This window comes from Citrobacter sp. C348, assembly GCF_047467975.1.
In the GTDB taxonomy this organism is placed as follows: domain Bacteria; phylum Pseudomonadota; class Gammaproteobacteria; order Enterobacterales; family Enterobacteriaceae; genus Citrobacter; species Citrobacter gillenii.
In genome coordinates this window covers 115344-224171 of sequence record NZ_JASJUJ010000010.1, presented here as the reverse complement: position 1 = coordinate 224171, position 108828 = coordinate 115344, and the positions used below count along the sequence as shown (strand labels likewise).

Genomic DNA, 108828 nt, shown 5'->3' with positions numbered 1-108828 from the left:
TCTGCGCACGTATCTGAAAGGCCACAGCAAAATAGATGACGGTAAAGCGCGGACCTTCCAGCCGTTTGTGGAAGTTAACTGGCTGCACAACACGCATGATTTTGGTACGAAGATGGACGGGGTGAGCGTGTATCAGGACGGGGCGCGCAATCTCGGAGAAATCAAAACTGGCGTGGAAGGCAAGCTGAGCGACCGCCTGAATCTGTGGGGTAACGTGGGCGTCCAGATCGGCGACAAAGGCTACAGCGACTCATCTGCGATGGTAGGGGTGAAATACAGCTTCTAGGTTACTTTAAGCAGGCCGGTAATAGGTAGACATGACTAAATTAACGTCCAGCGTGTCTATAATTACCGCGGTATAATTTATTTTAATGCAAGTGGGGTAACGGTGTGCAGGCATCTTTATCCCACGTTTTTAACGTTAATATCTTTAACTGCGATAAAGCGGCGCAGATATTTTCCACACCGATAAAAAGCGGCGACTTTTCCCAACAGCTCCCTGTTATGCAAGTGTTATCTTGCTCACATTTTCATACAGCAGCGCGTTCTCAGCGTTTGCAACAGGGAGGGATGATGGTAGAGTCCCTACCGTTACAACTCAGGATTGTTACTGGCTAACAGGCAAAACCTAAGTGTTCCGCGCGAGCGGTGCACTTAGGTTTTTTTTTGCCTGTCGTTTACGAGGAGACGAACTCACACGCATTCTGACGACTGATTTTACATTATACCTGGAAGCGTTTTGCGGTTATTACTGACCGTAGAGACTGCTATTACCAAAAATAAAATGATAACGGACAATATATAAATTGTCTGCGACCGGTTACGCATTAAATAAATAAACGGGTTTCATTATGGCATATAAAAAAATACCTTATCAGCTCTACGCACTTGCTTTACTGACGGTATCGCCATTATCAATGGCACAAGACTGGAACGGTACGGTGCTGGGTTTTGAAGCTCCTCCTGACCCTGTGTTAGGTGACATGCTGGGTATTCGTAAAATTCTCAATGATAATGGCTTCACCTATAATCTGGGATATTTGAACGAAATCGCCTGGAATGGTGGCGGCGGATATAATCATGATTCACACGTGGCCTATATTGATCAGTTCGCACTGACCTTCAATCAGGATCTGGAACGCTGGACCGGGATCCCTGATGCTCGTATTGAAGGGAATATTGTTAACCGTAACCATGATGACAATCTGACGACCAAACGTGTCCAGGATCCGCGTGTTCCGTTTAACGATCTGACCCAGGAAAGCTGGGGCGGGGGGTCTATTACTCGCCTCGGCTGGCTGACTTTTGCTCGGAGCTTTGACGATCGTCGCTTGACCTGGCGTGTTGGCATGATGAACAAAGTCCAGACCTTTGACCAAATTATCCCTTGCGATTCCCAACTGCTCTCTCAGTGTGGCGGTAAATCTGCCTACTCACTGACCTGGAGCAACTGGAATATGCATACCTGGGGTACCACGCTGGAGTACAAAATCACGCCAGCTGTGACCTTAAAAGGCGGGGTGATGGAGCAAAACCCGGATGCAACCAGCCGCAGCCATGCATGGAGTTGGTCGACGAAAGGCAGTAAAGGCGTATTGCTGCCGCTAGAAATTGAAACCCGTCCTGTCATCAGTGGATTACCGGGGATATACAACTTCGGCGTGCTATATACCAATGCGCCGCAAACCGATCTCTATCGTGGGAAATCCGGCGGTGCTGGTGCCACCGATCCGAATGGTTATGCGAAACACAGCGATACCTGGTTTATGTATACCGGTTTTAACCAGCAACTGACTCAGCACGATGGCGATCCTAATCGTGGCTTGAGCACCTCACTGAGCTTCAGCCTTGCAGACCAAAGCACGAACGTTATCCATTCGGTGCTGGCCTCAACGTTCCGCTACCGTGGACTGTTTGATGCCCGCCCGAACGATACCATTGGCATTGGCGCAACCTGGTTCGATGCGAGCGACGAGCTTGCACATAACCAGCGGTATATGAACAGCATCAGCGGCATTTCCGACTACAACAATCCGGGGTATCGCCCCGTTCCTGGGCGCTCGATGAATGCTGAGATCTATTATCGTTTCCGTCCGGTTCCGTGGATCGAATTGCAGCCGGGTATTCAGTACTGGCATAACCCAGGCGGCGTCTCAGAGACCCAGGATGCCTGGGTTACCGAGCTGAAAACGGTGGTGACGTTCTAATACATAAACAGCCAGTACAGCCAGATCCGTCATGCTGTCTTACTCATGGCAAATAACAGAACGGGATTGTTACTGCACTATGCAGGCAAAACCTGAGCGCGTTCGCTGAAAGTGGAACGTTCTCGGGTTTTTTTATTTTTCTACTCAGTCAGACGGTGGCTGCGGACACCGGACGTAAGGAACATCATATGAAACATCAAGCGCTGGCGAAAAAAATCATCGACCACGTCGGTGGTAAAGAGAACATTAGCAGTCTGGTGCATTGCGCTACCCGACTTCGCTTCAAATTGAATGATAACCAAAAAGCGAATGCACAAGCGCTAAAACAATGCCCTGGCGTGATTATGGTCGTCGAAAGTGGCGGTCAGTTTCAGGTCGTCATCGGGAATGATGTGGGCGATGTCTGGCAGGCGGTGTGTGTTGAAGCCGGTCTGACGGATGATACCCCTGCGGTAACTGAGAAAAAAGGCAATAAAAGTAGCGCGTTAGGACATGTTATCGACATCGTGTCCGGGATTTTTACGCCCTTTATTGGCGTACTGGCGGCCTCCGGTATTCTCAAAGGATTGCTGGCTCTGGCCGTTGTTTGCGGATGGTTAACCACCGATAGCGCGACCTATAAAATCTGGTTTGCTGCCAGTGATGCGCTGTTTTTCTTCTTCCCGCTGGTGTTGGGTTACACCGCCGGGAAGAAGTTCGGCGGTAATCCGTTTATTACTATGGTGATCGGCGGCGCGCTGACCCATCCGCTGATGATTGAGGCGTTTACTGCCAGTCAACACGCTGGCGCTATCACGGAAACTTTCCTTGGCATTCCGGTAACCTGGTTCAACTACAGTGCGTCCGTGATCCCGATTATTCTCGCATCGTGGGTGAGTTGCTGGCTGGAGAAAAAGAGTTCAGTACTGCTGCCATCATCCATGAAGAACTTTTTTGCGCCACTGATTTGCTTAGTAGTCACGGTACCGCTGACCTTCCTGATTATTGGCCCGGTGGCGACCTGGATTAGTCAGTTCCTCGCTAACGGTTACCAGTGGATTTATGTCCTTGCCCCGTGGCTGGCAGGTGCTGCGATCGGCGCTCTGTGGCAAGTGTGCGTGATCTTCGGTCTGCACTGGGGGCTGGTTCCGTTGATGATCAACAACCTGGCGGTGCTAGGTCATGACACGATGCTGCCTATGTTGCTGCCAGCCGTGATGGGCCAGGTCGGTGCCGCGCTGGGGATCTTCCTGCGTAGCCGTGATGCACGGCAGAAAATGCTGGCGGGTTCCTCCGTGACGGCCGGTATTTTCGGTATTACTGAACCTGCGGTGTACGGAGTAAACCTGCCGCTCAGACGTCCATTTATTTTTGGTTGCATCGCGGGAGCGGTCGGGGGGGCCATTGTCGGCTTCAGTAGTACTCACGTGTACTCCTTCGGATTTGCCAACATCTTCACCATTGCGCAGATGATTCCGCCGGGTGGCGTCGATGCCACGTTATGGGGGGGCATTATTGGCACGGTAGTGGCGCTGATTCTGAGCTGCGCAATGACGCTGGTCGCAGGACTGCCGGGGCTGAATGCACAAAATGCGGCGACAGTTTCGACCACGAGCGATGAAAATGAGCTCAAACAGCATCCATAAATAACGCCACAAACACGATCTTAACGTTATATACCGGGAGGAGGGTCGCTACTGGCCTTCCTCCCATTGGCTTATAAAGCAGGGGATTGATATGCGATACACATTAGCGGTTGGATTCACCTTTATCTGTTGTGCTGGCCTGGCTCAGGCCGCGGGCCCGGAAGTGAGCGTGACGGATGGACGCATTTTAGGAAGCGAACATCAGGGCGTTGATGCTTTTAAGGGCATTCCGTTTGCCGCACCGCCTGTTGGAGCACTACGTTGGCAACCCCCGCAGCCAGTAACAGCCTGGCAAGGTGTTCGTCCGGCAAAACACTACGGAAAAGACTGTCTACAAGAGCCGTTTCCTGGGGATGCTGCGCCGTTAGGCGTCGGGTTTAGCGAAGATTGTCTGACGCTCAACGTATGGCGTCCGGCTAACGCTAGCGGCAAATTGCCGGTTATGGTGTGGATTTACGGCGGCGGGTTTGTCAATGGAGGCTCATCCCCTGCGGTGTATGCCGGGGATGCCTTTGCCCGCCAGGGTGTGGTGTTCGTTAGCTTTAACTATCGTGTAGGACGTTTTGGCTTTTTCGCCCACCCCGCACTGGCTAACGATCCACTACGGGGGAACTATGGTCTGATGGACCAACTTGCCGCGCTGAAATGGGTTAAAAATAATATCGCCAATTTCAATGGCGATCCGGACAATGTCACGCTATTTGGCGAGTCAGCGGGGGGCTTCTCTGTTAATAGCCTGTTGACCAGCCAGGAAGCGGCAGGTCTGTTCCAGAAAGCCATTATTCAGTCCGGCTCTGGTCGTCACAACATCGTCCCGCACCAGAACTGGCAGCAGGCAGAAAAAGCCGGCCTGACGTTTGCCGCTAAACACGGTATTAACGGCAATGATGGTAAAGCGCTGGAAGCGCTGCGACAGCTTCCTGCCAACGAGGTAGTCAGTGGCCTTAATATGGCCACCATGCAAAGCCCGGATTACTCCGGACCGATGATCGATGGACGTATTATTACCGCGGAACCTCACGAGCTGTACAGTAAGGGAACATTCAACAAAGTGCCGCTGATGATTGGTGCAAACGACGCGGATATCGGCTTTGCGCCGCAGGTCACTACGCAGGAGCAGGCGTTAGCTCCGTTTGCGGCTGACCTGCGTGGCAAAGTGGACCAGGCCTATCGTGATATGTCACCGCAGCAGACAGCCAACGCTATTGCCAGCGATAGCTTTATGGTTGAACCGGCGCGCTATATGGCTCGGGTATGGAGTGATAACCAGCTCCCTGTGTGGCAGTATCGTTTTGGTTACGTGGCGCAGGCACTGAGTGACCAGACGTCTGGCGCGCAGCATGCCAGTGAAATTCCGTATGTTTTTAATACGCTGACGGCGCGTTATGCCGACACGGTGAAACCGCAAGATCAGACCGTGGCTGCCCAGCTTAATCAGTATTGGGTGAATTTTGCCAGGCACAGTCAGCCCAATGCACAAAACCTACCTGAATGGCGTGCTTTCAACCGTCAGGCAGACAACCTGCTGCTGATCCCGGCGGCAGGCGCGCAACAGACACAGACTCTGCGCGATCCGTGGCAAGAGAGACTGGATTTAGTCGAAACGCTGGTAAAGGAATAATGCATTTACTTTAGTTGGTCAGAATAAAAAATACCCCGTCAGCAATGACGGGGTATTTTTGTTAACGCGATTACGCTTTCAACAATGCGCCGTTGCTGGCGATAATTCCCTTGTACCAGTAAAAGCTCTCTTTGCGGCTGCGCGCCAGCGTACCCGAGCCATCCTGCTGCAGATCAACGTAGATAAAACCGTACCGTTTGCCCACTTCGGCTTTTGACGCGCTAATCAGATCAATGGGACCCCACGAGGTATATCCCATGAGTTCCACGCCATCTGCGATCGCTTCGCGTACCTGGATCAGGTGATCGTTGAGATAGCTGATACGATAGTGATCGTGAATACGGCCCTCGTGGTCCGGTGTATCCTGGGCACCGAGCCCATTCTCAACGATAAATAGCGGTTTCTGGTAGCGATCCCGCAGAACGTTCAACAGCGTACGTAAGCCCACTGGATCTATTTGCCAGCCCCACTCGGAGCTTTCAAGATGCGGATTGGGCACCATATCGAGAATATTTCCGCGCATCTTCTCGACCAGTTCAGCATCTGCGGTGACGCAGCCGGTCATGTAGTAACTAAAGGAGATAAAATCAACGGTGTGGCGTAACGCGTCATGATCCTGCGGTTCAATATGTAATGTGATGTCGTTTTCACGGAAAAAACGCTGCATATAGCCCGGATAAGCTCCACGACACTGGACGTCACCAAAGAACTGCCACTGGCGGTTATCCTGTAATGCGGCAAAAACGTCTTCAGGTTTGCAGGACAGTGGATAGGTGAGACCACCTAAGAGCATGTTGCCAATTTTGGCATCAGGAATAATGTCATGCAGAGCGTTAACCGCCAGACCGCTGGCCACCAACTGATGGTGGATCGCCTGGTATATCTCTGCCTTGCTGCAGCCATCCTGCAGACCGACACCGGTTAACGGCGCATGCAGGGACATGTTGATCTCGTTGAAGGTCAACCACAGTTTGACTTTGTGCTGATAGCGAGTGAAAACGGTACGGGCATAGCGCTCAAAGAAGGTGATGACGTCACGGTTTCCCCAGCCGCCGTAGTTTTCAACCAGCCCCCATGGCATCTCGTAATGCGACAGGGTCACCATCGGCTGGATATTGTGTCGCAACATTTCATCAAACAGGTTGTCATACCACGCGAGTCCGGCCTCGTTCGGCGTGGTTTCATCCCCCTGCGGGAAGATGCGGGTCCAGGCAATTGACACGCGCAAACAGGTGAAACCCATCTCGGCAAACAGCGCGATATCTTCCGGGTAACGGTGGTAGAAGTCGATGGCGACGTCCTTAATACTGTGCTGACCTGCGTGGCGTGCGACAACGTTACCGAAAATGCCGTTGGGCAGCATGTCTGATGTTGACACACCTTTACCGTCTTCCTGCCATGCGCCTTCAACCTGGTTTGCCGCCATTGCGCCGCCCCATAAAAATCCGTCGGGAAAAGTGTTGTTCATGGTGCTCTCCTTTAAAATTAGCGTTTGACGCACAGGAACGGATCGCCAGCATTGACATACGGTGTTTCATGCTGGTGTTCCAGTCCGGCAAAGTCGTCACTGTTGCTCATAATGATGGGGGTGCTCAGGTCAAAACCTTTGCTCAGGATGGCTTCACGATCGAAGGTAATCAGCAGTTCACCGGGGTGAATCTTGTCGCCTTCTTTGACATGCGCAGTGAAGTGTTCACCGTTAAGTTTGACGGTATCAATACCGACGTGAATCAGGATTTCAATGCCGCTATCGCTGAGTAACCCAATGGCATGGCGTGTTGAAAACAGGCTGGCAACTTCGCCACTGAAGGGGGCTATGACTCTTCCTTCTGCCGGGATGATGGCTGCACCTGCACCCATCAGACCGCTGGCGAAGGTGGCATCCGGTACTTCATCAAGTGCAATCGTGACGCCACTCAGGGGCGCAAGTACCGTGTTTTCATCGAGGGTTGCGGTAATGGTTGCCGGAACGGGCGTTGAGGCTGCCGATGCGGCAGGCAGGCCCGCAACAATAGTCATCAGACAGGCGAAGAGGAATGAAACGACCACACCGATAATGGCTCCCCAGACGGTGAAGTCAAAACCACTTGTCGGAATGATTTGTGCCAGCGTGAAGATACTGGCCAGTCCAAAAGAATAGACCTGGCTCAGGCTAAAGCCGACGATGGCACCGCCGATGGCCCCCCCGACGCAGCCAAAAATAAACGGACGACGATAGGGTAGCGTGACGCCATACACGGCAGGTTCGGTGATGCCAAAGACGCCGGCTACAGTGGCTGAGCCGGACAGCGCTTTCAGACGCCGATCGCGGGTTTTGATGAAAACCCCCAGCGCGGCGCCGACCTGTCCAAATACGGCCGGCAGCAGGATAGCCAGCATGGGATCGTGACCCACCACCGCCATATTATTCATCATCAACGGGATCAGTCCCCAGTGCAGACCGAAGATCACGCACACCTGCCACAGACCACCGAGGATGCTACCCGCCAGCCAGGGGGCGAATTTATATATGGTCTGAAAACCGGCCGCCAGCAGTTCGCCAAGGCCTGTTGCCAGTGGGCCAATTGCCAGAAAGGTCAACGGTACGGTGACGGACAGGCAGATAAGCGGGGTGAGGAAGTTTTTTACCGCAGAGGGCAGTACCTTGTTGCACTGGCGTTCCAGCCAGCAACAAAACCAGGCGGCAAAAATAACGGGAATGACTGAGGAGGCGTAGTTAATAAACACCACCGGGATCCCGAGGAATGTCTCGGTTGCGCCATCGGCGCTCGCGCGAAATGCGGCAATCATCATCGGGTGGATCAGGGCCCCACCGATGACCATGGTTAAGAAGGGATTACCGCCAAATTTTTTGCCGGCAGTATAGCCGAGCACCATGGGCAGGAAATAAAACAATGCATCGCCGGTGGCGAACAGAATACGCCAGGTTCCGCTATTTTCGGTCATCCAGCCGCAAACCAGACTCAGGGCGAGAAAACCTTTGAGGATACCGCAGGCTGCCATCACGCCAAGAAACGGCGTAAAAATACCCGAAACCATATCGATAAATTTTGCCAGCAGCCCCCCTTTATCGTCTGATGGTTCTGTTCGGCTCGGGACATCATCGCTGATACCCGCTGCCTGGCAGACGGCCAGCCAGACATCATGGACGTGGTTGCCAACAACAACCTGAAACTGCCCACCGCTCTCGACGACCATAATAATGTCGGAATTGGCTTTCAGCGCCTCAGCATCGGCCAGACTGTCATCCTTAAGCTTAAAACGAAGCCGGGTTGCGCAGTGCACCACACTGTTGATGTTTTCACCACCGCCCACGTGACGCAGGATATCGCTGGCCAGCTCCTCAAATTTCATCTTCATTCATCTTATCCGTACTGAGATCTTTAAAACCGAGTACCGAACGGCCAACCCGCCGGTACTACAGGTTTTTCCCGCCTGCGCAATCATTATGCGCCGCGCAATGGGCTATTTTTTTAGCAATGCTTCGTATTGTGCCTGGAACGCGGGTGCATCCCAGGAGCCGTCGAAAAGGGTATAGGTGATGTATCCCTTATTGAGCCAGCCAGAATCGGTATTATCCTGCGTATTTTCCAGTGCGGCTGGATTAATAGTTTGTTTTGCCTGGCCGTTGGCCATCAACTCATAACCGATTTGCGGAGTCGGAAACGTTTCATTCTCGACGTAGCGCACACCTTTGATCTCCGCTTTTGCCAGCGCAGGGTAGTTGATGCTCAGCCCAGAACCTTTTGGCAGTAGCGGCGTACCTGGCGTGTGTCTGGCATTAAGGGTTTCAACAACCTCCACGACATAATCAACGGAGTCGGGCCAGTACTTGTGCGTGCTGGGCCATTTGTTTTTCATTTCTTGTTCGCTAAGGATATAGCCGATACTGGCGGCAATCGCCGGGTAGCCGTAGCGGATTGCTCGCGCCGCTGCGCTGACGGTACCGGAGTTCACCTGCGCCATCCCAGTGTTGGGGCCGTCATTCACGCCTGAAATCACGAGATCCGGAGGACTGTTTTTCAGCACGCCCTGTAAGCCAAAATCGACGGCGTCAGCGGGTGTTCCGGGGAAGCAATAGCGCTTGTCGGCGACTTTTTTGACATCGAACAGCTTACCGGTTTTAAACGTAATGGCTGAACCAATACCGCTCTGATTTGTGGCGGGGGCGACCATCCAGACGTCAAAGCCTTTGGCTGCCAGCTTTTCCTGTAATGAGGTACTGCCGGAAGATTCACAACCATCATCGTTGACAATCAGTATCTTCAGCGGCGCAGCGCCAGCGAAGGCAGAACAGGCAAACATGGACAGTAACGTTGCAGCGAGGAGAGTTATTTTCATCTTTAATCCTTATCTCTGACTGGCGGGGCTGAATTCAGCGCAAAAAAAAACCTAAGGCACTTCGCTGCAGCATAGCTGCATAAAAGTGCCTTAGGTTTTGCCTGATTCAGTAACAATCCCGGAACTGCAACGAAAATACGCGTTGGAATCGATTTAGTCCAGATGTCCACGCTGGTTTCTGTGACCGGTTTCACTTTTTTGGCTTAATACACCGTGTTTGCGAGTGTCAATAATCCAATCTGTCACCCACGTTATGAACACGATCATATTTCTGCGTTTTCTTTTAATAAACATGATGTCATACAAAATTATTAGTGATATGGTCCCCGGCCATTGGATTGTTACTGTATCCACAGGCAAAACCTACGCTCACCCTCCCGATCAAAATTAACCGATCGGGAAGTTGGCGTAGGTTTTTTTGTTTCTGACGTATAAGAATGATAAGCGGAAGGTCACACGTGAAAAAATGGTTGCTTGCTTTTCTTGCTCTGGCTAGCGTGATTAATAGCCCAGTCGTTATGGCGAATGATAAGAAAGATGCCCCTGAAGAACAAGGCGTAAACATTTATATCGCACGTCATGGTAAAACGTTTTTAAATACGTTTGATCGTGTTCAGGGATGGGCAGATTCCCCTCTCACCGATCAAGGTCGCCTGGTCGCGCGCTATTTAGGTGAGGGGCTAAAAGATATTCATTTTGATCGTTTCTATTCCAGTGATGCAGGAAGACAACGTGAAACAATGGCAGTTGTTTTAACTCAGAAGGGTATCACTGATTATCATCTAAATGAACTGCCAGGCCTGCGTGAGGCTTTTTTTGGCAGTTTTGAAGGGGCGCACAATAAAGAGATGGCCAATGCTGCTGCGCACAAGCTCGGTATGGCCGATGGGGGTGAATTATTCAATGCGATGATGGCAGGCAAGATTGCGCTACGCGATAGCCAGAATGCGCTGGCAAGCGCCGATCCTAGCGGTCTGGCAGAGAATTACGCGCAGGTAAAAGCCCGCACGCAGGCTGCGCTAAGCACCATTGTCGAACGGGCAAAAGCGGAGGGTGACAAAAATGTTCTGGTTATTTCATCCGGTATGTCAATGCAAATTATGATCTCTGATTTGACCCCTGATCCAGCCAGAAATAAGCCCATTGCCAATGCCGCGGTAGTGAAAATAGTTTATAAAAACGGCAAATATACTGTGCCAGAGATTGGCACGTTGAAATATGTTGATGCAGGGAAGAAATCTCTTACGGGTGAGTAATAACATAATTCACTGATTTTCTTTTAGGGCTGAAATACTGGTATGCCATTTTCTGGCAGGGCCCGGCTTCGGCTGCTTCTGGGATAATAAAATGAATCTGATACGTATTTCTTTTGCATTTATTACGCTTGGGGTTTCTGCATCTACCTGGGCTGTCACCAATAATGGACAGGAACCTTCTACTACCCAATCTGATGTAGGGGTTATCGACCCCTTTATTTCCGATTCGCATTTAACACTGTCTGCTAAGAATTACTGGAAGTATCTGAAGGAGGATATCGCCAACCCTAAGCATGTGCACAGTGCGTGGGGGCAAGGGTTCGCCGTTGACTATCAGTCCGGATATTTTGCTGACATTATCGGCGTTGATGCTGTTTATTATAGCGCGATAAAATTAGGCGCCAGTGATTACTTTAATTCTCGTGGTATTTTGTACAGCAAGGGCAAAGGAAATAAAAAAAGCAACGCCGAAGGTTTTTCTAAATTTGGTCAACGCAATATTAAAATGAAGTATGCGCTGGGTGGCACCCAACTGAATGCCCGCTGGGGCTGGCAGACGTTCAAGAACTATGGCGTGATCTCGAGCTCCACCCGACTCTCGCCAACCACCTACTCCGGCATAAGCGGTGGGGCGACCTATGGCGATGTGGCGCTTCACGGCGCGTATTTAGAAAACGCGATGGAACGTAATTCACCAGAAAAGGTACATTTCCAGACCAATACCGGGCAGGATATTAATCATCTGGTTGGGGGAGATGTGAAGTGGAAAACACCGTTGCTGGATGTTCAGTATGCGTATGGTGAAAGCCAGAACTACCTGCGCCGCCAGTTGCTGTTTAGCAACGTCAGACCACTTCCGCGGTTGAATATTGGCAGCCAAATTTACGCCACTCAGGCACTGGATGACTACCGCGCTATGCCTGCTGATAAACGCGATTTTGACGATCAAGCCTGGCATTTCGCTCTCGACATTACCTGGAAAGCAGACCGCTGGAGCAATAAATGGGGTATCGGCTATACCGATGCTAATAAAGCCAACGAAATTGGTTTCTATCCACGCCATCTGAGTAAAAACTCGCGCGGAACCTTTATTTCAATGGCCTACGCGGGTGATGATTACATGCGTGATGGCGAGTTGGTGATGGCCGACATGGCTGATTATCAGCTAACGCCTGCGTTGACCGTAGGGCTGGTGGGTAACATTGCGCAGTTCAACTACAAGGGCAACCATGTCCGTTCTGGCGAGATTAACGCCTTCAGCCGCTGGGTTCCCACCGATCCGGTGTTTAAAAACCTGACGGTGTGGGCAATGGTTGGTCCTGGATGGTCATACAAAAGCAAGGGCAAAACACCGGTGCTTACCGACGGGCACTATACGCGGGCGCACACTTTGGCCTCTGAAATTATCATTGAGTATCGCTTTAATATGTTCTGAATTTTGTAAAAATAGCGCGCGATCTGAATCACGTTTTTCACCCAGACAGTTCAAATAAAAACGCCGAAGTGTTAGATTACGCGAATGGATTGTAACTGCGTACTGCAGGCAAAACCTGATTTCTGGCGATTGTCAGGAGTCAGGTTTTTTTGTTTTTGGGGTTCAGATGATCATCGCCAAAATTCTTAATAATAATGTTGTCGTTATCCTCGATGCACAGCAGCGCGAACAGGTCGTGATGGGTCGTGGTCTTGCGTTTCAGAAGCGGGTCGGCGACGCGCTGGATGAGTCGCGTATCGAGAAAGTGTTCGCACTGCAAAGTGATGAGCTGGTTAATCGTTTAGGGGATCTGATGAATCAGATCCCGCTGGAGGTGATGACTACCTGCGACCGCATTATTGAACTGGCGCGCTCGCGGTTGGGGAAACTACAGGAGAGTCTGTACATTACCCTGACTGACCATTGCCATTACGCCATTGAGCGACAAAAAAAAGGGCTGGCGATCAAAAATGCGCTGTTATGGGAAACCCGGCGTTTGTATCCTCGAGAGTTTGAACTGGGACAGGAAGCGAGGGCGATTATCAGCCAACGGCTTAATGTGGACCTGGCGGAAGATGAGGCCGGGTTTATTGCCCTTCATCTGGTCACCGCGCAGCTTAATAGCGAAATGCCTGAAGTGATGCACATCACTCAGGTGATGCAGGAAATCCTCAATTTGGTGAAGTATCAACTGCGTCTGGAATATGATGAAAGTACGCTGAGCTACCAGCGCTTTGTGACGCATCTAAAATTCTTTGCACAACGCATGCTGACACGTACCGTGGTGCCGGATGATGATGCAACATTGCATAGTGCCGTCAAAGAAAACTATTCCCGGGCCTGGGGATGTGCCGAGAAAATTGCACTGCACTTGCGCAAAGCGTACCAGCGGGAATTGACCACCGAGGAGATCATGTTCCTCACCATTCACATTGAGCGTGTGCGTAAGGAAGTCTAAGCGTAAAGCGAGAGATAAAAAACCACGCAAGGGCGTGGTTTTAATGTATCTAATTTCTGATGTTACATCATGGCAGGTAATGCCGGATTAATTATTTTTTATCCATCCCCGCTTTAGCCGTCTCATCTTTACCCATTGAATCTTTGGTCATCGTCTCTTTGGTCATTACGTCGTTGGGCATGTTGTCTTTTGATATGCAATCTTTGTTCATTTTATCCTTGCTGCAATCATGGGACATTTTTCCCATGTGATCTTTCGCCATTGCGTCTTTACTCATGCTATCTGCTGCATTAGCACCAGTCATCCCCAAAACCAATGTAGTGCACATGATAACGGCATGTAATTTTTTCATTATATTGACCTTTAAAAGTTAGAGTGTATTAGCTACCACCAAACCAGTTATATTATTGATTATTCCTAATAACCGCGGGAGTAACGATTGGTGACTTCAGTAACATTAATGTTTTTCGGGTTTTTATAGTGAACGTTCGATGAAATCATTATCAGTAAAATTTATTCCCCGATGCTTCACGCAAAGTTAAATTAAATGTGACAACTTTCTACCCGCTTGTTGTGTAGACTTTCAGTATCAGGAAAGTGGGGGACAACGAAGTGAATCAGGATAAGAAACTACTTATCGTAGAAGACGATGAAAACATCGCTGAGCTGTTACAGCTACATCTGCGTGAGGAGGGGTTTACGGTGACGCATGCGGCCAATGGCAATATCGGTATGGCGTTACTTAACCAGGGGGGTTGGGATGCGCTAATCCTGGACCTGATGCTGCCTGGCGTTGACGGGCTTGAGATTTGTCGCCATGCCAGAACGATGGCGCGTTATACGCCCATCATCATTATCAGCGCCCGGTCAGGTGAAACCCATCGTATTCTAGGACTTGAGTTGGGGGCTGACGATTACCTTGCCAAACCGTTTTCAATGCTTGAACTGGTCGCCCGTGTAAAAGCGCTCTTTCGCCGTCAGGAAGCAATGAGTAAGAATTTACGCCTGGATGCAGGGGTACTGATTTTCGATAACCTTTCTATTGATCCGCTGGCCCGGGATGTTCAACTTAATCATCAGTCGGTGGAGTTGACGCCCAGAGAGTTTGATTTGCTTTACTTTTTTGCCCGGCATCCCGATAAAGTCTTTTCCCGTTTGAGTCTGCTAAATCAGGTCTGGGGGTATGAACATGAAGGATATGAGCATACGGTGAACACACATATCAATCGCTTACGGATCAAGATTGAGGATAACCCGGCGGAACCTAACTTTATTCGCACCGTCTGGGGAAAAGGCTACAAATTCACCGCACAGCCACACGAGTAATTATGCGAACTTATACTCTTTCTCAACGTTTAACGCTGGTTTTTGCTCTCCTGTTTATTACGTCGTGTGCCCTGTTGGGTTGGCTGCAGGTGCGAACCAGCACTGAATACAGTAAGGCTGTTATTCAGCAACTTTCTTCTGGCCTTGCCGGGCATATCAACCAAAGTTACCCTTTGCTTGAACGCGATGGCCTTAATAAAGCGTCAATGCGGGATTTGTTCGATCATCTGATGGCGGTGAATCCCAGTGTGGAAGTTTATTTACTGGATAAAGAGGGCAATATCATTGGTGATGCTGCCCCGGAAGGGCACATCAAACGTCAGCGGGTTGATGTACTACCTATCCAGGCGGCCCTGAATAACCCGCAATATCCCATTTATGGTGACGATCCGCGTAGCCTTGATGCGAAGAAAGTATTTAGCGTGTCGCCAATGCGTCAGGATGGGCAGATAAAAGGCTACTTGTATGTCATTTTGCTCGGGGAAAATTACAACGCCTTAAACAGCAATGCGCAATTTGATGCCTTGTTGAAGATAGTCTTACTGTCCATCAGCCTTGTTGCATTGTTGGGGCTGGTGGTGGGGGCACTTGCCTTGCGCTGGATTACTCGTCCCTTGCGCGAATTGTCCGCTCAGGTCCATGCCCTGGAAACCGGTGGGATAGAAGAAATGCAGGCAATGGCGGCGCAGCCCCGGCAAATCAATACCAGTAACGATGAAATTAGCCAACTGCGACAAGGGGTTATCTCGATGGCCCAGCGCATTGCAGAACAGTGGCATCGTCTTGCACAACAAGAGCAGTTACGACGTGAGTTTATCGCCAACATTTCCCATGATTTGCGCACGCCATTAACCTCACTACACGGCTACCTTGAAAGCCTGTCCGTGATGTCAGCCAGCCTGAGCGAAGCAGAGAAACAGCGCTACCTTAATATTGCTCTCGCACAGAGCCAAAAGGTGGGAGCGCTCTCCCAGTCGCTGTTTGAGCTGGCTCGTCTGGAATATGGTGTGGTTAAACCGCAGAAAGAGAAATTCTCGATTAGTGAACTGCTGCAGGATGTTTTCCAGAAATTCGAACTTTCTGCCCAGACTAAACAGCTGACATTGCTGGCAGATATTCAGCCAGGTCTGCCGCTTATTGATGCAGACCTCGGGATGATCGAACGGGTGCTGACCAACCTGCTGGATAATGCGATTCGCCATACTCCCGACAACGGCACTGTTGCTGTGCGTTTGTGGCGAGAAGCGGATAAAGTGATGGTGCAAATTAGCGACAGCGGTCCTGGGATCCCGCAAGAATTAATGGAGGGATTATTCATCCGTCCTTCGATTGCGAATCCGTCAGGTGTTCGAGTAGGAGGACTGGGGTTGATGATCGTCCGCCAGATGCTACAGCTACATGGTAGCGAAATTGCGCTGGTGGATACGCCGAAAAGCGGGGCTTGTTTTCGCTTTGGCTTAACGATGGGCCCACATATTTGAACCAGTTATCCGTGATACCAGCTTCAATGGCTACGTGCGCAGATGAAGATGAACGGTGTCGCCAGGTGGCTGCACGGCCGTAAAACCGATAGTAGCTGCGTTATTCATTATCCAGCCAGCTAATGAAAAACTCACTGAAAGCCGTCACCTGCAACGGCTGAAAACGCCGTTGAGGGTAGACAAACTGCAGACCAACGTGTTTCTTGTCATGGCGGCTGAAGCCGATAAAAGTCTCAGCAAATAAAACGCTCAGTCGCCCTTGTTCCACATCTCGCTTCACATCCCACCAGGATTTGCTGGCAATACCCGCTCCCGCCAGTACCCACTGACGAAGCAAGGCGCCGTCATCACATACCATTGCCGGCGTGACCTGCACCACCGCGGTTTCATTTTGCTCTTCAAAACGCCACTCGTTCATCAGCGTGCCGCGCTGCTCCATCACCAGGCAGCGGTGCCCGTGTAATTCATCCGGATACTGAGGCGTTCCGTGTGCTTCAAGGTAGCTTTTTGACGCAACCAGCACCCGATAATTAGGACGGATGAATTTTGTGACCAGATTACTGTCCGGCAAGTTCCCGAAACGCACGCTCATATCCAGACGGTTGACAATCAAATCCACCACGCTCTCACTAAGATAAACGGAGCTTCTGACTTCAGGATGCAAACGGGAGAAATCGAGAAGCGCAGGGGAAAGATACTGTCGGCCAAAGTCTGAGGGGGCTGAAATACGCAGGCTGCCGCTGAGCAGTCCGTCCTTCTGCGTCAGTTTTGATTCTGCCTGTGTCATCTCCTCCTGCACGCGAAGTGCGGCGTGGTAAAACTCCTCCCCGGCTCGCGTCAATGCGATGGCCCGGGTTGAACGATTAAACAGCCGGGTTTGATAACGTTCTTCCAGCGCCTTTAATCGTGCAGTCATGGTGGCGGGGGAAAGGTTCATCCGACGCCCTGCAGCGGCCAGACCACCAGCTTCAACCACTTCCACCAGTAACGTCATATCTTCGAATTTACCCATTATTCCGTTTTCCTGAAAAGATAATCAATTATTACTGCCATTATCAAAGCGACTTGCATGACATAAAGTCAAGCCATAGTTAACCGCTCAGGAGAGCAGAACATGCCACAACATTCCCTTTTCGAGACAACATCTATTGGCAAACGTGTGCTAAAAAACCGTATTGTTATGGCACCGATGACTCGTGCCCGTACTGTACAGCCCGGTAATATTCCTGGCGCGCTTATGGCCGAGTATTATCAGCAGCGCGCCACTGCCGGTCTTATCATCACCGAAGCAACACAGATTTCTGCCCAAGGGCAGGGTTACTCCTGGACACCAGGCATTCATTCTGCTGAACAGGTGGCGGGATGGCGTCTGGTAACAGATGCGGTCCATCGCGCAGGAGGTACGATTTTCTCCCAGTTGTGGCATGTGGGGCGTATGTCCCATGCAAGTTTTCATCCAGACGGCCAACCTGTAGCTCCTTCTGCGTTATCACCACATGCGCAGGTGTGGGTGGTAAACAATGAGGGTATCGGTGAAATGGTCGACTGTCCGGTTCCACGTGAGCTAACGACAGCTGATATTCAACGGGTAATAGCAGATTACCGGCAGGCGGCCCTCAATGCGGTGGAAGCGGGTTTTGATGGCGTGGAAGTTCACGGTGGCAACGGGTATCTGATTGACCAGTTCCTGCGCCGTTCTTCAAACCAACGAACCGATGAATACGGCGGTAGTCTGGAAAACCGTGTGCGTTTCGCCCAACAGATACTGGAAGCGATCAGCGAGGCCATTGGTGCAGAGCGTACCGGTATCCGTCTGGCCCCGTACATCACCCAGCGTGGCATGGATGACCCGCAGGTTATTGATGCTATTCTGGCTCTGGCGGCCTGGTGTGAATCAAAAGGTATTGCCTTTATTCATCTGGCGGAAGCGGATTGGGATGATGCGCCGCAGGTGCCCTGTGCGTTCCGGGAGACCCTGCGGGCGACTTTTAGCGGTACGATTATTGTGGCGGGGAATTACACCCGTGAAAAAGCCGACAAACTGTTAGCGGCAGGGATCGTAGATCTGGTCGCTTTCGGACGTCCCTTTATCGCCAATCCAGATTTCCCACGTCGTCTGAAAGAAAACCTGCCACTTTCAGAAATGGGTAACCCAGCGACGCTGTTTGGCGGTAGCGAAGTGGGTTATACCGATTACCCATTTCTGAGTTAACTATTCCGATGTATTAACGGCCATCGCGGCGGGCATCAACAACAGGGTAAATGAAAAATCCACGCAATTGCGTGGATATATTACTTTTATAATGCTATGGATAAATAGATATATCTTGTGCGCGATAATGATAGGGTGAAATTTAAACAACGCGTCTGACTGGATATGCTTTAATATACAAGGTTATAAAATTAAGAAATCTGCCACAACGACAGATTTCTTTAATATATAATTAGAGATTTGCAACGTTATGATATACTTTTTGAACATCATCATCATCTTCAAGGGCATCAACAAGTCCTTCAAAGATTTCTAAATCTTCTGGTGAGAGTTCAATTTCTGCTTGAGCAATCATTTCTAATTCAGTTGTTGAGAATTCAGTAATTCCAGCTGCTTTTAGAGCTGCAATCCCTTTGTGAAGATCTGTAGGTTCAGTATAAATGACGATGTTTCCTTCTTCTTCGGTTACATCACGAACATCAACTTCAGCATCAAGCAAAATTTCAAAAATACGGTCTGGATCTTTTCCTGCAAATACAATGACGCCAGTATTGTCAAACATATAGCTGACAGCGCCTGCCGCTCCGATACTCCCGCCTTTCTTATTGAAAATTGTGCGGACATTAGCAATGGTACGGTTAACATTTGACGTCAAGGTTTCAGCGATAATCATTGAGCCATTGGGTCCAAAGCCTTCATAACGACCTTGCACGAATGTTTCATCGCCGCCGCCTTTGGCTTTATCAATTGCTTTATCAATAACGTGTTTAGGGACTTGTGCTTGCTTCGCACGTTCAATAACAAATTTTAAAGATGAGTTTGATTCTGGGTCTGGTTCACCTTGCTTAGCAGCGGCATAGATTTCCACACCGAATTTTGCATATATATTAGACGTCGCACCGTCTTTAGCCGTTTTTTTAGCAACAATATTGGCCCATTTACGTCCCACTGGAATGCTCTCCTCAAAGATTTATTTACATTAAATGCAGCTTGTTAACCTGCATTTTTTTCCGCGAGATTATATCATGATATGTAAATACTCGTCTATGAGAAATAAAAAACGACAATCTTACGTGATGTTATTTTAATTTTATCAATGGTTGGTATTTTTGGTGGTCATTTTAAAATTTATATTTGGTGCTTTATTTTTATTGTTAATAATTGAAATGAAGTAACAATAAATAAGTCAGGGGAAATAATTGCGATAATCCAGATAATAAACACTATTAAATTACGCAGCGTGGACAAAAATATCTGGAAAACTGGATTGACTCCGCGGCAATAGGTATTTTCTGTCCTCACGACAAAGTATGTTCGACGTTTTCTGGACAGATGCCGTTGAGGTTAAATAAGACTCTATGAAATGAAAAATCCACGCAATTGCGTGGATTTTATAGAGTTTTATCGATGTCATGAGATCCAGCGAAACCTCATGAGACAACAAATTTTATTTAGACGTTGAACAGGAAGTTCATTACGTCGCCATCTTTAACGATGTAATCTTTACCTTCCGCACGCATCTTGCCGGCTTCTTTCGCGCCTTGCTCACCCTTGTAGGTGATGAAGTCTTCAAACGCGATGGTCTGTGCACGGATAAAGCCCTTCTCGAAGTCGGTGTGGATCTTACCAGCAGCCTGCGGAGCGGTCGCACCGACAGGAATGGTCCACGCGCGCACTTCTTTCACGCCAGCGGTGAAATAGGTCTGCAGGTTCAGCAGCTCGTAACCGGCGCGGATCACACGGTTCAGACCCGGCTCTTCAATGCCCAGCTCAGCCATAAATTCTTCACGATCGGCATCGTCGAGTTCAGCGATATCGGATTCCACCGCGGCGCATACGGCAACCACGACAGAACCTTCAGCGGCAGCGATTTCACGCACTTTATCAAGGTACGGGTTGTTCTCAAAACCGTCTTCGTTAACGTTGGCGATATACATGGTCGGCTTCAGGGTCAGGAAGCTCAGGTATTTGATGGCGGCTTTGTCTTCGTCTGTCAGGTTGGTCAGTGAACGCAGCATCCCGGCGTTTTCCAGCTGTGGCAGGCATTTTTCCAGCGCGGCCAGTTCAGCTTTAGCGTCTTTGTCGCCGCCTTTGGCTCTCTTCTGCACGCGGTGAATCGCGCGTTCGCAGGTATCCAGGTCAGACAGTGCCAACTCGGTATTAATGACGTCGATATCGTCAGCCGGATCCACTTTGTTATTAACGTGAATGATATTGTCGTTTTCAAAGCAGCGTACCACGTGACCAATCGCTTCGGTTTCGCGGATGTTGGTCAGGAACTGGTTACCCAGACCTTCACCTTTGGATGCGCCTTTTACCAGACCGGCAATGTCGACGAATTCCATAGTAGTCGGGAGAATACGCTGCGGCTTGACGATCTCAGCCAACTGGTCCAGACGCGGATCGGGCATCGGTACAACGCCAGTGTTCGGCTCAATAGTACAGAACGGGAAGTTAGCCGCTTCAATACCCGCTTTGGTGAGCGCGTTGAACAGGGTGGATTTGCCTACGTTTGGCAAACCGACGATACCGCATTTGAATCCCATGTTTAAATCACCTTAATCTTTTGATATTCAACCTGTTATGGAAAACAGATTGTAGAAAAGTAAATAACTTTGCCTATTATACACAGCACGCGGGAAAAATGCCGCACATCGCTGCTTATTGTGCTTTAAAGGTATGTAACCGGCTGGTTGCCTTGGTCAGGCCATCTTTGAACAATATCTCGGTACAACGCGCCGCTTCGTCGATGGCTTCATCAATTAACTTTTGTTCTGAAACAGGCGGTTTGCCTAAAACAAAGCCGACAACTTTGTTTTTATCGCCGGGATGGCCAATTCCAACGCGTAAGCGATGAAAGTTCGGGTTATTGCCCAACTTGCTGATGATGTCTTTCAGGCCATTATGCCCGCCGTGGCCGCCGCCGAGCTTAAACTTGGCAACGCCGGGGGGCAAATCTAATTCGTCGTGGGCGACCAAAATTTCATCAGGATTGATCCGATAAAAGCTGGCCATCGCGCTGACTGCTTTGCCGCTCAGATTCATAAATGTGGTTGGCACCAGCAGACGGACATCTTCACCCTCGAGCGTCACTCTGGAGGTGTAACCGAAGAATTTCGGCTCATCGCGCAGGGGGGCGCGTAATCTCTCTGCCAGCAAATCGACGTACCATGCGCCGGCATTGTGTCGCGTAGCCGCATATTCAGCGCCGGGATTCGCCAGACCGACAATCAATTTAATCGTCACGTATTTTGTCCTGAGTGTGTCCATAACCGGCGTGTAGTTTACTGTCTGGCGGCGCGCTTGACAAAAAACTGCGTGCGTACCGGCAAAAAATGAATAATTGCCTCGCTGGACTATTAGAAAATGAGTGTGTTCAGTGGGTTATTTGTAAAGTTTTGTTGCATGAGTGTTTGTAATTGTGATCACAGGCGCACTTGCGAGCGGCAGTGTTGTCTATACTTTACACATAAGGATTAGGGGTATTCCCTGTAGCAACCCAAAGTTCCGGAGGTGACACATGAAACGCAAAAACGCTTCGTTACTCGGTAACGTGCTCATGGCTTTAGGGTTGGTGGTGATGGTTGTTGGTGTCGGTTATTCAATCTTAAATCAGCTGCCGCAATTTAACCTGCCACAATTTTTTGCACACGGTGCCGTGCTCAGTATTTTTGTTGGCGGCGTGCTCTGGCTGGCGGGGGCTCGCGTCGGCGGTCACGAACAAATCAGCGACCGCTACTGGTGGGTGCGCCATTACGACAAACGCTGTCGTCGTAATAATAGCCAACGCCATAGCTAAACCGTGAATTATCTGCAGACCAGCCAGCCTCACGCTGACTGGTTTTCAGTTTGTCTTGCTTTTGCGCGAGCGGGACTGAATTCGCAGTAATAGTGCTAATAAAGCTAAAACCACCACCAGATAGCCCATCACGTACATTCCCTGATGTTTTCTTGACGCCAACTGCGGATCGGCAACCCATGCCAGAAACGCGGTGACATCGCGTGCGTATTGCTCCTCGGTTTGTGGCAGATGGGACTGCGTGGTCCAGGTAATCTCACCGTCTGCCAGCGGCTTTGGCATATTGATTGTCCCACCAGGAAAATACCGGTTTGCCTTCATCTCAGGATCGTTGGGTAAATACCCCGTCAACAGCGCATAAATGTAATCCGCACCGCTGTCGGTATAGGGAGTAAACGCATCAAGGATAAACTGCGGAAAACCACGGTCGTAACTTCGTGCCCGCACGATATAGCTGAGATCGACCGGCAGCGCGCCATTGTTGAGGTACTTAGCTTCCTGATCGTTCAGATAAGGGGAGGCGAAGACATCGTTCAGATTGCCGTCCCGTTCACCCGGCTGCCCGTCGTCTTCAATTGTCGCAAATGCATAACCGCTGGCCAGCGCTTTGGCTTCTGCTTGCGTGAGTTGCGGCCCGCCAGGTTGGGTCAGTTCTTTGAAGGTGAGATATTTCATACCGTGGCAGGCCCGGCATTTTTCTTCGTAAACCTGTAAACCACGACGTAACTGTTCAGTGTCGTGAGCGCCGTTCACGCCGCTAAATGCCCACGACTGTTGGGAGGGAAGCTGCGCATACAGTTCGTGACCGCAGAGCAAACCCAGAGCCAGGGCGGCATAGCTTAACCATCGTCCTATCATGTCAGTCCTGTTTTTCCAGTAAGCGTCGACACGGCATCACAATCAGAAACCATGCGAAGTAGATAAGCGTTGAGAGCTGAGACGCGGCGCGGATCCAGCCTTCATCGTTACTCAAGCCGTCCAGCAGGTCGGGCCCGACCAGCGCTTTTGACCCCAGCCAGCCTAAAAAGAACACATTGCCGACCCAGATCCAGAAACCGAGTTTGATCCATTTGCTGTAATGGCGAAACCGTGCGCGGGAGGTATCCAGCCAGGGTAACAAATAGAAGATCAGTACCGATGCGCACATGGCGGCAATGCCCGCCAGCTCATTGGGAAAACAGCGCAGAATGGAGAAGAAGGGCAGAAAATACCACTCGGGTGCGACAACGGCGGGCGTGACCGTCGGGTCGGCGGGGATAAAGTTATCGGCACTGCTGAGGTAGTGCGGCGCAAAAAATAAGAACCACGCAAACAGCATTAAAAACAGCGTCAGCTTGAGGGCATCGCGTTCGGTGACGCGAAAATCAAACAGCAGACGTTGTGACTCGCGGGCGGTGAACGTTTTTTTCATCGCGTGGGCGAACGCCGACTGGACGGTACGCACATGCCATATCGTCATCGCAACAATAGCGAAGGGGATAATAAAGTGCAGCACATAAAAACGGCCTAACGTCGGTGTGCCGGGCGCATACCCGCCAACCAAAAAGGTGTACAGCGTATCGCCAACGAGCGGTATTGCGCGGGCAAAGCTGGTGATGACCGTGGCGGCCCAATAGCTTTTTTGCGCCCAAATCAGGCTATAGCCGAGAAATGCGGTGATCATCAGGAGCACATACAGTGTTACGCTGATGGCCCACATCTTCAGATACGGTTTGCGGTATACGTTGTAATACATCGCGCGAAAGATATGCAGGTAGCAGGCGAAGAAAAAAAGCGAGGCGCCAATGGCGTGCAGATTACGCACCAGCTCCCCGTGTCTGACCGCACGCATAATATGCACAATGGAATCAAACGCGGAATCTGCCGTGGGCACATAGAACATTGCCAGCACGATGCCGGAGAGAATTTGCACGCCCAGCATGACCAGCAAGATGATGCCGACGGCAAAGATCCACACGCCGGTAATGGAGCGGGGGAACGGAAGGCGAAATTGCACATGACGCTGGGGTGCTGTCGGGGACGTTGCGTTCATGTCAGGCCTCTTTTGTGCCAAGGCGTACACTCAGACCATCGGCGGCCAGGGCATAGTCAGGGATGGCCAGATTCGCGGTGGCCGGACCTCGCGTCACGCGCCCGGAGGTGTCAAACTCTGAGCCGTGACACGGACAAATCCAGCCCTGACCGCTGGGGTTGGTGTTAGGCACGCATCCGGCATGCGGGCAGTAACCCTGAACGATCAGCCACTGCGGATGCGCCGCGGTGACCCGCTCGCTGTCCGCCTGCGGGTCGAGCAACAGTCGGGTGTCAGCCTGCTGCGCTGCCGCGACCTCGTCTGGCGTACGATGGCGAATCAGGATCAGTTTCCCCTGCCAGATCCGTTTCACCGTCTGGCCTGCCGCCACTCCCGCAAGAGAAACATCCACCGGATCATTTTCTGCCACGGTTTTATCGTCCGGCCCCAGCGCCGAAATGAGTGGCCAGACGGCTGCGGTCACCCCCGCGGCGCCGACAAATTTTGTCAACTTACACAGGCAATCGCGCCGCTCGCTAAGAATGGCCTCGTTATCCGTTTTTTTATTCACCGCCGTTATCCTCTTTGGGTTGGGCCATTACGGTTTCTCAATGCGGGTATAAATGTCCTGAAAGCGTTTATCAGCAAGGCCGGGGGCTTTAAACGCGCGGTAGCTGTCGGGTAAAACGGCGTCGCCGACTTTAATAAGCATGATCATGCCCTGCGCATAGTGCGGTGAGCATTTGATGCCGTAGAAACCGGCGGTGTCGTATTTGATTTCAATCTCCTCATCGATTTTGCCGATAAAACCGGGGTACCCGGCGGGGGAGAGTTCGGCAATCGAGGCGGCATTGTGGCTTTTGTGTTTGCGAACAAACTTCACGCTATCGCCCGGCTGGATCGCCAGAAAATCCGGCTCGTAGACCATCGGTCCGCCGGTACCGCGGTTTTTCATCAGCACTTCATACGTTTGTGCGAACGCCGTCGAGGTGAACGCGCACAGGCACAGGATGAGTAAACGTTGTTTAATACATTTCATTGCGGTTCCTTGTGATATTTACGCTGGCCGTTGGTAGCGAATAAAGCAGCTCGCCTCATCAGCAGCACGTTCGACAATCGCATCGATGCCAAACCAGTTGTTAAGATTTTCTCGGGTGAAGACAGCTACAGGGCAGCCTTGCATGACCAGTCGTCCCGCTGTCATCACCATGATGCGATCGCAAAACATCGCGGCATGATTCAGATCGTGCAGGGCGGCAATCACGGTCAGTTTTTCGCGTTTAACCAGGTTAAGCAGGCCAATTTGATGCTGGATGTCGAGATGATTGGTTGGCTCATCCATCAGCAATACCTGCGGCTGTTGTGCCAGCGCCCGGGCAATATGCAGGCGCTGGCGTTCGCCGCCGGAGAAGGTATGCCAGCAGCGATGCTGGACGTTTTGCAGGGAGACTTTCTCCAGCATCGTCTGCACGATATCGTCGTCGGTCCGTGACCACGGCGACAGCAGACTTAACCACGGCGTGCGGCCAAGGGACACGGCCTGGATGGCGGTCAGACGCTCGCTGGTTTCCGCCTGCTGTTCAACCAGGGCGACCTTTTGCGCCAGATGGCGGCGTGAGTAGCGGCGAATATCTTTGCGGTTAAGCGAAACGCTGCCGCTGGAGGGCTTGAGTAAACCGGCCAGCAGGGAAATGAGCGACGTTTTCCCCGAACCGTTGGGGCCGATAATGCCCACAAACTCGCCGGGTGCGACCTGAAAAGAGACATCATTGACGATGGCCTTGCCTTTCACCTCCCAGTGCAGATGCTGAGCGCAGACCACATCGTTGGCGGTATTTACCGCGCGTAGCGGCGTGGTAAAATGTGGGTTAACCGTCATTTGCTCGGGTTCCCTCGGATCAAAATAATCGAAAATGCGGGCGCGCCAACCAGCGCAGTGATCACCCCAATAGGCAGTACTTGCCCTGGTAGTAAGGTGCGTGAAATGACGTCCGCGACAATAAGAAAAATGGCACCAATCAGGGCGCTGACGGGCAGCAAGCGGTGATGCTGATTGCCCACCAGTAAACGCGCAGCGTGAGGGATAACCAGTCCAACAAAGCCAATGGCCCCGACAATCGACACCATAATCGCGGTCATCCCCGTCACCGCGGTAATCAGTACGCCGCGAGTGCGTTTAACCGGGATGCCCAGCGAGGCCGCTGACTCTGCGCCAAATGAAAATGCGTCCAGATGGCGGGCGTAGCAAAAGCAGACGATGATGCCGACCAGCGCGGTCGGGATGGCCAGTACCACATCAGGCCAGCGTACGCCGCTCAGATTGCCGAGCAGCCAGAACATAATGCCGCGTGCCTGTTCGGCATTGGCCGAACGGGTAATGATGAGCGAGGTAATGGCATTGAACAGCTGCGAGCTGGCGATCCCGGCGAGAATAATTTGCGTGGTGGCGGACCCGTGTTTACCCCTTGCGGCCACGGCCAGCAGTGCGACAAACAGAAATGCCGTCAGCGCGCCGATAAACGCCCCGAGCGACATGCTGATAATTCCCGCGCCCAGCCCGGTCAGCGCAATTAGTACCGCCCCTGTCGACGCTCCGGCAGAGATCCCCAGCAGATAAGGTTCGGCCAGCGCATTACGCAGCAGTGATTGCAGTACCACGCCGGAAACGGCCAGACAGGCACCGCAGCAGGCAGAGACCAGCGCGCGGGTCAGGCGGTAGTTCCAGATGATCCCGGCATCCAGCGCGTCTACCGGATATTGGCTGCCAAACAGGTGGTTTGCCAGCGTGTGGGTGACATGCTGCCACGGGATAAACGTCTCACCGATGGAGATCCCCGCCAGCAGCACCCCGCACATCACTACGCTGACCCACAGGCTGTGCAGCAGCGTTCGCTGGGTAAACTGACTCATCGCCCGACGCGTCCTGCGTAATTCGCTCATTGTTGATGGCTTTCCTGAGTGCGAAAGCGCGTGATGCCCGTGCATGACATCACGCGCGACGAGGATTAATGAGTGGCCTGCGGGTGTGCCAGACCGTATTGCACCAGCGCATCGGCGAGTTTTTCCAGCCCGTCAAGGGTTCTAATGCCCGCATTCATGGTCTGGACATCAATCACCGGCAGGTGGTTTTCTTTCACCGCCGGGATAAGGCGGGTGACAGGGTCAGATTTGAGGTATTCCATTTTGACTTTCCAGTCATCCGCCGGGAAACGGCGACGGCCCATCTCGCCGAGAACAATCACCGATGGACTGGCTTTGGCAATGGTTTCCCAGCCGACGGTCGGCCACTCTTCCGCGGAATCAATGACATTTTTTACCCCGAGGGTTTGCGCGATCCACGCGGCGGGGCCAAATTTACCGGCAACATACGGATCAAGTTGCAGGTCGGCGCTGGAGAACCAGAAGACGGCAGAGACGTTATTGTCCATGCCGGTGATCTTCGTTTTGGCTGCGGCCTCGCGGGCTTTGAGGCTGGCTATCAACTCATCGCCCTTGTCCTGCACATCGAAGATTTTGGCCAGATCGGCAACTTCCTGGTAGACCATGGCGATATCAAACATGCCTTTACGCACACCATCGCCGCCGTCTTCATTGTCTTTTGCACAATCGGCAGGGGCGGTATAAACCGGAACGTTGAGTTCACTGAATTGTTCATAAGAGGCAACCGTCCCCGCGGGGCCAATCTGCCATTCAAACTGGCTGGCAACCAGGTCTGGTTTTTTGGCGATAATGCCTTCAAAGCTGGGTATGTTTTGCGCGATGACTGCAATCTTGTCATTCGCCGCTTTGTACTGTTCAGGAACCGGGCCAAACCACAGCGATGTGCCTACAACGCGATCGGCCAGACCCAAAGAATAGAGGATTTCAGTGCTGTTCTGACCGACAGTGGTCACGCGCTGCGGGGCTTTATTAAAGGTAATATCTCGACCACAGTTTTTGATAGTCAGCGGATATTGCGTCTTTGCTGCCGTCGCCATATTACTGGTCAGGAAGAGTGCCGCGCCGGTCAGCGCCAGAAGTGAATATTTGCAATAAGCAGAGGTAAAAACAGAATACATTATCATTGTCCCGTTGATGCCAGCGCTTCAGCGTCTGGTCATTATTTATTTCGCGGGACAGGCGCATGACGATAGATGACATTTCATCATGACATTCAGGCAAAATAATATGAAAATAAAACATATTGTTGCCAGTTTGATCAGGAATCAATTTTGTTCATTCGTCAAATAAATCACCCCATGGACCATCCCGTCCACTCAATGTATACAACCGTAACAGTAGGTCTCCTGGCTCGCGGTAATCTGAATATCGGCCTTCCCATAAAGAAATACTTTACAGTGACCTGCAGTGAATCATCACTACACCAGGATATTCAGCATCCGCTTACAGTTGCGGGGGCAGCTATGGCATAAGATAGAAATAATCCGCACCATATTCCGTTTCAAAGTAATAATAAATTTTGAAATACTGTTGCTGAGGACTGTAACGACATCTCATTATCACGTCAACCGCTCGAATCAGTAGGTATACTTATCTCAATTGATTTACCCTTTTTAAATTCAGTAAGATACATCCATGCCGTTAACCTTGATTTAACATTGATAACGAATATAGAAAAACTAAACGAGAATTGTTTGACGTTGATCAATTAATACTTGCGCCGTGAAATACGCGAAGAATAAATAATGAGGGGCACTAAATAATTAAATTATTAGCGCACTGTCACATTATTGAGATTGTTTTTCCATGTGTACGATTTGCTGTTCGCCACCTTCATCAGCAAAAACGGTGAAATGATGACGTAACCAGAACTGATAGCCGCCGGGTAAAAAGTGGTGAGTATGGAGATAACGTATTTTATACCGCTGACGCTGGCAAAACTGTTCTGCCAACGCGACTAATTGACTGCCAATACCTTGTCTGCGGTAATCTTTTTCGACATAACAACGACAAATTTCTGCCGTTTCGGACAACAGATACCGTCCTTTTAATGTCGATATTCTGTCATCGTACTGGCATACAGCCAGCGTAGCGATAAGCTGTTGTTGCGCATTCCAGACGCCGAGTAACAGATTCCGGTGTTGCTGAATATACTGGTGGTTGATACCAAATACATCTTCATGTGGGGCGGGGGCTGGCCGGTTAGCGCTAAAGTAAAGATTCAAATGACGGATAATAAATGACTGAACGGCGGGAATATCCGACTCGGTAATTTCGCGAAAAACAAATGTAGCATTAGGAGTCATTGTTGTGGGCATTATCAGGAGTAGGGGAAATGATAATAGCAACTCAGCGGGAATTGCAGAAGTGAAGAGTGACCGACAAGCAAAGCCTGCCGGTCATTGCAAAACGTTAAATATCAGCCAGCGCGGCGTCACGGTTCGGGAAGAACGCCAGACGACCAGGGATGGGCTGAATACCTGCTCGTGCCATGGTACGCAGCGGCTGGAATTCCAGATTACTGATACGTAATTCACAGCCTTCTGGCAGTCGTTTAACAAAACGCTGGAAGGCGTCCAGACCACCGGCATCCAGTACCGGGACGGCATCCCACTTCAGTACCACAATGCGCTTGTCTGCAATGCGCGTTTCGAGATCGGTAAACAATCCCTCTGCGGCGGCAAAGAACAGCGGGCCAATCACGCGCAGCACCAGCACATCGTCCGGTACGTCTACGTTAACCGGTGCCAGGCGTGTCATGCGCGCAATGCGACGCATAAACAGCAGCGAGGCAAGGACGATACCGACGCTGATGGCGATCACCATATCAAACAGTACGGTCAGCGACATACACATCAGCATTACGATGATGTCGTCTTTCGGTGCGTGACGCAGCAGATCCACCACTTTATGGGCTTCACTCATGTTCCACGCCACCATCAGCAGCAGGGCCGCCATGGCGGAAAGTGGCAGCCAGGAAAGCCACGGAGCTAACACCAGCAGGGCGAGGATCACCAGAATCGCGTGGATCACCGCAGAAATGGGCGAGGTGGCCCCGGCGCGAACGTTAGCCGCAGAGCGGGCAATTGCGGCGGTGGCGGTGATGCCGCCAAAGAATGGCGCGACGATATTCCCCAGCCCTTGACCCACCAGCTCGCTGTTGGCTTTGTGCTTGGTGCCGGTCATCCCGTCGAGCACCACAGCGCACAGCAGGGATTCAATCGCGCCGAGCATCGCCATCGAGAAGGCTGCCGGTAACAGCGCCCGTAATGAACTCCAGCTTAGCGTAAAGTCTGACCCCGGCATATCCCACGGCAACACTAGCTGCGGTAGCAGTTGCGGGATACCGTTGCCCTGCGAACCATCCGCCAGAATGTAGTGGAACTGAGAACCGATGGTCGCGACATGGCCACCTGTCAGGTTAACGATGCCCATTACCGCACAACCGGCCAGCAGCGCCGGAAGATGACCAGGCAGGCGGATCCCCAGGCGCGGCCAGAAAATTAGGATCCCCAGCGTGACCACGCCAATGGCGGCATCACCAGGGTTAATGGTCGGCAGGGCCATGAACAGCGCCCCCACTTTTTGCAGGTAGTGTTCTGGTACATGGGCCATCTGCAGACCGAGAAAATCTTTAATCTGCATGGTACCGATGGTGATACCGATACCTGAGGTAAAGCCTAAGGTAACGGAGACCGGGATATATTCGATCAATCGGCCAAAGCGGGCGAGGCCGAAAAGGATCAGGAAGATCCCGGACATCAGCGTAGCCACCAGCAGACCTGCCAGCCCGAACTGCTGCGACACCGGATACAAAATCACCACGAAGGCGGCGGTAGGCCCGGAGACGCTAAAACGTGAACCACCGGTAAGGGCGATAACAATCCCGGCAACGGCTGAGGTATACAGGCCGTATTGTGGCGCAACGCCGCTGCCAATTGCCAACGCCATTGCCAGCGGGATAGCAATAATGCCCACGGTTATCCCGGCGATCAGGTCACGGGTAAAGCGCGAGGCGGTATATTTTTCTTTCCAACAAGCGTCGATGAGGGCGCGGAAAGGCATCACATGTGAGGAAAATAGTCTGTTCACAATAATGTTTCATCCATGAGCGCATCATCTATCTAGAAAATGATAGTTGAAGTTGGCATAAATCATACAAATAAACAAAACGGATAAAAAAACCCGCCGCAGCGGGTTTTTGAGCCGGGCTGGATTAATGCTCGAACATAGCAGAGATGGATTCTTCGTTGCTGATACGACGAATCGCTTCGGCCAGCATACCCGACAGGGTTAACGTACGCACGTTCGGCAGTGCTTTGATTTCATCGGTCAGTGGAATGGTGTCACAAACCACGACTTCATCAATCACCGAGTTGCGCAGGTTGTTTGCCGCATTGCCTGAGAAGATCGGGTGAGTTGCGTAAGCAAATACGCGTTTGGCACCACGTTCTTTCAGCGCTTCTGCTGCTTTGCACAGCGTACCGCCGGTATCGATCATGTCATCAACCAGGACGCAGTCACGACCTGCAACGTCACCAATAATGTGCATCACCTGAGAAACGTTCGCACGCGGGCGACGTTTGTCGATGATAGCCATGTCGGTATCGTTCAGCAGCTTAGCGATAGCGCGGGCACGCACGACGCCACCGATATCCGGAGAAACCACAATCGGGTTGTCCAGGTTCAGCTGCAGCATGTCTTCTAACAGAATTGGGCTACCGAATACGTTATCAACCGGTACGTCAAAGAAGCCCTGGATCTGTTCAGCATGCAGGTCAACGGTGAGGACGCGGTCAACGCCAACGCTTGACAGGAAGTCAGCGACGACTTTTGCGGTAATCGGTACACGAGCGGAACGTACGCGACGGTCCTGACGTGCATAGCCGAAGTAAGGAATAACGGCGGTGATACGGCCTGCGGAAGCACGGCGCAGAGCATCGACCATAACGACCAATTCCATCAGGTTGTCGTTAGTAGGGGCACAAGTGGACTGGATGATGAAAATATCACCACCGCGTACATTTTCATTAATTTGTACGCTGACTTCGCCGTCGCTAAAGCGACCTACAGCGGCGTCGCCGAGTGAAGTGTACAGGCGGTTGGCAATACGTTGTGCTAGTTCCGGGGTGGCGTTACCAGCAAAAAGCTTCATATCAGGCACGAGAAGAACCTCAGGCATGCGTCCATTGGTGGAAAGAATCTGCCGAAAACTGTGCGGGCCAGGCAGTATCCTCTCCAGGCGGTGTATTAAAGAGCGCGATGCAACGTCTGGAACGGGGTGACGTTGTCACCGCAACTCAGCTTGCCCGGCTTACTCGTTATCTTTCACGTTTCATGTGCTCTGGCATCAATTCCTCACACCAGTCACATACTTTTGTATGCGCCGGGCGTTCCGTCATCTCGCCATTCTTCCTGAAACCCGAATGATTTAGAGTAACGCTCTGTGCAATGGGGAGAGGTTGACACCTTTCGCCACAAAGCCTTCGAGCCATTCCGGGGCTTGCTCAAGCACCTGGCGAGCACGAGACTCTGTATCAAATTCAGCAAAGACACAGGCCCCTGTACCAGTCAGGCGCGACGGCGCATATTCTAACAGCCAGGAAAGCACCGCATCAACCTCGCGAAAACGTTTTCTTGCGATAACCTCGCAATCATTGCCGAATTCACATTTTAGTAACGTTTCTATTGACCTTTTTGGCGTGTTGCGCGGGAGTTCCGGGTCTTTAAAAATCACCGGCGTCGGAATACTGACGCCAGGATGAGCAACCAGGTACCATTTTTCCGGTGGATTGACCGGCGTGAGAATTTCTCCCACCCCCTCGGCGAAGGCCGCGTGTCCGCGTACAAATACCGGCACGTCGGCACCCAGCGTTAACCCAATGGTTGCCAGTTCATCGACGGACAGCCCGCACTGCCAGAGGTGGTTCAGTGCCACCAGAACCGTTGCGGCATTCGAGGAGCCGCCGCCCAGACCACCGCCCATGGGCAGGCGCTTATCAATGCTGATGTCAGCACCGCGCCCGGCGGGCAAGCGTCCACTTTCTGCGGCAGTTTTCATCAGCAAACGCGCGGCGCGCACGATCAGGTTATCTTCATGCTCCACACCCGCAACCGGGGTGAGTAGATGAATGTCGCCGTCATCGCGCACCTCAATGCGGATATCATCGCCGTAATCGAGAAACTGAAACAGCGTCTGCAGCGTGTGATAACCATCCGCACGCTGTCCGGTGATGTATAAAAACAGGTTCAGTTTTGCCGGAGAGGGCCAGTGGGTCATCATTTCACGATCCAGTTATCCATTTTCAGCTTAATGCGCTGGTCGCCGTCGGACAGTTCCATATTTGCGGGCATCGCTGGCTGCGTTTTGCTGTCGTAGGCGCTGTACACCACTTTCCAGCTTTTGCCGTTCTGGCTGTAGTTCACTTCACTCAGGCGGTATTGTTCGTCGAGTTTGTAATCGGTGGCATCGCCCGGCAGACCGAGGATCCACTGGCGCAGGCTATTGAGCGGAATCGGCATGCCGGTCAGTTTGCCAATCATCTCTTCGGCGTCGTCGGCGGTGTAATGCTTGCCTTTATTATCGACAAGCTCGACGTTGCCCGGCTGGGCTTTCAGTTCCAGTTCGGTACTGCCCAGCGGATTGGTCAGCAGCAGACGATAGTTATCCTGACCGGTTTGCTGCCAGAAGAAGCGGGCATAGACCTTCTGCTGTTCGGAAATGTAGGCAAACGCGCCGCGCGTCTGATACTGGTGCAGCGCACGCACTTCCTGCTGGTGCTGACGCCACTGCGGGGAGTCCGGACTTTTGCCAGGACCTTTCGGCGCATTGAGTGTACAGGCGGTGAGGACCAGGCTTGCCAGCGGCAGCAGGCGGATCAGGCGAAAATCAGGCAGGGTCATAATGATGACAAATCCTTGAGATACGTTGCAGTTATAGTTCTTAATGCTAGCGCCGCCATCTAACCTCGTCTACGTTCACGTTATCTTAAATCACTAAAATTTGTGCACTAAGCTATTACTCCAAAAGGGGGCAGTCTCTTTTATTGGCCGCACGCATCCTGTATGATGCCCGCAGTCTAACCTTATCAACGCTGGTACTATTCCCGCACACATGACCCTTTTAGCGCTTGGTATTAACCATAAAACGGCACCTGTATCGCTGCGAGAACGCGTAACGTTTTCGCCGGATACGCTCGATCAGGCGCTGGACAGCCTGCTTGCGCAGCCAATGGTGCAAGGCGGGGTAGTGCTGTCGACGTGTAACCGCACGGAGCTGTATCTCAGCGTCGAAGAGCAGGATAACCTGCAAGAAGCGCTGATTCGTTGGCTGTGCGAATACCATAATCTGAATGAAGAAGAACTGCGCAGCAGCCTTTACTGGCATCAGGACAACGACGCTGTCAGCCATCTGATGCGGGTTGCCAGCGGCCTGGATTCGCTGGTACTCGGCGAGCCACAAATTCTCGGCCAGGTGAAAAAAGCCTTTGCGGATTCGCAAAAAGGCCACCTGAACGCCAGCGCGCTGGAGCGCATGTTCCAGAAATCGTTCTCCGTCGCCAAACGTGTGCGCACCGAAACCGACATCGGCGCCAGCGCTGTGTCCGTTGCCTTTGCCGCCTGTACGTTGGCGCGACAAATCTTTGAATCACTGTCCACGGTAACCGTACTGCTGGTTGGCGCAGGTGAGACTATCGAACTGGTGGCGCGGCATTTGCGCGAACACAAAGTGAAGAAGATGATCATCGCCAACCGTACGCGTGAACGTGCGCAGGTGTTGGCGGATGAAGTCGGCGCTGAAGTGATTTCATTGAGCGATATCGACGAACGCTTACAGGACGCCGATATCATTATTAGTTCTACCGCCAGCCCGCTGCCGATTATCGGTAAAGGGATGGTGGAGCGCGCGCTGAAAAACCGCCGCAATCAGCCGATGCTGCTGGTCGATATCGCCGTACCGCGCGATGTTGAGCCGGAGGTCGGCAAACTGTCGAACGCTTACTTGTACAGCGTTGACGACCTGCAAAGCATCATTTCGCATAATCTGGCGCAGCGTAAAGCGGCGGCGGTGGAAGCCGAAACGATCGTCGAGCAGGAAACCAGCGAGTTTATGGCCTGGCTCCGCGCCCAAAGCGCGAGTGACACCATCCGCGAATATCGCAGTCAGTCAGAACAAGTGCGTGATGAACTGACCGCCAAAGCGTTGGCTGCTCTTCAACAGGGCGGTGATGCGCAAGCCATTATGCATGATCTGGCCTGGAAACTGACTAACCGCCTGATCCATGCACCAACCAAATCTCTTCAACAGGCTGCCCGTGACGGGGATAGTGAACGCCTGAATATTCTGCGCAACAGCCTCGGGCTGGAGTAGCAGCACACCAATCTTATTTTTTACAGGGTGCATTTACGCCTATGAAGCCTTCTATCGTTGCCAAACTGGAAGCCCTGCATGAACGCCATGAAGAAGTTCAGGCGCTGCTCGGCGATGCTGGAACCATCGCAGACCAGGATCGCTTTCGTGCGCTGTCGCGCGAATATGCCCAGTTAAGCGATGTTTCTCGCTGTTTCACGGACTGGCAACAGGTTCAGGATGATATCGAAACAGCACAGATGATGCTCGACGATCCTGAAATGCGTGAGATGGCGCAGGATGAACTGCGCGAAGCAAAAGAAAAATGTGAACAGCTGGAACAGCATCTGCAGGTGCTGCTGCTGCCGAAAGATCCGGATGACGAACGTAACGCGTTTCTTGAAGTGCGTGCCGGAACCGGCGGCGATGAAGCGGCGCTGTTTGCAGGCGATCTGTTCCGTATGTACAGCCGTTACGCTGAATCCCGCCGTTGGCGCGTGGAGATCATGAGCGCCAACGAAGGTGAACACGGCGGCTATAAAGAAATTATTGCTAAAGTGAGCGGCGATGGCGTGTATGGTCGACTGAAGTTCGAGTCCGGCGGTCATCGCGTACAGCGCGTTCCGGCCACCGAATCTCAGGGACGTATCCATACTTCTGCTTGTACGGTCGCGGTGATGCCGGAACTACCGGAAGCGGAACTGCCGGACATCAACCCGGCGGACCTGCGTATTGATACCTTCCGCTCATCGGGGGCCGGTGGTCAGCACGTTAACACCACCGACTCGGCTATTCGTATTACCCACTTACCGACCGGTATTGTGGTTGAATGTCAGGACGAACGTTCACAGCACAAAAACAAAGCTAAAGCGATGTCGGTGCTGGGTTCACGTATTCGTGCCGCCGAAGTGGCGCGACGCCAGCAGGCGGAAGCCTCCGAGCGCCGCAACCTGTTAGGTAGCGGCGATCGCAGCGATCGTAACCGTACCTATAACTTCCCGCAGGGTCGCGTGACCGATCACCGCATCAACCTGACGCTCTACCGTCTGGACGAAGCGATGGAAGGGAAACTGGATATGCTCATTGAGCCGATTGTCCAGGAATACCAGGCCGACCAGCTGGCGGCGTTGTCCGAGCAGGATTAATGGATTATCAGCACTGGCTGCGTGAAGCAATAGCCCAATTACAGAACAGCGAAAGCCCGCGCCGCGACGCCGAGATCTTACTCGAGACCGTTACCGGCAAAGGGCGTACCTTTATTCTGGCGTTTGGTGAAACGGTATTAACCGCGGCACAGCAGGAACAGCTGAACGCGCTGGTGGCGCGCCGCAAGCGGGGAGAGCCTGTGGCGCACTTAACCGGCGTTCGCGAGTTCTGGTCGCTGCCGCTGTTTGTGTCACCCGCAACGCTTATCCCTCGCCCGGACACCGAATGCTTAGTCGAGCAGGCGCTGGCACGCCTGCCTGCCTCTGCGTGCCGCATTGTGGATTTGGGGACCGGTACGGGCGCTATTGCGCTGGCGCTGGCTTCCGAGCGCCCGGACTGCGACGTGACGGCGGTTGATCGGATGGCGGACGCTGTGGCGCTGGCGACCCGCAATACGCAGCATCTGGGCATCAACAATGTGCGCGTGCTGCAAAGCGACTGGTTCAGCGCGTTGCAGGGGCAGCAGTTCGACATGATCGTCAGTAACCCACCGTACATTGATGAGCAGGACCCGCATCTGGCACAAGGCGATGTACGCTTTGAGCCGCTGACCGCACTGGTGGCGGGCGCGAGTGGACTGGCGGATATCGTGCATATCATCGAACAGTCTAAACACATGTTAACCCCTGGCGGCTATTTGCTACTGGAACACGGCTGGCAGCAAGGGCAGGCGGTGCGTGACGCGTTTACGCGCAGTGGATACCAGGCGGTCGAAACCTGTCGTGATTACGGCGGCAACGAGCGCATTACGCTCGGGCGTCTCGCTGCATGACCACCTTCAGCCTGTTGCTCGGCGTTCATCTTATTAGCATTGCGCTGTCCGTGGGACTGCTCACGCTGCGTTTTTGGTGGCGTTACACCCACGCACGCCTTGCGTCAGCGCGCTGGACGCGGATTGTCCCGCCGATCATTGATACCGTTTTGTTACTCAGCGGCGTAGCGTTGATCGCTAAAACGCACATCCTGCCATTCACCGAACAGGGGACATGGCTGACTGAAAAGCTGTTTGGGGTTATCATTTACATCGTTTTGGGTTTTATTGCGCTCGATTATCGTCGGGCGCGCAGCCAGCAAATGCGTTTAATCGCCTTTCCGCTGGCGCTGGTGGTGCTGTACATCATCATTAAACTCGCCACCACAAAAATACCGTTACTGGGGTAATCATGAGGTCGTTAGCTGATTTCGAATTTAATAAAGCGCCATTGTGCGATGGGATGATCCTGGCATCGGAGTCTATCCGCCTGGATTTCCCTACGCAATCTGTCTACGACGAACTGGAACGTCTGGCCAGCCTCGCGCATGAAGAAATTAGCCAGCTCCTGTCTCAGGATGAGCAACTGGAAAAATTGCTGGCACTTTTTTACGGCGACTGGGGGTTTACGGATACCCGCGGCGTCTATCGTCTTTCTGATGCACTTTGGCTCGACCAGGTCCTGAAAAATCGTCAGGGCAGTGCGGTGTCGCTTGGCGCCATTTTGTTGTGGCTGGCCAATCGGCTGGATCTGCCGCTGGTGCCGGTGATTTTCCCGACGCAGTTAATCCTGCGCATTGAATCACTGGAAGGTGAAATGTGGTTGATTAACCCGTTCAATGGCGAAACGTTAAATGAGCACACGCTGGAAGTGTGGCTAAAGGGCAATATCAGCCCGGTAGCAGAATTGTTTAACGAAGATCTCGATGAGGCGGATAACGCGGAAGTGATCCGCAAACTGCTCGACACGCTGAAATCATCGCTGATGGAAGAACGGCAAATGGAGCTGGCACTGCGCGCCAGCGAAGCCTTATTGCAGTTTAATCCTGAAGATCCGTATGAAATACGCGATCGTGGATTGATCTACGCGCAGCTGGAATGTGAACATGTTGCGTTAACCGATTTAAGTTATTTCGTTGAGCAGTGTCCGGAAGACCCGATCAGCGAAATGATCCGTGCGCAGATAAATACTATTTCGCACAAGCAAATTGTATTGCATTGATTAATGACACTTTACCTACCGTTTAAGGCGATCCTATGAAACAAAAAGTGGTTAGCATTGGCGACATCAACGTGGCAAATGACCTGCCATTCGTGCTGTTTGGCGGCATGAACGTGCTGGAATCCCGCGATCTGGCGATGCGCATTTGTGAGCACTACGTAACCGTTACTCAAAAACTGGGTATCCCTTACGTGTTCAAAGCCTCCTTTGATAAAGCCAACCGTTCTTCCATCCACTCTTATCGTGGCCCGGGCCTGGAAGAAGGGATGAAAATCTTCCAGGAACTGAAGCAAACCTTTGGCGTAAAAGTGATCACCGACGTGCATGAAGCCAGCCAGGCGCAGCCTGTGGCTGACGTTGTGGACGTGATTCAGCTTCCGGCCTTCCTTGCCCGCCAGACCGATCTGGTCGAAGCGATGGCGAAAACCGGTGCCGTTATCAACGTCAAAAAACCGCAGTTCGTCAGCCCTGGTCAAATGGGTAATATCGTGGATAAATTCCATGAAGGCGGCAATGACAAGGTTATTCTGTGCGATCGTGGTGCAAACTTCGGTTACGACAACCTGGTTGTGGATATGCTGGGCTTTGGCGTGATGAAGAAAGTGTCCGGCAACTCACCGGTTATTTTTGACGTTACCCATGCGCTGCAGTGTCGTGACCCGTTTGGTGCCGCAAGCGGCGGTCGTCGTGCGCAGGTGACTGAACTGGCGCGTGCCGGTATGGCGGTGGGTCTGGCGGGTCTGTTCATTGAAGCACATCCGGATCCAGCCAATGCGAAATGTGACGGTCCTTCCGCGCTGCCGCTGGCGAAGCTGGAACAGTTCCTCACCCAGATCAAAGCGGTTGATGATCTGGTGAAAAGCTTCGACGAACTGGATACTGAGAACTAAGAACGCTGTGCGGGCCGGAGAATTCTCTCCGGCCTTTTTGAATCGTGTCGTCAGGCGCCGAACGCACCGTCAATCGTGTGCATTGCACCCGTTACAAATCCCGCTTCCGGGCCTGCCAGCCAGGCAACCATGCCGGCCACTTCCTCTGGACGACCGTGTCGTTTTAGCGCCATAAAGCCGTGCATCAGGTCTTTCAATGGGCCTTCTGCCGGGTTGGCATCGGTATCAATGGGACCCGGTTGGACAACGTTTACCGTAATACCGCGCGGGCCGAAATCTCGGGCCAGTCCTCTTGCCATCCCCTGTAACGCCGACTTACTCAGCGCGTAAGAGGCCATTCCGGCAATCGGCATACGGTCGCCGTTCACCGAACCAATAATAATGATTCGCCCGCCGTCAGGCATGTGTCGTGCCGCTTCCACCGCCGCGTAGTACGGGGCGTGGATGTTAATGCGGAACAGGCGTTCAACCTCGTCAGGATCCTGATCCAGTGCGTCGCCAAACAGAATAATCCCTGCGTTGACCACCAGCACATCCAGCGGACCGCATTCTCGCACCTGCGCGATGACGGCGTTGCGATCGGCGCTGTCGGTTTGCGTCGTGTGGGTACCCGTTTCTTCGGCCAGTGCTTTAGCGGCGTCAGGGGAGCCTGAATAAGTGAAGGTTACGGCTGCGCCATCAGCGGCAAAACGACGCACGATAGCGGCACCAATTCCACGGCTGCCGCCAAGCACCAGCACTGATTTACCAGTAAAAGAAGACATCAGCGATTCCTTGAACAATTATGTAGTGATCGATATATAATGTGCGCATGGTTTTCTGTCAATGGATTTGTAATGAGCACTACAAAATGTTCTCGCACCCCTGGCCGACCGCGTAATTTTGATCCGGAGCTGGCCGTGGCCAACGTGCAGCAGTTATTTCACGCTCGGGGCTATGACAGTGTTAGCGTGGCGGATGTCACTCAGGCGCTGAGCATCAAGCCTCCCAGCTTCTATGCCGCTTTTGGCAATAAACTCGGTCTGTATCAGCGCGTTCTTAGCCGCTACGTACAAAACGATGCGATTCCATTTGACGATATTCTGCGCGGCGACAGACCGGTTGCGGAGTGCCTTGCGTCTCTGCTTGAAGAAGCGGCACGCCGTTATGCCGCCGACCCGGACGCACCTGGCTGTCTGGTGCTGGAAGGAACGCATAGCAACGATCCGCAGGCGCGTAATGCCGCTCGCGCTTTCTATTCCGTTGCAGAAAAAAAGATCCATGATTTTATCGCACAGCGGCATCCCGAAGAGGCGGCAAGCCTGACGGATTTCGTTTGTACAACGATGCTCGGTCTGTCGGGTAAGGCACGTTGCGGACACTCGCTTGAACGCCTGTTATCCAGTGCGCAAATCGTCGGTTTAGCGCTGGTACACCGGCTTTGCTGACTATCGTCACACAATGGGGAGATAAATATGCCAGGTAAGATGGGTTTTTTCTTTAGCACGCCGCCGCCTGCTATCCGTAATGCGACGTTGAGTGCATTGCTGATTGGGGCATCTTTTCTGGCCTGTTCGCAGGAGAAGGCTGATGTGATTTTGTATAACGGACAGCTGATTACGCTGGATGACCAACAGCCCAACGCCCAGGCGCTGGCGGTGAAAGGGCAACATATTATTGCCGTCGGCAATGATGAGGAGATAAAAAAATGGTCAGGCCAGAATACAAAAGAAATTAATCTGGCAGGGAAAACGGTTATCCCAGGGTTAATTGATGCGCACCTGCATGGCATCCGGGGAGGACGAACGTTTTTATTCGAAACCTACTGGTTTGATGTCAAAAATTTACCTGATGCGTTGAATAAACTGTCGCAATCGGCAGCACAGAAAAAGACCGCACAATGGGTGGCCGTTGTCGGCTCATGGATCCCCGAGCAATTTGCTGAAAAGCGCGATCCCACCTTTCAGGAGCTGAATCAGGCGGTACCTGAGAACCCGGCTTATATCCAGAGTCTTTATGATTATGCGCTGTTAAATCAATACGCGATTGATACCCTGAAACTGAATACCGCCACGCCAGATATTCCTGCCGGAATAGAAATAGAACGTAATGTTCATGGGGCAGCAACCGGGAAGCTGCGCGGAACGATTGGCAGTTTTAATCAGCTTTTTGCCCAAATTAGCCAGGACAGCGATGTTAAAGAGAACCTCAATGCCTTTATCCACTCTTTAAACCAACGGGGCGTGGTTGGGTTTATCGATCCTTCCGCGGGGCAGGAGCAGGCCTATCGTGATTTCTTTAAATTTCAGCAGCAACACCCTCTCCGAATGCGCGTAGGTTATCGCTTATCGGCACCGCCAGGTAATGAGACTGCGTGGTTTAAACAGCGGCTGGCTTTTCGCCCGGCAGTCCATGATGACGGGAAAATCGCCTTCTTAGGTTTTGGCGAAAGCGTCGTCATGGCAATGAATGATAGCGTGCGGATGTCATCGGGATTTAGCGCGTCTTCAGATGAGAAACAAGAGATGTTTAAGGTGTTACAACTGGCGGCGCAGGAAGGCGTTCCCGTTGAAATACATGCCTATACCGATGACAGCGCAGAGGCGATTTTAGACGTCATTAGTGACGTGGCGAAATCGCATAATATCGCGCCGTTGCGCTGGTCAATTGCCCATTTAAATACCGGTACGCCAGAGACGCTCGCCCGGATGAAAACACTCGGTTTGGCCTATTCTGTTCAAATGGGGCCGTATTTTGAAACTCCCGCGATTGAACGCGCTAATGGTAAAGAGGTGGCGGCGCTGTCATCACCCATTCAACCTGCGCTGGCGCAAGGGATTGTTGTTGCGGGCGGCACGGATGCGACGCGCATTGGCGTCGCAGGCGTGTGGCATGCCATTGAATATCATGTGACGGGTAAATCGCTTGATGGCACGCTACGCCATGAAAATCGGCGGTTAAGCCGGGAAGACGCATTAAAGATGTATACGCTAAACGCCGCCTGGCTGGCGTTTGCTGAGCAGCAGCGGGGGAGTTTGCGTGTGGGTAAACTGGCCGATTTTGCGGTGATTAATCAGGATATTCTGGCGATTGCGGCAGATAAACTGCACCAAACGGAATCACTGTTGACGTTTGTCGATGGGCAACAGGTCTACCCGCTGCAATAAAGCATGCGAAAGAAAACGGCCCTGTAAAGGGCCGCTCGTGTTGACAGAAAAGCAAATCAGGCAAAGATGGTCATCAGATAGGCGATAAACAGTGCCAGATGTGCCGCACCGTTAAGTACATTGGTGCGTCCGGTCGAGAAGGAGATGTGGCACAGCACCAGCGACGAGACCATGACAATCATTTCCGGCGCGCCCAACGCAAACACCAAATCGTTGCCCGTCGCCCACGCAATCAGCGTCACCACCGGAACCGTCAGCGAAATGGTGGCGAGCACGGAGCCGAAGAACAAATTCATCGCACGCTGTACCTGATTGCTCAGCACCGCTTTCAGCGCCCCCAGTCCTTCAGGGGAGAGGATCAGCAAAGCAACGAGGAAACCGGTAAACGCAACCGGCGCATTCAGTTCTGTTAACAGCGTTTCCAGCGAATGGGCGTTCATTTTGGTCACTGCGATAACCGCAATCAAATGGATGATAAGCCAGGCTGCATGCCACATATTGCTGTGCGCTGAGGGTTTACCGTGATGCGGGTCGTCATCGTCACCCTCGTCTTCATGTTCGTAAATAAACAGACTCTGGTGCGTTTTGGTCTGAATCAGCAGAAATACGCCGTACATCGCGGCAGAAATTAACGCCACCAGTAGCGCCTGCGCGGTGGTGAAATTCGCCCCCGGTAACGCCATCGGGAATACCAGCACAATAATGGCCAGCGGGAACAGAGCAATCAAATACTGTTTAATACCAAACAGGTTCATATACTGGGTGGCGAATTTACGCCCGCCTAACAGTAATGAAAAACCGACCAGACCGCCGGTGACAATCATAATGATCGAATAGAGCGTATCACGCATCAGAGTCGGTGCGGCGTCGCCCGTTGCCATTAATGCAGAAATTAAGCTGACTTCAAGAATAACCACCGACAGGCTCAGGATCAGGGAGCCATAGGGTTCACCGAGTCGGTGTGCTAATACGTCTGCGTGACGTACAACGCTAAATGCACTGCTTAATATACCCACCAGGGCAAGCGCATTAATGCCGATAACCACTGGTAGTGACTGACTGCTCCCCCATAAGAACAGAACTACCAGCGCCAAAATCGGGAAGACGAGCGAGGTCTCCTTGTGGCGGGTTTTTACCGCCTCATGTGCATGTGTCATTCACTTCTCCATCTCTGCAGGTATTTATAATTATAAATGTATTAAAGAATGTAAAAAATAACAGATATCTCGGTATTTCCGATCTGTTTTTACGTAATTTTACGGCGTGGCCCGTTTCTTGCTTAAAAGTGAATAAAATCATCTATCTTGTTTAGAGACGATTTAAATAACAAGGCGTTAGTTTCAATGGCGCACAAATATTGACACTCATAATGAGCAAAATGTCGGTCCCGATCGCGCCATCAGTACAGGATATAAAGTGCCGTTGAGTCTTTGTTGCCTTGCATGCAGCCGGTGAATTGCCTATTGTCCTGATATTGGTTTCAAAATGAGCAGCAAAAAAGCCCGGAAGGCGTCAAAAAGTTGTCGCAGGGACGTTGCAGTGGCGGAGGTGTAAGGTGTTAACGCGTGATTTTTTATTGAATGCCGACTGTAAGACGGCATTTGGTGCTATTGAAGAATCACTACTCTGGTCAGCGGAACAACGGGCAGCCTCACTGGCTGCCACGCTCGCGTGCCGACCAGATGATGGACCGGTGTGGATCTTTGGTTATGGATCGTTGATGTGGAACCCGGCCTTAGAGTTTGAGGAGTCGTGTACCGGCACGTTAGTCGGCTGGCATCGGGCATTTTGTCTGCGCCTGACGGCGGGACGAGGCACGGCGTGTCAGCCAGGACGGATGCTGGCTCTGAAAGAAGGGGGCCGCACCACCGGTGTGGCTTACCGCTTACCGGACGCCTCGCTGGAGCAAGAGCTGACGCTGCTGTGGAAGCGCGAAATGATCACCGGCTGCTATCTTCCGACCTGGTGTCAGCTCACGCTCGATAACGGGCAAACGGTCAATGCGTTGGTGTTTATTATGGACCCACGGCATCCGCTGTTTGAGGCAGATACGCGCGCGCAGGTGATCGCGCCGCTTATCGCTACCGCCAGCGGACCATTGGGAACCAATGCGCAGTATCTGTTCTCGCTGGAACAGGAATTGTCCCGGTTAGGCATGCAGGATGATTGCCTGAGCGAACTGATCGTCACGGTCAAACGACTGCTGGGCGAGGTGTTACCGGAAGGGGTCATGCGGCCAGGATTTGCCTGAGTCGGCGAACTGCCCGATAAGCGAGAGTGCTTTCGGGCAGCTAACTGTCAGGCGGCGATATAACTGATGGAATGTTCCAGAGACTGGCTGTGGCTGTCGATCAGAACATTCCACGTGCCGGTATACGGCACGGTCAACCATGCGTTATCACGATCCTGCACGCTTAAAATGTCGGTCTGCGTGTCTTTGACGTGATTTTTTTCGCTCATCAGATGAATGTGACAGCGCTCAGAACAGCGCACCACCACGGTATCTCCACCAAACAATTTCAAACTTGCCTTCACTAATGCCATTTTTCACCCCGTTCTTGAAAACAACGTACTTTCTGTCGAAAGTGCTGCGTGATGTTGTTCACATTTCACTCATGGCATAACACCAAAGGGGGAGGGACAGGATGCTGATTTTGATCAAAAAATGGCATAACGATTAAACAAAAATGACAAAATCCCTGAAAAGCGTTGAAAGGGCGTGCTTACGTTTAGCGTAACCGCGCCCTGGCAGATTAAATCTGGAAATATCCGGCTCTTTCAGTGCGCTTGCCTGAAAAGTCGTCTATCAGAAGGTTAACACCTTATCCGCCGCCAGCGTCCACTGGGCTAATTCCACCAATGTTCCGACTTCAACGCCGTCGATTAACGGCAGCGTGGTGATGCCACGACCATCGGTGCAGGTTTTGCACAGTTTCACCGGCACATTTTGTGCGGTCAGGATCTCCAGCATTTGCTGAATATTGTAGCCTTCCGTCGGCTTCTGCCCGCGTATTCCCGCCGTTACCGCGTCCGACATCAAAAAAAGTCGCAGATCGAGGCTGTCATCCTGTTCGCGCAGGGCAATGGCCAGACGCAGACTGTTAAATAACGATTCGCTTCCATAGGCCGCACCGTTCGCGACGATCACTATCTTTTGCATTTTGACTCCTGTTGTCAGGGGGGCATGGATATTGCTAGCTCTTTGGGAAAACCCGTTATCCGTGAGAGCAGAGATGATGACACATGCGCAAGACCCCGGTGCCACACAATGGTTTCACCACGCACGTCAGCTTGAGAATACCCAGCTTCGCCAGTTGGCGCAGTCAGGCCAACTGGTGACGCGCATTAGCCATCTGGTGCATATGCTACAGTGCGAACGCGGTGCATCCAACATTTGGTTGTGCTCCCGTGGGTCACTTTACGGTCCGGAGGTCCGTGCCAGCCGCGCACTGGTGGATGAGGAATGTCGACAACTGCACGCGCTGTTTACGCAGCTTATGCCGCAGGCCAGCAGCACGCTATGCCATCGCATCGCCGGTACCGTCTGGTGCCTGGCGCAGTTGCCCGCATTGCGTGAAGCGGTCAGCGGGCAGGCGTTAGATGCGCAACAGGCCATGGCGCAGTACAACCGTGCGCTGCGGCATGTGCTCGGTATTGTCCCGCAACTTAATGACAGTATTGATGACCCCTACGTTGCCCGCGGGATGGTGGCCCTGTACAGCTTTATGCAGGGCAAAGAGCTGGTGGGGCAAGAGCGGGCATTGGGCGCGATTGGCTTTACGCTTGGCGAATTTGAGCCGCCTATGCGCCAGGCGCTGGTGGATCGGATCGACGGACAGCAGCCGTGCTTTGAAGCCTTTAGCTCACTGGCCTCACCGGCGCTGGTGCAGCATTTTCGCCAGCAGTGTGAAGCCTCTGGCACGATTGAACAGTTGCGTCGACAGGTTTGCACGCGACACCCGCAGGCCGATAACGGCGAAAGCACGCTGCGCTGGTTTACGTTGCAGACCCAGCGGCTGGAACGTTTACGCGACGTGGAGGAGAGGCTGATCGGCGAGCTGATGCAGGCCGTTGAGCGGCGTCTGGCGGAAGACGCCAACGCGCTGCCGCTCGATAACTGGCTTGATGATAGCGCCGATGACAACCTCTGCCTGCGTCGCGACAAACAGCTTCTGCTGCTGGTTCGCCAGCAGGCACGCCAGCTCGAGCAGATGAGCGGCCAACTGGCGTCGCTACAGGATACGTTAGAAGAGCGGAAGGTGATTGATAAGGCGAAAAGTGTACTGATGAATCATCACAATATGAGTGAGGAACAGGCCTGGCAACGGCTGCGCAAAATGGCGATGGATAAAAATCAGCGGATGGTGGATATCGCCCGTGCGCTGTTGACCGTGAAATCACTCATTCAGGGATAGCGGCTGCACAACAGACGAGCAGCCTCTGCCATATTCGGGTGCAAAATAACGTCACCGGGAGGTAAAAGCCGCTCAGCGCGCCAGCGAAATTCTGGCATCCGAATTGCATTCATCTCTACAGACAGTTTAGCAACAGACCAACGGCGGTTTGTCTGCTTTGAGGATAAAGGCGTCCTGCAATGCTTCGGCATTGCCGGGCGCTTTTTTTTTGTTATGGGGAGCATGTATGGATGACAGAACAGTTTTGCTAACGCGGCGGCGATTCCTGCAGGCCAGCGCCGCCATCGGGGGGGCATCCCTGATTTCCGGCCTGATGCCATCGGTGTGGGCTGCAGGGTCTGACGCGCCAGAAATGACCACGGTCAGAGTGGGCTTCATTCCCCTCACTGACTGCGCGCCGTTGGTGATTGCCGCGTTGAAAGGCTTTGATAAAAAGTACGGCATTACGCTGGTGCCCAGCAAAGAGGCCAGTTGGGCGGCGGTACGTGACAAACTGGTTTCCGGCGAACTGGACGCCGCCCACGTTCTGTATGGACTCTTGTACGGGCTGGAGTTGGGCATCGCCAGCAAACCGCAGGCGATGGCAAATCTGATGACGCTGAACCAAAACGGCCAGGCGATCACGCTGTCTGCTGCGCTGCAGGAGCAGGGGATCACCGACGCACCGTCGCTGAAAAAGCTGATTGCCGGGCAGGCGCCAGGAACCTACACCTTCGCGCATACCTTTCCTACTGGCACGCACGCCATGTGGCTCTATTACTGGCTGGCCAGCGCCGACATCAATCCGTTTACCGATATCCGTACCGTGGTGGTGCCGCCGCCGCAAATGGTGATGAACATGCGCATCGGCAATATGAGCGGTTTCTGCGTCGGCGAACCGTGGAATGCGCGGGCCATTAACGACCGCATCGGATTTACCGCCGCTACCTCGCAGACAATCTGGCCCGATCATCCGGAAAAAGTGCTCGGCACGCGCCGGGAATGGGTGGAGAAGCATCCGCACACCGCCCGGGCGTTGGTCAGCGCCGTACTTGAGGCGTCGCGCTGGATTGACGCCAGCGAGGCCAACAAACGTGAAACGGCGCAAATCCTTGCCGGGCGCGCCTGGCTCAATACCAAAGCACAGTACCTGACCGGGCGCATGCTGGGCGAATACGACAACGGTGCTGGTCATCGCTGGCAGGACGCGCACCCGATCCAATTCTTTCGTGACGGAGAAGTCAGCTTCCCGTGGCACTCGGACGGCATGTGGTTCCTGACGCAGTTCCGCCGCTGGGGACTGCTTAAGCAGGCACCGGACTATGCGGATATTGCGGCCAGGGTCAACCGTATTGATATCTGGCGCGACGCGGCGACGGCCGTAGGCGGCATAACCCCGCCAGCGCAGCTACTGCGTACCAGCACGCTGATGGACGGTACCGTGTGGGACGGTCGCGACCCGGAAGCGTATGCCAACCGCTTTACCCTCCACCGTAAAGGAGCCTGAGATGAAACAAAACACGCAACTAAAAACCCCTGAACCGGCTGTGGGTGAGGTGATCACGCTGGCCGCCGAGACGGTGAGAAAACGCAAAACGCCGGCCTATTTGTGGCTGCACGCGTGGGTCAGACGAGCCGTGCCCGCGCTGCTGGGGATGGGCCTGCTGGTGGTGTGCTGGCAACTGGCGGCGATCAACAGCCAGGGGTTTCCGACGCCGCTCAGCACGCTGGACTCGGCGCTAACGCTGTTTGCTGACCCGTTCTATAACAATGGGCCGAACGATATGGGCATCGGCTGGAACGTGCTGGCGTCATTGCAGCGGGTGGCCATCGGTTTTGGCCTCGCGGCGCTAGTCGGCATCCCGCTCGGATTTCTGATTGGCCGATTTACCTTCGCCTCACACATGTTTTCACCGCTGGTCGCGCTGCTGCGCCCGGTCAGCCCGCTGGCCTGGCTGCCGATTGGGTTGCTGCTGTTTCAAAAGGCGGAACCGGCCTCCAGCTGGACTATTTTTATCTGCTCCATCTGGCCGATGGTGATCAACACCGCCGAAGGGGTGCGCAGAATTCCTGATGATTATCTCAACGTTGCCCGTGTGCTGCAGCTCTCTGAATGGACGGTGATGCGCCGCATTCTTTTTCCCGCGGTACTGCCGGCGATCCTCACCGGCATGCGCCTGTCTATCGGTATTGCCTGGCTGGTGATTGTGGCCGCCGAAATGCTCACCGGTGGACTGGGCATTGGCTTTTGGATCTGGAATGAGTGGAACAACCTCAACGTCGAAAACATTCTTATCGCCATTGTCATTATCGGCGTCGTGGGCCTGCTGCTTGAGCAGGGGCTGATGCGGGTCGCCCGTCGTTTTAGCTGGCAGGAAAAATAAGGAGACAGCATGAAACCCATTATTCAGGTACAGGCAGTGAGCCAACGTTTTTCCACCGCCAGCGGCGAGTTTCTGGCGCTGCAAAACGTCTCGTTTGATATCCATGAAGGGGAAACGGTCAGCCTGATTGGTCATTCCGGCTGCGGGAAATCGACGTTGCTGAATCTGATCGCGGGCATCACGTTACCCACTGAAGGCGGCCTGCTTTGCGATAACCGCGAAATTGCCGGGCCGGGGCCGGAGCGGGCGGTTGTATTCCAGAACCATTCATTGCTGCCGTGGCTGAGTTGCTTTGACAACGTGGCGCTGGCGGTCGATCAGGTCTTTCGCCGCACCATGAACAAGGCCGAGCGGCGCGAGTGGATTGCGCACAATCTTGAACGGGTGCAGATGGGCCACGCGATGCACAAACATCCAGGCGAGGTTTCCGGCGGCATGAAGCAGCGAGTGGGTATTGCCCGTGCGCTGGCCATGAAACCCAAAGTGCTACTGATGGATGAACCGTTTGGCGCGCTGGATGCACTCACCAGAGCACATTTGCAGGACACGGTGATGCAGATCCAGCAATCGCTGAACACCACCATTGTGCTGATTACCCATGACGTCGATGAGGCGGTGCTGCTCTCTGATCGGGTGATGATGATGACCAATGGCCCGGCGGCCACGGTGGGCGAGATTCTGGCGGTAAATCTGCCGCGCCCGCGTAACCGCGTCCAGTTGGCGGATGACAGCCGTTATCACCACCTGCGGCAATGCATTCTCCACTTCCTGTATGAGAAACAGCCGAAGGCGGCGTAAGGGGGCGATATGACGCAACGACTGATCATTGTGGGGCACGGCATGGCGGCGACGCGCCTGACCGAGGCGCTGCTGGCGTACAAGTGCGGCGACATCGCGATCACGCTTATCGGAGAGGAACCGCAACTGGCCTATAACCGCATCCAGCTGTCACCGGTGCTGGGCGGCGAGAAGCCCTTTGCCCATACGCTGCTTCATCCGCGCCAGTGGTATATCGACCACGGCGTGACGGTGCTGAGCGGGGAACGCGTGCTGGCCGTTGATGCCGCTCGCCGCCACGTGACGACCACCAGGCGCATCCTTGAATGGGATGAGCTGGTTTTTGCCACCGGCTCGGTGCCGTTTATTCCGCCAATCCCCGGCGTTGAACAGGCGCATGTGCACCCGTTTCGCGCGATGGCGGATGTGGAGGCCATCTTGCAACAACCAGGTCCGGTGGTGGTGCTTGGCGGCGGCGTACTCGGCGTGGAGGCGGCGGCAGCGCTACGGCTAAAAGGTGACAATGTCACGTTGATTCATCGCGCCGCACGCCTGATGGAACACCAGCTGGATCGGCAGGCCAGCGATCTGTTGCAGGCCCAGCTGACAGCGCGCGGTATTCGCTGCGTACTCAATTCCGGGATTACCTGCATTGAGGGCGATTGCGTCACATTGCTGGATGGTGAGCAGTTGGCCGCGCAGCGGGTGGTGATGGCGACCGGCGTCAAACCCAACATCCGCCTGGCGCAGGAGAGCGGCGTGAGCTGCCAACGGGGGATCGTGGTGGACGCACAGCTGCGTACCACCGTTGCAGGCATCAGCGCGGTGGGAGAGTGTTGTGAAATTAACGGCCAGACCTGGGGACTGGTGGCACCGTGCCTGCAGCAGGCTGAGGTGCTGGCGGCGCGCCTGGCAGGTCAGGACGGTGAGGGATTTCGTTGGCAGGATCGCGGCACGCGCCTGAAGGTGACAGGCATCGAACTGTTCAGCGCGGGGCTAACGGACGCCGAACCTACGGATACCGCGTTGAGTAGCTGGGATCCGCTCAGCGGACACTACCGCCGTCTGCTGATCCGCGACGGAACACTCCACGGCGTGCTGTTAATGGGCAACTGCCGCAGCGCCGCGCCGCTCACCGATTTGCTGGGCGCACCCGCGACGGCAAATTCTGCCTGGCTATTTGACCGCTTTGATACGCAGCCACCGGCTGCAGGACTGATGACGATGACAAAACCGACGCTGGCTGTTGTGGGACACGGTATGGTTGGCCACCATTTTCTCGAGCAATGCGTAAGCCGCAACCTGCATATGCAGTATCACATCGTGGTGTTCGGCGAAGAACGTTATGCCGCCTATGACCGGGTGCATCTTTCCGAGTATTTCGCCGGGCGCAGCGCGCAGTCGCTGTCGCTGGTGGAAGAGGACTTCTTTGCGCGTCACGGTATCGAGCTGCGTCTTGCGCATTGCGTGACCGAGATCGACCGTGAAGCACGGGTTATCCGCACCGCCAGCGGCCATGAAACCCACTGGGATACGCTGGTGCTGGCCACCGGATCGTACCCGTTTGTGCCGCCGGTAAAAGGCGGTGATTCCGCGGATTGTTTTGTTTACCGTACGCTCGATGATCTCGATGCCATTGCGGAAAAAGCGAAAAATGCCCGGCGTGGGGTGGTGATTGGCGGTGGGCTGCTTGGGCTGGAGGCGGCCAATGCGCTGCGCCAGCTTGGGCTGGAAACCCATGTCGTTGAATTCGCCGCGAACCTGATGGCGGTGCAACTGGATAATGCCGGCGCCGCTATGCTGCGCGAAAAAATTGAGGCGCTGGGGGTGGGGGTGCATACCGCAAAATCCACCCGCGAAATTGAGCGTACGCCAGACGGCCTGGTGCTGCATTTTGCCGACGGAGAGCGGCTGGATACCGATCTGGTGGTGTTTTCCGCCGGTATCCGCCCGCAGGATACGCTGGCTCGCAGCAGTGGCTTACACCTCGGCGATCGCGGTGGAATAAGCATTGATAGCCACTGCCGCACGTCAGATGATGCCATTTACGCCATTGGCGAGTGCGCGCTGTGGGAAGGGCGGATATTTGGACTGGTGGCGCCGGGCTATCAGATGGCGCGCGTTGCCGCCGCGCGGCTGGCCGGGGAAGAGGCCAGTTTTGGCGGGGCGGACATGAGCACTAAGCTCAAGCTGCTCGGCGTTGATGTGGCGTCATTTGGTGATGCGCAGGCGCGCACGCCGGGGGCGCAAAGCTATCAGTGGACCCACGGCCCACAGCAAATCTACAAGAAAATCGTCGTCAGCGCCGACGGCAAAACGCTGCTGGGCGGCGTGTTGGTGGGCGATGCCAGTGACTATGCCACGCTACTACAAATGATGTTGAACGGACTGGTGCTGCCCGCGCAGCCGGAATTGCTGATCCTGCCTGCCGTGGCGGGTAGCGCACCGAAAGTGCTTGGGGTGGCGGCACTCCCTGACGCCGCACAGATTTGTTCTTGTCATAACGTCAGCAAGGCCGATATCTGCCGGGCGGTCAGCGCTGGGGCGACGGATATCGGTGCAATAAAACAGTGTACCAAAGCGGCAACCGGCTGTGGCGGGTGCAGCGCACTGGTCAAACAGGTGATGGAGCATCAGCTGGCTGCGCAGGGTGTGGAGGTCAAAAAGGATATCTGTGAACACTTTCCCTGGTCGCGTCAGGAAATCTATCATCTGGTGCGGGTGAATCATATTCACACTTTCGAACAGTTGATTGCCCGCTATGGACACGGGCACGGCTGTGAAATTTGTAAACCGCTGGTGGGGTCGGTGCTGGCCTCCTGCTGGAATGAGTATCTGCTTAAACCTGCGCATCTGCCGTTGCAGGATACCAACGATCGCTATTTTGCCAACATTCAAAAAGACGGATCGTATTCGGTGGTCCCGCGCATGCCAGCGGGGGAAGTGACGCCGGATGGCCTGATTGCCATTGGTCATATTGCTAAACGCTACCAGTTGTACAGCAAAATTACCGGCGGGCAGCGGGTCGATCTCTTCGGTGCGCGGCTCGAACAGTTGCCCGATATCTGGCGCGAGCTGGTCGAGGCGGGGTTCGAGACTGGGCACGCTTACGGGAAGTCGCTGCGTACGGTGAAGTCCTGCGTCGGCTCAACCTGGTGTCGCTACGGTGTTCAAGACTCAACCGGACTGGCGGTCACGCTGGAGAATCGCTACAAGGGCCTGCGCGCACCGCACAAAATCAAAATGGCGGTTTCCGGCTGTACCCGCGAGTGTGCCGAAGCCCAAGGGAAAGATGTCGGCGTCATTGCCACGGATAAAGGCTGGAACCTGTATTTGTGCGGCAACGGCGGCATGAAGCCGCGCCATGCCGATCTATTTGCCAGCGATCTGGATGATGCCACGTTGATTCAGACCATCGATCGTTTCCTGATGTTCTACATCCGCACCGCGGACCGCCTGCAGCGCACCAGTACTTGGATGGACAATCTCGAGGGCGGTATTGATTACCTGCGTGAGGTTATTCTGGACGACAGCTTAGGTATTGCCAGCGAGTTGGAACAAGAGATGGCGCGGGTAGTGGAAAGCTACCAGTGCGAGTGGCAAACCACGCTCAGCAGTCCGCAACGTCTGGCGCTGTTTCGCTCTTACGTCAACAGCGATGCCCCGGATGACGCCATCGCGCGTCAAGCCTTACGCGGCCAGCCGCAGTTGGCCCCCCCTGTACGCCATGCTCGTGAGACATTGCCGGTGAAACCCTGGCAGGCGATCTGCCCGCTTGAGGCGATCCCGGAACAGGCAGGGATTGGTGCCCTACTGGGTGACCTGCAAATCGCACTCTTCCGTTTTGGTCAGTCGATTTATGCGCTGGATAATCGTGAACCCGGCAGTGACGCTCAGGTACTTTCGCGCGGCATTTTGGGGGATGTGGCCGGTGAGCCTGTTGTGATTTCGCCGCTGTATAAACAGCGCATTCGCCTGCGTGATGGTCGACAGGTTGACAGCGGCGAGCAGGCGGTACGCGCCTGGCCGGTGAAAGTGGTGGATGGAAACGTGTGGGTGGGCAATCAGGCATTGATTCTGCGCGCGGAGGCCTCATGAGTGAGATACGTACCACATGTCCCTACTGCGGCGTCGGCTGTGGGGTGATCGCCCAGGTGAGCGAAAAAGGCGTTAACGTCCGGGGCGATCCTGACCATCCGGCAAACTTTGGTCGCCTGTGCGTCAAAGGCGCGGCGCTGGCGGAAACCACCGGGCTGAGCGGCAGATTGTTACAGCCGACGGTTGACGGGGCGAAGGTCAGTTGGTCGCAGGCGCTGGAAACCGCAGGCACGCGTCTGCGCAGCATTATCGCCCAGCACGGCCCGCAGGCGGTGGCCTTTTACGCTTCCGGTCAGCTACTGACGGAAGATTACTACGCGGCCAACAAGCTGATGAAAGGCTTTATCGGGGCGGCCAATATCGATACCAATTCGCGACTGTGTATGTCGTCGGCGGTGACTGGCTATAAGCGGGCGCTGGGTGCCGACGTGGTGCCCTGCAGCTATGAAGATATTGAGTGCAGCGATCTGGTGGTGCTGGTGGGCTCAAATGCCGCGTGGACGCATCCGGTGCTGTACCAGCGGCTGGTGCAGGCGCGACAAACCAATCCATTGTTGAAGGTGGTGGTTATTGACCCCCGACGTACTGCCACCTGTGATATTGCGGATCTGCATCTGCCGCTGCTGCCTGGCAGCGACGGCGGGCTGTTCGTGGGCTTACTGAACCGAATTGCCACCGACGGTGCCGTGCGGGGGGATTTTGACGGGGCAGCAGAAACGCTGGCTATCGCGCGAGACTGGGACGTGGCGCGGGTGGCGCAGTTTTGCGGGCTGGAGGTGGCGGAAGTTAACGCATTTTATGACACGTTTATGCATGCGCCAAAGGTCGTCACGCTGTACACCATGGGCATTAACCAGTCCGCCAGCGGCAGCGATAAATGCAATGCGATCATCAACGTCCACCTGGCCTGCGGCAAATACGCCCGCGCCGGGTGCGGGCCATTTTCGCTGACCGGACAGCCAAACGCGATGGGCGGTCGCGAGGTAGGCGGGCTGGCGACGCAGTTGGCAGCACAGATGAGTTTTGACCCGCAGGACCTGTCGCGCGTGGCCCGCTTCTGGGGCGCTGAGCGGCTGGCACAAACGCCGGGGTTGATGGCGGTCGAGCTGTTCGAGGCTATTGGCAACGGCCAGATTAAAGCGGTGTGGATCATGGGGACTAATCCTGCGGTTTCGCTCCCGGACAGCCATGCCGTGTGTCAGGCGCTGGCGGCCTGCCCGCTGGTCATTGTCTCCGAGGTGGCGGCCGACACTGATACCAGTCGCTATGCCCACATTCGCTTTCCGGCGCAGGCCTGGGGAGAGAAGAATGGCACGGTGACCAATTCAGAGCGGCGTATTTCTCGCCAGCGCGCCTTTTTGTCCTCTCCCGGTGAGGCGCGTGCGGATTGGTGGATTATCGCCCAGATGGCTAAACAGCTGGGGTATGCCGGGGCGTTTAGCTGGCAAAACGCGTGGGAGGTCTTCTGTGAACATGCGGCGCTTTCCGGTTTTGAAAATAATGGGGAACGCGCCTTTGATATTGGTGCCCTGGCCGATATGACGTACGCGCAGTGGGAAGAGATGACACCGGTTCGCTGGCCGGTCAGTCGACGTCTAGCGCCGCTAAACCTCTGGCAGGGCTGGCACGCGAACCAGCGTTTGCGGCTGGTGCCGGTCACGCCGCAGGGGATGACAACCGCCTGTGATGCGCTCTATCCGCTGGTGTTAAACAGCGGGCGTATCCGTGACCAGTGGCACACCATGACCCGCACCGGCACCGTTTCGCGCCTGATGCAGCACATCAGCGAACCGCTGGTCGAGGTGTCACCCGAGGACGCCGTACGATTTCAGCTGACCGGGGGAGCGCTGTGTCGTATCAGTTCCCCGCGAGGGCTGATGGTGGGCAGGGTGGCAATCCAGCCAGGTCAGCGGGCGGGCAGCGCGTTTACCTCGATGCACTGGAACAACAGCTTTGCCCGACAGGGTCGGGTAAACGCACTGGTTGCGCCGGTGTGCGATCCCCATTCCGGACAGCCAGAAAGTAAACAGACGGCGGTGCGGATCATGCCCTGGCAGCCGCAATGGCAGGGGGAGATGTTTAGCCGCCATCAATTAACACTGCCCGGTTTTGTTCACTGGTGGCGCAAAGCGGCGGACACGGTTTTTCGCTATACCCTGGCGGGAGACAGGGAATTCGCCAGCTGGCTATGCCAGTACTGCACGGCACAAGGCTGGCAAATCCAGCAGGCGCACTGGGGCCAGGGGCTGAATATCCTGGCCTGGCGGGAGGGGCAACTGATGCTGGGATTCTGGTCGGCGGCGACGCAGCTTGAGATCGATCCCGTCGCTATTCTCGCCGCGTTTACGCAGGCGCCAGACCAGGCTGATATGCGCCATCAGTTGCTGAGCGGCAAACCTGGTGGGATAACCCTCGATCGGGGGGCTATCGTGTGTAGCTGTTTTAGCGTGGGTGAAAAGGTGATAGTCCAGGCGATCGCCGACGGCTGCCACTCGGTGCAGAGTCTGGGACAACAGCTGCGCTGCGGCAGCAACTGTGGGTCGTGCATCCCGGAGTTGCGTGCCTTACTGAAACAAACGGTAACGCTTAAAGAGTAAGGATATTCCTGAAAATTTGAGAAAAGGCTGCAAATTGCCGGCCTGAAAGGTATGGTTAACGGTCGAGAGACCTGATTTTAATGATGTAAAAGCCACCGACGATTTGAGCCGTTTTTTCAGTTGTACACGTAGTATCCTCCTACTCTTGCCGCTGGCAGGCGGTACTGCCAGCGCGCAGTCTTCGTTTATCCAGCAGGCCGCCAACCCGTTTGACAACAATCATGATGGCTTACCCGATCTTGGCATGGCAGCGGAGTCCCGGGCCGGTGAAAAGCATTTTGCCGAAATGGTCAAAGCGTTTGGCGAAGCCAGCATGACCGATAATGGTCTTGATACCGGTGAACAGGCGAAGCAGTTTGCGTTTGGCCAGGTGCGTGACACGGTCAGCGAGCAGGTCAATCAGCAACTGGAGTCGTTGCTTTCTCCCTGGGGTAATGCCAGCGTTGGGCTGCAGGTGGATAACGAGGGTAGCTTTACCGGCAGCCGGGGAAGCTGGTTTATTCCGTGGCAGGATAATCAACGCTACCTGACCTGGAGCCAGATGGGGATAACCCAGCAAGATGAGGGGCTGGTCAGTAATCTGGGCATCGGGCAGCGCTGGGTACGCAACGGCTGGTTGTTAGGTTACAACACCTTTTATGACACTCTGCTGGATGAAAACCTGCCGCGCGGTGGCGTGGGTGCCGAAGCGTGGGGCGAGTATCTGCGCTTATCAGCCAATTATTACCAGCCGTTCTCGTCCTGGCAGGAACGTTCTGCGACGCAGGTGCAGCGCATGGCGCGGGGATACGATCTTACTGCACTGATGCGGGTCCCGTTTTATGAACATCTCAATACCAGCGTTAGCGTGGAGCAATACTTTGGCGACCAGGTCGATCTGTTTCATTCCGGAACCGGCTACCATAATCCGGTGGCGGTCAAGCTGGGGCTGAGCTACACGCCGGTGCCGCTGGTGACGGTGACCGCGCAGCATAAGCAGGGGGAAAGCGGGGTCAGCCAGAACAGCGTCGGTGTAAAGCTTAACTATCGCTTTGGCGTGCCGTTAAAAAAACAGTTGATGGTCAGCGAAGTGGCTGGCAGTCAGTCCTTGCGCGGCAGCCGCTATGACTTACCACAGCGTAACAATCTGCCGACGATGGAATATCGCCAGCGCAAAACTCTGGCTGTGTTTCTGGCAACTCCGCCGTGGGATCTCACGCCTGGCGAGTCGGTAGCGCTGAAGCTGGAGGTGCGCAGTCAGCACGGTATTCGCCACCTGACGTGGCAGGGGGATACGCAAGCGCTGAGTTTGACGGCGGGAACAACTACCCGGAGTGCAGAAGGCTGGACGATTATTATGCCAAAGTGGGACAGCAGTGACGGGGCAACAAACCGCTGGCGGCTGTCGGTGGTGGTGGAAGACGAACAGGGTCAGCGTGTCTCTTCCAATGAGATCACGCTATCACTGACCGAACCGTTTAGCGCGGTGTCGGAAAATGATCCTCGTTGACGATAAGCAGCATTAAAAATTAGAAAATGCGTTCCTGATGTACCCATACCGCGGCTTCTACGCGTGATTTGAGCTTCATTTTCTTCAGCATATGCTTCACGTGGACTTTGACCGTGCTTTCGGTGATGTCCAGACGGCGGGCAATCATCTTGTTAGGCAGGCCCTGGGCAATCAGTTTCAGGATGTCGCGTTCGCGCGGCGTGAGCTGGGTGACATCGCGGTCTGAGGTGGCACGATTAGCACGCAGGCTGGCGGCCAGTACGGGTGTTAAAGCTTCGCTAAGCACCATTTCACCGGCGGCCGCTTGCTGTAATGCCTTCAGCAAATCTTCCGGTTCCATGTCTTTCAACAAATAACCATCCGCGCCGCGTTTCAGGGCGGTGACCACGTCTTCTTCATGATTGGAGACGCTGAATACGACGATGCGGCCGGACAGGGATTTTTCGCGCAGCTTATCGAGCGTTTCCAGACCGTTCATACCGGGCATATTGAGATCCAACAGGATCAGATCGGGATCAAGAGACTCAGCCAGCTCGATACCCTGCTCGCCATTACTGGCTTCGCCGACCACGGTAATATCGGGCGCCATGCTGACAAGCTGTTTTACACCGGTTCGCAACATCGGATGATCATCGATCAACAGGATGGTTGCCGGTTCCAGATTACTCATGGGTATCTCCTTGGACTTCTGTGAAGTTTGTTTCGGGAATGAAAGTGACAGCAACTTCAGTACCGCCAGTCTCTCGACGGCGTACACGGCAATCGCCGCGCAAGCTTTGCGCACGATCGCGCATAATAATCATGCCGTAGTGGTTACTGCGTTCGGCGTTTTCCGGTACGCCGCAGCCGTTATCTTGCACTGTCAGTTTGACCTGCTTGCCATTTTGCACCACTGTCACTACAACGTCATCGGCGTGAGAGTGTTTCAGGGCATTACTCAGGGCTTCACGGGCAATTTGCAACAGGTGAATAGCCTGGTGCGAAGGCACCAGACGCGGTGGCAGCTGGTAATCCAGCTTCACCGTAAAACCAAATCGGGCGCTGTATTCCTGGCAGCTGGCTTCCAGCGCCGGGCGCAATCCAGGCTCCGTTAACTGCAAACGGAAGGTGGTTAACAGCTCACGCAACTGCACCCAGGACGTGTTCAGTTCGTTACGAATTTGACTCAGCAGGTCGCGGCAGTTTTCTGGCAGCGCCTCGCCTTGCATTTGCAAACAGCTGACCTGCATCTTCATACAAGAAAGCGATTGTGCAATAGAATCATGCAGTTCGCGTGCAATGGTGGCACGCTCTTCCATCACAATCAACTGCTGCTGACGCTCCTGTTGCCTGTCCAGCGCCAGCGTCGCGGTCAGTTGTTCAACCAGGGTATCAACCAGTTGCTGCTGGTCGTGGCTAAGATGACGTCCGTGCGGCAAAGTGGCCAGCAGAATACCATACTGAGTATGCGCATCGGTCAGTCGCCATTTTAGCGTGATCCCGCCGTCAATGGCGGGCAGCGTGCCGCGTGGACACAGATGGCACCCTTTTTCATCACAGCTCATGTTCGACTGACAGGTAAACTCCTGGTGATTATCTTCATCTTCCAGGTCGTACACCCGCAGTTCAATATCATGCAACAGCGTTAAATTTTGTAGCCCGTTGAGTACCGGGGAAAGACGTTCACACAGTGGTACCTGAGAGTGCAGACGGCGGTTGGCTTGCCACAGGAAGGAGAGGATCTGGTTTTTATGCTCCAGACCGGCGGTTTTCTCCTGCACCCGCTGTTCCAGTACCGCGTAACTTTCTGCCAGCTCTTCTGACATATTGTTCAGTGCCGATCCCAGGGCCGCCATTTCATTACGCCCGCTAATGCGTGCGCGCTGGGTAAAATCACGTTGGCTGACGGCTCGCGCCATCGACAGCAGCTGTTTCCACGGTTCCAGCAGACGAACACGCAGCCAGATAATGGTGAAAACCAGCAGCAGTGCCATAAACACGGCCATCAAGCGATGCAGCATTACCACGCGTTCAATACGCAATTCCGTGGTGTGGTCAAAGGCGGTCACCAGCTTATCCAGGCCTGCCACAAACTGCGTAACGTCCTCGGCAACGGCGTCCGCGTTTTGTGCATGTGATAGCCCTGGTGCCAGTTCGGTATGCCAGTAATCCTGTAACGCCTTCAGCTGTGCCTGTTGTCCGTCGCGCTTAGCGGCGCGCGTGAGTTCCGGGCTGAAGGCCGTTCTTTCCATCTCTTCCAGCAGCGGCTGGTCATTGGCATCCAGCGGAACCGCTGCCAGCAGACGATAGCTCTGCATACGCAGGGAGCCGGCTTTATTTATCGCATGCGCGCTGCCCTGAACGCCCTGAACCAACCAGCCGGAGACGGCCATACCTGCCACGCCGATTGCGGTGGACAGTAAAACAATCAGCGCTACCTGGTTGACCAGCGTAAGCGGAGAGAGACAACGTTTTAACATGGTGACTTCTTCCTTCAGGATTTCGTTGTAGCGAAAACCTTATGAATGACGATACTGCTGCAAGCAGTGGCGTTATTCTCAGCTATACACTGGAGTATACCCATACCTCAAACGGGCTACCCCTTAATTGCCGCAGGTGGGAGAGATCCCCGGCTGAGGGGAGTAGGGGGCGACAGAAGCGTGAAAAACCACATCTTTTTTAGCGATGTTATGTACTCATTTGGGGTAATGATAAATTTTAAGCACTAATAATGACATCTTTTCCTTTGATTTATATCAACTTACCTCTCGCTGTAAACCCTAATGTTGCAGGCATCGAAACAAGTATCAGAGGTGTCTATGAGTCACTCATCTGCCCCGGAAAGGGCATCTGGATCTGTAATTACAGAATGGCGGCCGGAAGATCCCGCCTTTTGGCAACAAAGAGGTCATCGTATTGCCAGCCGCAACTTGTGGATTTCCGTCCCTTGTCTGCTGCTGGCATTTTGCGTATGGATGTTATTTAGCGCCGTAGCGGTGAACTTACCGAAGGTTGGCTTTGACTTTACCACCGAGCAGCTGTTCATGCTGACGGCATTACCGTCGGTTTCCGGTGCGCTGCTGCGTGTTCCGTACTCCTTTATGGTTCCTCTGTTTGGCGGACGTCGCTGGACGGCATTCAGCACCGGTATCCTGATCATTCCTTGCGTATGGTTAGGTTTTGCCGTGCAAGATACCACCACGCCGTTTAGCACGTTTATTATCATCTCTCTGCTGTGCGGTTTTGCCGGGGCAAACTTTGCCTCCAGTATGGCGAACATCAGCTTCTTCTTCCCGAAACAGAAACAGGGCGGTGCGCTGGGCCTGAACGGTGGTTTGGGTAACATGGGTGTCAGCGTAATGCAGTTAGTTGCGCCGCTGGTGGTCTCCTTGTCTATCTTCGCGGCATTCGGTAGCCACGGCGTTGAACAACCGGATGGCACGCAACTGTATCTGGCCAACGCCGCGTGGATTTGGGTACCGTTCCTGGCGGTGCTGACGCTGGCTGCGTGGTTTGGTATGAACGAACTGGCAACCTCTAAAGCGTCACTGAAAGAGCAATTACCGGTGCTGAAACGCGGACATCTGTGGATTATGAGTCTGCTGTATCTGGCAACCTTCGGATCCTTTATCGGCTTCTCTGCCGGTTTTGCGATGCTGTCCAAAACGCAGTTCCCTGAGGTACAGATCCTGCATTACGCTTTCTTTGGTCCGCTGATTGGCGCTCTGGCTCGTTCTGCCGGCGGGGCAATTTCCGACCGTCTGGGCGGGACACGCGTGACACTGGTGAACTTTGTCCTGATGGCCATTTTCAGCGCTTTGCTGTTCCTGACGCTGCCAACAAACGGTGAAGGTGGTAGCTTTATCGCCTTCTTCGCGGTGTTCCTGGCGCTGTTCCTGACGGCCGGGCTGGGGAGTGGTTCAACCTTCCAGATGATCTCCGTGATCTTCCGTAAGCTGACGATGGACCGGGTAAAAGCCGAAGGTGGCTCGGAAGAGAAAGCGATGCGCGAAGCGGCAACCGACACGGCTGCAGCACTGGGCTTTATCTCAGCTATCGGCGCGATTGGCGGCTTCTTTATTCCTAAAGCGTTTGGTACGTCGCTGGCGTTAACCGGTTCGCCGGTGGATGCGATGAAAGTGTTCCTGATCTTCTATGTCGCCTGCGTGGTCATCACCTGGGTGGTATACGGACGTCATTCTAAAAAATAAAAAAGTTGTATACATGAAGCCCTGCTGCCGCCTTACAGATGCGGTCAGCAGGATGGAGTGTAGGTTTGATTATCCATTGCGCGGTGTTAGACCGCGCTTTTTTTTGCTCGTAGTTAGTTACAACATACTTATTTATCTACAACGGCAAACCGTCTGTCAGAACGGTGCTCAGAAATGGGTTTACCAGGGGGGAATACCCCTTAATACCCACTTGTAAAGAATTTAACATTTTCATGATGAGTGAATTTGAAAATATGATTTAAAATCAATAAACTATCGATGTTATCAGTATCCCACTTAGGGGGTATATAAAATTTAACCTCTCTTTTTCATCCCTGTCTGCCTTGATCGTTATCAATTCCCACGCGCTTTCATAGCGTTACCTTCGCTCTCAATCAAGCAATGTCGATTTATCAGAGAGCCGTCAGGCTCCTACAGGAGACAACCGATGAGTAAATTCCTGGACCGGTTTCGCTACTTCAAGCAGAAGGGCGAAACCTTTGCCGATGGGCACGGCCAGCTTCTCAACACTAACCGGGACTGGGAGGATGGATACCGCCAGCGTTGGCAGCATGACAAAGTTGTGCGATCCACGCATGGGGTAAACTGCACCGGCTCATGCAGCTGGAAAATCTACGTGAAAAATGGTCTGGTGACCTGGGAAACCCAGCAAACCGACTACCCGCGCACCCGTCCAGATCTGCCAAACCACGAACCACGCGGCTGCCCGCGCGGTGCGAGCTACTCCTGGTATCTCTACAGCGCTAACCGTCTGAAATACCCGCTGATGCGCAAACGCCTGATGAAAATGTGGCGTGAAGCGAAAAGACTGCACAGCGATCCGGTAGACGCATGGGCCTCCATCATCGAAGACGCCGATAAAGCAAAAAGCTTCAAGCAAGCGCGTGGTCGTGGTGGTTTCGTGCGTTCTTCCTGGCAGGAAGTGAATGAGCTGATTGCCGCTTCTAACGTTTACACCGTCAAAACCTACGGCCCTGACCGCGTGGCGGGCTTCTCGCCGATCCCGGCGATGTCGATGGTTTCCTACGCCTCCGGTGCACGCTACTTGTCCCTGATTGGTGGTACCTGCCTGAGCTTCTACGACTGGTACTGTGACCTGCCGCCTGCGTCTCCGCAGACCTGGGGTGAGCAGACCGACGTTCCTGAATCTGCCGACTGGTACAACTCCAGCTACATCATCGCCTGGGGCTCTAACGTTCCGCAGACCCGTACCCCGGATGCTCACTTCTTCACTGAAGTTCGTTACAAAGGGACCAAAACGGTCGCCATCACCCCGGACTACGCCGAAATCGCCAAACTCTGCGATCTCTGGCTGGCACCGAAGCAGGGCACCGATGCCGCGATGGCACTGGCAATGGGCCACGTCATGCTGCGTGAATTCCACCTTGATAACCCAAGCCAGTACTTCACCGACTATGTGCGTCGTTACACCGACTTCCCGATGCTGGTGATGCTCGAGGAGCGTGACGGTTACTATGCGGCGGGCCGTATGCTGCGTGCCGCCGATCTGGTCGATTCTCTGGGTCAGGAAAATAACCCAGAGTGGAAAACCGTTGCCATCAATACCGACGGCGAGATGATTGCGCCAAACGGCTCAATCGGTTTCCGCTGGGGCGAAAAAGGGAAGTGGAACCTTGAGCAGCGCGACGGCACGTCCGGTAGCGAAACCGAACTGCAGCTCAGCCTGTTGGGCAGCCAGGACGACATCGCCGAAGTCGGCTTCCCGTACTTTGGCGGCGAAGGCACTGAGCACTTCAATAAAGTTGAACTGGAAAACGTTCTGCTGCACAAACTGCCGGTTAAACGCCTGCAGCTGGCGGACGGTTCTACCGCGCTGGTGACCACCGTTTATGACCTGACCATGGCTAACTACGGTCTGGAACGCGGCCTGAACGATGAAAACTGCGCCTCCAGCTACGATGACATCAAAGCCTATACCCCGGCATGGGCAGAGAAAATCACCGGTGTATCACGCGCTCAGATCGTGCGTATTGCCCGTGAATTTGCCGATAACGCCGACAAAACGCACGGTCGTTCGATGATTATCGTCGGTGCCGGTCTGAACCACTGGTATCACCTCGATATGAACTATCGTGGGCTTATCAACATGCTGGTGTTCTGCGGCTGTGTCGGTCAGAGTGGCGGCGGTTGGGCACACTATGTGGGTCAGGAAAAACTGCGTCCGCAGACCGGCTGGCAGCCGCTGGCGTTTGGTCTTGACTGGCAGCGTCCGGCACGTCACATGAACAGCACCTCCTACTTCTATAACCACTCCAGCCAGTGGCGTTATGAGACGGTAACTGCGCAGGAACTGCTGTCGCCGATGGCGGACAAGTCCCGCTATAGCGGTCATTTGATCGACTTCAACGTACGCGCTGAACGTATGGGATGGCTGCCGTCCGCGCCGCAGTTGGGCACCAACCCGCTGTACATTGCCCGTGAGGCGGAAAAAGCCGGGATGACGCCGGTGGATTACACCGTGAAATCACTGAAAGAGGGTTCTATTCGCTTTGCGGCAGAACAACCTGAAAACGGTAAAAACCATCCGCGTAACCTGTTCATCTGGCGTTCTAACCTGCTGGGCTCGTCCGGTAAAGGTCATGAGTACATGCTGAAGTATCTGCTGGGTACTGAACACGGTATTCAGGGGATGGATCTGGGCAAACAGGGTGGTGTGAAGCCAGAAGAAGTGGAATGGCAGGATAACGGTCTCGATGGCAAGCTGGATCTGGTGGTGACGCTGGACTTCCGTCTGTCGAGCACCTGTCTGTATTCCGATATCGTGTTGCCTACTGCCACCTGGTATGAAAAAGACGACATGAATACCTCGGACATGCATCCGTTTATTCATCCGCTGTCTGCCGCCGTTGATCCGGCCTGGGAATCGAAAAGCGACTGGGAAATTTACAAAGCCATCGCCAAGAAATTCTCTGAAGTCTGCGTCGGTCACCTCGGTAAAGAAACCGACGTGGTGACGCTGCCTATCCAGCACGATTCCGCTGCCGAACTGGCGCAGCCGCTGGACGTGAAGGACTGGAAAAAAGGCGAATGCGATCTGATCCCAGGCGTTACTGCCCCGCACATCATGACCGTTGAGCGTGATTACCCAGCAACTTACGAACGCTTCACCTCCATCGGCCCACTGATGGATAAAGTTGGTAACGGCGGGAAAGGGATTGCCTGGAACACCCAGAGCGAAATGGACTTGCTGCGTAAGCTTAACTACACCAAGGCAGAAGGCCCGGCTAAAGGTCAGCCGATGCTGAATACGGCGATTGATGCCGCCGAGATGATCCTCACCCTGGCGCCGGAAACCAACGGTCAGGTGGCGGTGAAAGCCTGGGCTGCGCTGAGTGAATTTACCGGCCGTGACCATACGCATCTGGCACTGAATAAAGAAGACGAGAAAATCCGCTTCCGCGATATTCAGGCGCAGCCGCGTAAAATTATCTCCAGCCCGACCTGGTCTGGCCTGGAAGATGAGCATGTTTCTTACAACGCCGGTTACACCAACGTTCACGAGCTGATCCCATGGCGTACGCTGACCGGTCGTCAGCAGCTGTATCAGGATCATCAGTGGATGCGCGACTTCGGTGAAAGCCTGCTGGTTTATCGTCCGCCAATTGACACCCGTTCGGTGAAAGCCGTGATGGGCGAGAAATCCAACGGCAATCCGGAAAAGGCGCTCAACTTCCTGACGCCACACCAGAAGTGGGGTATCCACTCCACTTACAGCGACAACCTGCTGATGCTGACATTAGGCCGCGGCGGTCCGATCGTGTGGATGAGTGAAGCGGATGCGAAAGATCTGGGTATCGAAGATAACGACTGGATCGAAGTCTTTAACAGCAACGGTTCACTAACCGCCCGTGCGGTAGTCAGCCAGCGCGTCCCGGCCGGGATGACCATGATGTACCACGCCCAGGAACGTATTGTGAATATTCCAGGGTCGGAAATTACCGAACAGCGCGGCGGGATCCATAACTCTGTGACCCGTATTACGCCGAAACCGACGCACATGATTGGTGGTTATGCCCACCTGGCCTACGGCTTTAACTACTACGGCACCGTAGGGTCAAACCGTGATGAGTTCGTGGTGGTCCGTAAGATGAAGAACATTGACTGGTTGGATGGCGAAGGCAATGACCAGGTACAGGAGAGCGTAAAATGAAAATTCGTTCACAAGTCGGCATGGTGCTGAATCTCGATAAGTGCATCGGTTGCCACACCTGTTCAGTAACCTGCAAAAACGTCTGGACCAGCCGCGAAGGGACCGAGTACGCCTGGTTCAACAACGTTGAAACTAAGCCGGGCACCGGTTTCCCGACCGACTGGGAAAACCAGGAAAAATGGAAGGGCGGTTGGATCCGCAAGATCAACGGTAAGCTGGTGCCGCGCATGGGTAACAAAGCGCTGCTGCTGGGTAAAATCTTCGCTAACCCGCATCTGCCGGGTATCGATGACTACTATGAGCCGTTTGACTTTGATTACCAGACGCTGCACAACGCACCGGCTGACAGCAAAGCGCAGCCGATTGCACGTCCACGTTCGCTGATCACCGGCAAGCGTATGGATAAAATCACCAAAGGTCCGAACTGGGAAGACGATCTCGGCGGCGAGTTCGAGAAGCTGTCAAAAGACAAAAACTTCGAGAACATGCAGAAGGCGATGTACGGCCAGTTCGAAAATACCTTCATGATGTATTTGCCGCGTCTGTGCGAGCACTGCCTTAACCCGGCGTGCGTGGCGACCTGCCCAAGCGGTGCCATCTACAAGCGTGAAGAAGACGGCATCGTGCTGATCGACCAGGACAAGTGCCGCGGCTGGCGTATGTGTATTACCGGTTGCCCGTACAAGAAAATCTACTTCAACTGGAAGAGCGGTAAGTCAGAGAAGTGCATCTTCTGCTATCCGCGTATCGAAGCCGGTCAGCCGACTGTATGCTCCGAAACCTGCGTCGGACGTATTCGTTACCTCGGCGTACTGCTGTATGACGCTGACGCCATTGAAAGCGCGGCAAGCACCGAGAACGAGAAAGATCTGTACCAGCGTCAGCTGGACGTGTTCCTCGATCCGAATGACCCGGCGGTTATTGAGCAGGCACTGAAAGACGGTATTCCGCTGAGCGTGATCGACGCGGCCCAGCAGTCTCCGGTTTACAAAATGGCGATGGACTGGAAGCTGGCGCTGCCGCTGCACCCGGAATACCGCACGCTGCCAATGGTCTGGTATGTTCCGCCTTTGTCACCGATTCAGTCTGCGGCTGACGCAGGAGAGCTGGGCAGCAACGGTATTCTGCCGGATGTGGACAGCCTGCGAATCCCGGTCCAGTACCTGGCAAATCTGCTCACCGCAGGTGATACCCAACCGGTGGTGCTGGCGCTGAAACGCATGCTGGCGATGCGTCACTTTAAACGTGCGGAAACCGTTGACGGTAAAGTTGACACCCGTGCGCTGGAAGAGGTTGGTCTGACTGAAGCCCAGGCACAGGAAATGTACCGCTACCTGGCCATTGCGAACTACGAAGATCGTTTCGTGGTACCGAGCAGCCATCGTGAGCTGGCACGTGAAGCGTTCCCGGAGAAAAGCAGCTGTGGCTTTACCTTCGGTGATGGTTGCCACGGTTCTGACACTAAATTCAACCTGTTCAACAGTCGCCGCATCGATGCTGTCGATGTGACCAGCAAAACGGAGCCGCACCAATGATTGAACTCGTCATTGTTTCGCGTCTGCTCGAGTACCCGGATGCTGCCTTATGGCAGCATCAGCAGGAACTTTTCGATGCACTCGCGTCATCTGAAAACCTGGACAAAGAGGATGCCCAGACTTTGGGCGTCTTCCTGCGCGACTTAACTGCACACGACATGCTGGATGCGCAGTCCAGCTACAGTGAACTGTTCGACCGTGGCCGCGCAACGTCGCTGCTGTTGTTTGAGCATGTGCACGGTGAATCCCGTGACCGCGGCCAGGCGATGGTTGACCTGATGGCACAGTACGAGCAGCACGGTTTACAGCTCGACAGCCGCGAATTACCGGACCATCTGCCGCTGTACCTGGAATATCTGGCGCAGTTGCCGAAGGAGGAGGCGCTAGGTGGTTTGCAGGATATCGCCCCGATTCTGGCCCTGCTCAGTGCGCGTCTGCAACAGCGTGAAAGTCGCTATGCCGTGCTGTTCGACCTGCTGTTGAAACTGGCGAATGCCGCTATCGACAGCGACAAAGTGGCGGAGAAAATTGCGGATGAAGTTCGTGATGATACTCCGCAGGCGCTGGACGCGGTCTGGGAAGAAGAGCAGGTGAAATTCTTTGCCGATCAGGGGTGCGGTGAATCTGAGATCTCCGCTCACCAGCGTCGTTTTGCCGGGGCCGTAGCACCGCAGTATCTGAATATCACCACCGGAGGACAGCAATAATGCACTTCCTGAATACGTTCTTCTTTGATATCTATCCGTACATTGCGGGTTCTGTCTTCCTGATTGGTAGCTGGCTACGTTATGACTACGGGCAGTACACCTGGCGTGCGGCGTCCAGCCAGATGCTGGATCGCAAAGGGATGAACATGGCGTCAAACCTGTTCCATATCGGGATTCTGGGTATTTTCGCCGGCCACTTCCTGGGGATGTTAACGCCGCACTGGATGTATGAAGCGTGGCTGCCACTGGAAGTTAAACAGAAGATGGCGATGTTTGCCGGCGGTGCGTCTGGCGTGATGTGTCTGATCGGGGGGGTATTGTTGCTCAAGCGCCGTTTGTTCAGCCCACGCGTGCGTGCCACTACCACTGGCGCGGATATTCTGGTGCTGTCCGTTCTGGTTATCCAGTGTGCGCTGGGTCTGCTGACGATTCCGTTCTCCGCCCAGCATATGGACGGGAGCGAGATGATGAAGCTGGTCAACTGGGCACAGTCTGTGGTGACCTTCCACGGCGGCGCGTCCCAGTACCTGGACGGTGTGGCGTTTATCTTCCGTATGCACCTGGTGCTCGGTATGACGCTGTTCCTGCTGTTCCCGTTCTCGCGTCTGGTACACATCTGGAGCGTGCCGGTCGAGTATTTGACCCGCAAATACCAGATTGTTCGCGCACGCCACTAATCGATTCTCTGCGTCATTGTAAACCCTGCTTCGGCGGGGTTTTTTTCGTCTGTTGCCGGATGGCGGCGAATACGCCTTATCCGGCCTACGGGGTTTAGCTGTTTAGGTAAGGGTACTACAGGGAAGTGGTGGTGGGGGAAGGATGACTCAGCGCTGCGCGCTTCGCCCTTCGGGTCGTTGACTGCGGCAACGCTTTCTCGCTACGCTCGAATCGAACCTTGGTCGAAGCTTCTCATCCTTCCCGCATGGGCAGAATATAGAGCACGGTGGTTTGATTTAGCTGAAGTACTACAGGGAAGTGATGGTGGTGGGGGAAGGATGACTCAGCGCTGCGCGCTTCGCCCTTCGGGTCGTTGCCTGCGGCAACGCTTTCTCGCTACGCTCGAATCGAACCTTGGTCGAAGCTTCTCATCCTTCCCGCATGGGCAGAATATAGAGCACGGTGGTTTGATTTAGCTGAAGTACTACAGGGAAGTGATGGTGGTGGGGGAAGGATTCGAACCTTCGAAGTCGATGACGGCAGATTTACAGTCTGCTCCCTTTGGCCGCTCGGGAACCCCACCAGGGGTATACTTATTTTTGAGAACTTACCAGAATGAATGGTGGTGGGGGAAGGATTCGAACCTTCGAAGTCGATGACGGCAGATTTACAGTCTGCTCCCTTTGGCCGCTCGGGAACCCCACCACGGGGTAATGCTTTTACTGGCCTGCTTCCTTGGGAAGCGGGGCGCATCATATCAAATGACGCGCCGCTGTAAAGCATTCCTTTGCTTAACGTAGATCGTTTGCGTGTTTTTCATCCGTAACGCAGTAAAGCTAATCAATTCATATTATTGGTGATTACAGAATAATCGTTCGGTTACCGTAAACAAAGACTCGCTGGGCCAGAACCTGATACAGCGCACGGCTTAACACATTCTTTTCTACGTCGCGGCCTGCGCGCATCATATCTTCTGCGGTATAGGTGTGATCCACGTGAATCACGTCCTGCATGATGATTGGACCTTCATCGAGGTTATCATTCACATAGTGAGCCGTTGCACCAATGATCTTGACGCCGCGCTCATAAGCCTGGTGGTACGGACGTGCACCAATAAAGGCAGGCAGGAACGAGTGGTGAATATTAATAATCTTGTTCGGGAAGCGTGAAACAAATTCTGGCGTCAAGACACGCATATATTTCGCCAACACCACATAATCAGGCTGGTGGGCGTCGATGGCATCGGCCATGTTTTGATCGTGTTCTTCGCGGGTTAATCCTTCATGGCTGACGAGCTCAAAAGGAATATCAAAACGTTCAACCAGCGAACGCAGCGTGTCGTGGTTGCCGATAACCGCCGCAATTTCAACATCGAGTCCGCCATAATTGGCTTTCATTAACAGGTCGCCCAGACAATGCGCTTCCTTGGTAACTAAAATAACGATGCGGCGACGGCCTGCTGGCGTAAGTTCGCGAATGGATCCTTCAGGCAGTGCGCTGTCCAGATCGGTCAGCAGCGTGACGTCATTAAAAATGCCTTCCAGTTCTGTACGCATAAAAAAGCGACCGGTACGGTGGTCAACAAACTCGTTGTTTTGCACGATGTTCAGTTCATGCTTGTAACAAATATTGGTGATGCGTGCGATCAAACCTTTTTGGTCGGGGCAGATAGTGCGCAGAACTTTACGTTGTTGTGAATGCATTGCCGGGGTATTCCTGTTGAAAATGTTTGCGTAATAGATGCTGTCGGGCGTGGGTTAGCCGCAGCACTTTTTAAATTTTTTACCTGACCCGCAAGGGCAGGGATCGTTACGGCCAATTTGCGGGCGCGTACCATCAATATAATACCACTGGCCGTTTTCTTTTAAAAAACGAGAGCGCTCAATAATGGCGCCCGTTTTCCCCTGTTCGGAAAACCGCGCCACAAAGCTGACATAGCCGGTATTTTCTGTGTCCGACGTTGCCTGTTCAAAAAGGGTAAGTCCAAGCCATTCGGTATGGGCAAATCCTGCGCTAATCTCATCGCGAAATGCAGCAGCATGACAGTCGGGGTGCCAGGTCTTAATTAGGTAATCTGCGTCTTTCATCACAAAAGCACAGTAACGAGAACGCATGAGGTGTGACGGCGTTGGTGCTACTTGCGCGCCAGACACATAACGGTAGCAACATAGGCTATACTCGACAGCGCTACCACAGGGACAAAGCTGAGACACAAAATACTCCCTGGAATAAAAAAACGGCGTAAAAACGCCACGGTAGCACTATGTTAACTGAGCCGTAGTGATGTTGCTACGTCTGCAAGCCAGGGGAAGTCTGTAGGTACAATGAGAAAAATAAAAATTGGGCTGGCGCTAGGTTCCGGCGCGGCACGAGGCTGGTCGCATATTGGTGTGATTAAGGCCCTTAAACATATGGGCATTGATGTTGATATCGTTGCAGGGTGCTCAATCGGCTCGTTGGTTGGCGCCGCCTATGCGTGTAATAAATTACCCGCCCTCGAGCAATGGGTCTGCTCGTTCAGCTATTGGGATGTTTTACGCCTGATGGATCTCTCCTGGCGCAGAGGCGGATTGCTGCGCGGTGAACGCGTGTTTAATCAATACCGCAACGTCATGCCTGTCGAGTCAATTGAACACTGCCAGCGCCGGTTTGCTACCGTCGCGACGAATCTGAGTACGGGTCGCGAACTGTGGTTTACCGAAGGTGATTTACACCTTGCCGTGCGGGCCTCTTGCAGTATTCCTGGTCTGATGTCCCCGGTTGCACATAATGGTTATTGGCTGGTTGATGGTGCGGTGGTTAACCCTGTGCCGGTTTCGCTGACGCGTGCGCTAGGCGCCGATATCGTCATTGCGGTTGACCTGCAACATGATGCGCACCTCATGCAACAAGATCTGCTCTCCTTTAACGTCAGCAATGATACCGACTCGAGTGATGACGAGCTTTCATGGCATGCGCGTCTGAAAGAGCGGTTGAGTAATATCACCGCCAGACGAACGGTCACTGCGCCCACGGCGATGGAGATCATGACCACCTCTATTCAGGTGCTGGAAAACCGGCTTAAACGTAACCGCATGGCCGGCGACCCGCCAGATATTCTAATTCAACCGTTTTGTCCGCAAATATCCACACTGGATTTTCACCGTGCCGGTGCGGCTATTGCTGCCGGGCAACTGGCGGTAGAGAAAAAAATGGATGAGTTGCTGCCTCTGGTGAAAACCAATATCTAACGCATTTTTTATCAACACTTAAGTCAATTCTGACAGGCGTGAGTAGCAATAGCATGCCACTATTGATTAAAGCCAGTCAGGGGGGAGAATATGACGCAGCCATTGGTCGGAAAACAGATTCTTATTGTTGAAGATGAGCCGGTATTTCGTTCACTTCTGGACTCATGGTTTTCCTCTTTGGGCGCGACAACGGCTGTAGCGGGCGATGGGCTTGATGCGCTGGAATTATTGGGGCGCTTTACACCCGATCTGATGATCTGCGACCTTGCGATGCCGAGAATGAACGGTCTCAAACTGGTTGAATACCTGCGTAACCGTGGCGATCGGACGCCAATCCTAGTTATCTCCGCGACAGAAAATATGTCTGATATTGCCAAAGCACTTCGCCTCGGTGTGGATGATGTGTTGCTTAAGCCGGTGAAAGACCTTAACCGACTACGGGAAACGGTTTTTGCGTGCCTTTACCCCAACATGTTTAACTCGCGCGTTGAAGAAGAAGAGCGGTTATTTCGTGACTGGGATGCGATGGTCGGCGACCCCGCAGCAGCAGCAAAACTGTTACAAGAGCTACAGCCACCGGTTCAACAGGTGATTTCACAGTGTCGCATCAACTACCGTCAACTGGTTGCCGCCGATCAACCCGGCCTGGTCCTTGATATTGCGCCGTTGTCGGAACACGATCTTGCCTTCTATTGCCTGGATGTGACGCGGGCAGGGGATAATGGCGTGCTGGCGGCACTGTTGTTACGGGCACTGTTTAATGGGCTGCTACAAGAGCAACTGGCACATCAGAATCAACGGTTGCCGGAGCTCGGTACGCTCCTGAAACAGGTTAATCATCTGCTGCGACAGGCCAATCTGCCAGGGCAATTTCCGTTGCTGGTGGGTTACTACCATAGCGGTTTAAAAAATTTGGTCCTGGTCTCTGCGGGTCTGAATGCGACCTTAAATACTGGTAGCCACAACGTGCAAATCAGTAATGGTGTTCCGCTGGGAACGTTGGGGAATACGTACCTCAACCAACTAAGCCAACGCTGTGAGTCCTGGCAGTGCCAAATTTGGGGTGCCGGGGGGCGTCTGCGACTGATGTTGTCCGCAGAATGAACAATCGAGAGGCAGGGATTCAAATTGGCTCACCACCCTGTCTTTTGCAGTGCTACTATCAGCGCCAGATTTATTCGTATTTATCTTAATTATACCGACGCGCGTCCTTTTCAGACCTGAAGCTTGTCGCGGTACTGATATACTCGGATGCGATACAGATTGATGAACACGTTCAATACATGAACAGTCCAGGAGAGTTTTAAATGGCTGCCCTTAATTCGAAAGTCAAAAAAGCCGTTATCCCGGTAGCGGGATTAGGAACCAGGATGTTACCGGCGACCAAGGCAATTCCTAAAGAAATGTTACCGCTGGTTGATAAGCCATTAATTCAATACGTCGTCAACGAATGTATTGCCGCGGGTATCACTGAAATTGTCCTTGTGACTCACTCGTCTAAAAATTCGATTGAAAACCACTTCGATACCAGCTTTGAACTTGAAGCTATGCTGGAAAAACGTGTTAAGCGCCAGTTGCTGGAAGAAGTGCAATCTATTTGCCCACCGCACGTGACGATTATGCAGGTTCGTCAGGGTCTGGCAAAAGGTCTGGGTCACGCTGTATTGTGTGCGCACCCGGTTGTTGGTGATGAACCCGTAGCGGTCATCCTGCCGGATGTTATTCTCGACGAATACGAATCTGATTTATCCCGCGATAACCTCGCCGAAATGATTAGTCGCTTTGATGAAACAGGCAGCAGCCAAATTATGGTGGAGCCAGTAGAAGATGTGACGGCTTACGGCGTGGTGGACTGTAAAGGTGTGGAATTAGCGCCGGGCGAAAGCGTACCGATGGTCGGTGTTGTGGAAAAACCGAAAGCCGATGTCGCGCCATCTAATCTTGCGGTTGTAGGGCGTTATGTCCTGAGTGCAGATATCTGGCCTCTGCTGGCAAAAACGCCTCCGGGCGCAGGTGACGAAATTCAGTTGACCGATGCTATCGATATGCTGATTGAAAAAGAAACGGTTGAAGCCTATCACATGAAGGGCAAAAGCCATGACTGTGGTAATAAGCTGGGTTATATGCAAGCGTTCGTCGAATATGGTATTCGTCATAATACCCTTGGCGCTGAATTTAAAGCCTGGCTTGAAGACGAGATGGGTATTAAGAAGTAACATCACGTTATTAATCCGCATGCAACGGCGCTGTTTATCCAGCGCCGTTTTTTTATACCCCTATTGGGTAGGTGTTATGCGAAGTACAGGTAAAAAAAATCCCGCCGTCGGCGGGATTTTAAGCAAACTAATTGTGGATTAATCCTTGATCAGGAAATCGTCCAGCTGTTTACCTTGTTCTTCCATCGCTTTTTTGATTACTGCCGGTGTACGACCCTGGCCGGTCCAGGTTTTCGTTTCACCGTTTTCGTCAACATAGCTATATTTAGCTGGGCGTGCTGCGCGCTTGGCTTTAGCACCGGTTTTAACCGCAGCCATGCTATTCAGCAGTTCGTTCGGGTCAATACCGTCAGCAATCAGCATTTCACGATATTGTTGCAGTTTACGAGTGCGCTCTTCAACTTCAGCAGCGGCAGCGCTTTCTTCTTCGCGACGCTCGCTAACGACAACTTCTAATTTTTCCAGCATTTCTTCAAGCGTTTCCAGAGTGCATTCTCTTGCCTGCGCACGAAGAGTACGGATGTTGTTCAGAATTTTAAGTGCTTCGCTCATTGTAGTAATCTCAAACTTATATTGGGTGGGGTTTGTTGAGCTAATAATAGAGCGATAAATTCAGATGTGCAATAGCCAGGAATGTAAGGAATTCAAAATTGCGCTTTATTTAGTATCTGCATTAATTCATTGTCGTTAAATTTCGTCTGGGAAAGGGCATAAAAAAGGCTTATTGGTGTGGGGGCTACTCTTCAGTCATGCAGGAAAATTCAAGATTCAGGTCACATTTTACAGCACGGTAATTGTATCTGTTTGCAGTAATTTCAACCTTTTGTATTAGTTTTGCTTACGGGAATTCACTATTACAGGGTGTTCGTAGGGGGATTCAATAACATTGAAAGCAAGGTTTCTTTATTGAACTGTGATGATAAGCACCGTTGATGAATTTCAAGGGCACTATTTGTGAAAGAATGTGTATATACCGTCATAAGTCAGATTATTCGAGCATTGGTGGTGTGCATCGCTGTGCGACCCATAACTTAAGTCCGTTTCCTGAACCTTACCTTAGTACGTCATATTTAGGAGGCTGATGAGTGATGCTGACGCGATTTTGTATACGTATGTGGGCGACAACGGTGCGCAGACATGTTTGTGAATTATGATACAATCGCGCCCATATTTATTTACTCAGGTGAGGGCTGACGGTCAATGGCACAGCTATATTTTTACTATTCTGCAATGAATGCGGGTAAGTCGACCGCTTTGCTGCAATCTTCATACAATTACCAGGAACGTGGCATGCGTGCCGTTGTATATACAGCGGAAATCGACGACCGGTTTGGAACAGGGAAAGTAAGTTCACGTATAGGTCTGTCGTCACCTGCAAAACTGTTTAACCAAAATTCATCATTGTTCGAAGAAATTCGCGCGGAGAATGCGCAGCAGAGAATACATTGTGTACTGGTTGACGAGTCACAGTTTTTGACACGCCAGCAGGTTTATGAATTATCCGAGGTTGTCGATCAGCTGGATATTCCGGTTTTGTGTTACGGGTTACGCACCGATTTTCGTGGTGAATTATTTGGCGGTAGCGAATACCTGCTTGCCTGGTCAGATAAATTGGTCGAATTAAAGACTATTTGTTTCTGCGGGCGGAAGGCGAGTATGGTACTACGTCTTGATCAAGCTGGACGACCTTATAACGAGGGAGAACAGGTGGTTATTGGTGGCAATGAACGCTATGTGTCGGTATGCCGCAAGCACTATAAAGAGGCGCAATCTGAGGGCTCCCTGACGGCCATTCAGGAAAGGCACCGCCACGATTAGTCTACGCTCGCCTGAGCGCTGTAACGCGCAGGGTAGACTTACTGCACAAGGCAGCAAGTGCTACCCTACAATCACCTCTCCTGGCGCGTTATGCGCATTCTCTACCAATTCCCTATTGCGATAGTCTGCATGCGTGTTTGCAGTGTCAAGGCGAGCATGAATCAGACGAAAAAAAACGGTCCCGTAATGGGACCGTTTGGCGTGACATTAAAGCTTAGATTTTTGAATTAAGCGGATTTCTTCGCTTTTTTCTCTGCTTTAGGTGCGGCAGTTGCTTCAGTTTTAGCGGCAGTTTCACCTTCGTTGTATTCGCGACCGTAGAAGGTATCCAGCAGGATCTGTTTCAGTTCAGAAATCAGCGGGTAACGCGGGTTAGCACCGGTGCACTGGTCGTCAAACGCGTCTTCAGACAGTTTGTCAACGTGTGCCAGGAAGTCAGCTTCCTGCACGCCAGCTTCACGGATAGACTTAGGAATACCCAGTTCAGCTTTGATCTCATCCAGCCATGCCAGCAGTTTCTGAATTTTCGCTGCAGTACGGTCGCCCGGTGCGCTCAGACCCAGATGGTCTGCGATTTCAGCGTAGCGACGACGGGCCTGCGGACGGTCGTACTGGCTGAAAGCAGTCTGTTTAGTCGGGTTGTCGTTCGCGTTATAACGAATAACGTTGCTGATCAGCAGGGCGTTCGCCAGACCGTGAGGAATGTGGAACTGTGAACCCAGCTTGTGCGCCATGGAGTGACATACACCGAGGAAGGCGTTAGCAAACGCGATACCAGCGATGGTCGCTGCACTGTGTACACGCTCGCGAGCTACCGGGTTCTTAGAACCTTCGTGGTAGGACGCTGGCAGGTTTTCTTTCAACAGTTTCAGCGCTTGCAGAGCCTGACCGTCAGAGAATTCAGAAGCCAGTACGGAAACGTAAGCTTCCAGGGCGTGAGTGACGGCATCCAGACCACCGAAAGCACACAGTGACTTCGGCATATCCATCACCAGGTTGGCATCGACAATCGCCATATCCGGGGTCAGTGCGTAGTCTGCCAGTGGATATTTCTGACCGGTAGCGTCGTCGGTAACAACCGCAAACGGGGTGACTTCAGAACCGGTACCGGAAGTGGTGGTGACAGCGATCATTTTCGCTTTCACGCCCATTTTCGGGAACTTGTAGATACGTTTACGGATGTCCATAAAGCGCAGCGCCAGTTCTTCGAAGTGGGTTTCCGGATGTTCGTACATGACCCACATGATTTTCGCAGCGTCCATCGGGGAACCGCCGCCCAGCGCGATGATCACATCGGGTTTGAAGGAGTTAGCCAGCTCAGCACCTTTGCGAACAACGGTCAGCGTCGGGTCAGCTTCAACTTCAAAGAACACTTCAGTTTCAACGCCTGCCGCTTTCAGCACAGAAGTGATCTGGTCAGCGTAGCCGTTGTTGAACAGGAAGCGGTCAGTGACGATCAGCGCACGTTTGTGACCATCGGTAATCACTTCATCCAGCGCGATTGGCAGTGAGCCACGGCGGAAGTAGATAGATTTCGGAAGTTTGTGCCACAACATGTTTTCAGCTCGCTTAGCAACGGTTTTCTTGTTGATCAGGTGCTTAGGACCAACGTTTTCAGAGATGGAGTTACCACCCCAGGAACCACAACCCAGAGTCAGGGAAGGCGCAAGCTTAAAGTTGTACAGGTCGCCGATACCACCCTGAGAAGCCGGGGTGTTGATCAGGATACGCGCGGTTTTCATCATCTGACCGAAGTGAGCAACGCGTTCTGGCTGGTTGTCCTGGTCAGTGTACAGGCAAGAGGTGTGACCGATGCCGCCCATTGCAACCAGCTTTTCAGCTTTAACAACAGCGTCTTCGAAGTCTTTTGCACGGTACATTGCCAGCGTTGGAGACAGTTTTTCGTGAGCAAACGGCTCGCTTTCGTCAACCACTTTAACTTCACCAATCAGAATCTTGGTGTTAGTCGGCACGGAGAAACCAGCCAGCTCAGCGATTTTGTATGCCGGTTGACCCACGATAGCTGCGTTCAGCGCGCCATTTTTCAGGATGATGTCCTGAACGGCTTTCAGCTCTTTGCCCTGCAGCATGTAGCCACCGTGGCTGGCGAAACGTTCGCGAACGGCGTCATATACTGAGTCAACGACCACAACGGACTGTTCAGACGCACAGATTACACCGTTGTCGAAGGTTTTAGACATCAGAACAGAAGCAACGGCACGTTTGATATCTGCTGTTTCGTCGATAACAACAGGGGTGTTACCTGCGCCAACGCCGATTGCCGGTTTACCGGAGCTGTATGCCGCTTTAACCATGCCTGGACCACCGGTCGCAAGGATCAGGTTGATGTCCGGGTGGTGCATCAGCGCGTTAGACAGTTCAACAGAAGGTTGATCGATCCAACCAATCAGGTCTTTTGGTGCGCCAGCTGCGATAGCAGCCTGCAGAACGATGTCTGCCGCTTTGTTGGTCGCATCTTTAGCGCGCGGGTGTGGAGAGAAGATGATGGCGTTACGTGTCTTCAGGCTGATCAGCGATTTGAAGATTGCAGTAGACGTTGGGTTAGTGGTTGGAACGATACCGCAGATGATACCAATCGGTTCAGCGATAGTGATGGTCCCGAAAGTATGGTCTTCGGCCAGGACACCACAGGTTTTTTCATCTTTGTAAGCGTTATAGATGTATTCAGAAGCGAAGTGGTTTTTAATCACTTTATCTTCGACAATACCCATGCCGGATTCGGCAACGGCCATTTTCGCGAGAGGAATTCGAGCGTCTGCGGCAGCCAGAGCGGCGGCACGGAAGATTTTGTCAACCTGTTCTTGAGTGAAACTGGCATATTCACGCTGGGCTTTTTTTACGCGCTCTACAAGTGCGTTAAGCTCTGCGACATTAGTAACAGCCATAATGCTCTCCTGATAATGTTAAACTTTTTTAGTAAATCATCTGCTCGCTACGAGAGTATAGACAGATCGACGAAAATTTGTGTAACGTTTTGAAAATCAAACGGTTAATTAACGCCCGCCTTACATTGATTTACTAAAAGAGCTTATACGCTAACAGCATTCAACTCCAATGCGTTTCCTCCAGGTGGCGTAAGCAAGATTACTCACTTCTGAGTAGTAATTGCGTGATCTGGATCAAATTTACGCGAAGCTGACACCTTTCAGCAGGCTCTTTTAGCCGTTATCGGCAAGTGTTAACAAATTGATGAGATGAATGGGGTTAACATTAGCATATTTAATACATATTAATAACACTGAGTATTGGTAGCACGTTTACAGAGATTAGCGCAGATAGAAGGTGAAGAATGCTGCCAAAAGGCGTATCTTCAGCGCGGTTTTTAACATTTTTTATGACTCATTTTATCCGGCTAACGCTTCGGAGCTAACCGTGATCCAAACGCTATTTGATTTTCCTCTCTATTTTAAATTTTTCATTGGGTTATTTGCGTTGGTTAACCCTGTCGGGATCATCCCGGTCTTTATCAGTATGACCAGCTACCAGACCGCTGCGGCGCGCAATAAAACCAACCTGACGGCAAACCTGTCGGTGGCGATTATTTTATGGACCTCATTGTTCCTTGGTGATGGGATCCTGCAACTCTTCGGCATCTCGATTGATTCGTTCAGAATTGCCGGTGGGATCCTGGTGGTGACTATTGCGATGTCGATGATCAGCGGGAAACTCGGAGAGGATAAACAAAACAAACAGGAAAAATCAGAGACTGCCATACGCGAGAATGTCGGTGTTGTTCCGCTGGCGTTGCCGTTGATGGCGGGGCCAGGGGCGATAAGCTCAACCATCGTCTGGGGAACTCGCTATCACAGTGCGTTAAACCTGTTCGGGTTCTTTGTGGCGATTGCGCTGTTTGCCTTATGCTGTTGGGGGCTGTTTCGTATGGCTCCCTGGTTGGTCCGTTTACTGGGGCAAACGGGCATTAACGTTATTACGCGTATTATGGGCTTACTGCTGATGGCGTTGGGGATTGAATTCATCGTCACCGGCATCAAATCTATTTTCCCGGGCTTACTGGCCTGACGGGACTGTTTTCAGTAAACGGAGCTGGCCCTCAGCTCCGTTCTTTTCATTATCAGTAAAACTTCTCACTAAAGTTGAAAATCAGCGTTGAAATTGTAAAACATGCCGATCGCCCATCCATCTATTACGCATTGATTTAAAAGATAATAAATTTTAAGGCTACGTCCCTGAACTGGGGGTTTACTGTTATTTTGCTCACATCATACTCTGGGGCTTGCTGAAGGATTATCGAAATGTTATTAGTTATTTCAGCACCAATTTTAGATGAATGTGCTAATTAATAACCAATTGTTAATTTTATGTAAAATGTATCGGCGTGTTGATACCGGACAGGGTAATCAACCCTTTGCAGGGTTTAAATCGTTATATTTCATAATGTTGCTATTAGAATCTCTCTTTTTGAGGTCCGTTGTTGTGCGATTTTTTTTCGATAAAAGAGAATTGGTTAACAAATCTGTAAAATGTATTGGCGGTTAAGAAAGGCATTTGATACTTTCCGACCAGGTATTTTGCAGAAGATTTCACGTTGATGAGAATTGTTTTCAGTTAGTTTCTCGCAACAAAGTAACCGCGTGTTTCCGGCAGGGGAAGCACGGTGATAATCGACGCAAGGCGGTCGTTCGAACCGCCAGAATAAATAAAGTCGGTGATAGCAGGCAGTAAAACAATAAATCACCTGACGGCAGAAAATCTCCGGTGCCGTACAGGGATCCGTACAGGATTAACAGTCTGGTTAAAAAACCAGCCATAATAATGAGGGAGTACAAACACAATGACTAACATCACTAAGAAAAGTTTAGTAGCGGCGGGGATTCTATCTGCGCTTATCGCAGGAAATGTTGCCACGGCGGCAGAAGTACCTGCCGGTGTTCAACTTGCTGAGAAGCAAACGCTGGTACGCAATAATGGTTCGGAAGTTCAGTCTCTCGATCCGCACAAGATCGAGGGTGTGCCAGAATCCAACATTAACCGTGACCTGTTTGAAGGTTTATTAATCAGCGACGTTGATGGCAAGCCATCACCGGGCGTGGCGGAAAAATGGGAAAATAAAGATTTTAAAGTCTGGACGTTCCATCTGCGTAAAGACGCGAAATGGTCCGATGGCTCGCCCGTGACCGCGCAAGATTTTGTGTATAGCTGGCAACGTTTGGCGAATCCTAATACCGCTTCACCATACTCCAGCTATTTACAGTATGGGCACATCGTTAATATTGACGACATTATCACCGGTAAAAAACCGGTCACCGATCTCGGTGTAAAAGCCATTGATGACCATACTTTTGAAGTTACCCTCAGTGAACCTGTTCCGTATTTCTACAAACTGCTTGTTCACTCATCCGTTTCCCCGGTGCCTAAAGCCGTGGTGGAAAAATTTGGTGATAAATGGACCCAGCCTGCGAACATCGTTTCTAACGGCTCCTATAAATTAAAAGATTGGGTCGTCAACGAGCGCATCGTGCTTGAGCGTAATACTAACTACTGGGATAACGCCAAAACGGTGATTAACCAGGTAACCTATCTGCCCATTTCTTCTGAAGTGACTGACGTTAACCGCTACCGCAGTGGTGAAATCGACATGACCTACAACAACATGCCGATTGAGTTATTCCAGAAACTGAAAAAAGAGATCCCGAACGAAGTTCACGTTGACCCGTATCTGTGTACCTACTATTACGAAATTAATAACCAGAAGCCACCGTTCAACGATGTGCGTGTACGTACCGCCCTGAAGATGGCACTGGATCGTGACATTATCGTCAACAAAGTGAAGAACCAGGGCGACCTGCCGGCGTACAGCTTCACGCCGCCGTATACCGATGGCGCAAAACTGGTTGAGCCAGAGTGGTTCAAGTGGTCACAGGAAAAACGTAACGAAGAAGCGAAAAAACTATTGGCTGAAGCGGGCTTCACCGCTGAAAAACCGCTGACCTTCGACCTGCTGTATAACACCTCCGATCTGCACAAGAAGTTGGCTATTGCAGCCGCTTCTATCTGGAAGAAAAATCTGGGTGCCAACGTTAAACTGGAAAATCAGGAGTGGAAAACCTTCCTCGATACCCGTCATCAGGGTAACTATGATGTTTCTCGTGCGGGCTGGTGTGCGGATTACAACGAACCGACCTCTTTCCTTAACATGGTGCTGTCAGACAGCTCCAACAACACTGTTCACTATAAGAGCGCGGCATTTGATAAGTTGATTGCCGATACGCTGAAAGTGACTGACGAAGCGCAGCGCAGCGAGCTGTATTCGAAAGCTGAGCAGCAGTTGGATAAAGACTCTGCGATTGTACCGGTGTATTACTACGTCAACGCCCGTTTGGTGAAACCATGGGTAGGCGGATACTCCGGTAAAGACCCGATGGATAATATCCACGTTAAAGACTTGTATATTATCAAGCATTAATGGCAAGACGTGGGGCGACCGTGGTTGCCCCACAGTGTCTTTTTCTTCGAACTATAAATACCTCTCTGGCCCCATAAATGGCTTAAAGAGGTATAAAGGCACACGCCAGAAGGTACGGGCAATGTTAAAATTCATATTACGTCGCTGTCTGGAAGCGATTCCGACGCTATTTATTCTTATTACGATCTCATTCTTTATGATGCGCCTTGCGCCGGGGAGTCCTTTCACCGGTGAGCGCGCGTTACCGCCAGAGGTCCTGGCGAATATTGAAGCGAAATACCATCTTAATGACCCTATCACTACGCAGTACTTCAGCTACCTGAAGCAACTGGCGCATGGCGATTTTGGACCTTCCTTTAAATATAAAGACTATACCGTTAACGATCTGGTTGCCTCGAGCTTCCCGGTTTCGGCGAAGCTGGGTGCAGCTGCCTTTATCCTGGCGGTACTCGTTGGCGTCAGTGCTGGCGTCATTGCTGCGTTGAAGCAAAATACGCGCTGGGATTATACGGTGATGGGGGTGGCGATGACCGGAGTGGTTATCCCAAGCTTTGTGGTGGCCCCCTTGTTAGTGATGATATTTGCAATAACGCTGAAATGGTTGCCCGGTGGCGGCTGGAACGGCGGGGCGCTGAAATTTATGATCTTGCCGATGGTGGCGTTGTCGCTGGCTTATATCGCCAGTATCGCCCGTATCACCCGTGGGTCGATGATTGAAGTGCTGCACTCCAACTTTATTCGTACCGCACGGGCGAAAGGTCTGCCAATGCGGCGGATTATTTTCCGTCACGCGTTAAAGCCCGCTTTGCTGCCGGTGTTGTCCTATATGGGCCCGGCGTTCGTCGGCATTATCACTGGTTCGATGGTGATTGAAACTATCTATGGTTTGCCGGGTATTGGACAACTGTTCGTTAACGGCGCACTCAATCGCGACTACTCGCTGGTATTGAGCCTGACCATTCTGGTCGGTGCACTGACAATTGTATTTAATGCGATTGTTGATGTGCTGTATGCCGTCATCGACCCGAAAATCCGTTACTGATACTGGAGCTCGCTATCTATGATGTTAAGTAAGAAAAACAGCGAGACGCTGGAGAATTTCAGTGAAAAGCTGGAAGTCGAAGGCCGCAGTCTGTGGCAGGATGCGCGTCGACGCTTTATGCATAACCGCGCGGCGGTAGCCAGTCTGGTTGTGCTGGTGATTATCGCGCTGTTTGTGACCCTTGCGCCGATGCTATCGCAATTTACCTACTTCGATACCGACTGGGGAATGATGTCCAGCGCGCCGGACAGTGAGTCCGGCCACTACTTCGGTACCGATTCCTCGGGGCGTGATCTGCTGGTACGCGTGGCGATTGGTGGACGTATTTCACTGATGGTTGGGATTGCTGCGGCGCTGGTGGCGGTGATTGTCGGCACGTTGTACGGATCTCTGTCAGGTTATCTGGGCGGCAAAATTGACTCCGTGATGATGCGTCTGCTGGAAATCCTCAACTCCTTCCCGTTCATGTTCTTCGTCATTCTGCTGGTGACCTTTTTTGGGCAAAACATCCTGCTTATCTTTGTGGCGATCGGTATGGTCTCCTGGCTGGATATGGCTCGTATTGTGCGCGGACAGACGCTGAGTCTGAAGCGCAAAGAGTTTATTGAGGCAGCGCAGGTGGGTGGGGTTTCGACCGTGCGCATTGTTATTCGTCATATTGTTCCGAACGTGCTGGGCGTGGTGGTGGTGTACGCATCGCTTCTGGTACCGAGCATGATCCTGTTCGAATCCTTCCTGAGCTTCCTTGGCCTAGGGACCCAGGAGCCGTTAAGCAGTTGGGGGGCGTTGTTAAGCGATGGCGCAAACTCAATGGAAGTCTCGCCGTGGTTGCTGCTGTTTCCGGCAGGTTTCCTGGTGGTGACGTTGTTCTGTTTCAACTTTATTGGCGATGGCCTGCGTGATGCCCTCGACCCGAAAGACCGTTAAGGAGTGCAGCCATGAGCGTAATTGAAACCTCAACCGCGCCGCTCGCGCAACAACAGGCTAACGCACTGCTGAACGTTAAAGATCTGCGCGTGACGTTTGCCACCCCTGATGGGGATGTCACTGCGGTAAACGATCTGAACTTTTCGCTGCGTGCTGGAGAAACGCTGGGTATTGTCGGTGAATCTGGATCGGGGAAATCGCAAACCGCGTTCGCCCTGATGGGACTGCTGGCGGCGAATGGTCGCATCGGCGGTTCTGCGACGTTCAGTGGACGTGAAATTTTGAATTTACCGGAACGTGAACTGAACAAACTGCGCGCCGAACAAATTTCAATGATCTTCCAGGACCCTATGACCTCCCTGAATCCGTATATGCGGGTTGGGGAACAGCTAATGGAAGTCTTGATGCTACATAAAGGCATGAGCAAAGCGGAGGCGTTTGAAGAATCCGTCAGAATGCTGGATGCGGTCAAAATGCCGGAAGCGCGCAAGCGTATGAAGATGTATCCACATGAATTTTCAGGCGGGATGCGCCAGCGTGTGATGATCGCCATGGCGCTGCTGTGTCGGCCAAAGTTACTGATCGCCGATGAGCCGACAACCGCGCTCGATGTCACGGTTCAGGCGCAAATTATGACGCTGCTGAATGAACTGAAGAGCGAATTCAATACCGCGATTATCATGATCACCCACGATCTTGGCGTCGTCGCCGGGATCTGTGACAAGGTTCTGGTGATGTATGCCGGGCGCACCATGGAATATGGTAGCGCGCGCGATGTCTTTTATAAACCCGTTCATCCGTATTCAATTGGTTTGCTTAACGCGGTGCCGCGTCTGGATGCAGAAGGCGAAGAAATGCTGACCATCCCGGGTAACCCGCCAAACCTGCTGCGTTTGCCAAAAGGATGTCCGTTCCAGCCTCGTTGTCCGCATGCGATGGAAATTTGTAGCAGCGCTCCGCCGCTGGAAGAGTTTAGCCCAGGCCGCCTGCGCGCCTGCTTTAAACCGGTGGAGGAACTGGTATGACAACGGCAACTGAACAACGAAAAGTGCTCCTTGAGATAGCCGATCTTAAGGTCCATTTCGATATCAAAGACGGCAAGCAGTGGTTCTGGCAACCCTCACAAACACTGAAAGCCGTTGATGGCGTGACCCTGCGACTGTACGAAGGTGAAACGTTAGGGGTGGTGGGCGAGTCAGGCTGCGGTAAGTCTACCTTTGCCCGCGCCATTATTGGTCTGGTGAAAGCCACCGACGGCAAAGTGGCCTGGCTGGGTAAAGATCTGCTGGGCATGAAACCCGATGAGTGGCGCGCGGTGCGCAGCGATATTCAGATGATTTTCCAGGATCCGCTGGCCTCATTAAACCCGCGTATGACCATTGGTGAAATTATCGCAGAACCGCTGCGCACTTATCATCCCAGCCTGTCAGGGCAGGAAGTGCGCGATCGCGTGAAGGCCATGATGATGAAGGTAGGGCTGTTGCCAAACCTGATCAACCGTTATCCGCACGAATTTTCAGGCGGGCAGTGTCAGCGTATCGGGATTGCTCGCGCGTTGATCCTCGAGCCGAAGTTGATTATTTGCGATGAGCCGGTTTCCGCGCTGGACGTGTCAATTCAGGCACAGGTAGTGAACCTGTTACAACAATTACAGCGTGAAATGGGATTATCGTTAATCTTTATTGCCCATGACCTGGCGGTGGTTAAACATATCTCCGATCGCGTGCTGGTGATGTATCTGGGGCATGCGGTGGAACTGGGCACTTACGACGAGGTGTACCATAATCCGCTGCATCCTTATACCAAAGCGCTGATGTCGGCAGTACCTATCCCCGATCCCGATCAGGAGAGGAATAAAACCATCCAACTGTTGGAAGGCGAATTACCGTCACCGATCAATCCGCCGTCTGGTTGTGTGTTCCGTACCCGTTGTCCGATTGCCGGACCGGAATGTGCAAAAACGCGACCGGTTCTGGAAGGAAGTTTCCGCCACGCTGTTTCCTGCCTGAAAGTAGACCCGCTATAATCGTGAGGGCTGACACAGGTCAGCCCTTCTTATAGGTGAGGTGAATGTGTCTGGCTTTGTGTCCTCTGTCCGCCGCGCTGTCTATCGTAAATTATTCGATTTAAACACGCGCTCAGGTCGTCGTTTTGAAGGTCTGTGCGCGCTGTTTGCGTTGCTGAGTGTCATTGTTATCTTCGTCGAGTCGGGCGTCGGGACGCAGTATCATTTAACGTATGATGAATGGCGTTCTTTTGTCTGGCTGGAGATCTTTATTACGCTGGTCTTCACCGCCGAATATTTACTGCGATTATGCTGTTGGGCCAATCCGGCAAAATATGTGTTTAGTTTTTGGGGCTTCATTGATTTGGCCACCATTCTGCCGCTGTATGTGATGTGGTTATGGCCAGAAATGAGTCTGAACTATGTATTTGCCTGGCGAGCGATGCGGGCGATTCGTGTACTGCGGATCCTCAAGTTGCTGCGCTTTATGCCTTCGTTGATGGTGTTTTGGGGAGCCATAAAAAGTGCACGTCACCAGTTGATTCTGTTCTATTCGTTTATCGCCATTTTAATGATTATTTTCGGCGCGCTGATGTATCTCATTGAAGGGCCGAAGTATGGATTTGATACGCTGAATGCGTCGGTGTACTGGGCCATTGTGACGGTAACGACGGTTGGATATGGGGATATCGCGCCGCACACGCCGTTAGGGCGTATGGTGGCGTCGGTGCTTATCCTGATCGGTTATTCAGTAATTGCAATACCCACGGGCTTGATTACTACGCACATGAGCAGCGCGTTTCAGCATCGGCAGAATCAGCGTCAATGCCCTCAGTGTCAGCAGCACCAGCACGAGCACAGCGCGCAATTTTGTAACCGCTGTGGAACTAAGCTTCCGAATTAAATAAAAAAAGCTGCCTGGGCAGCTTTTCTTTTGACTCATTCGCGCCAGAGAATATGGCAGAGCTTGTGATCTTTTTCACGACATAACAAAACGCGTGCGAAAATATCGTTAATCTCTCCATCTTCTGAGTCGGCCAGACCAATCACCACCTCGGCAAAAAAGTCAGGGTTCAGGTCAAAGTCGACGTGCTCCTGCCAGTCTTCTGCCGGGTCAAATAACTCTGCGCCGCCGCGTTCTTCAAACTGTAAATTGAACAAAAGAACGTCAGCGGGGTCGAGATTGTCAGTCGCCAGTTCGAGAAAAATGTCATAAGCCTGCTCAAGCGTTTCGTCTTCAGTCAGGCGATTGTTTAAATCCATATCCATAATGACTACCTGTTTACCGTCTCTTGGCCACGTTTTACAGCAACGGGCTAAAGAAGTAAAACAGTCGCTCGGTGATCCGTTGCCAGAGTGGCCTTTTTAACCACAACCGCGCATCAAGCAGGCGAGAACGGGAGATATAATCGTCCTGCACTGCCGCGAGATCGGCACCAAATCCGGCGTCGTCAATCACCAGCGTGATCTCAAAATTCAGCCACAAGCTGCGCATATCCAGGTTTACGGTACCCACCAGACTCAGCTCACCATCGACCAGCACGCTCTTGGTGTGCAATAGACCCCCTTCAAACTGGTAAATTTTCACGCCAGCCGCCAGCAGTTCGGTGAAAAAGGCCCGACTTGCCCAGCCAACCAGCATAGAGTCATTTTTGCGGGGAAGAATAATGCTCACATCCACCCCACGCTGCGCCGCCGTACAGATGGCATGCAGCAGATCGTCGCTGGGGACGAAGTAGGGCGTGGTCATGATTAAATATTCACGCGCAGAGTATGCCGCGGTCAGCAACGCCTGATGGATCAAATCCTCAGGAAAACCCGGGCCGGAGGCTATGGTATGAATGGTGTGCCCGCTGGCCTGCTCAAATGGCATGATATTGGCATCCGGTGGCGGCGGTAAAATGCGCTTACCGGTCTCAATCTCCCAGTCACAGGAATAGACAATCCCCATCGCGGTGGCGACCGGACCTTCCATTCTTGCCATCAGATCAACCCATTGCCCGACGCCGGCATCCTGTTTAAAGAAACGCGGGTCAACCATGTTCATACTGCCGGTGTAAGCAATATAATTGTCGATCATTATCATCTTACGGTGCTGGCGCAGGTCCATGCGGCGTAAGAAGACACGCATCAAGTTAACCTTCAGTGCCTCAACGACTTCAATACCTGCATTACGCATCATCGCGGCCCACGGGCTGCGGAAGAACGCCACGCTGCCTGCAGAGTCCAGCATCAAGCGACAGTGAATACCGCGTCGTGCCGCGGCCATTAATGATTCTGCGACCTGATCGGCCATGCCGCCGGGTTGCCAGATATAAAACACCATCTCAATGTTATGCCGCGCCAGTTGAATGTCGCGGATCAACGCCTGCATCACGTCATCGGAACTGGTGAGCAACTGAAGCTGGTTTCCTTTAACACCGCCGATACCCTGGCGACGTTCGCACAGCTTAAATAAAGACGAGGCGACGCTGCTGTTCTCCTGAGCAAAAATATGGTTACAGGCTTTTAGGTCGTTGAGCCACTTGGCCGTTGAAGGCCACATCGCTCTGGCGCGTTCGGCGCGACGCTTGCCCAAATGAAGTTCACCAAAGGACAGATATGCAATGATCCCGACCAATGGCAGTATATAGATGATCAAAAGCCAGGCCATTGCGGAGGGCACTGCGCGCCGTTTCATCAGAATGCGTAATGTTACGCCAGCGATGAGTACCCAGTATCCCAGAATGACCAGCCAACTCACCACGGTGTAGAAGGTTGTCATAAATTTAAAAATCCTTTTGAAAGCGTATTGTTAAGAGTTTACGCATCAGGATTCATCTGGCAAATAAAAACACGGGAAAACTGCTGGTCTGCATTCGGTCAGGCGGTATAATGTCACGCTCTGTGACGGTAAGAGTGGTTAACATGAAGCGTAGTAGAACGGAAGTGGGGCGCTGGCGGATGCAGCGTCAGGCCAGTCGCCGTAAAGCGCGTTGGCTTGAAGGACAATCGCGCCGCAATATGCGCATCCATACCATCAGAAAGTGCATTCTCAACCATCAACGTAACTCGTTGTTGTTTGCAATCCACAGCGTCTGATCAAAAAAGGGCATCGCTGGCGGTGCCCAATGACCACAGCACAACCCGCCATCTTTTATCCTCCCGGTTAATATTCTGCGTTATTCAATCAGCCCCCTTATTTATTGATTGCTCGTATCGGATATGTTTGTAACAATGCGCCGGTAATAACTAATTATATAAATTTTCACCAATATTTTTGATCGGTAATTGAAAAAATGGAGTTTAGATGAAGTATTTAATGGCGCTCATGCTGAGTGTGACGTTGTCTGGTTGCACGGCAAGCGACTGGATTGATGCTGCCGGTGGCATCATGCAGGCAACAGATAAAAATCAAAAAGACGCCAGGACTAAGCGAATCAATGCGGCTAATAAAGCTGCTGGATATTAAAGACTCAGTGAGTTAATGCCACTTCTGATGGCGTAATGCAGAAGTGGCATTGGGTGTCTCAGATGGGTGTGGTGATGTATCTTGTTGTTTTAAAAGTGATAATTTAGTGAGTTGAAATTTTATTGAGCTTGGTGTATCACTTTTCAGAAGTGAAATACATAATAAATTGATAATGATAAATAGCAATTTAATAGGAAGTCGACAGCATTCCTCTACCTTATTATACGTCTATCGAAAAGACCGTCATTATTCATGAAAAGATTCCCTGGATAACATTTTTCCAGATGCTTTAGTTTTCTAACCACTAAGTGTTATATGCCATGGTGAGTATTGAGATAGCAATAATACAGGTGCATTGAATATTATCTATTCAGATGCACCCTTGTGAATATTATAAGCGGGTAGATAATCACTCTGCTTATTAATGTTAGTATGACGTTGTTGCTTAAAATACTTTCTTATACGGTTTTACTGAAACTTTCGCATAAACGCCTGCCGCTACATACGGGTCAGCTTCAGCCCATGCTTGTGCAGCTTCGAGTGATTCAAATTCGGCAATGACGGTTGAGCCGGTAAATCCGGCCGCACCCGGGTCGTTGCTATCAACGGCGGGCATAGGACCTGCGGTCAACAGGCGACCTTCGTCATGGAGAAGTTGCAGACGTGCCAGATGTGCCGGGCGCACGGAAAGGCGTTTTTCGAGAGAGTCAGCGATATCTTGAGCATAAATAACGTACAGCACAGGAAGAGCTCCTTGATCGGTAAAAGTCGTTAATTACGTTATTGGAAAGGCTTAACAACTGCAACGGAAAGATAACGGATTTGTTAAGCCCCTACTTTAGAAGTGGGTTATTATCATAAAATCGCGTTTTAAATGCCGCTTACCGTCATGGGCTTATTGAATATGATTGCTATTTGCATTTAAAATCAGGGCCTGGTTTTTTAACTGAAACGATTATGACTTCAATGACCCTTGATTTACCTCGTCGCTTTCCCTGGCCGACGTTACTTTCTGTCGGCGTTCATGGTGCTGTAGTGGCAGGGCTGCTGTATACCTCGGTACATCAGGTTATTGAACTGCCTGCGCCCGCGCAGCCGATTTCTATCACGATGGTCGCGCCAGCTGACCTCGAACCGCCGCAGGTTGTTCAGCCGCCTCCGGAGCCCGTCGTCGAGCCAGAACCGGAACCCGAACCGATTCCTGAACCGCCAAAGGAGGCACCGGTCGTTATTGAGAAACCGAAGCCAAAGCCAAAACCGAAGCCAAAACCGGTGAAAAAGGTGCAAGAACAGCCGAAACGTGACGTTAAACCGGTTGAATCACGCCCGGCTGCGCCAGTTGAAAACACCGCGCCTGCGCGCCCGACCACCAGTACCGCCCCGGCCACCAGTAAACCAGCCGTCAGTGTGCCAGCTGACCCGCGTGCGCTGAGTCGTAATCAGCCACAGTATCCGGCACGTGCGCAGGCGCTGCGTATTGAAGGTCGCGTAAAAGTGAAATTTGACGTGACGTCAGATGGCCGGGTTGAGAATGTGGAGGTGCTTTCCGCACAGCCTGCCAATATGTTTGAGCGTGAAGTGAAGAATGCGATGCGCAGATGGCGCTACGAGGCGGGCAAACCCGGCTCCGGACTGGTGGTGAATATTGTCTTCCGTCTGAACGGTACTGCACAGATCGAGTAAGAAGTCGGCCGGATGAGACACTACACCCTCATCCGGCAATCAGCATTACGTTGGTTTGATTGCGACGTTAACGTGTCGTATCAGACAGAGGCGGGGATCGGACGGGGTTTCCCGTCTTTATCCACGGCCACGTAGATAAACAACGCTTCGGTGGCTTTGTAACGCTGCCCAATTGGCTCAGATGCCACTTTCTTAACCCAGACTTCAATATTGATGCTGATGGACGTGGTACCGCGCTTTACACAGCGCGCATAGCAACAGACCACATCACCGACGGCAACCGGGCGTAAAAAACTCATTCCTTCCACTCGCACCGTGACCACACGACCGTGCGCGATTTCCTTGGCCTGAATAGCGCCACCGATATCCATTTGCGACATCAGCCAACCGCCAAAAATATCGCCGTTAGCATTGGTATCGGCTGGCATGGCCAGAGTACGTAAAACCAGCTCACCTTGAGGGGTGTTATTCGTTGTTGTCATTGTAGAACCGACTGTAGAGAAAGATTACAGGCGCGATGCTACTAGAATTTGTGGGCTGAGAACAGAGGGGAGGCGGTGTGCAACGCGGTGTTAAAGTGAGAGAAAGGTATGGTGGGTTAAAAATTCGCCAGATCCGCAGATCTGGCGAATGCACATTATGACTTATCTTCCTGCGGCAGATGACGGTAAATATATACCCCGCTCAGCAGCGTGAAGACCAACGTCAGGGCGGTTAAGCCAAACACTTTGAAGTTAACCCAGATATTTTGCGGCAGCCAAAACGCGATGTAGATATTCGCCAGACCGCACAGGATGAAAAAGACGGCCCAGGCCAGGTTCAGTTTCGACCATACCGGCTGCGGCAGCGTCAGTTCTTTACCTAACATGCGCTGAATCAGCGGTTTTTTCATCACCCACTGGCTGACCAGTAAGGCACCCGCAAACAGCCCATATATCACCGTTACCTTCCACTTAATGAATTCATCGTTGTGGAAGAAAACGGTCAGGCCGCCAAAAACAGCCACCAGAATAAAGGTGATCAACGCCATCTTCTCGACCTTGCGATAGCGAACCCAGCTGTAAATCAACACAATGGCCGTCGCGACAATCAGTGCCGAGGTCGCCGCATAGATGTCATAAAGCTTATAAAAAGCGAAAAAGACCACCAGCGGTAAAAAATCAAGAAACTGCTTCATTCTTCGATTCCGTAATCAAAAAGCATCGACCAAGAGGCCGGGATGCGTTCAGGGTTTATTGGCGAATCAGCATATACAGGCGGAACAAATAGATCAGCAAAACGGCAGAAATCATATTGCTCAGCGTATTCGCCACTACTGCGCCAACATTCGGCGTTAATACAGCAAAAGTGGGGGCGAGCAGCAACAGTGACGTTTTTGCCAGCAGCCAACCGATCACAGCGGGCGCAACCAGTCGCATATTAGACCACGCCAAACGCATACTGTTGCGCATGGCTGCAAAGACACCCATCTTATCCTGAACCATCATCACTGGCGCAAGCGACAGCAGAATGGCCAGCACAATACCGGGTACAACGACCAGCATAATCCCGATTTGCACCAGCAGGGTAGTCATAAAAATCAGAATAAACAGCTTAGGCAATACCGGTGCACTGGCGCCAATGGCCCGCAGCGCGCTGACTCGATGGCCTGCTGAAATTAACTGGATCATCAGAATAATACCGCCCGCGAGGATGGCATTGCCGATAAGTCCAGAAAATGTCGATGCCGCTGACGCACGTAGCAGGATTTGCTGCTGTTCCGGTGTCATGTTCTGCACCAGGTCGAACAGTCCCACGCTGTTGGTTATCTGATCCCCTTCACTGAGTTGCGCAATCTGCGCGTCGCTGGGGGAAAAAGCATGCCCGAACACCACTGTGATAAACGCGCACAACAGCGATACCAGCAAGATGGTAATGAATTGATTACGGAAAAAGTTTCCCGTGTCACGGTAAACGGACTTCGCCGTGATTGACATGCACTCTCCTTGAGTTTTGCAGGTGTTCATTTGCGGGCAATTGTACCCTGGATAACTCAACAGTGGCAGCATCGCGAGGTGTATGGAAAAGCATATCTTTGTAAAGCGGCGGTAATTTTTGGCTATGACTTCAGCATTATGCAACAACGCTGTTTGTTCTGTGTACACCATGGCGTCATTACATCCGTATACCATTGAAGGGAAAAATGCTCACAGGCTGGAAATATATCAAAATTGATCTGAATTAAGTTAACCAGGATTTTGAATGCAAGTTCTAACTTAATCTGGATCAATAAATGTTAAATTACAGGCGTCAATGTGATCTGTGTTAGATCATTTATTACTCCATTGTAGGTATATTCGTTCCGCTTTTATAACCATAACGATGGAGCGGACATGAAAAAATTAACAGTGGCAGCATTGGCATTAACAACTCTACTTTCCGGGAACGCATTTGCGCATGAAGCGGGAGAGTTCTTTATTCGCGCAGGTTCTGCAACCGTAAGACCGACGGAAGGTGCGGGCGGTACGCTGGGAAGTTTAGGCGGTTTTGACGTCAGCAATAACACGCAACTGGGGCTGACATTCACCTATATGGCGACCGACAATATTGGTGTCGAATTACTGGCAGCAACGCCGTTTCGTCATAAAATCGGCACCTCAACCACCGGGGATATCGCGACCGTTCACCATTTACCGCCAACGCTAATGGCGCAGTGGTACTTTGGCGACTCCAGCAGCAAGTTGCGTCCTTACGTTGGCGTCGGCGTTAACTACACCACGTTCTTCGACGAAGGATTTAACGATAACGGTAAAGAAACCGGATTATCTGACCTGAGCCTGAAAGACTCCTGGGGTGCGGCGGGACAGGTGGGGATGGACTACTTAATCAACCGCGACTGGCTGATTAACATGTCGGTCTGGTACATGGATATCGACACCACCGCGAGTTACAAACTGGCTGGCGCACAGCAGCACGACAACGTACGCCTCGATCCGTGGGTGTTTATGTTCTCTGCGGGTTATCGCTTCTAACGCTGTGATTCAAATGTGAAAAGACGGGGCAAGCGTTGTCCCGTCTTTTTGGCCCTGTTTTTCCCCTCCCGCCTCTTCACCCTTCGATCAAATGCTACTCTTTAAGCAAACCTGCTTTGAGGGCATTGATGATGGAATTGTCCCGCCAACAGCTGCAACAAAAAATTTCACTTCTGGAATCATCACCCAACGATGACATAGCAGAATTCGCCCTGTATGCTGCGCGCGCACTGCTGGCGTATATGACTCGGGTGGAGAGCCTTGAACACGCTCTGGCCGTACCGATCAAATTACCTTATTGCAGTGCCAGCCCGGTTTGCGAAATTGAAGCGGGCTATGCCGCCGGCGTCAGCGACTGCCGTGAGGCCATTCGCCTGGCGGGCTATCTGCTTGATGGTGATGATTAGTTTGCGAATTTGTTAAAAAGATATGCTTTTTATGGGTAAATCTGTAACTTAGCGCTCAAGTAACTGATTTGGCAATGCGGGTAACTATCAGGGTGGACGCGTGAAGATTGTGCAGGATAAGCTCAGAAACAGGCAGGCGTTGCTGGTATCTGGCCTCATTACACTGATATTTACATCACTGTTCCTGTTCATCATTTACGAGCAGCGTACGGCCATCGCAAGTGAAGGTATCAACCGTCTCCAAACGCGTCTCATGGACATCTTTAACGACAATGAACTTATCGCGGACGCCATCGGTGAGCGTTATCACCACACCATTAATGGTGGACGATGTGGCAGCAAGTCGCGCTTTGTGCCGCGCGAGGAGGGGGAGTGGGGAATCAACGCCGATCGAAAGCGGGTACATTCGGCATCTGGAGCCATTATCGCTAAGCAGCCCAGCCAGCAGGCCCTGTGTATGTTTACCGCCGCAGAGTTTATCCGCGGAATGGTGAATGAGCTCAATCCGGGCACTTTCGATGCGCATCGTTATATTATCGCCAAAGACGCAGATTATTTTTACTGGTTTACTCCTGCCGACTCTCACAATTTTTCTTTCGCTGACTCCGAGATGGCACTCGATATTTCCAATTTTTTCTACCCGCCGGTCGATTTTTATACCCGACTACTGCAAAAAAACGTCAAAAACAAAGCCCTTAGTTCGACCAATTTTTATACCGATAAAATCACCGGTGATAAGGCGTACAGTGTCGTGAGCTATATTTACGATCTGTCAGGCGATGATATCTCCGATCATATCGTGGCGTACCTGGTTTATGATCATTCGAAACCGGAATTGCAAGATGAGTTGGCAAACGCGTTTGAATACCAGCTTCCGCCGGGTCTTAATGTGGCATTGGTTAATTTACTCAACAACGAGAGTCTCTGTTTAGCGGGGAAATGCGCAAATCTGAACAACGCCCATGTCAGGATGTTGTCAGAAAAGTATGCGCTGCACTATTCGATCTCTTTAGGTCGTTTTATGGTACACGATGCGCATGCCGGGATTGTGATTCTTTTGGCGCCGTTCTTCTTTATTATCATTAGCTTTTCGTTGAAATCGTGGCTGAATGAAAGCGATCTCAAGGTGTATATCGATTCTCTGACCGGCTGTTTTAACCGCAGGATCCTCGACATTATTAAACGCCGGGATTTATCCCACTGTTCGGTGGTGCTTCTGGACTGTAATAAATTTAAGGCCGTCAACGACACCTGGGGCCACGCAGCAGGGGATCGCGCACTGCAAACCATTGCCAACAGAATGCTGTCTAATACCCGAACTAGTCACGATCTGGTGATTCGTACCGGCGGGGATGAGTTTATGATCCTGCTGTTTCGCTCTCAGGCAAGTGACGCTATCGCCATAGCCGAGCGTATTAGCGGGCAGGTCAATAATCACGTATTTGTGGTAGATGGGCATACTGTGCCGCTGTCGGTGTCATGGGGAATTGCGGAAGTGAACGGTGAACTGGATGCGGCTATTCAGAACGCAGATAACGCCATGTACAAAATGAAGCAGGCGAAAGAAGGATAAAACCGCCAGATTTACGCTGGCGGTTGTGGCTTGTTACTGATGCGTGGCGGCTTTCATCGCGCTGACAAAGGCCCTTAGCTCTGTCAGCATCTGTTCCGGTGCGGCGACATTTTTCTCAATAATTTTCACAATCGCCGAGCCTGAAATCGCCCCGGCAGCACCTGCTTCAATCGCCCCCGCGACCTGCTCAGGCGCTGAGATACCGAAGCCTTGCAACGACGGCGGTGCATTGTATTGTTTCAGCTTCTCGACCAGATGATGCAGCGGTAGCGCAGCACGCTTTTCGGCGCCAGTCACGCCAGCACGAGACAACAGATAGGTATAACCGCGACCATAGGACGCAATCTGGCGCAGCAGGTCGTCATCAGCGTTCGGCGGGCAGATGAAAATCGGTGCCACGTTGTGGCGCAGTGCCGCTGTCCGGAATGGCGCAGACTCCTCAACCGGCACATCGGCGACTAACACTGAATCCACGCCGACTTTTTCACACTGGGCGTAAAATTCGTCAATGCCTTTACTGAATACCAGATTGGCGTACATCAGCAGGCCAACAGGAATATTGGGATGTTTTTGACGGATCAGCGCCAGCATTTCGAAGCATTGCGACGGCGTGACGCCTGCGGCAAAAGCACGTAAGGTCGCATCCTGAATGGTCGGGCCGTCAGCCAGCGGGTCGGAGAAGGGGATCCCGAGTTCGAGCGCATCAGCTCCGGCGTCGATCAGCGTATCAATAATCTTCAGCGACTGCTCAACAGAAGGGTCGCCGAGGGTGACGAAGGGGACAAATGCACCTTCTTTGCGGTCCTTCAGCTGTGCAAACAGGTTTTCATAACGTTCCATCAGATTTCCCCTCGTGCTTTCAGAATATCGTGTACGGTGAAGATGTCTTTGTCGCCGCGACCGGAAAGGTTAACCACCAGCAGTTGCTCTTTTTCCGGATCCTCACGCATCATTTTCAACGCGTGTGCCAGGGCATGTGATGATTCCAGGGCCGGAATGATCCCTTCGTGCAGGCACAGGGTTTTAAAGGCTTCCAGCGCTTCGTCATCGGTAATCGATACGTAATCGGCACGGCCAATACTGTTCAGGTAAGCATGCTGTGGCCCGACGGACGGGAAATCCAGGCCCGCTGAAATCGAATAGGACTCTTCGATTTGCCCCTCTTCGGTTTGCATCATCGGCGATTTCATGCCGAAGTAAATCCCGACGCGACCATGCTTCAACGGCGCGCCGTGTTCACCGGATTCAATCCCGTGACCGCCCGGCTCAACGCCAATCAGCCCGACGCTGGTGTCATTAATAAAGTCAGCAAACATACCGATAGCATTCGACCCACCACCCACGCAGGCGATAACGGCATCCGGCAGACGACCTTCTTTTTCGAGGATCTGCGCTTTGGTTTCTTCGCCAATCATGCGCTGGAACTCACGCACAATGGTCGGGAAAGGATGCGGGCCAGCCGCTGTACCAAGCATATAGTGCGCAGTATCGTAGCTGCCAGACCAGTCGCGCAGCGCTTCATTACAGGCATCTTTCAGCGTGGCGGAGCCGCTGTGTACCGGGATCACCTCGGCGCCCATCAGCCGCATACGGAACACGTTGGGAGACTGGCGTTCGATATCTTTCGCACCCATATAGATGCGACACTTCAGGCCAAGCAGGGCACAGGCGAGCGCAGAAGCAACACCGTGCTGACCTGCACCGGTTTCGGCGATGATTTCCGTTTTACCCATACGTTTTGCCAGCAGCGCCTGACCCAGCACCTGGTTGGTCTTGTGCGCGCCGCCGTGCAACAAGTCTTCACGTTTCAGATACAAGGTGGTGCGAGTACCCGCGGTGATGTTCTGGCATTTGGTCAGCGCGGTAGGGCGGCCGGCATAGTTTTTCAGCAGGTCGGTAAACTGCGCCTGAAACTCAGGATCTTTCTGCGCGCTGACGAAGGCTTCTTCCAGCTGACGCAGGGCAGGCATCAGAATCTGTGGCACATACATGCCACCAAATTCACCAAAATAGGGGTTGAGTAGTGTTGTCATGTCCTTTTCCTTAATATGCGCGCAGTGTTTGAAAGACCGAGGCCAGCAGACGCGCATCTTTGATGCCCGGCTGTGACTCTACGCCAGAATTGAAATCGAGACCGGCACAGCCGGTTTTAGCCGCGTCGACGCAGTTATCTGCACCGAGTCCGCCAGCCAGTAAAACGTTATCCAGTGATTGCCCACCCAACAGGGACCAGTCAAAACGCTGTCCGCTGCCGCCCTGGCCGTTGTCGAAAACGTATCTATCAACATGCTGATAGCTGCGGACGGGCAGTGACTCGCCCACGCTCAGCGCCTTCCAGATTTGCACCTGTTGCGGTAATGCCGCACGCAGCGTATCGATATAAGTCTGATCTTCGTTCCCGTGCAGTTGCACTGCTGTCAGTGATAAATGCCCGACGGTGGCGCACACGTCATCAATGTTGCTGTCGCGAAACACGCCAACGTACTGCAGCGGCGCACCTGTCATGACCTCACGAGCCTGCTCAATATTGACTGCACGTGGTGATGAAGGAACAAAAATCAGGCCGCCATAAATTGCGCCGGATTCATACGCCGAGTGGGCATCCTGCGCGCGGGTCAGGCCGCAGACTTTATTTTCGCCGAGCAGCACGCGACGCACCGCTGCATGCAGATCCTGATGCGACATCAGCGCGGAGCCAATCAGGAAACCGTTGGCGAAGTGGCTGAGTTCGCGCACCTGGCCGTAGGTATTAATGCCGGACTCGCTGATGACGGTCACGCCATGGCCCAGTCGCGGTGCCAGTTGGCGGGTGCGATTGAGGTCAATCGACAGGTCACGCAGGTCGCGGTTGTTAATACCCACGACTTTTGCGCCGAGCGCAATGGCACGTTCCAGCTCGTCTTCGTTGCTGACTTCGGTCAGTACGCCCATCTTCAGGCTGTGGGCGACGGCGGCAAGCTGACGGTATTGTTCGTCATCCAGCACGGACAGCATCAGCAAACAGGCGTCAGCCTGGTAATGACGGGCCAGGTAAATCTGGTAAGGATCGATAATAAAGTCTTTACACAGAATCGGCTGTGGTGCGATGCGGCTGACGATGGGCAGGAAATCAAAGCTTCCCTGGAAATATTTCTCGTCGGTCAGCACAGAAATCGCCGAGGCATAATGTTTATACACACCCGCAATATGTGCCGGGTCAAAGTCATCACGGATCACGCCTTTTGACGGAGAGGCTTTTTTGCACTCCAGAATAAACGCGGTCCGCGCGCCTTGCAGCGCATCATAAAAATGTCGCGAGCTTGGCTGAACATCATTTTGAAAGCTGGCCAGCGGTTGTTGCTGTTTGCGGGCTTCTACCCAAATCGCCTTGTCTGCGACAATTTTCGCTAAAACGGTTTGCATCATTTACCCTCTTGCTGCCAGGGCGGTGACCCGGTCATAGGCCGCACCGCTACGCAGGACATTAATCACGATTTGTGCGTTGGCTTTTAAATCTTCTTCGCCGTGCAGGCGCATTAACATGGCGACATTCGCTGCCACGGCGGCCTCGTGCGCGGCTTCACCTTTACCTTGTAACAAGCGACTGAGAATGTCACGGTTTTCTTCCGGCGTGCCGCCCGCCAGCTGTTCCTGGTGATATGGCGTCAGGCCAAAGTCGTCTGCCGTTAGCTGATAGCTCTTGATTTCGCCGTCATGCAATTCGGCCACAATGGTCGGTGCATGCAGCGAAACTTCATCCATTCCGCCGCTGTGTACCACGGCAGCACGCTGATATCCCAGCACGCGCAGGGTTTCGGCAATGGGCAGTACCAGTTCCGGGCTGTAGACGCCGATCAGCGCCAGTGGCGGATGCGCAGGGTTAATCAGCGGCCCGAGCACGTTAAACAGCGTGCGGGTTTTGAGCTGCTGGCGAACCGGCATGGCGTGACGAAAACCGGTGTGATATTTCGGCGCAAACAGGAAACACACGCCCAGTTCGTCAAGCGCCAGGCGCGACTTGTCAGCATTCATATCCAGGTTGATGCCAAAGGCCGCCAGCAGATCCGACGATCCCGATTTACTGGAGACGCTACGGTTACCGTGCTTCGCTACCTTTAACCCACAGGCCGCGGCGACAAACGCGCTGGCGGTGGAAATGTTGATGCTGTTGCTGCCGTCACCGCCGGTCCCCACAATGTCAGCAAACAGATAGTCCGGACGCGGGAACGGCGCGGCGTTCTCCAGCAGGGCCGTCGCCGCCCCGGCAATTTCATTCGGATGCTCACCGCGCACTTTCATGCTGACCAGTGCGGCAGCCAGCTGCTCCGGCTTCAGTTCACCGCGCACGACCGCAGAGAACAATTGGTGGCTCTCCTGCTGGGACAGCGTCTGGGCCTGATACAGTTTTTCGAGAATAGGCTGCAGCGTGTTGGTTTGTTCAAGCTTCTGCTGTGCCCAGGCCAGCGTTTGCTCCAGCAGACGCGCGCCCTGAGTGGTGAGAATGGATTCCGGATGGAACTGGAATCCGCACACGCGGTCGGTGTCGTGGCGAACCGCCATCACCATGCCGTTGAAGTGGGCGTTAATGGTTAAGCCCGCCGGTACATTGCTGCCAACCAGTGAATGGTAGCGCGCCACCGGCAGGGGATTAGCCAGACCGGCGAACATTTCCTGGCCGTCGTGTTCAATACTGGAGGCTTTGCCGTGCAGGATTTCGCCTGCCTGACCCACATACCCGCCGTAGGCTTCGACAATTGCCTGATGCCCAAGACAAATCCCGATAATCGGCAATTTGCCGCGCAGGCGAGTCAACAACTCCGGCATGCAGCCGGCTTCGCTTGGCGCGCCCGGACCTGGCGAAAGCATCAGTACCGGGTTTTTCATGGTCGCTAAGCGATCAATTAAGGTCTGCGCCGGGATATGGTTACGGTAAATCACCACGTTATGGCCGTTGGTGCGCAGCTGATCTGCCAGGTTATAGGTAAAGGAGTCGATGTTATCGAGCAGCAGAATATCAGCCATTAGAAAATCTCCTGTGCGTGGTGTGCGGTGGCGATAGCACGCAGAACCGCACGCGCTTTATTACGGGTTTCATCGGCTTCAGACTGCGGTACAGAATCCAGAACAATCCCGGCACCGGCCTGCACGGTGGCGATACCGTCTTCCACCAGGGCAGAACGGATCACAATGCAGGTATCCAGATCGCCGTGGGCGGTGAAGTAACCGACCGCGCCGCCATAGCTACCGCGGCGGCGACCTTCAGCCTCGGCGATAAGCTGCATGGCGCGCACTTTCGGCGCACCGCTCAGCGTGCCCATGTTCATACAGGCACGGTAAGCATGCAGGACGTCCAAATCGTGACGCAGCTCGCCGACCACGCGGGAGACCAGGTGCATCACGAAGGAATAGCGGTCGACTTTGGTCAGGTCAGCCACGTATCGACTGCCCGGCGTACAGATACGCGCCAGGTCATTACGTGCCAGATCCACCAGCATCAGGTGCTCGGAAAGTTCTTTATGGTCAGTGCGCATTTCCAGCTCAATACGGCTGTCGAGATCGCGGTCCAGCGAGCCGTCTGCCCGACGACCGCGTGGGCGAGTCCCGGCAATGGGGTAGATCTCAATCTGGCGGCTGGTGGCGTCGTATTTCAGCGAACTTTCCGGCGAGGCGCCGAACAACGTGAAATCGTTATCCTGCATAAAGAACATGTACGGGCTGGGATTGCTCTTTTTCAGAACATAATAGGCAGCAAGTGGTGACGGGCAGGGCAGTGAAAAACGGCGGGAAGGCACTACCTGGAAAATCTCACCGGCACGAATGGCTTTTTGCAAACCGCGCACGACGGTACCGAACTCTTCATCGCTCTGATTACACTCGCAGCGCATTTCTGGTACTTCAATAACGGGCAGCGGCGGCGCGGGTTCGGTTAATTGCTGGCTCAACTGCGCCAGTCGGTGGGCCAGACGCTGTTTTTCTTCCTCGCAGGGCGTGAACACGCTGGCCTGAATACGGGTGCTTTTTTTCTGGTGGTCAATGACCATCAGGGTTTCGGCCAGGTAGAAGCAGTAATCAGGGCAGCGGTTGCCGGCTTCAAGCTGGGGTAAATCTTCGAATCCAGCGACCAGATCGTAGGAAAACAGACCGCCGAAGAACATGGCTTCACGCTCCTGCTCCGGCACATTAACCAGTTCCTGCATTAAACGGAACGTGTCAAAGACCGACAGGGAACATAAGCGGGCATCTTCATCCAGCAGTGGGCTGACGGCCGGAAAACGCAACTGGCGGGCATTCGGCTGTTGTTGGTTTTCAACACCAGTTGGCAAGGCGGCATCCAGCAACGGGAGCAGGGAGGCACCATTCGCCGACAACGCCTGAATGGTAACGGTGTCACCTAAGGCGGTAATACGCAGCGCGCTGTCGACCAACAGCAGACTCTTCAGGTCGTCCTTGCTGTCGATATCGGCGGATTCCAGTAACAATGTAGCCGGGCGCGCGCCGCAGACCTGATGAAACAGCTCGGTCGGGTTGTTACGGTAGGCGGCGTCACAGGCCAGCAGTTCGAGTGTCGGTTTTTGTGTTTGCATCGTTATTCTCATTAATTTTGTTCAAAAAAAAGCCCGCTTAGTTGGCGGGCCGGGTATCTGGTTGCATATTGCAGACGTAAGACACTGCCCGAAATCAGGAAGTGCGCCACCCACCGTGCAGGACATATGTTGCTTTCATCTCAGATACCTTCTTTCTTCAAGTGAACTTGCGTACTAGTTAACTAGTTCAATGGAATAAAGTCAACACCTGATTTCAGTAAAATTGCCGAAAACGCTATGATGGGCGTGAGACGACATTTATTGAAACGGGAGCCGCCTTGAGCGACACGAATTACGCAGTGATTTACGACCTGCACAGTCATACAACGGCGTCCGATGGACGATTGACACCTGAAGCATTGGTACACCGTGCGGTAGAGATGCGAGTCGGGACACTGGCGATCACCGATCATGACACCACGGCAGCGATTCCGGCGGCAAGAGAAGAAATTTCACGTTCAGGTTTAGCGTTGAAGTTGATAGCGGGCGTTGAAATTTCCACGGTCTGGGAAAACCACGAGATCCATATCGTCGGCCTGAATATCGATATCGACCACCCCATGATGCGTGCGTTTCTGGCAGAACAAACCGCGCGTCGTCAGCTGCGTGCGCAGCTAATTGCTGAGCGACTGGACAAAGCACATATCCCGGGCGCGTGGGAAGGCGCGTTACGTCTGGCTGACGGCGGGGCCGTCACGAGAGGCCATTTTGCGCGTTTCCTGGTTGAGAGTGGCAAAGCCACGACCATGGCTGACGTGTTTAAAAAATACCTTGCCCGCGGGAAAACCGGTTACGTTCCGCCACAGTGGTGTACAATAGAACAAGCTATTGATGTCATTCATCATTCTGGCGGTAAGGCGGTGCTGGCTCATCCTGGTCGGTACGATCTTAGCGCTAAGTGGCTGAAAAGACTGGTTGCCTGGTTTGCCGAACATCATGGTGATGCGATGGAAGTGGCACAGTGTCAACAGTCTCCCAATGAGCGTACCCATCTGGCGACTCTGGCGCGTCAGCATCAGCTGTGGGCATCACAAGGGTCTGATTTTCATCAGCCGTGCCCGTGGATTGAATTGGGTCGTAAGCTCTGGTTGCCCGCAGGCGTTGAAGGCGTCTGGCAGCTTTGGGAACAGCCCGAGACCACTGAGAGGAAAGTATGAGTCAGTTTTTTTATATCCATCCTGATAACCCACAGCAACGCCTGATCAATCAGGCCGTTGAAATTGTGCGTAAAGGTGGGGTGATCGTTTATCCCACCGATTCCGGCTATGCGTTGGGCTGTAAAATCGAAGACAAAGGGGCGATGGAGCGTATTTGCCGTATCCGTCATCTGCCTGATGGACACAACTTCACGTTGATGTGCCGTGACCTGTCCGAACTGTCGACCTATTCGTTCGTGGACAACGTTGCTTTTCGTTTAATTAAAAACAATACACCGGGCAACTACACCTTCATCCTGAAAGGGACGAAAGAAGTGCCGCGCCGGTTGCTGCAGGAAAAACGTAAAACCATCGGTCTGCGCGTACCGTCCAATCCGATTGCGCTGGCGTTGCTGGAAGCGTTGGGCGAGCCTATGCTCTCCACTTCGCTGATGCTGCCAGGTAGCGAATTTACCGAGTCCGATCCGGAAGAGATTAAAGATCGTCTGGAGAAGCAGGTGGATTTGATTATCCACGGCGGGTATCTCGGTCAGCAGCCCACCACGGTTATCGATTTAACCGATGACTCGCCGGTGGTGTTGCGTGAAGGCGTCGGCGACGTTAAACCTTTCTTATAAGGGCGCAACTCGGTATACTACGCGGCCTTAAAATGGCGCTAACTGGCGCCGTTGATTCTCCTGTTCGACGCCTGTGAAGGCGACACCTAAAGGAAGCTCTATGAGCGAAAAGTTACAAAAAGTGCTGGCGCGCGCTGGCCACGGTTCTCGCCGTGAAATTGAAACCATTATTGCAGCAGGTCGCGTGAGCGTTGACGGCAAAATTGCCACGCTTGGCGATCGCGTTGACGTAACACCGGGTCTGAAAATCCGTATCGACGGTCATCTGATTTCGGTGAAAGAATCTGCGGAACAAATCTGCCGCGTTCTGGCGTATTACAAGCCGGAAGGTGAATTGTGTACCCGTAACGACCCGGAAGGTCGTCCGACCGTCTTTGACCGTCTACCAAAACTGCGCGATGCGCGCTGGATTGCGGTGGGTCGTCTGGACGTGAATACCTGTGGTTTACTGCTGTTCACCACCGATGGTGAACTGGCGAACCGTTTGATGCACCCGAGCCGTGAAGTTGAGCGTGAATACGCGGTGCGTGTGTTTGGCCAGGTGGATGAAACGAAACTGCGTGACCTGAGCCGTGGCGTGCAACTGGAAGATGGTCCGGCCGCATTTAAAACCATCAAGTTCAGCGGTGGTGAAGGGATTAACCAGTGGTATAACGTCACCCTGACCGAAGGGCGTAACCGCGAAGTGCGTCGCCTGTGGGAAGCCGTTGGCGTGCAGGTGAGCCGTTTGATCCGCGTACGTTACGGTGATATTCCGCTGCCGAAAGGTCTGCCGCGTGGTGGCTGGACGGAGCTTGACCTCGCCCAGACAAACTATCTGCGTCAACTGGTGGAACTGCAGCCGGAAACCAGCTCGAAGGTTGCTGTTGAGAAAGACCGTCGTCGCATGAAGGCGAACCAGATCCGCCGTGCAGTTAAACGTCACACCCAGGTCGGCGGTAGCCGTCGTCCGGGCGGTCGTAACAACAACGGTTAATCATGAGTAGGCCTGATAAGCAAAGCGCCATCAGGCGTTAGCGTGGAGCCGGATGCGGCGCAAACGCCTTATCCGGCCTACACTCAATAATCGATCCCTATTTGGGCTTTCACCCCCGCCTCAAAGGCGTGCTTGACCGGGCGCAACTCGCTGACCGTATCAGCTAATTCCAGAATATCGCGATGGCATCCTCGACCAGTGATAATCACCGTCTGGTGAGAAGGGCGCGCGCTTAAGGCGTCGAGCACCTCTTCCAGCGGTAGATAGTCATACGCCACCATGTACGTCAACTCATCCAGCACCACCATATCCAGCTCAGGATCGGCCAGCATCCGTTTACCGTGCTCCCACACGGCCAGACAGGCAGCGGTGTCAGAATCTCGGTTTTGCGTCTCCCAGGTAAATCCTGTCGCCATGACCTGAAACTCCACGCCGTGGGGTTCCAGTAAGTTTCGTTCGCCGTTGGGCCACGTGCCTTTAATGAACTGCACCACGCCGACTTTTTTACCGTGACCGACCGCGCGCGTGGCGGTACCAAATGCGGCGGTGGTTTTCCCTTTACCGTTGCCGGTAAAGACGATGATGATACCGCGCTCGTCCTTTGCGGCGGCAACGCGTGCGTCAACACGGTCTTTTACGCGCTGCTGGCGCTGCTGATAGCGTTCTTCACTCATTGGGCAATTCCTGGTTTACGGCCCGGTTGGGCGTCGAAGGTCATACCGGTTTTACGCCGGCTGTCGTCGCCCATCAGCCACAGGTACAGCGGCATAATGTCGGCGGGTGTTTTTAATTTTTGTGGATCTTCTGTCGGGAATGCGCTGGCACGCATGCCGGTACGCGTGCCGCCAGGATTAATACAGTTTACGCGTAAATGATGGTTTTGATACTCGTCTGCCAGCACCTGCATCATGCCTTCGATGGCAAACTTCGAGGTTGAATAGGCCCCCCAGTTGGCGCGTCCCTGACGACCAACGCTGGATGAGGTAAAGACCAACGATCCAGAATCAGACTTAAGCAACAAAGGGAGCAGCGCCTGGGTCAGCATAAAGGTGGCATTGACGTTTACCTGCATGACCTCCTGCCAGACCTGCGGAGTTTGTTCGATCATCGGGCCGATTTCACCCAGTAACCCGGCATTATGCAACACGCCATCCAGACGCGGGTAATGGGCGTTGATTCGCTGCGCCAGTTCATGGCACTCAGTGGAAGTACAGGTCAGCAGATCCAGCGTAAACCACTGTGCGGGCGCGCCGTTTTCTGCGGCAACGGCCTGGGCGACCTGACGAAGTTTTTCTTCATTGCGCCCGAGCAGAATCACGGTTGCACCGTAGCGGGCATAGGTCAGCGCAGCTTCTCGACCGATGCCATCGCTGGCTCCGGTGACCAGAATAATGCGATCCTGTAACAGATCTTGTTTGGGTTGGTAATGCACGGTTACTCCTCAGCGACGCTCTGGCCATCCCGTTTTCTATAACTTGTCGGTTTTATGCCTTAAACCCTGCTATTTTTCAATCAGCCAAAGGTAATAACACCGTAAAATGAACACTTTGTCATGCTTTTTACCGATTACCATGCGGATGGATGAAGCAAGACGGGTTAACACACCTGTTGTACACTGAGCGAAAGTTGCGTTGTTTAACCAAGGTGGGATTCGTGGAATTGTTGTCTGAATATGGGCTGTTTTTGGCAAAAATCGTCACAGTGGTAGTGGCGATTGCGGTGATTGTTATGCTGATCGTCAATGCGACACAACGCAAGCGTCAGCGCGGTGAACTCCGGGTCATTAATCTCAGTGAACAATATAAAGAGATGAAAGAAGACTTGGCGATGTCTTTACTGGACAGCCACCAACAAAAGCTCTGGCATAAAGC

The 108828-nt window shown here is 52.9% G+C and carries 95 protein-coding genes, 2 tRNA genes, 2 other RNA genes, 2 pseudogenes, 1 riboswitch and 1 other annotated feature (1 of these 103 cut by a window edge); of the genes and pseudogenes, 53 read left to right on the top strand and 48 right to left on the bottom strand.

The genetic code is table 11. The features are described 5' to 3' along the window. The 4 genes and pseudogenes from QNN86_RS18750 to QNN86_RS18735 all read left to right on the top strand — a co-directional run. A partial coding sequence (locus QNN86_RS18750) for an autotransporter outer membrane beta-barrel domain-containing protein (protein ID WP_414212137.1) occupies positions 1–286 on the top strand: 286 nt, incomplete at its 5' end. Between the two features lie 565 nt (positions 287–851). Beyond that, complete coding sequence (locus QNN86_RS18745) at positions 852–2207, top strand: carbohydrate porin (RefSeq protein ID WP_414212135.1); 1356 nt, start codon at positions 852–854, stop codon at positions 2205–2207. 188 nt (positions 2208–2395) lie between these two features. Further along, positions 2396–3817 (top strand): annotated as a pseudogene (locus QNN86_RS18740) (PTS transporter subunit EIIC); the annotation flags it as partial. A 106-nt stretch (positions 3818–3923) separates the two neighbouring features. Beyond that, entirely contained in the window at positions 3924–5453 is a 1530-nt protein-coding gene (locus QNN86_RS18735) for a carboxylesterase/lipase family protein (RefSeq protein ID WP_414212133.1), read from the top strand. Positions 5454–5523: 70 nt separating this feature from the next. Here QNN86_RS18735 and QNN86_RS18730 read toward each other — a convergent pair whose 3' ends face one another. The 3 genes from QNN86_RS18730 to surE form a co-directional block, all read right to left on the bottom strand. After that, the gene (locus QNN86_RS18730; RefSeq protein WP_414212131.1) at positions 5524–6921 is read right to left on the bottom strand and encodes a glycoside hydrolase family 1 protein; all 1398 of its coding nucleotides are present in this window, start codon (positions 6919–6921) and stop codon (positions 5524–5526) included. Between the two features lie 17 nt (positions 6922–6938). Then, a complete protein-coding gene (gene bglF / locus QNN86_RS18725) occupies positions 6939–8807 on the bottom strand; it encodes a PTS beta-glucoside transporter subunit IIABC (protein ID WP_181619489.1) in 1869 nt (622 codons plus the stop codon). Positions 8808–8918: 111 nt separating this feature from the next. Beyond that, on the bottom strand, positions 8919–9758 hold the full coding sequence (gene surE, locus QNN86_RS18720) for a 5'/3'-nucleotidase SurE (RefSeq protein ID WP_414212145.1): 840 nt from the start codon (positions 9756–9758) through the stop codon (positions 8919–8921). Between the two features lie 554 nt (positions 9759–10312). Here surE and QNN86_RS18715 point away from each other — a divergent pair. The 3 genes from QNN86_RS18715 (at position 10313) to licT (ending at position 13482) form a co-directional block, all read left to right on the top strand. Further along, positions 10313–11050, top strand: coding sequence for a histidine phosphatase family protein (locus QNN86_RS18715; protein WP_181619488.1), 738 nt, complete (start codon positions 10313–10315; stop codon positions 11048–11050). A 91-nt stretch (positions 11051–11141) separates the two neighbouring features. Continuing rightward, positions 11142–12485 carry an OprD family outer membrane porin gene (locus tag QNN86_RS18710; protein WP_414212129.1) on the top strand — a complete coding sequence of 448 codons (1344 nt, stop codon included), beginning with the start codon at positions 11142–11144 and terminating at the stop codon, positions 12483–12485. Between the two features lie 166 nt (positions 12486–12651). Continuing rightward, complete coding sequence (gene licT, locus QNN86_RS18705) at positions 12652–13482, top strand: BglG family transcription antiterminator LicT (protein ID WP_181617143.1); 831 nt, start codon at positions 12652–12654, stop codon at positions 13480–13482. 91 nt (positions 13483–13573) lie between these two features. Here the strand turns inward: licT and QNN86_RS18700 are convergent, their stop codons facing one another. Then, positions 13574–13834, bottom strand: a complete 261-nt coding sequence (locus QNN86_RS18700; protein WP_181617142.1) for a pentapeptide MXKDX repeat protein — start codon at positions 13832–13834, stop codon at positions 13574–13576. 260 nt (positions 13835–14094) lie between these two features. Here QNN86_RS18700 and QNN86_RS18695 point away from each other — a divergent pair, with 260 nt between their 5' ends. Together QNN86_RS18695 and QNN86_RS18690 are read left to right on the top strand one after the other, a co-directional pair. Beyond that, on the top strand, positions 14095–14808 hold the full coding sequence (locus tag QNN86_RS18695) for a response regulator transcription factor (protein ID WP_279278013.1): 714 nt from the start codon (positions 14095–14097) through the stop codon (positions 14806–14808). A gap of 2 nt (positions 14809–14810) precedes the next feature. Beyond that, positions 14811–16289: an ATP-binding protein gene (locus tag QNN86_RS18690; RefSeq protein WP_414212126.1), complete on the top strand. Its 1479-nt coding sequence runs from the start codon at positions 14811–14813 to the stop codon at positions 16287–16289. Positions 16290–16389: 100 nt separating this feature from the next. Here QNN86_RS18690 and QNN86_RS18685 read toward each other — a convergent pair whose 3' ends face one another. Then, the gene (locus QNN86_RS18685) at positions 16390–17301 is read right to left on the bottom strand and encodes a LysR family transcriptional regulator (protein WP_115258275.1); all 912 of its coding nucleotides are present in this window, start codon (positions 17299–17301) and stop codon (positions 16390–16392) included. Between the two features lie 102 nt (positions 17302–17403). Between QNN86_RS18685 and QNN86_RS18680 the strand changes: the two genes are divergently transcribed. Further along, complete coding sequence (locus QNN86_RS18680; protein WP_182269704.1) at positions 17404–18501, top strand: N-ethylmaleimide reductase; 1098 nt, start codon at positions 17404–17406, stop codon at positions 18499–18501. A 232-nt stretch (positions 18502–18733) separates the two neighbouring features. Here the strand turns inward: QNN86_RS18680 and QNN86_RS18675 are convergent, their stop codons facing one another. The 3 genes from QNN86_RS18675 to pth form a co-directional block, all read right to left on the bottom strand. Further along, positions 18734–19450, bottom strand: coding sequence for a YebC/PmpR family DNA-binding transcriptional regulator (locus QNN86_RS18675; protein WP_182269705.1), 717 nt, complete (start codon positions 19448–19450; stop codon positions 18734–18736). 502 nt (positions 19451–19952) lie between these two features. Next, positions 19953–21047: a redox-regulated ATPase YchF gene (ychF, locus tag QNN86_RS18670; protein WP_181617137.1), complete on the bottom strand. Its 1095-nt coding sequence runs from the start codon at positions 21045–21047 to the stop codon at positions 19953–19955. Between the two features lie 115 nt (positions 21048–21162). Beyond that, a complete protein-coding gene (pth, locus tag QNN86_RS18665) occupies positions 21163–21747 on the bottom strand; it encodes an aminoacyl-tRNA hydrolase (protein WP_046275292.1) in 585 nt (194 codons plus the stop codon). A gap of 274 nt (positions 21748–22021) precedes the next feature. Here pth and ychH point away from each other — a divergent pair, with 274 nt between their 5' ends. Then, the gene (gene ychH / locus QNN86_RS18660) at positions 22022–22300 is read left to right on the top strand and encodes a stress-induced protein YchH (RefSeq protein WP_045443721.1); all 279 of its coding nucleotides are present in this window, start codon (positions 22022–22024) and stop codon (positions 22298–22300) included. 45 nt (positions 22301–22345) lie between these two features. On the opposite strand, the gene QNN86_RS18655 is transcribed toward ychH, so the two are convergent. From QNN86_RS18655 to lolB, 12 genes are all read right to left on the bottom strand, one after another. After that, positions 22346–23158 carry a cytochrome c1 gene (locus QNN86_RS18655; RefSeq protein ID WP_414212122.1) on the bottom strand — a complete coding sequence of 271 codons (813 nt, stop codon included), beginning with the start codon at positions 23156–23158 and terminating at the stop codon, positions 22346–22348. A gap of 1 nt (position 23159) precedes the next feature. After that, a complete protein-coding gene (locus tag QNN86_RS18650) occupies positions 23160–24332 on the bottom strand; it encodes a cytochrome b N-terminal domain-containing protein (RefSeq protein WP_182269706.1) in 1173 nt (390 codons plus the stop codon). Between the two features lies 1 nt (position 24333). After that, complete coding sequence (petA, locus tag QNN86_RS18645) at positions 24334–24882, bottom strand: ubiquinol-cytochrome c reductase iron-sulfur subunit (protein WP_181617134.1); 549 nt, start codon at positions 24880–24882, stop codon at positions 24334–24336. Positions 24883–24909: 27 nt separating this feature from the next. Then, complete coding sequence (locus QNN86_RS18640) at positions 24910–25350, bottom strand: pseudoazurin (RefSeq protein WP_135911901.1); 441 nt, start codon at positions 25348–25350, stop codon at positions 24910–24912. Between the two features lie 18 nt (positions 25351–25368). Next, a complete protein-coding gene (locus QNN86_RS18635; RefSeq protein WP_414212119.1) occupies positions 25369–26190 on the bottom strand; it encodes an ABC transporter ATP-binding protein in 822 nt (273 codons plus the stop codon). Beyond that, positions 26187–27251, bottom strand: a complete 1065-nt coding sequence (locus tag QNN86_RS18630; protein ID WP_181617132.1) for a FecCD family ABC transporter permease — start codon at positions 27249–27251, stop codon at positions 26187–26189. Before QNN86_RS18630 ends, QNN86_RS18635 begins: the two co-directional genes overlap by 4 nt. Before the next feature lie 65 nt (positions 27252–27316). Further along, positions 27317–28369, bottom strand: a complete 1053-nt coding sequence (locus tag QNN86_RS18625) for an ABC transporter substrate-binding protein (protein WP_181617131.1) — start codon at positions 28367–28369, stop codon at positions 27317–27319. A gap of 200 nt (positions 28370–28569) precedes the next feature. After that, a riboswitch (cobalamin riboswitch) is annotated at positions 28570–28798 on the bottom strand. Between the two features lie 240 nt (positions 28799–29038). Beyond that, positions 29039–29557 carry a GNAT family N-acetyltransferase gene (locus tag QNN86_RS18620; protein ID WP_181617130.1) on the bottom strand — a complete coding sequence of 173 codons (519 nt, stop codon included), beginning with the start codon at positions 29555–29557 and terminating at the stop codon, positions 29039–29041. A 106-nt stretch (positions 29558–29663) separates the two neighbouring features. Continuing rightward, a complete protein-coding gene (gene dauA, locus QNN86_RS18615) occupies positions 29664–31343 on the bottom strand; it encodes a C4-dicarboxylic acid transporter DauA (RefSeq protein ID WP_414212116.1) in 1680 nt (559 codons plus the stop codon). Between the two features lie 124 nt (positions 31344–31467). Continuing rightward, positions 31468–32415, bottom strand: coding sequence for a ribose-phosphate diphosphokinase (gene prs, locus QNN86_RS18610; RefSeq protein WP_001518537.1), 948 nt, complete (start codon positions 32413–32415; stop codon positions 31468–31470). 267 nt (positions 32416–32682) lie between these two features. Continuing rightward, positions 32683–33534, bottom strand: a complete 852-nt coding sequence (gene ispE, locus QNN86_RS18605) for a 4-(cytidine 5'-diphospho)-2-C-methyl-D-erythritol kinase (protein ID WP_414212107.1) — start codon at positions 33532–33534, stop codon at positions 32683–32685. After that, entirely contained in the window at positions 33531–34154 is a 624-nt protein-coding gene (lolB, locus tag QNN86_RS18600) for a lipoprotein insertase outer membrane protein LolB (RefSeq protein ID WP_181617127.1), read from the bottom strand. Before lolB ends, ispE begins: the two co-directional genes overlap by 4 nt. Before the next feature lie 211 nt (positions 34155–34365). Between lolB and hemA the strand changes: the two genes are divergently transcribed. The 6 genes from hemA to kdsA are packed head-to-tail and all read left to right on the top strand — an operon-like array spanning position 34366 to position 39670. After that, on the top strand, positions 34366–35622 hold the full coding sequence (gene hemA, locus QNN86_RS18595; RefSeq protein ID WP_414212105.1) for a glutamyl-tRNA reductase: 1257 nt from the start codon (positions 34366–34368) through the stop codon (positions 35620–35622). A gap of 41 nt (positions 35623–35663) precedes the next feature. Next, the gene (prfA, locus tag QNN86_RS18590) at positions 35664–36746 is read left to right on the top strand and encodes a peptide chain release factor 1 (RefSeq protein ID WP_115258288.1); all 1083 of its coding nucleotides are present in this window, start codon (positions 35664–35666) and stop codon (positions 36744–36746) included. Next, entirely contained in the window at positions 36746–37579 is an 834-nt protein-coding gene (prmC, locus tag QNN86_RS18585; protein WP_414212102.1) for a peptide chain release factor N(5)-glutamine methyltransferase, read from the top strand. The genes prfA and prmC overlap by 1 nt, the downstream gene beginning before the upstream one ends. Next, on the top strand, positions 37576–37968 hold the full coding sequence (gene sirB2 / locus QNN86_RS18580; protein WP_182269713.1) for an invasion regulator SirB2: 393 nt from the start codon (positions 37576–37578) through the stop codon (positions 37966–37968). The genes prmC and sirB2 overlap by 4 nt, the downstream gene beginning before the upstream one ends. Before the next feature lie 2 nt (positions 37969–37970). Beyond that, complete coding sequence (gene sirB1, locus QNN86_RS18575) at positions 37971–38780, top strand: invasion regulator SirB1 (protein ID WP_181617124.1); 810 nt, start codon at positions 37971–37973, stop codon at positions 38778–38780. 35 nt (positions 38781–38815) lie between these two features. Next, entirely contained in the window at positions 38816–39670 is an 855-nt protein-coding gene (kdsA, locus tag QNN86_RS18570; protein WP_096756770.1) for a 3-deoxy-8-phosphooctulonate synthase, read from the top strand. 50 nt (positions 39671–39720) lie between these two features. On the opposite strand, the gene bdcA is transcribed toward kdsA, so the two are convergent. Then, the gene (gene bdcA / locus QNN86_RS18565; RefSeq protein WP_181617123.1) at positions 39721–40434 is read right to left on the bottom strand and encodes an SDR family oxidoreductase; all 714 of its coding nucleotides are present in this window, start codon (positions 40432–40434) and stop codon (positions 39721–39723) included. A gap of 72 nt (positions 40435–40506) precedes the next feature. Between bdcA and QNN86_RS18560 the strand changes: the two genes are divergently transcribed. Beyond that, on the top strand, positions 40507–41097 hold the full coding sequence (locus tag QNN86_RS18560; protein WP_414212099.1) for a TetR/AcrR family transcriptional regulator: 591 nt from the start codon (positions 40507–40509) through the stop codon (positions 41095–41097). 27 nt (positions 41098–41124) lie between these two features. Next, a complete protein-coding gene (locus tag QNN86_RS18555; protein WP_414212097.1) occupies positions 41125–42816 on the top strand; it encodes an amidohydrolase in 1692 nt (563 codons plus the stop codon). 56 nt (positions 42817–42872) lie between these two features. Here the strand turns inward: QNN86_RS18555 and chaA are convergent, their stop codons facing one another. Next, on the bottom strand, positions 42873–43973 hold the full coding sequence (chaA, locus tag QNN86_RS18550; RefSeq protein ID WP_181617120.1) for a sodium-potassium/proton antiporter ChaA: 1101 nt from the start codon (positions 43971–43973) through the stop codon (positions 42873–42875). Positions 43974–44371: 398 nt separating this feature from the next. On the opposite strand from chaA, the gene QNN86_RS18545 reads away from it, so the two are divergent. After that, on the top strand, positions 44372–45067 hold the full coding sequence (locus tag QNN86_RS18545; RefSeq protein WP_279278021.1) for a gamma-glutamylcyclotransferase: 696 nt from the start codon (positions 44372–44374) through the stop codon (positions 45065–45067). A gap of 47 nt (positions 45068–45114) precedes the next feature. On the opposite strand, the gene QNN86_RS18540 is transcribed toward QNN86_RS18545, so the two are convergent. Together QNN86_RS18540 and QNN86_RS18535 are read right to left on the bottom strand one after the other, a co-directional pair. Then, positions 45115–45360: a DUF1883 domain-containing protein gene (locus QNN86_RS18540; protein WP_096756773.1), complete on the bottom strand. Its 246-nt coding sequence runs from the start codon at positions 45358–45360 to the stop codon at positions 45115–45117. 262 nt (positions 45361–45622) lie between these two features. Beyond that, positions 45623–45976: a DsrE/DsrF/TusD sulfur relay family protein gene (locus QNN86_RS18535; RefSeq protein ID WP_096756774.1), complete on the bottom strand. Its 354-nt coding sequence runs from the start codon at positions 45974–45976 to the stop codon at positions 45623–45625. Between the two features lie 73 nt (positions 45977–46049). On the opposite strand from QNN86_RS18535, the gene nasR reads away from it, so the two are divergent. The 7 genes from nasR to QNN86_RS18500 all read left to right on the top strand — a co-directional run bounded on the left by nasR (position 46050) and on the right by QNN86_RS18500 (position 58555). Further along, entirely contained in the window at positions 46050–47231 is a 1182-nt protein-coding gene (gene nasR / locus QNN86_RS18530; protein WP_117342907.1) for a nitrate regulatory protein NasR, read from the top strand. Between the two features lie 226 nt (positions 47232–47457). Further along, positions 47458–48717 (top strand): CmpA/NrtA family ABC transporter substrate-binding protein, encoded by a 1260-nt coding sequence (locus QNN86_RS18525; RefSeq protein ID WP_414212092.1) that lies wholly within the window; start codon positions 47458–47460, stop codon positions 48715–48717. A 1-nt stretch (position 48718) separates the two neighbouring features. Continuing rightward, on the top strand, positions 48719–49594 hold the full coding sequence (ntrB, locus tag QNN86_RS18520; RefSeq protein ID WP_414212090.1) for a nitrate ABC transporter permease: 876 nt from the start codon (positions 48719–48721) through the stop codon (positions 49592–49594). A gap of 9 nt (positions 49595–49603) precedes the next feature. Then, positions 49604–50392: an ABC transporter ATP-binding protein gene (locus QNN86_RS18515; RefSeq protein ID WP_414212088.1), complete on the top strand. Its 789-nt coding sequence runs from the start codon at positions 49604–49606 to the stop codon at positions 50390–50392. Between the two features lie 9 nt (positions 50393–50401). Next, positions 50402–54469, top strand: coding sequence for a nitrite reductase large subunit NirB (gene nirB / locus QNN86_RS18510; protein ID WP_414212086.1), 4068 nt, complete (start codon positions 50402–50404; stop codon positions 54467–54469). Then, a complete protein-coding gene (locus QNN86_RS18505; protein ID WP_414212084.1) occupies positions 54466–57066 on the top strand; it encodes a molybdopterin-dependent oxidoreductase in 2601 nt (866 codons plus the stop codon). The genes nirB and QNN86_RS18505 overlap by 4 nt, the downstream gene beginning before the upstream one ends. Before the next feature lie 103 nt (positions 57067–57169). Then, positions 57170–58555 carry a YchO/YchP family invasin gene (locus QNN86_RS18500; RefSeq protein WP_146716904.1) on the top strand — a complete coding sequence of 462 codons (1386 nt, stop codon included), beginning with the start codon at positions 57170–57172 and terminating at the stop codon, positions 58553–58555. Between the two features lie 19 nt (positions 58556–58574). Here the strand turns inward: QNN86_RS18500 and narL are convergent, their stop codons facing one another. Together narL and narX are read right to left on the bottom strand one after the other, a co-directional pair. After that, positions 58575–59225, bottom strand: coding sequence for a two-component system response regulator NarL (gene narL / locus QNN86_RS18495; protein WP_003020756.1), 651 nt, complete (start codon positions 59223–59225; stop codon positions 58575–58577). Beyond that, positions 59218–61014 (bottom strand): nitrate/nitrite two-component system sensor histidine kinase NarX, encoded by a 1797-nt coding sequence (gene narX, locus QNN86_RS18490; RefSeq protein WP_414212081.1) that lies wholly within the window; start codon positions 61012–61014, stop codon positions 59218–59220. The genes narL and narX overlap by 8 nt, the downstream gene beginning before the upstream one ends. Positions 61015–61353: 339 nt before the next feature. Here narX and QNN86_RS18485 point away from each other — a divergent pair, with 339 nt between their 5' ends. From QNN86_RS18485 to narI, 5 genes are all read left to right on the top strand, one after another. Beyond that, positions 61354–62745, top strand: coding sequence for a NarK family nitrate/nitrite MFS transporter (locus tag QNN86_RS18485; RefSeq protein WP_181617113.1), 1392 nt, complete (start codon positions 61354–61356; stop codon positions 62743–62745). Positions 62746–63193: 448 nt separating this feature from the next. Further along, positions 63194–66937 carry a nitrate reductase subunit alpha gene (locus tag QNN86_RS18480; RefSeq protein ID WP_181617112.1) on the top strand — a complete coding sequence of 1248 codons (3744 nt, stop codon included), beginning with the start codon at positions 63194–63196 and terminating at the stop codon, positions 66935–66937. Further along, positions 66934–68472, top strand: coding sequence for a nitrate reductase subunit beta (narH, locus tag QNN86_RS18475; protein ID WP_096756786.1), 1539 nt, complete (start codon positions 66934–66936; stop codon positions 68470–68472). The genes QNN86_RS18480 and narH overlap by 4 nt, the downstream gene beginning before the upstream one ends. Next, positions 68469–69179 (top strand): nitrate reductase molybdenum cofactor assembly chaperone, encoded by a 711-nt coding sequence (gene narJ / locus QNN86_RS18470; RefSeq protein ID WP_181617111.1) that lies wholly within the window; start codon positions 68469–68471, stop codon positions 69177–69179. Before narH ends, narJ begins: the two co-directional genes overlap by 4 nt. Then, the gene (gene narI / locus QNN86_RS18465; RefSeq protein ID WP_096756788.1) at positions 69179–69856 is read left to right on the top strand and encodes a respiratory nitrate reductase subunit gamma; all 678 of its coding nucleotides are present in this window, start codon (positions 69179–69181) and stop codon (positions 69854–69856) included. Before narJ ends, narI begins: the two co-directional genes overlap by 1 nt. A gap of 126 nt (positions 69857–69982) precedes the next feature. Here the strand turns inward: narI and QNN86_RS18460 are convergent. The 6 genes from QNN86_RS18460 to QNN86_RS18435 form a co-directional block, all read right to left on the bottom strand. Next, positions 69983–70113: non-coding RNA, RtT sRNA (locus QNN86_RS18460), on the bottom strand. A gap of 45 nt (positions 70114–70158) precedes the next feature. Continuing rightward, positions 70159–70289: non-coding RNA, RtT sRNA (locus QNN86_RS18455), on the bottom strand. A gap of 45 nt (positions 70290–70334) precedes the next feature. Next, positions 70335–70419: transfer RNA gene (locus tag QNN86_RS18450), tRNA-Tyr, on the bottom strand. Positions 70420–70456: 37 nt separating this feature from the next. After that, positions 70457–70541: transfer RNA gene (locus tag QNN86_RS18445), tRNA-Tyr, on the bottom strand. Positions 70542–70696: 155 nt separating this feature from the next. After that, positions 70697–71539, bottom strand: coding sequence for a formyltetrahydrofolate deformylase (purU, locus tag QNN86_RS18440; protein ID WP_096756789.1), 843 nt, complete (start codon positions 71537–71539; stop codon positions 70697–70699). 54 nt (positions 71540–71593) lie between these two features. Beyond that, a complete protein-coding gene (locus QNN86_RS18435; RefSeq protein ID WP_115258303.1) occupies positions 71594–72049 on the bottom strand; it encodes a YchJ family protein in 456 nt (151 codons plus the stop codon). A 111-nt stretch (positions 72050–72160) separates the two neighbouring features. Here QNN86_RS18435 and rssA point away from each other — a divergent pair, with 111 nt between their 5' ends. From rssA to galU, 3 genes are all read left to right on the top strand, one after another. Further along, on the top strand, positions 72161–73066 hold the full coding sequence (gene rssA, locus QNN86_RS18430) for a patatin-like phospholipase RssA (protein WP_115258304.1): 906 nt from the start codon (positions 72161–72163) through the stop codon (positions 73064–73066). Between the two features lie 90 nt (positions 73067–73156). Then, positions 73157–74170, top strand: coding sequence for a two-component system response regulator RssB (gene rssB, locus QNN86_RS18425; protein ID WP_096756792.1), 1014 nt, complete (start codon positions 73157–73159; stop codon positions 74168–74170). A gap of 203 nt (positions 74171–74373) precedes the next feature. After that, positions 74374–75282 (top strand): UTP--glucose-1-phosphate uridylyltransferase GalU, encoded by a 909-nt coding sequence (gene galU / locus QNN86_RS18420; protein WP_096756793.1) that lies wholly within the window; start codon positions 74374–74376, stop codon positions 75280–75282. Positions 75283–75420: 138 nt separating this feature from the next. Here galU and hns read toward each other — a convergent pair whose 3' ends face one another. Then, positions 75421–75834, bottom strand: coding sequence for a histone-like nucleoid-structuring protein H-NS (hns, locus tag QNN86_RS18415; protein ID WP_096756794.1), 414 nt, complete (start codon positions 75832–75834; stop codon positions 75421–75423). 648 nt (positions 75835–76482) lie between these two features. Between hns and tdk the strand changes: the two genes are divergently transcribed. Then, a complete protein-coding gene (tdk, locus tag QNN86_RS18410) occupies positions 76483–77100 on the top strand; it encodes a thymidine kinase (protein ID WP_181617110.1) in 618 nt (205 codons plus the stop codon). 227 nt (positions 77101–77327) lie between these two features. On the opposite strand, the gene adhE is transcribed toward tdk, so the two are convergent. Continuing rightward, positions 77328–80006 (bottom strand): bifunctional acetaldehyde-CoA/alcohol dehydrogenase, encoded by a 2679-nt coding sequence (adhE, locus tag QNN86_RS18405; RefSeq protein ID WP_181617109.1) that lies wholly within the window; start codon positions 80004–80006, stop codon positions 77328–77330. A 487-nt stretch (positions 80007–80493) separates the two neighbouring features. On the opposite strand from adhE, the gene QNN86_RS18400 reads away from it, so the two are divergent. From QNN86_RS18400 to QNN86_RS18370, 7 genes are all read left to right on the top strand, one after another. After that, a complete protein-coding gene (locus QNN86_RS18400; protein WP_181617108.1) occupies positions 80494–81141 on the top strand; it encodes a YchE family NAAT transporter in 648 nt (215 codons plus the stop codon). A 772-nt stretch (positions 81142–81913) separates the two neighbouring features. Further along, positions 81914–83545 (top strand): oligopeptide ABC transporter substrate-binding protein OppA, encoded by a 1632-nt coding sequence (gene oppA, locus QNN86_RS18395; protein ID WP_414212075.1) that lies wholly within the window; start codon positions 81914–81916, stop codon positions 83543–83545. A 121-nt stretch (positions 83546–83666) separates the two neighbouring features. Beyond that, positions 83667–84587: an oligopeptide ABC transporter permease OppB gene (gene oppB, locus QNN86_RS18390; RefSeq protein WP_096756798.1), complete on the top strand. Its 921-nt coding sequence runs from the start codon at positions 83667–83669 to the stop codon at positions 84585–84587. An 18-nt stretch (positions 84588–84605) separates the two neighbouring features. After that, positions 84606–85514 (top strand): oligopeptide ABC transporter permease OppC, encoded by a 909-nt coding sequence (gene oppC, locus QNN86_RS18385; protein ID WP_096756799.1) that lies wholly within the window; start codon positions 84606–84608, stop codon positions 85512–85514. 11 nt (positions 85515–85525) lie between these two features. After that, a complete protein-coding gene (gene oppD / locus QNN86_RS18380) occupies positions 85526–86539 on the top strand; it encodes a murein tripeptide/oligopeptide ABC transporter ATP-binding protein OppD (RefSeq protein WP_181617107.1) in 1014 nt (337 codons plus the stop codon). Beyond that, complete coding sequence (gene oppF / locus QNN86_RS18375) at positions 86536–87540, top strand: murein tripeptide/oligopeptide ABC transporter ATP-binding protein OppF (protein ID WP_181617106.1); 1005 nt, start codon at positions 86536–86538, stop codon at positions 87538–87540. Before oppD ends, oppF begins: the two co-directional genes overlap by 4 nt. Before the next feature lie 46 nt (positions 87541–87586). Next, entirely contained in the window at positions 87587–88423 is an 837-nt protein-coding gene (locus tag QNN86_RS18370) for an ion transporter (protein ID WP_181617105.1), read from the top strand. 35 nt (positions 88424–88458) lie between these two features. Here the strand turns inward: QNN86_RS18370 and QNN86_RS18365 are convergent, their stop codons facing one another. Together QNN86_RS18365 and cls are read right to left on the bottom strand one after the other, a co-directional pair. Beyond that, complete coding sequence (locus tag QNN86_RS18365; protein ID WP_096756803.1) at positions 88459–88788, bottom strand: HI1450 family dsDNA-mimic protein; 330 nt, start codon at positions 88786–88788, stop codon at positions 88459–88461. 34 nt (positions 88789–88822) lie between these two features. Beyond that, positions 88823–90283 (bottom strand): cardiolipin synthase, encoded by a 1461-nt coding sequence (cls, locus tag QNN86_RS18360; protein ID WP_096756804.1) that lies wholly within the window; start codon positions 90281–90283, stop codon positions 88823–88825. A gap of 143 nt (positions 90284–90426) precedes the next feature. Here cls and QNN86_RS18355 point away from each other — a divergent pair, with 143 nt between their 5' ends. After that, positions 90427–90600: a YciY family protein gene (locus QNN86_RS18355; protein WP_096756805.1), complete on the top strand. Its 174-nt coding sequence runs from the start codon at positions 90427–90429 to the stop codon at positions 90598–90600. A gap of 208 nt (positions 90601–90808) precedes the next feature. Next, positions 90809–90970, top strand: a complete 162-nt coding sequence (locus QNN86_RS18350; protein ID WP_164496617.1) for a hypothetical protein — start codon at positions 90809–90811, stop codon at positions 90968–90970. Positions 90971–91415: 445 nt separating this feature from the next. On the opposite strand, the gene QNN86_RS18345 is transcribed toward QNN86_RS18350, so the two are convergent. Further along, on the bottom strand, positions 91416–91712 hold the full coding sequence (locus QNN86_RS18345; protein ID WP_181617071.1) for a YciI family protein: 297 nt from the start codon (positions 91710–91712) through the stop codon (positions 91416–91418). Positions 91713–91936: 224 nt separating this feature from the next. Here QNN86_RS18345 and tonB point away from each other — a divergent pair, with 224 nt between their 5' ends. Then, a complete protein-coding gene (gene tonB, locus QNN86_RS18340; protein WP_414212142.1) occupies positions 91937–92653 on the top strand; it encodes a TonB system transport protein TonB in 717 nt (238 codons plus the stop codon). 80 nt (positions 92654–92733) lie between these two features. Here the strand turns inward: tonB and yciA are convergent, their stop codons facing one another. From yciA to QNN86_RS18320, 4 genes and pseudogenes are all read right to left on the bottom strand, one after another. After that, positions 92734–93135 carry an acyl-CoA thioester hydrolase YciA gene (gene yciA, locus QNN86_RS18335; protein WP_181617070.1) on the bottom strand — a complete coding sequence of 134 codons (402 nt, stop codon included), beginning with the start codon at positions 93133–93135 and terminating at the stop codon, positions 92734–92736. Between the two features lie 155 nt (positions 93136–93290). After that, positions 93291–93830 carry a septation protein A gene (locus tag QNN86_RS18330; RefSeq protein WP_115258309.1) on the bottom strand — a complete coding sequence of 180 codons (540 nt, stop codon included), beginning with the start codon at positions 93828–93830 and terminating at the stop codon, positions 93291–93293. Positions 93831–93885: 55 nt separating this feature from the next. After that, positions 93886–94629 carry a YciC family protein gene (locus QNN86_RS18325; protein ID WP_181617069.1) on the bottom strand — a complete coding sequence of 248 codons (744 nt, stop codon included), beginning with the start codon at positions 94627–94629 and terminating at the stop codon, positions 93886–93888. Between the two features lie 28 nt (positions 94630–94657). Further along, a pseudogene (locus tag QNN86_RS18320) lies at positions 94658–94744 on the bottom strand (YkgJ family cysteine cluster protein); the annotation flags it as partial. A 281-nt stretch (positions 94745–95025) separates the two neighbouring features. On the opposite strand from QNN86_RS18320, the gene ompW reads away from it, so the two are divergent. From ompW to QNN86_RS18305, 3 genes are all read left to right on the top strand, one after another. Continuing rightward, the gene (ompW, locus tag QNN86_RS18315) at positions 95026–95664 is read left to right on the top strand and encodes an outer membrane protein OmpW (RefSeq protein ID WP_096756809.1); all 639 of its coding nucleotides are present in this window, start codon (positions 95026–95028) and stop codon (positions 95662–95664) included. Between the two features lie 131 nt (positions 95665–95795). Next, positions 95796–96071, top strand: a complete 276-nt coding sequence (locus QNN86_RS18310) for a hypothetical protein (protein ID WP_181619485.1) — start codon at positions 95796–95798, stop codon at positions 96069–96071. A 100-nt stretch (positions 96072–96171) separates the two neighbouring features. Next, on the top strand, positions 96172–97644 hold the full coding sequence (locus tag QNN86_RS18305) for a GGDEF domain-containing protein (protein WP_181617068.1): 1473 nt from the start codon (positions 96172–96174) through the stop codon (positions 97642–97644). Between the two features lie 33 nt (positions 97645–97677). Here the strand turns inward: QNN86_RS18305 and trpA are convergent, their stop codons facing one another. Genes trpA through QNN86_RS18280 form a run of 5 tightly spaced genes read right to left on the bottom strand, consistent with a single transcriptional unit; the run spans position 97678 to position 104207 of the window. Then, entirely contained in the window at positions 97678–98484 is an 807-nt protein-coding gene (gene trpA / locus QNN86_RS18300; RefSeq protein WP_414212069.1) for a tryptophan synthase subunit alpha, read from the bottom strand. Beyond that, entirely contained in the window at positions 98484–99677 is a 1194-nt protein-coding gene (trpB, locus tag QNN86_RS18295; protein ID WP_181819416.1) for a tryptophan synthase subunit beta, read from the bottom strand. Before trpB ends, trpA begins: the two co-directional genes overlap by 1 nt. Positions 99678–99687: 10 nt before the next feature. After that, the gene (trpCF, locus tag QNN86_RS18290; protein WP_279278026.1) at positions 99688–101049 is read right to left on the bottom strand and encodes a bifunctional indole-3-glycerol-phosphate synthase TrpC/phosphoribosylanthranilate isomerase TrpF; all 1362 of its coding nucleotides are present in this window, start codon (positions 101047–101049) and stop codon (positions 99688–99690) included. Next, entirely contained in the window at positions 101050–102645 is a 1596-nt protein-coding gene (gene trpD / locus QNN86_RS18285; RefSeq protein WP_096756814.1) for a bifunctional anthranilate synthase glutamate amidotransferase component TrpG/anthranilate phosphoribosyltransferase TrpD, read from the bottom strand. Then, a complete protein-coding gene (locus QNN86_RS18280) occupies positions 102645–104207 on the bottom strand; it encodes an anthranilate synthase component 1 (protein WP_115258316.1) in 1563 nt (520 codons plus the stop codon). The genes trpD and QNN86_RS18280 overlap by 1 nt, the downstream gene beginning before the upstream one ends. A gap of 23 nt (positions 104208–104230) precedes the next feature. After that, positions 104231–104325 (bottom strand) — a sequence feature (Trp leader region). Positions 104326–104485: 160 nt separating this feature from the next. Between QNN86_RS18280 and rnm the strand changes: the two genes are divergently transcribed. The 3 genes from rnm (at position 104486) to rluB (ending at position 106957) form a co-directional block, all read left to right on the top strand. Beyond that, the gene (rnm, locus tag QNN86_RS18275) at positions 104486–105364 is read left to right on the top strand and encodes an RNase RNM (RefSeq protein ID WP_115258317.1); all 879 of its coding nucleotides are present in this window, start codon (positions 104486–104488) and stop codon (positions 105362–105364) included. Further along, positions 105361–105981: an L-threonylcarbamoyladenylate synthase gene (locus QNN86_RS18270; protein ID WP_096756817.1), complete on the top strand. Its 621-nt coding sequence runs from the start codon at positions 105361–105363 to the stop codon at positions 105979–105981. The genes rnm and QNN86_RS18270 overlap by 4 nt, the downstream gene beginning before the upstream one ends. Positions 105982–106081: 100 nt before the next feature. Beyond that, complete coding sequence (gene rluB / locus QNN86_RS18265; protein ID WP_096756818.1) at positions 106082–106957, top strand: 23S rRNA pseudouridine(2605) synthase RluB; 876 nt, start codon at positions 106082–106084, stop codon at positions 106955–106957. Positions 106958–107040: 83 nt separating this feature from the next. Here the strand turns inward: rluB and cobO are convergent, their stop codons facing one another. Together cobO and QNN86_RS18255 are read right to left on the bottom strand one after the other, a co-directional pair. Beyond that, positions 107041–107631 carry a cob(I)yrinic acid a,c-diamide adenosyltransferase gene (gene cobO, locus QNN86_RS18260; RefSeq protein ID WP_096756819.1) on the bottom strand — a complete coding sequence of 197 codons (591 nt, stop codon included), beginning with the start codon at positions 107629–107631 and terminating at the stop codon, positions 107041–107043. Continuing rightward, positions 107628–108389 (bottom strand): YciK family oxidoreductase, encoded by a 762-nt coding sequence (locus QNN86_RS18255; RefSeq protein WP_414212064.1) that lies wholly within the window; start codon positions 108387–108389, stop codon positions 107628–107630. Before QNN86_RS18255 ends, cobO begins: the two co-directional genes overlap by 4 nt. A 221-nt stretch (positions 108390–108610) precedes the next feature. On the opposite strand from QNN86_RS18255, the gene sohB reads away from it, so the two are divergent. Continuing rightward, positions 108611–108828, top strand: the 5' end (the start) of a protein-coding gene (gene sohB / locus QNN86_RS18250; protein WP_414212062.1) for a protease SohB. The gene runs 829 nt beyond the window's last position; only the first 218 of its 1047 coding nucleotides appear in the window; it begins with the start codon at positions 108611–108613; its stop codon lies off the right edge, out of view.

Bases quoted from the DNA above. Each gene is read 5' to 3' on its own strand.
- QNN86_RS18745 (WP_414212135.1), top strand. From the start codon at position 852: ATGGCATATAAAAAAATACCTTATCAGCTCTACGCACTTGCTTTACTG.
- QNN86_RS18735 (WP_414212133.1), top strand. From the start codon at position 3,924: ATGCGATACACATTAGCGGTTGGATTCACCTTTATCTGTTGTGCTGGC.
- QNN86_RS18730 (WP_414212131.1), bottom strand. From the start codon at position 6,921: ATGAACAACACTTTTCCCGACGGATTTTTATGGGGCGGCGCAATGGCG.
- bglF (WP_181619489.1), bottom strand. From the start codon at position 8,807: ATGAAATTTGAGGAGCTGGCCAGCGATATCCTGCGTCACGTGGGCGGT.
- surE (WP_414212145.1), bottom strand. From the start codon at position 9,758: ATGTTTGCCTGTTCTGCCTTCGCTGGCGCTGCGCCGCTGAAGATACTG.
- QNN86_RS18715 (WP_181619488.1), top strand. From the start codon at position 10,313: ATGGCGAATGATAAGAAAGATGCCCCTGAAGAACAAGGCGTAAACATT.
- QNN86_RS18710 (WP_414212129.1), top strand. From the start codon at position 11,142: ATGAATCTGATACGTATTTCTTTTGCATTTATTACGCTTGGGGTTTCT.
- licT (WP_181617143.1), top strand. From the start codon at position 12,652: ATGATCATCGCCAAAATTCTTAATAATAATGTTGTCGTTATCCTCGAT.
- QNN86_RS18700 (WP_181617142.1), bottom strand. From the start codon at position 13,834: ATGAAAAAATTACATGCCGTTATCATGTGCACTACATTGGTTTTGGGG.
- QNN86_RS18690 (WP_414212126.1), top strand. From the start codon at position 14,811: ATGCGAACTTATACTCTTTCTCAACGTTTAACGCTGGTTTTTGCTCTC.
- QNN86_RS18685 (WP_115258275.1), bottom strand. From the start codon at position 17,301: ATGGGTAAATTCGAAGATATGACGTTACTGGTGGAAGTGGTTGAAGCT.
- QNN86_RS18680 (WP_182269704.1), top strand. From the start codon at position 17,404: ATGCCACAACATTCCCTTTTCGAGACAACATCTATTGGCAAACGTGTG.
- ychF (WP_181617137.1), bottom strand. From the start codon at position 21,047: ATGGGATTCAAATGCGGTATCGTCGGTTTGCCAAACGTAGGCAAATCC.
- ychH (WP_045443721.1), top strand. From the start codon at position 22,022: ATGAAACGCAAAAACGCTTCGTTACTCGGTAACGTGCTCATGGCTTTA.
- QNN86_RS18655 (WP_414212122.1), bottom strand. From the start codon at position 23,158: ATGATAGGACGATGGTTAAGCTATGCCGCCCTGGCTCTGGGTTTGCTC.
- QNN86_RS18650 (WP_182269706.1), bottom strand. From the start codon at position 24,332: ATGAACGCAACGTCCCCGACAGCACCCCAGCGTCATGTGCAATTTCGC.
- QNN86_RS18640 (WP_135911901.1), bottom strand. From the start codon at position 25,350: ATGAAATGTATTAAACAACGTTTACTCATCCTGTGCCTGTGCGCGTTC.
- QNN86_RS18635 (WP_414212119.1), bottom strand. From the start codon at position 26,190: ATGACGGTTAACCCACATTTTACCACGCCGCTACGCGCGGTAAATACC.
- QNN86_RS18630 (WP_181617132.1), bottom strand. From the start codon at position 27,251: ATGAGCGAATTACGCAGGACGCGTCGGGCGATGAGTCAGTTTACCCAG.
- QNN86_RS18625 (WP_181617131.1), bottom strand. From the start codon at position 28,369: ATGTATTCTGTTTTTACCTCTGCTTATTGCAAATATTCACTTCTGGCG.
- QNN86_RS18620 (WP_181617130.1), bottom strand. From the start codon at position 29,557: ATGACTCCTAATGCTACATTTGTTTTTCGCGAAATTACCGAGTCGGAT.
- ispE (WP_414212107.1), bottom strand. From the start codon at position 33,534: ATGATGACCCACTGGCCCTCTCCGGCAAAACTGAACCTGTTTTTATAC.
- lolB (WP_181617127.1), bottom strand. From the start codon at position 34,154: ATGACCCTGCCTGATTTTCGCCTGATCCGCCTGCTGCCGCTGGCAAGC.
- hemA (WP_414212105.1), top strand. From the start codon at position 34,366: ATGACCCTTTTAGCGCTTGGTATTAACCATAAAACGGCACCTGTATCG.
- prfA (WP_115258288.1), top strand. From the start codon at position 35,664: ATGAAGCCTTCTATCGTTGCCAAACTGGAAGCCCTGCATGAACGCCAT.
- prmC (WP_414212102.1), top strand. From the start codon at position 36,746: ATGGATTATCAGCACTGGCTGCGTGAAGCAATAGCCCAATTACAGAAC.
- sirB2 (WP_182269713.1), top strand. From the start codon at position 37,576: ATGACCACCTTCAGCCTGTTGCTCGGCGTTCATCTTATTAGCATTGCG.
- sirB1 (WP_181617124.1), top strand. From the start codon at position 37,971: ATGAGGTCGTTAGCTGATTTCGAATTTAATAAAGCGCCATTGTGCGAT.
- kdsA (WP_096756770.1), top strand. From the start codon at position 38,816: ATGAAACAAAAAGTGGTTAGCATTGGCGACATCAACGTGGCAAATGAC.
- bdcA (WP_181617123.1), bottom strand. From the start codon at position 40,434: ATGTCTTCTTTTACTGGTAAATCAGTGCTGGTGCTTGGCGGCAGCCGT.
- QNN86_RS18560 (WP_414212099.1), top strand. From the start codon at position 40,507: ATGAGCACTACAAAATGTTCTCGCACCCCTGGCCGACCGCGTAATTTT.
- QNN86_RS18555 (WP_414212097.1), top strand. From the start codon at position 41,125: ATGCCAGGTAAGATGGGTTTTTTCTTTAGCACGCCGCCGCCTGCTATC.
- chaA (WP_181617120.1), bottom strand. From the start codon at position 43,973: ATGACACATGCACATGAGGCGGTAAAAACCCGCCACAAGGAGACCTCG.
- QNN86_RS18540 (WP_096756773.1), bottom strand. From the start codon at position 45,360: ATGGCATTAGTGAAGGCAAGTTTGAAATTGTTTGGTGGAGATACCGTG.
- QNN86_RS18535 (WP_096756774.1), bottom strand. From the start codon at position 45,976: ATGCAAAAGATAGTGATCGTCGCGAACGGTGCGGCCTATGGAAGCGAA.
- nasR (WP_117342907.1), top strand. From the start codon at position 46,050: ATGATGACACATGCGCAAGACCCCGGTGCCACACAATGGTTTCACCAC.
- QNN86_RS18525 (WP_414212092.1), top strand. From the start codon at position 47,458: ATGGATGACAGAACAGTTTTGCTAACGCGGCGGCGATTCCTGCAGGCC.
- ntrB (WP_414212090.1), top strand. From the start codon at position 48,719: ATGAAACAAAACACGCAACTAAAAACCCCTGAACCGGCTGTGGGTGAG.
- QNN86_RS18515 (WP_414212088.1), top strand. From the start codon at position 49,604: ATGAAACCCATTATTCAGGTACAGGCAGTGAGCCAACGTTTTTCCACC.
- nirB (WP_414212086.1), top strand. From the start codon at position 50,402: ATGACGCAACGACTGATCATTGTGGGGCACGGCATGGCGGCGACGCGC.
- QNN86_RS18505 (WP_414212084.1), top strand. From the start codon at position 54,466: ATGAGTGAGATACGTACCACATGTCCCTACTGCGGCGTCGGCTGTGGG.
- narL (WP_003020756.1), bottom strand. From the start codon at position 59,225: ATGAGTAATCTGGAACCGGCAACCATCCTGTTGATCGATGATCATCCG.
- narX (WP_414212081.1), bottom strand. From the start codon at position 61,014: ATGTTAAAACGTTGTCTCTCTCCGCTTACGCTGGTCAACCAGGTAGCG.
- QNN86_RS18485 (WP_181617113.1), top strand. From the start codon at position 61,354: ATGAGTCACTCATCTGCCCCGGAAAGGGCATCTGGATCTGTAATTACA.
- QNN86_RS18480 (WP_181617112.1), top strand. From the start codon at position 63,194: ATGAGTAAATTCCTGGACCGGTTTCGCTACTTCAAGCAGAAGGGCGAA.
- narH (WP_096756786.1), top strand. From the start codon at position 66,934: ATGAAAATTCGTTCACAAGTCGGCATGGTGCTGAATCTCGATAAGTGC.
- narJ (WP_181617111.1), top strand. From the start codon at position 68,469: ATGATTGAACTCGTCATTGTTTCGCGTCTGCTCGAGTACCCGGATGCT.
- narI (WP_096756788.1), top strand. From the start codon at position 69,179: ATGCACTTCCTGAATACGTTCTTCTTTGATATCTATCCGTACATTGCG.
- purU (WP_096756789.1), bottom strand. From the start codon at position 71,539: ATGCATTCACAACAACGTAAAGTTCTGCGCACTATCTGCCCCGACCAA.
- rssA (WP_115258304.1), top strand. From the start codon at position 72,161: ATGAGAAAAATAAAAATTGGGCTGGCGCTAGGTTCCGGCGCGGCACGA.
- rssB (WP_096756792.1), top strand. From the start codon at position 73,157: ATGACGCAGCCATTGGTCGGAAAACAGATTCTTATTGTTGAAGATGAG.
- galU (WP_096756793.1), top strand. From the start codon at position 74,374: ATGGCTGCCCTTAATTCGAAAGTCAAAAAAGCCGTTATCCCGGTAGCG.
- hns (WP_096756794.1), bottom strand. From the start codon at position 75,834: ATGAGCGAAGCACTTAAAATTCTGAACAACATCCGTACTCTTCGTGCG.
- tdk (WP_181617110.1), top strand. From the start codon at position 76,483: ATGGCACAGCTATATTTTTACTATTCTGCAATGAATGCGGGTAAGTCG.
- adhE (WP_181617109.1), bottom strand. From the start codon at position 80,006: ATGGCTGTTACTAATGTCGCAGAGCTTAACGCACTTGTAGAGCGCGTA.
- oppA (WP_414212075.1), top strand. From the start codon at position 81,914: ATGACTAACATCACTAAGAAAAGTTTAGTAGCGGCGGGGATTCTATCT.
- oppB (WP_096756798.1), top strand. From the start codon at position 83,667: ATGTTAAAATTCATATTACGTCGCTGTCTGGAAGCGATTCCGACGCTA.
- oppC (WP_096756799.1), top strand. From the start codon at position 84,606: ATGATGTTAAGTAAGAAAAACAGCGAGACGCTGGAGAATTTCAGTGAA.
- oppD (WP_181617107.1), top strand. From the start codon at position 85,526: ATGAGCGTAATTGAAACCTCAACCGCGCCGCTCGCGCAACAACAGGCT.
- oppF (WP_181617106.1), top strand. From the start codon at position 86,536: ATGACAACGGCAACTGAACAACGAAAAGTGCTCCTTGAGATAGCCGAT.
- QNN86_RS18365 (WP_096756803.1), bottom strand. From the start codon at position 88,788: ATGGATATGGATTTAAACAATCGCCTGACTGAAGACGAAACGCTTGAG.
- cls (WP_096756804.1), bottom strand. From the start codon at position 90,283: ATGACAACCTTCTACACCGTGGTGAGTTGGCTGGTCATTCTGGGATAC.
- QNN86_RS18355 (WP_096756805.1), top strand. From the start codon at position 90,427: ATGAAGCGTAGTAGAACGGAAGTGGGGCGCTGGCGGATGCAGCGTCAG.
- QNN86_RS18350 (WP_164496617.1), top strand. From the start codon at position 90,809: ATGAAGTATTTAATGGCGCTCATGCTGAGTGTGACGTTGTCTGGTTGC.
- tonB (WP_414212142.1), top strand. From the start codon at position 91,937: ATGACCCTTGATTTACCTCGTCGCTTTCCCTGGCCGACGTTACTTTCT.
- yciA (WP_181617070.1), bottom strand. From the start codon at position 93,135: ATGACAACAACGAATAACACCCCTCAAGGTGAGCTGGTTTTACGTACT.
- QNN86_RS18330 (WP_115258309.1), bottom strand. From the start codon at position 93,830: ATGAAGCAGTTTCTTGATTTTTTACCGCTGGTGGTCTTTTTCGCTTTT.
- QNN86_RS18325 (WP_181617069.1), bottom strand. From the start codon at position 94,629: ATGTCAATCACGGCGAAGTCCGTTTACCGTGACACGGGAAACTTTTTC.
- ompW (WP_096756809.1), top strand. From the start codon at position 95,026: ATGAAAAAATTAACAGTGGCAGCATTGGCATTAACAACTCTACTTTCC.
- QNN86_RS18310 (WP_181619485.1), top strand. From the start codon at position 95,796: ATGGAATTGTCCCGCCAACAGCTGCAACAAAAAATTTCACTTCTGGAA.
- trpA (WP_414212069.1), bottom strand. From the start codon at position 98,484: ATGGAACGTTATGAAAACCTGTTTGCACAGCTGAAGGACCGCAAAGAA.
- trpB (WP_181819416.1), bottom strand. From the start codon at position 99,677: ATGACAACACTACTCAACCCCTATTTTGGTGAATTTGGTGGCATGTAT.
- trpCF (WP_279278026.1), bottom strand. From the start codon at position 101,049: ATGATGCAAACCGTTTTAGCGAAAATTGTCGCAGACAAGGCGATTTGG.
- trpD (WP_096756814.1), bottom strand. From the start codon at position 102,645: ATGGCTGATATTCTGCTGCTCGATAACATCGACTCCTTTACCTATAAC.
- QNN86_RS18280 (WP_115258316.1), bottom strand. From the start codon at position 104,207: ATGCAAACACAAAAACCGACACTCGAACTGCTGGCCTGTGACGCCGCC.
- QNN86_RS18270 (WP_096756817.1), top strand. From the start codon at position 105,361: ATGAGTCAGTTTTTTTATATCCATCCTGATAACCCACAGCAACGCCTG.
- rluB (WP_096756818.1), top strand. From the start codon at position 106,082: ATGAGCGAAAAGTTACAAAAAGTGCTGGCGCGCGCTGGCCACGGTTCT.
- cobO (WP_096756819.1), bottom strand. From the start codon at position 107,631: ATGAGTGAAGAACGCTATCAGCAGCGCCAGCAGCGCGTAAAAGACCGT.